At 41.6% G+C, this 115,343-nt stretch carries 94 protein-coding genes, 5 tRNA genes and 4 pseudogenes (2 of these 103 running past the window's edge); 59 read left to right on the plus strand and 44 right to left on the minus strand.

What is annotated here, in order from left to right; all coding sequences use genetic code 11:
- On the minus strand, positions 1 to 462 hold the 5' portion of the coding sequence (locus C825_RS23340; protein WP_010800389.1) for a cytidine deaminase. It extends 21 nt beyond the left edge of the window; only the first 462 of its 483 coding nucleotides appear in the window; the start codon lies at positions 460 to 462; its stop codon lies off the left edge, out of view.
- A 78-nt stretch (positions 463 to 540) separates the two neighbouring features.
- Here C825_RS23340 and C825_RS23345 point away from each other — a divergent pair, with 78 nt between their 5' ends.
- From C825_RS23345 to miaA, 10 genes are all read left to right on the plus strand, one after another.
- Positions 541 to 1,272 carry a class I SAM-dependent methyltransferase gene (locus C825_RS23345; RefSeq protein WP_010800390.1) on the plus strand — a complete coding sequence of 244 codons (732 nt, stop codon included), beginning with the start codon at positions 541 to 543 and terminating at the stop codon, positions 1,270 to 1,272.
- An 84-nt stretch (positions 1,273 to 1,356) separates the two neighbouring features.
- Entirely contained in the window at positions 1,357 to 2,262 is a 906-nt protein-coding gene (locus C825_RS23350; RefSeq protein WP_010800391.1) for a glucosaminidase domain-containing protein, read from the plus strand.
- A 45-nt stretch (positions 2,263 to 2,307) separates the two neighbouring features.
- The gene (locus C825_RS23355; protein WP_010800392.1) at positions 2,308 to 3,474 is read left to right on the plus strand and encodes an AIR synthase related protein; all 1,167 of its coding nucleotides are present in this window, start codon (positions 2,308 to 2,310) and stop codon (positions 3,472 to 3,474) included.
- A gap of 8 nt (positions 3,475 to 3,482) precedes the next feature.
- On the plus strand, positions 3,483 to 4,592 hold the full coding sequence (prfA, locus tag C825_RS23360; RefSeq protein WP_010800393.1) for a peptide chain release factor 1: 1,110 nt from the start codon (positions 3,483 to 3,485) through the stop codon (positions 4,590 to 4,592).
- Between the two features lie 27 nt (positions 4,593 to 4,619).
- On the plus strand, positions 4,620 to 5,462 hold the full coding sequence (gene pyrF, locus C825_RS23365) for an orotidine-5'-phosphate decarboxylase (RefSeq protein ID WP_010800394.1): 843 nt from the start codon (positions 4,620 to 4,622) through the stop codon (positions 5,460 to 5,462).
- Positions 5,463 to 5,551: 89 nt separating this feature from the next.
- On the plus strand, positions 5,552 to 6,592 hold the full coding sequence (gene lpxD, locus C825_RS23370) for a UDP-3-O-(3-hydroxymyristoyl)glucosamine N-acyltransferase (RefSeq protein WP_007653898.1): 1,041 nt from the start codon (positions 5,552 to 5,554) through the stop codon (positions 6,590 to 6,592).
- Between the two features lie 11 nt (positions 6,593 to 6,603).
- Entirely contained in the window at positions 6,604 to 7,989 is a 1,386-nt protein-coding gene (locus tag C825_RS23375; protein WP_007653900.1) for a bifunctional UDP-3-O-[3-hydroxymyristoyl] N-acetylglucosamine deacetylase/3-hydroxyacyl-ACP dehydratase, read from the plus strand.
- 18 nt (positions 7,990 to 8,007) lie between these two features.
- Positions 8,008 to 8,793: an acyl-ACP--UDP-N-acetylglucosamine O-acyltransferase gene (gene lpxA, locus C825_RS23380; RefSeq protein WP_007653902.1), complete on the plus strand. Its 786-nt coding sequence runs from the start codon at positions 8,008 to 8,010 to the stop codon at positions 8,791 to 8,793.
- A gap of 141 nt (positions 8,794 to 8,934) precedes the next feature.
- Positions 8,935 to 9,495 (plus strand): IS1096 element passenger TnpR family protein, encoded by a 561-nt coding sequence (locus C825_RS23385; protein WP_007653904.1) that lies wholly within the window; start codon positions 8,935 to 8,937, stop codon positions 9,493 to 9,495.
- A gap of 3 nt (positions 9,496 to 9,498) precedes the next feature.
- Positions 9,499 to 10,404 carry a tRNA (adenosine(37)-N6)-dimethylallyltransferase MiaA gene (gene miaA, locus C825_RS23390; RefSeq protein ID WP_007653906.1) on the plus strand — a complete coding sequence of 302 codons (906 nt, stop codon included), beginning with the start codon at positions 9,499 to 9,501 and terminating at the stop codon, positions 10,402 to 10,404.
- Positions 10,405 to 11,043: 639 nt separating this feature from the next.
- Here miaA and C825_RS23395 read toward each other — a convergent pair.
- Entirely contained in the window at positions 11,044 to 11,415 is a 372-nt protein-coding gene (locus tag C825_RS23395; protein WP_007653908.1) for a DMT family protein, read from the minus strand.
- 3 nt (positions 11,416 to 11,418) lie between these two features.
- Entirely contained in the window at positions 11,419 to 12,165 is a 747-nt protein-coding gene (locus C825_RS23400; RefSeq protein WP_007653910.1) for a tRNA 2-thiocytidine biosynthesis TtcA family protein, read from the minus strand.
- Positions 12,166 to 12,273: 108 nt separating this feature from the next.
- Here C825_RS23400 and C825_RS23405 point away from each other — a divergent pair, with 108 nt between their 5' ends.
- The 5 genes and pseudogenes from C825_RS23405 to rpiA all read left to right on the plus strand — a co-directional run bounded on the left by C825_RS23405 (position 12,274) and on the right by rpiA (position 16,803).
- Entirely contained in the window at positions 12,274 to 13,713 is a 1,440-nt protein-coding gene (locus tag C825_RS23405; protein ID WP_010800395.1) for a tetratricopeptide repeat protein, read from the plus strand.
- A 16-nt stretch (positions 13,714 to 13,729) separates the two neighbouring features.
- Positions 13,730 to 14,217, plus strand: a pseudogene (locus C825_RS27795) (NfeD family protein).
- A 10-nt stretch (positions 14,218 to 14,227) separates the two neighbouring features.
- Positions 14,228 to 15,223: a flotillin-like protein FloA gene (gene floA, locus C825_RS23420; protein ID WP_010800398.1), complete on the plus strand. Its 996-nt coding sequence runs from the start codon at positions 14,228 to 14,230 to the stop codon at positions 15,221 to 15,223.
- 4 nt (positions 15,224 to 15,227) lie between these two features.
- The gene (locus C825_RS23425) at positions 15,228 to 16,097 is read left to right on the plus strand and encodes a nucleoside phosphorylase (RefSeq protein ID WP_010800399.1); all 870 of its coding nucleotides are present in this window, start codon (positions 15,228 to 15,230) and stop codon (positions 16,095 to 16,097) included.
- A 10-nt stretch (positions 16,098 to 16,107) separates the two neighbouring features.
- The gene (gene rpiA / locus C825_RS23430) at positions 16,108 to 16,803 is read left to right on the plus strand and encodes a ribose 5-phosphate isomerase A (protein WP_007653916.1); all 696 of its coding nucleotides are present in this window, start codon (positions 16,108 to 16,110) and stop codon (positions 16,801 to 16,803) included.
- Here rpiA and C825_RS23435 read toward each other — a convergent pair.
- Entirely contained in the window at positions 16,793 to 17,539 is a 747-nt protein-coding gene (locus C825_RS23435; RefSeq protein WP_010800400.1) for a nitroreductase family protein, read from the minus strand. The two genes, rpiA and C825_RS23435, sit on opposite strands and share 11 nt — an antisense overlap.
- A 27-nt stretch (positions 17,540 to 17,566) precedes the next feature.
- Positions 17,567 to 18,751 carry an AAA family ATPase gene (locus C825_RS23440; protein WP_007653918.1) on the minus strand — a complete coding sequence of 395 codons (1,185 nt, stop codon included), beginning with the start codon at positions 18,749 to 18,751 and terminating at the stop codon, positions 17,567 to 17,569.
- Positions 18,752 to 18,830: 79 nt separating this feature from the next.
- Between C825_RS23440 and C825_RS23445 the strand changes: the two genes are divergently transcribed.
- The 9 genes and pseudogenes from C825_RS23445 to C825_RS23485 all read left to right on the plus strand — a co-directional run bounded on the left by C825_RS23445 (position 18,831) and on the right by C825_RS23485 (position 27,842).
- Positions 18,831 to 19,952, plus strand: coding sequence for a DUF362 domain-containing protein (locus tag C825_RS23445; RefSeq protein ID WP_007654032.1), 1,122 nt, complete (start codon positions 18,831 to 18,833; stop codon positions 19,950 to 19,952).
- A 74-nt stretch (positions 19,953 to 20,026) separates the two neighbouring features.
- Positions 20,027 to 21,418, plus strand: coding sequence for a tRNA uridine-5-carboxymethylaminomethyl(34) synthesis GTPase MnmE (gene mnmE / locus C825_RS23450; RefSeq protein WP_173015300.1), 1,392 nt, complete (start codon positions 20,027 to 20,029; stop codon positions 21,416 to 21,418).
- A gap of 247 nt (positions 21,419 to 21,665) precedes the next feature.
- Positions 21,666 to 22,568 (plus strand): helix-turn-helix domain-containing protein, encoded by a 903-nt coding sequence (locus C825_RS23455; RefSeq protein WP_010800403.1) that lies wholly within the window; start codon positions 21,666 to 21,668, stop codon positions 22,566 to 22,568.
- Positions 22,569 to 22,652: 84 nt separating this feature from the next.
- Positions 22,653 to 23,033, plus strand: a pseudogene (locus C825_RS23460) (Arm DNA-binding domain-containing protein); the annotation flags it as partial.
- A gap of 138 nt (positions 23,034 to 23,171) precedes the next feature.
- Complete coding sequence (gene istA, locus C825_RS23465; protein ID WP_010800358.1) at positions 23,172 to 24,704, plus strand: IS21 family transposase; 1,533 nt, start codon at positions 23,172 to 23,174, stop codon at positions 24,702 to 24,704.
- Complete coding sequence (gene istB, locus C825_RS23470; protein ID WP_010800357.1) at positions 24,701 to 25,492, plus strand: IS21-like element helper ATPase IstB; 792 nt, start codon at positions 24,701 to 24,703, stop codon at positions 25,490 to 25,492. Before istA ends, istB begins: the two co-directional genes overlap by 4 nt.
- A 103-nt stretch (positions 25,493 to 25,595) precedes the next feature.
- Positions 25,596 to 26,324, plus strand: a pseudogene (locus tag C825_RS23475) (tyrosine-type recombinase/integrase); the annotation flags it as partial.
- A gap of 8 nt (positions 26,325 to 26,332) precedes the next feature.
- Positions 26,333 to 26,698: a virulence RhuM family protein gene (locus C825_RS23480; RefSeq protein WP_010800406.1), complete on the plus strand. Its 366-nt coding sequence runs from the start codon at positions 26,333 to 26,335 to the stop codon at positions 26,696 to 26,698.
- Positions 26,699 to 26,960: 262 nt separating this feature from the next.
- Positions 26,961 to 27,842: a hypothetical protein gene (locus C825_RS23485; RefSeq protein WP_010800407.1), complete on the plus strand. Its 882-nt coding sequence runs from the start codon at positions 26,961 to 26,963 to the stop codon at positions 27,840 to 27,842.
- Positions 27,843 to 27,874: 32 nt separating this feature from the next.
- On the opposite strand, the gene C825_RS23490 is transcribed toward C825_RS23485, so the two are convergent.
- Positions 27,875 to 29,860, minus strand: coding sequence for an ATP-dependent nuclease (locus C825_RS23490; RefSeq protein ID WP_135033559.1), 1,986 nt, complete (start codon positions 29,858 to 29,860; stop codon positions 27,875 to 27,877).
- 180 nt (positions 29,861 to 30,040) lie between these two features.
- Between C825_RS23490 and C825_RS23495 the strand changes: the two genes are divergently transcribed.
- The 6 genes from C825_RS23495 to C825_RS23520 all read left to right on the plus strand — a co-directional run bounded on the left by C825_RS23495 (position 30,041) and on the right by C825_RS23520 (position 34,769).
- Positions 30,041 to 30,406 (plus strand): helix-turn-helix domain-containing protein, encoded by a 366-nt coding sequence (locus C825_RS23495; protein ID WP_010800409.1) that lies wholly within the window; start codon positions 30,041 to 30,043, stop codon positions 30,404 to 30,406.
- 11 nt (positions 30,407 to 30,417) lie between these two features.
- Complete coding sequence (locus C825_RS23500) at positions 30,418 to 31,794, plus strand: DUF3987 domain-containing protein (protein WP_010800410.1); 1,377 nt, start codon at positions 30,418 to 30,420, stop codon at positions 31,792 to 31,794.
- A gap of 78 nt (positions 31,795 to 31,872) precedes the next feature.
- Positions 31,873 to 32,952, plus strand: a complete 1,080-nt coding sequence (locus tag C825_RS23505; RefSeq protein ID WP_010800411.1) for a DUF6371 domain-containing protein — start codon at positions 31,873 to 31,875, stop codon at positions 32,950 to 32,952.
- Between the two features lie 137 nt (positions 32,953 to 33,089).
- Positions 33,090 to 33,398 carry a MobC family plasmid mobilization relaxosome protein gene (locus tag C825_RS23510; protein WP_010800412.1) on the plus strand — a complete coding sequence of 103 codons (309 nt, stop codon included), beginning with the start codon at positions 33,090 to 33,092 and terminating at the stop codon, positions 33,396 to 33,398.
- Positions 33,388 to 34,329: a relaxase/mobilization nuclease domain-containing protein gene (locus C825_RS23515; protein WP_010800413.1), complete on the plus strand. Its 942-nt coding sequence runs from the start codon at positions 33,388 to 33,390 to the stop codon at positions 34,327 to 34,329. The genes C825_RS23510 and C825_RS23515 overlap by 11 nt, the downstream gene beginning before the upstream one ends.
- Before the next feature lie 35 nt (positions 34,330 to 34,364).
- Complete coding sequence (locus C825_RS23520; protein ID WP_010800414.1) at positions 34,365 to 34,769, plus strand: hypothetical protein; 405 nt, start codon at positions 34,365 to 34,367, stop codon at positions 34,767 to 34,769.
- Positions 34,770 to 34,807: 38 nt separating this feature from the next.
- Here C825_RS23520 and C825_RS23525 read toward each other — a convergent pair whose 3' ends face one another.
- The 9 genes from C825_RS23525 to C825_RS23565 all read right to left on the minus strand — a co-directional run bounded on the left by C825_RS23525 (position 34,808) and on the right by C825_RS23565 (position 43,933).
- Positions 34,808 to 35,794, minus strand: a complete 987-nt coding sequence (locus C825_RS23525; RefSeq protein WP_010800415.1) for a virulence RhuM family protein — start codon at positions 35,792 to 35,794, stop codon at positions 34,808 to 34,810.
- 35 nt (positions 35,795 to 35,829) lie between these two features.
- Positions 35,830 to 37,740, minus strand: coding sequence for a hypothetical protein (locus tag C825_RS23530; RefSeq protein WP_010800416.1), 1,911 nt, complete (start codon positions 37,738 to 37,740; stop codon positions 35,830 to 35,832).
- Positions 37,737 to 39,326, minus strand: coding sequence for an ATP-binding protein (locus C825_RS23535; RefSeq protein WP_010800417.1), 1,590 nt, complete (start codon positions 39,324 to 39,326; stop codon positions 37,737 to 37,739). The genes C825_RS23530 and C825_RS23535 overlap by 4 nt, the downstream gene beginning before the upstream one ends.
- Positions 39,319 to 40,986, minus strand: coding sequence for an ATP-binding protein (locus C825_RS23540; protein WP_010800418.1), 1,668 nt, complete (start codon positions 40,984 to 40,986; stop codon positions 39,319 to 39,321). The genes C825_RS23535 and C825_RS23540 overlap by 8 nt, the downstream gene beginning before the upstream one ends.
- A gap of 5 nt (positions 40,987 to 40,991) precedes the next feature.
- Positions 40,992 to 42,164: a hypothetical protein gene (locus C825_RS23545; protein WP_010800419.1), complete on the minus strand. Its 1,173-nt coding sequence runs from the start codon at positions 42,162 to 42,164 to the stop codon at positions 40,992 to 40,994.
- A gap of 5 nt (positions 42,165 to 42,169) precedes the next feature.
- Positions 42,170 to 42,385 (minus strand): helix-turn-helix domain-containing protein, encoded by a 216-nt coding sequence (locus C825_RS23550; protein WP_081615960.1) that lies wholly within the window; start codon positions 42,383 to 42,385, stop codon positions 42,170 to 42,172.
- 72 nt (positions 42,386 to 42,457) lie between these two features.
- Entirely contained in the window at positions 42,458 to 43,399 is a 942-nt protein-coding gene (locus tag C825_RS23555) for a HipA domain-containing protein (RefSeq protein ID WP_010800421.1), read from the minus strand.
- A complete protein-coding gene (locus C825_RS23560; protein WP_010800422.1) occupies positions 43,392 to 43,730 on the minus strand; it encodes a HipA N-terminal domain-containing protein in 339 nt (112 codons plus the stop codon). The genes C825_RS23555 and C825_RS23560 overlap by 8 nt, the downstream gene beginning before the upstream one ends.
- Positions 43,727 to 43,933 carry a helix-turn-helix transcriptional regulator gene (locus C825_RS23565; protein WP_010537094.1) on the minus strand — a complete coding sequence of 69 codons (207 nt, stop codon included), beginning with the start codon at positions 43,931 to 43,933 and terminating at the stop codon, positions 43,727 to 43,729. Before C825_RS23565 ends, C825_RS23560 begins: the two co-directional genes overlap by 4 nt.
- 735 nt (positions 43,934 to 44,668) lie before the next feature.
- On the opposite strand from C825_RS23565, the gene C825_RS23570 reads away from it, so the two are divergent.
- Both C825_RS23570 and C825_RS23575 read left to right on the plus strand, forming a co-directional pair.
- Positions 44,669 to 45,700, plus strand: a complete 1,032-nt coding sequence (locus C825_RS23570; RefSeq protein ID WP_010800423.1) for an alcohol dehydrogenase — start codon at positions 44,669 to 44,671, stop codon at positions 45,698 to 45,700.
- Between the two features lie 81 nt (positions 45,701 to 45,781).
- Complete coding sequence (locus tag C825_RS23575) at positions 45,782 to 46,591, plus strand: TrmH family RNA methyltransferase (protein ID WP_010800424.1); 810 nt, start codon at positions 45,782 to 45,784, stop codon at positions 46,589 to 46,591.
- Positions 46,592 to 46,627: 36 nt separating this feature from the next.
- On the opposite strand, the gene C825_RS23580 is transcribed toward C825_RS23575, so the two are convergent.
- A complete protein-coding gene (locus C825_RS23580) occupies positions 46,628 to 47,542 on the minus strand; it encodes a hypothetical protein (protein ID WP_010800425.1) in 915 nt (304 codons plus the stop codon).
- Positions 47,543 to 47,762: 220 nt separating this feature from the next.
- Here C825_RS23580 and C825_RS23585 point away from each other — a divergent pair, with 220 nt between their 5' ends.
- Positions 47,763 to 48,032: a hypothetical protein gene (locus tag C825_RS23585; RefSeq protein ID WP_007654037.1), complete on the plus strand. Its 270-nt coding sequence runs from the start codon at positions 47,763 to 47,765 to the stop codon at positions 48,030 to 48,032.
- A gap of 71 nt (positions 48,033 to 48,103) precedes the next feature.
- Here the strand turns inward: C825_RS23585 and C825_RS23590 are convergent, their stop codons facing one another.
- Together C825_RS23590 and C825_RS23595 are read right to left on the minus strand one after the other, a co-directional pair.
- Positions 48,104 to 50,005 (minus strand): DUF2075 domain-containing protein, encoded by a 1,902-nt coding sequence (locus C825_RS23590; RefSeq protein WP_010800426.1) that lies wholly within the window; start codon positions 50,003 to 50,005, stop codon positions 48,104 to 48,106.
- A 6-nt stretch (positions 50,006 to 50,011) separates the two neighbouring features.
- A complete protein-coding gene (locus C825_RS23595; RefSeq protein WP_010800427.1) occupies positions 50,012 to 52,165 on the minus strand; it encodes a DNA/RNA helicase domain-containing protein in 2,154 nt (717 codons plus the stop codon).
- Between the two features lie 121 nt (positions 52,166 to 52,286).
- On the opposite strand from C825_RS23595, the gene C825_RS23600 reads away from it, so the two are divergent.
- The 6 genes from C825_RS23600 to C825_RS23625 all read left to right on the plus strand — a co-directional run bounded on the left by C825_RS23600 (position 52,287) and on the right by C825_RS23625 (position 57,613).
- Positions 52,287 to 52,628 carry a nucleotide pyrophosphohydrolase gene (locus C825_RS23600; protein ID WP_010800428.1) on the plus strand — a complete coding sequence of 114 codons (342 nt, stop codon included), beginning with the start codon at positions 52,287 to 52,289 and terminating at the stop codon, positions 52,626 to 52,628.
- 103 nt (positions 52,629 to 52,731) lie between these two features.
- Positions 52,732 to 53,583, plus strand: a complete 852-nt coding sequence (locus C825_RS23605) for an SDR family NAD(P)-dependent oxidoreductase (RefSeq protein ID WP_010800429.1) — start codon at positions 52,732 to 52,734, stop codon at positions 53,581 to 53,583.
- Positions 53,584 to 53,637: 54 nt separating this feature from the next.
- The gene (locus C825_RS23610) at positions 53,638 to 54,279 is read left to right on the plus strand and encodes a nucleotidyltransferase domain-containing protein (protein WP_007654048.1); all 642 of its coding nucleotides are present in this window, start codon (positions 53,638 to 53,640) and stop codon (positions 54,277 to 54,279) included.
- A gap of 79 nt (positions 54,280 to 54,358) precedes the next feature.
- A complete protein-coding gene (locus C825_RS23615) occupies positions 54,359 to 55,039 on the plus strand; it encodes a DUF4476 domain-containing protein (RefSeq protein WP_010800430.1) in 681 nt (226 codons plus the stop codon).
- Positions 55,036 to 56,661, plus strand: a complete 1,626-nt coding sequence (locus C825_RS23620) for an RluA family pseudouridine synthase (protein WP_010800431.1) — start codon at positions 55,036 to 55,038, stop codon at positions 56,659 to 56,661. The genes C825_RS23615 and C825_RS23620 overlap by 4 nt, the downstream gene beginning before the upstream one ends.
- A gap of 19 nt (positions 56,662 to 56,680) precedes the next feature.
- Positions 56,681 to 57,613, plus strand: coding sequence for a GNAT family N-acetyltransferase (locus C825_RS23625; RefSeq protein WP_010800432.1), 933 nt, complete (start codon positions 56,681 to 56,683; stop codon positions 57,611 to 57,613).
- A gap of 61 nt (positions 57,614 to 57,674) precedes the next feature.
- Here the strand turns inward: C825_RS23625 and C825_RS23630 are convergent.
- A tRNA-Pro gene (locus C825_RS23630) sits at positions 57,675 to 57,748 on the minus strand.
- 188 nt (positions 57,749 to 57,936) lie between these two features.
- Here C825_RS23630 and C825_RS23635 point away from each other — a divergent pair.
- Positions 57,937 to 58,009: transfer RNA gene (locus C825_RS23635), tRNA-Phe, on the plus strand.
- A gap of 66 nt (positions 58,010 to 58,075) precedes the next feature.
- Here the strand turns inward: C825_RS23635 and C825_RS23640 are convergent.
- The 3 genes from C825_RS23640 to C825_RS23650 form a co-directional block, all read right to left on the minus strand.
- Positions 58,076 to 59,023 (minus strand): ketopantoate reductase family protein, encoded by a 948-nt coding sequence (locus tag C825_RS23640; protein WP_010800433.1) that lies wholly within the window; start codon positions 59,021 to 59,023, stop codon positions 58,076 to 58,078.
- The gene (locus C825_RS23645; RefSeq protein WP_010800434.1) at positions 59,020 to 59,868 is read right to left on the minus strand and encodes an AraC family transcriptional regulator; all 849 of its coding nucleotides are present in this window, start codon (positions 59,866 to 59,868) and stop codon (positions 59,020 to 59,022) included. The genes C825_RS23640 and C825_RS23645 overlap by 4 nt, the downstream gene beginning before the upstream one ends.
- An 86-nt stretch (positions 59,869 to 59,954) precedes the next feature.
- Positions 59,955 to 62,441: a TonB-dependent receptor gene (locus tag C825_RS23650; protein WP_010800435.1), complete on the minus strand. Its 2,487-nt coding sequence runs from the start codon at positions 62,439 to 62,441 to the stop codon at positions 59,955 to 59,957.
- A 295-nt stretch (positions 62,442 to 62,736) separates the two neighbouring features.
- Between C825_RS23650 and C825_RS23655 the strand changes: the two genes are divergently transcribed.
- Positions 62,737 to 64,089 (plus strand): MATE family efflux transporter, encoded by a 1,353-nt coding sequence (locus tag C825_RS23655; RefSeq protein WP_010800436.1) that lies wholly within the window; start codon positions 62,737 to 62,739, stop codon positions 64,087 to 64,089.
- The gene (locus C825_RS23660; RefSeq protein ID WP_010800437.1) at positions 64,082 to 64,657 is read left to right on the plus strand and encodes a Crp/Fnr family transcriptional regulator; all 576 of its coding nucleotides are present in this window, start codon (positions 64,082 to 64,084) and stop codon (positions 64,655 to 64,657) included. Before C825_RS23655 ends, C825_RS23660 begins: the two co-directional genes overlap by 8 nt.
- A 92-nt stretch (positions 64,658 to 64,749) precedes the next feature.
- Here the strand turns inward: C825_RS23660 and C825_RS23665 are convergent, their stop codons facing one another.
- From C825_RS23665 to panC, 16 genes are all read right to left on the minus strand, one after another.
- A complete protein-coding gene (locus tag C825_RS23665; protein WP_010800438.1) occupies positions 64,750 to 66,807 on the minus strand; it encodes a glycoside hydrolase family 71/99 protein in 2,058 nt (685 codons plus the stop codon).
- A gap of 64 nt (positions 66,808 to 66,871) precedes the next feature.
- Positions 66,872 to 69,670, minus strand: a complete 2,799-nt coding sequence (locus tag C825_RS23670) for an alpha-L-rhamnosidase (protein ID WP_010800439.1) — start codon at positions 69,668 to 69,670, stop codon at positions 66,872 to 66,874.
- Positions 69,671 to 69,809: 139 nt separating this feature from the next.
- Positions 69,810 to 70,175 carry a hypothetical protein gene (locus tag C825_RS23675; protein WP_010800440.1) on the minus strand — a complete coding sequence of 122 codons (366 nt, stop codon included), beginning with the start codon at positions 70,173 to 70,175 and terminating at the stop codon, positions 69,810 to 69,812.
- 15 nt (positions 70,176 to 70,190) lie between these two features.
- Entirely contained in the window at positions 70,191 to 70,889 is a 699-nt protein-coding gene (locus C825_RS23680; protein WP_010800441.1) for a DUF4959 domain-containing protein, read from the minus strand.
- 28 nt (positions 70,890 to 70,917) lie between these two features.
- Entirely contained in the window at positions 70,918 to 72,738 is a 1,821-nt protein-coding gene (locus C825_RS23685; RefSeq protein WP_010800442.1) for a RagB/SusD family nutrient uptake outer membrane protein, read from the minus strand.
- A gap of 11 nt (positions 72,739 to 72,749) precedes the next feature.
- Positions 72,750 to 75,836 (minus strand): SusC/RagA family TonB-linked outer membrane protein, encoded by a 3,087-nt coding sequence (locus C825_RS23690; protein WP_010800443.1) that lies wholly within the window; start codon positions 75,834 to 75,836, stop codon positions 72,750 to 72,752.
- A gap of 31 nt (positions 75,837 to 75,867) precedes the next feature.
- Positions 75,868 to 77,691 carry a RagB/SusD family nutrient uptake outer membrane protein gene (locus C825_RS23695; protein ID WP_007654073.1) on the minus strand — a complete coding sequence of 608 codons (1,824 nt, stop codon included), beginning with the start codon at positions 77,689 to 77,691 and terminating at the stop codon, positions 75,868 to 75,870.
- 19 nt (positions 77,692 to 77,710) lie between these two features.
- Complete coding sequence (locus C825_RS23700; protein ID WP_010800444.1) at positions 77,711 to 80,899, minus strand: SusC/RagA family TonB-linked outer membrane protein; 3,189 nt, start codon at positions 80,897 to 80,899, stop codon at positions 77,711 to 77,713.
- A 741-nt stretch (positions 80,900 to 81,640) separates the two neighbouring features.
- The gene (locus C825_RS23705) at positions 81,641 to 82,852 is read right to left on the minus strand and encodes a hypothetical protein (RefSeq protein ID WP_010800445.1); all 1,212 of its coding nucleotides are present in this window, start codon (positions 82,850 to 82,852) and stop codon (positions 81,641 to 81,643) included.
- Positions 82,853 to 82,878: 26 nt separating this feature from the next.
- Positions 82,879 to 85,710 (minus strand): hypothetical protein, encoded by a 2,832-nt coding sequence (locus tag C825_RS23710; protein ID WP_010800446.1) that lies wholly within the window; start codon positions 85,708 to 85,710, stop codon positions 82,879 to 82,881.
- A 240-nt stretch (positions 85,711 to 85,950) separates the two neighbouring features.
- Positions 85,951 to 86,027: transfer RNA gene (locus C825_RS23715), tRNA-His, on the minus strand.
- A gap of 97 nt (positions 86,028 to 86,124) precedes the next feature.
- The gene (gene folD, locus C825_RS23720; protein WP_010800447.1) at positions 86,125 to 87,021 is read right to left on the minus strand and encodes a bifunctional methylenetetrahydrofolate dehydrogenase/methenyltetrahydrofolate cyclohydrolase FolD; all 897 of its coding nucleotides are present in this window, start codon (positions 87,019 to 87,021) and stop codon (positions 86,125 to 86,127) included.
- Between the two features lie 18 nt (positions 87,022 to 87,039).
- Complete coding sequence (gene ffh / locus C825_RS23725; RefSeq protein ID WP_007654088.1) at positions 87,040 to 88,365, minus strand: signal recognition particle protein; 1,326 nt, start codon at positions 88,363 to 88,365, stop codon at positions 87,040 to 87,042.
- Positions 88,366 to 88,443: 78 nt separating this feature from the next.
- Positions 88,444 to 89,766 carry an MATE family efflux transporter gene (locus C825_RS23730; RefSeq protein ID WP_007654089.1) on the minus strand — a complete coding sequence of 441 codons (1,323 nt, stop codon included), beginning with the start codon at positions 89,764 to 89,766 and terminating at the stop codon, positions 88,444 to 88,446.
- A gap of 117 nt (positions 89,767 to 89,883) precedes the next feature.
- Positions 89,884 to 90,234, minus strand: a complete 351-nt coding sequence (panD, locus tag C825_RS23735) for an aspartate 1-decarboxylase (protein ID WP_007654090.1) — start codon at positions 90,232 to 90,234, stop codon at positions 89,884 to 89,886.
- A gap of 154 nt (positions 90,235 to 90,388) precedes the next feature.
- Positions 90,389 to 91,231, minus strand: coding sequence for a pantoate--beta-alanine ligase (gene panC, locus C825_RS23740; RefSeq protein ID WP_007654091.1), 843 nt, complete (start codon positions 91,229 to 91,231; stop codon positions 90,389 to 90,391).
- 100 nt (positions 91,232 to 91,331) lie between these two features.
- On the opposite strand from panC, the gene C825_RS23745 reads away from it, so the two are divergent.
- Together C825_RS23745 and C825_RS23750 are read left to right on the plus strand one after the other, a co-directional pair.
- Positions 91,332 to 92,150 (plus strand): glycogen/starch synthase, encoded by an 819-nt coding sequence (locus C825_RS23745; protein WP_044215231.1) that lies wholly within the window; start codon positions 91,332 to 91,334, stop codon positions 92,148 to 92,150.
- 13 nt (positions 92,151 to 92,163) lie between these two features.
- Positions 92,164 to 93,549: a DUF4270 domain-containing protein gene (locus tag C825_RS23750; RefSeq protein WP_044215230.1), complete on the plus strand. Its 1,386-nt coding sequence runs from the start codon at positions 92,164 to 92,166 to the stop codon at positions 93,547 to 93,549.
- Positions 93,550 to 93,611: 62 nt separating this feature from the next.
- Here C825_RS23750 and C825_RS23755 read toward each other — a convergent pair whose 3' ends face one another.
- The 3 genes from C825_RS23755 to C825_RS23765 are packed head-to-tail and all read right to left on the minus strand — an operon-like array spanning position 93,612 to position 98,154.
- A complete protein-coding gene (locus C825_RS23755) occupies positions 93,612 to 94,913 on the minus strand; it encodes a glycoside hydrolase family 57 protein (protein ID WP_007654094.1) in 1,302 nt (433 codons plus the stop codon).
- A gap of 17 nt (positions 94,914 to 94,930) precedes the next feature.
- Positions 94,931 to 96,199, minus strand: a complete 1,269-nt coding sequence (locus C825_RS23760; RefSeq protein WP_010800450.1) for a glycosyltransferase family 4 protein — start codon at positions 96,197 to 96,199, stop codon at positions 94,931 to 94,933.
- A gap of 14 nt (positions 96,200 to 96,213) precedes the next feature.
- On the minus strand, positions 96,214 to 98,154 hold the full coding sequence (locus C825_RS23765) for a glycogen debranching enzyme N-terminal domain-containing protein (RefSeq protein ID WP_044215229.1): 1,941 nt from the start codon (positions 98,152 to 98,154) through the stop codon (positions 96,214 to 96,216).
- Positions 98,155 to 98,814: 660 nt separating this feature from the next.
- Between C825_RS23765 and C825_RS23770 the strand changes: the two genes are divergently transcribed.
- The 4 genes from C825_RS23770 to C825_RS23785 all read left to right on the plus strand — a co-directional run bounded on the left by C825_RS23770 (position 98,815) and on the right by C825_RS23785 (position 103,622).
- Entirely contained in the window at positions 98,815 to 100,890 is a 2,076-nt protein-coding gene (locus tag C825_RS23770) for a M3 family metallopeptidase (protein WP_010800451.1), read from the plus strand.
- Positions 100,891 to 100,975: 85 nt separating this feature from the next.
- Entirely contained in the window at positions 100,976 to 101,410 is a 435-nt protein-coding gene (locus tag C825_RS23775) for a dCMP deaminase family protein (RefSeq protein WP_007654099.1), read from the plus strand.
- 12 nt (positions 101,411 to 101,422) lie between these two features.
- A complete protein-coding gene (locus C825_RS23780; protein ID WP_010800452.1) occupies positions 101,423 to 103,144 on the plus strand; it encodes a S41 family peptidase in 1,722 nt (573 codons plus the stop codon).
- Positions 103,053 to 103,622, plus strand: a complete 570-nt coding sequence (locus tag C825_RS23785) for a 5-formyltetrahydrofolate cyclo-ligase (RefSeq protein WP_081615919.1) — start codon at positions 103,053 to 103,055, stop codon at positions 103,620 to 103,622. The genes C825_RS23780 and C825_RS23785 overlap by 92 nt, the downstream gene beginning before the upstream one ends.
- Here the strand turns inward: C825_RS23785 and C825_RS23790 are convergent.
- Positions 103,612 to 103,905 (minus strand): DciA family protein, encoded by a 294-nt coding sequence (locus C825_RS23790; protein WP_007654102.1) that lies wholly within the window; start codon positions 103,903 to 103,905, stop codon positions 103,612 to 103,614. The two genes, C825_RS23785 and C825_RS23790, sit on opposite strands and share 11 nt — an antisense overlap.
- A pseudogene (gene recF / locus C825_RS23795) lies at positions 103,902 to 105,004 on the minus strand (DNA replication/repair protein RecF). Before recF ends, C825_RS23790 begins: the two are co-directional and overlap by 4 nt.
- 138 nt (positions 105,005 to 105,142) lie before the next feature.
- Here recF and C825_RS23800 point away from each other — a divergent pair.
- From C825_RS23800 to C825_RS23815, 4 genes are all read left to right on the plus strand, one after another.
- A complete protein-coding gene (locus tag C825_RS23800) occupies positions 105,143 to 105,826 on the plus strand; it encodes a tetratricopeptide repeat protein (protein ID WP_007654107.1) in 684 nt (227 codons plus the stop codon).
- Between the two features lie 75 nt (positions 105,827 to 105,901).
- Positions 105,902 to 106,384 (plus strand): 6,7-dimethyl-8-ribityllumazine synthase, encoded by a 483-nt coding sequence (ribH, locus tag C825_RS23805; protein ID WP_007654108.1) that lies wholly within the window; start codon positions 105,902 to 105,904, stop codon positions 106,382 to 106,384.
- A gap of 55 nt (positions 106,385 to 106,439) precedes the next feature.
- Positions 106,440 to 106,522: transfer RNA gene (locus C825_RS23810), tRNA-Tyr, on the plus strand.
- Between the two features lie 26 nt (positions 106,523 to 106,548).
- Positions 106,549 to 106,621 (plus strand) — tRNA-Gly (locus tag C825_RS23815).
- Between the two features lie 436 nt (positions 106,622 to 107,057).
- Here the strand turns inward: C825_RS23815 and C825_RS23820 are convergent.
- Positions 107,058 to 107,525: a helix-turn-helix domain-containing protein gene (locus C825_RS23820; RefSeq protein ID WP_010800455.1), complete on the minus strand. Its 468-nt coding sequence runs from the start codon at positions 107,523 to 107,525 to the stop codon at positions 107,058 to 107,060.
- Between the two features lie 247 nt (positions 107,526 to 107,772).
- On the opposite strand from C825_RS23820, the gene C825_RS23825 reads away from it, so the two are divergent.
- From C825_RS23825 to C825_RS23855, 7 genes are all read left to right on the plus strand, one after another.
- A complete protein-coding gene (locus C825_RS23825; RefSeq protein WP_010800456.1) occupies positions 107,773 to 108,327 on the plus strand; it encodes a helix-turn-helix domain-containing protein in 555 nt (184 codons plus the stop codon).
- 80 nt (positions 108,328 to 108,407) lie between these two features.
- The gene (locus C825_RS23830; protein ID WP_010800457.1) at positions 108,408 to 110,063 is read left to right on the plus strand and encodes an AMP-binding protein; all 1,656 of its coding nucleotides are present in this window, start codon (positions 108,408 to 108,410) and stop codon (positions 110,061 to 110,063) included.
- A gap of 14 nt (positions 110,064 to 110,077) precedes the next feature.
- On the plus strand, positions 110,078 to 111,163 hold the full coding sequence (gene proB / locus C825_RS23835) for a glutamate 5-kinase (protein ID WP_010800458.1): 1,086 nt from the start codon (positions 110,078 to 110,080) through the stop codon (positions 111,161 to 111,163).
- 134 nt (positions 111,164 to 111,297) lie between these two features.
- Entirely contained in the window at positions 111,298 to 112,545 is a 1,248-nt protein-coding gene (locus tag C825_RS23840; RefSeq protein WP_010800459.1) for a glutamate-5-semialdehyde dehydrogenase, read from the plus strand.
- 79 nt (positions 112,546 to 112,624) lie between these two features.
- Positions 112,625 to 113,578 carry an N-acetylornithine carbamoyltransferase gene (locus C825_RS23845; protein ID WP_007654116.1) on the plus strand — a complete coding sequence of 318 codons (954 nt, stop codon included), beginning with the start codon at positions 112,625 to 112,627 and terminating at the stop codon, positions 113,576 to 113,578.
- Between the two features lie 193 nt (positions 113,579 to 113,771).
- Complete coding sequence (locus C825_RS23850; RefSeq protein WP_010800460.1) at positions 113,772 to 114,770, plus strand: FAD:protein FMN transferase; 999 nt, start codon at positions 113,772 to 113,774, stop codon at positions 114,768 to 114,770.
- Positions 114,771 to 114,869: 99 nt separating this feature from the next.
- Positions 114,870 to 115,343, plus strand: partial view of an NAD(P)/FAD-dependent oxidoreductase gene (locus C825_RS23855; protein WP_010800461.1) — the 5' portion only. 816 nt of this gene lie beyond the right edge of the window; only the first 474 of its 1,290 coding nucleotides appear in the window; it begins with the start codon at positions 114,870 to 114,872; the stop codon falls past the right edge of the window.

Raw genomic sequence — 115,343 nt, forward strand, 5'->3', positions numbered from 1 at the left:
TTTCCCAAAACAAAGCGGTAAAAGCGATGCCGCACTCGGAGCAACCATCACATCCTTTATTCCGCAAAGCAACACTTTCACAGGCTTACCATATCGCTGTTCTGTCTCCAACAACACCTGCCGGCAAGCACCGCAAGGCGAAATACTTTCCACCTGCTTCCCTCCTGTTGCCGCCGCAATTGCCAGGGCAACTACCGGAATATCGGGATACTGATGTCCGGCATGGAACAAAGTAACCCGCTCCGCACATAAGCCGGATGGGTAAGCCGCATTCTCCTGGTTACTTCCCGTCACAATTGTCCCGTCAGCCAGTAACGCTGCCGCCCCGACATGAAATTTTGAATAAGGAGCATATGATTGTTCCGTTGCCTTCAAAGCCGCATGAACCAAAGGCAGTTCCTCATCCGGAACTTCGTTCAGCGAATAAACCGTTATTTTTGTTTCCAGTTTGATTTCTTTCATAAGACTGATGATTAGATAAACAAAGATAGTAAATTTGTATCTTTGTCCGATAAAATACGAATAATTCCAAATCAGGATATGCAAATACCCCTACTCACCCCTCAAAAAGACCCGATGGGCGCCGCTATCGCAGATTATTTCGCGAACGGTAAAGCTAGTAAACTCCGCGTTTTTTCTTCCATGTTCGATGAAGATGAAATCCCGGTGAAACAGTTATTCCGCAATTTTACGGAAATGCCGGCACTGGAACAAGAGGCACTCCGCATGAGTGAAGGCAGAATACTCGATGTCGGTGCCGGAAGCGGCTGCCATTCGCTGGCATTGCAAGAAATGGGAAAGACGGTAAAAGCCATCGACATCTCACCTTTGTCTGTAGAGGTCATGCAGAAAAGAGGCGTAAAGGATGCCTGCCTGGAAAATTTCTTCAACGAACAGTTCAGCGGCAGCTTCGATACGATCCTGATGCTGATGAACGGTTCGGGGATTGTCGGAAAGATAGCCAATCTCCCGATTTTCTTCCATACTTTAAAACGCCTGCTTGCCCCGGGAGGTTGTGTATGGATGGACTCTTCCGACCTCCGTTACCTGTTTGAAGATGAAGATGGCAATCTCGATATAGATATTGATGATGACTATTACGGAGAAGTGGATTTTCGCATGCAATATAAAAATATCAGGGGCGACCGATTCGACTGGTTATACCTCGATTTTCAAACGCTCAGCCTGCATGCAGCAAACAACGGGTTCAAAGCGGAGAAGATACGGGAAGGAGAACATTTTGATTATCTGGCTAAAATTAGCAGGATATAAACCAGTATTTTATAGATTATTTAGAAGAATAATATATCCAGCTTCATTATCTTTGCGAAAATAAATACTTTAGGAACTCGTTTTATGAAACTGACAATACGGATTTTTTGCCTCTTATTTTTTATAGCGACATTAGCGGAGGCAGCAACCCAGCGCAAAATACCTTCATACGAAAAGTATATAAAAACATACAGCGCTCTGGCTATAGAACAACAAAAGAAGTACAAAATTCCCGCCAGTATCACTCTGGCACAGGGACTACTGGAGTCGGGAGCCGGACAAAGCGACCTGGCACGCCGCTCAAACAACCACTTCGGCATCAAATGTCATTCCGACTGGCGCGGCGGACGTGTTTATCATGACGACGACCTGCGTGGAGAATGTTTCCGTAAATACAAACGGGTGGAAGATTCATATGAAGATCACTCCAAATTTTTGAAACGCTCGCGTTACGACCGGCTTTTCCAATTAAAAATAACTGATTACAAGGGTTGGGCCAGAGGTCTGCAAAAATGTGGTTACGCAACCGATCGCGCATATGCCAACAAACTGATTAAAGTAATTGAAGATTATGAACTTTACCGTTATGATACCGGAAAAGTACACAAATCAACACGCCAGGAAAAGAAAAAACTTAAATACCCGACCGTCAAATATACGATATACAGAACTTACGGTCTACTGTATGTTTATGCCAAAGAGAACGACAGCTTCGACCAAATCGCACAGAATCTGGACTTCCCTGTAAAAGATCTGAAAAAGTTCAACGAAGTACCGGAAGACTTCCCGTTGCAAAAAGGCGATATCGTCTATATTGAAAAGAAGAAGAAGAAAGCCGATAAGCCTAATTACGACCATGTTGTACAAGTCGGAGAATCCATGCACAGCATCGCACAGAAATACGGAATACAGATCAAGAGCCTGTATAAGATGAATAAAAAAGACAAAGATTACGTTCCTGAAGAAGGAGATGTGCTTAAACTTAGATAAGTAACATAAAAAAATAGTATCTTTGCAGCCAAATATGTAAAAACAATGAGTGACCAACGTTACAACCTGCGCGGTGTATCCGCTTCAAAAGAAGATGTTCACAATGCAATAAAGAACATCGACAAGGGAATATTCCCTAAAGCATTTTGTAAGATCATCCCTGATATATTAGGCGGTGATCCTGAATACTGTAACATTATGCACGCTGACGGAGCCGGAACAAAATCATCCCTGGCTTACATGTACTGGAAAGAAACCAGTGACTTGTCAGTGTGGAAAGGTATTGCCCAGGATGCACTGATCATGAACATCGACGACCTGCTGTGTGTGGGTGCGGTAGACAATATACTTGTTTCTTCCACTATCGGACGTAACAAACTGCTTATCCCCGGCGAAGTAATCTCCGCCATTATTAACGGAACGGACGAACTGCTGGCAGAACTGCGCGAAATGGGTGTAGGCTGCTATGCCACCGGAGGCGAAACGGCCGATGTGGGCGATCTGGTTCGCACGATCATCGTCGACAGCACCGTGACTTGCCGCATGAAACGTGCAGACGTGGTTGATAACAGTCATATACAAGGGGGCGACGTAATTGTCGGAATGGCATCTTACGGACAGGCTACCTACGAAAAAGAATATAACGGCGGAACAGGCAGCAATGGTCTGACCTCTGCCCGTCACGACGTATTTGCCAAATATCTGGCAACCCAATATCCCGAAAGCTACGATGCAGCAGTTCCCGATGAACTGGTTTATTCAGGCGGACTGAAACTGACCGACAAAATCGAAGAACTGGGTATCGACGCCGGCAAATTGGTGCTTTCCCCTACCCGTACCTATGCTCCGGTAATCAAAGTATTGTTGGATAAACTACGTTCGCAGATACACGGTATGGTACACTGTTCAGGCGGAGCACAAACAAAAGTAATGCACTTCGTCGAAAACAAGCGTGTGACAAAGAACAACCTGTTCCCTGTTCCTCCTCTTTTCCGTATTATTCAGGAACAGAGCGGAACCGACTGGAGCGAAATGTACAAAGTGTTCAACATGGGTCACCGCATGGAGATCTATCTGTCGCCCGAACATGCTGAAGAAGTGATCAGCATTGCCAAGAGCTTCAACATTGATGCACAAATCGTAGGCTTCGTGGAAGAGGCGGATAAGAATGAATTGATTATTGAAAGCGAAAAAGGTCGCTTCGTATATTAATCTGATAAATGGCTGATAATAATTTATTAGGAAGACTGGACGGATTAGTAAGCCGTTTTGAAGAAGTCGGAACACTGATTACCGACCCGGCAGTGATAGCCGATATGAAACGGTTTGTAAAACTCAATAAAGAGTATCGCGATCTGGAGAAGATCGTGACTACCCGAAACGAATATGTCAATACATTAAATGGTATAAATGAAGCACGGCAGATGCTCGATACCGAGCAGGATCCTGAAATGAGGGAGATTGCCCGCGAAGAGTTGGATGCCTGCAATGCCCGCATTCCGGAACTGGAAGAAGAGATCAAGCTGTTGCTTGTTCCGAGCGATCCGGAAGATGATAAGAATGCTATCGTTGAAATTCGTGGCGGAACGGGAGGCGACGAGGCCGCCCTTTTTGCCGGCGACCTCTATCGCATGTATATCAAATACTGCGAAGTCAAAGGCTGGAAAGTCGCCCTGTCAAGTTGCAGCGAAGGTTCGTCGGGCGGATATAAAGAAATTATTTTCACCGTTAGCGGTGAGAAAGCATATGGTACGCTCAAATATGAATCGGGCGTACATCGTGTTCAGCGTGTACCCAGTACTGAAACTCAGGGACGTGTACACACCTCAGCAGCTACCGTGGCTGTGCTCCCCGAAGCAGACGAGTTTGATGTTGAAATTAATGAAGGTGAAATTAAGTGGGATACTTTCCGTTCGGGAGGTGCCGGCGGCCAGAATGTGAACAAGGTCGAATCGGGCGTACGTTTGAGATACGTCTGGAAGAACCCGAACACCGGCGTGAGCGAAGAGATCCTGATCGAATGTACGGAGACGCGCGACCAGCCGAAAAACAAGGAACGCGCACTTACCCGCCTGCGTTCTTTCATTTATGACAAAGAACATCAGAAATACCTGGACGACATTGCCAACAAACGCAAGACAATGGTATCGTCGGGCGACCGATCCGCGAAGATCCGGACATACAACTATCCGCAAGGACGTATCACCGATCATCGTATCAACTACACGATCTATAATTTATCTGCTTTCATGGACGGCGATATACAAGCCTGCATCGACCAACTGACCGTTGCCGAAAATGCAGAACGCCTGAAAGAAGCCGAACTATAACAATTTCACTATTTGACACAAGACAAGATGAACAAGCAACAATTATTCGAAAACATTAAAAAGAAACAATCTTTCCTTTGCGTAGGATTGGATACAGATATAAAAAAAATCCCGCAGCATTTACTTTCTGAAGAAGATCCTGTCTTCGCTTTCAACAAGGCAATCATCGATGCTACAGCCGATTACTGTGTAGCTTACAAACCGAACCTGGCTTTCTACGAAAGTCTGGGTGTGAAAGGTATGCTTGCCTTTGAAAAGACTGTTACTTACCTGCGCGAAAACTATCCGGACCAGTTCATTATCGCCGATGCGAAACGTGGCGATATCGGTAACACCTCCGAAATGTATGCCCGCTCTTTCTTCGACCATATCAAAGTGGATGCCGTTACAGTGGCTCCTTACATGGGCGAAGACAGCGTAAAACCGTTCCTGATCTATCCCGAAGCATGGGTAATCCTGCTGGCATTGACTTCAAACAAAGGCTCACAGGATTTCCAGATGACGGAAGATGCCAACGGCGAACGTCTGTTTGAAAAAGTATTGAAGAAATCGCAGGACTGGGCTACCGACGAACAGATGATGTATGTTGTCGGTGCAACTCAGGGAAAAATGTTCCTGGACATCCGTAAACATGCTCCCAACCACTTCCTGTTGGTTCCGGGTGTCGGAGCACAGGGTGGCAGCTTGCAGGAAGTGGCTCAATACGGAATGAACGATCAGTGCGGTTTGCTTGTTAACTCTTCACGTGCGATCATTTACGTAGATAAATCGGAGAATTTTGCCTCATTTGCCCGCGAAGCAGCACAAGCTGTACAACGTGAAATGGCAGGATATCTGCATGATAAGGGAATTATTCCCTGCAAAGCATAGGCTATCCCAATATTTTTCACCATTTTTGCAAACTGCTTTGTTCTTAGTGGAGCAGTCTCAATTCAAAATACAATATAACAAAATAAGTAATGGAGTTATCAGCCCAACAAATAGCGGACTTTCTTGGTGGAACCGTTGATGGCAACCCGGAAGTGAAAGTTAGCAACTTCTCAAAAATAGAGGAAGGACAACCCGGAACACTGACGTTTCTGGCTAATCCCAAGTACGAACATTATATCTATAATACAGAAGCAAGCATTGTTCTGGTGAATAACGACTTTTCTCCGGCTGAACAGATCACCGCTACTTTAGTGAAAGTTGAAAATGCATATTCTGCTCTTGCCATGTTACTCAACCTGGTAGAACAGTCAAAACCTAAAAAAGCCGGTATTTCTTCGGCTGCTTTCATTGCAGCCTCTGCGACAATGGGAGAAGATTGCTTTGTCGGCAACTTTGCCTATATCGGAGAACAGGTAAAGCTGGGTAAGAACTGCCAGATATATCCCAACGCATACATCGGTGATGGCGTGACTATCGGAGATAACTGCATTCTTTATCCGCATACAACCATCTATAACGGATGTAAAATCGGAAATAATTGTATCCTCCATGCCGGTTCTGTGATCGGTTCGGACGGTTTCGGTTTTGCTCCCGAAGGAGAGAATTATAAAAAGATCCCGCAACTGGGGAATGTTGTATTGGAAGACAATGTCGAGATCGGGGCCAATACCACGATCGACCGTGCCGTGATGGGGTCAACCATCATCCGCCGCGGTGTGAAACTGGATAACCTGGTGCAGATCGCCCATAACGTAGAAGTCGGAGAAAATACTGTAATGGCAGCCCAGGTAGGTATCGCCGGTTCAGTCAAGATCGGCAGCCATTGTATGTTTGGCGGACAGGTAGGACTGGCCGGACATATCCATATTGCCGACGGCGTCGTATTCGGTGCACAATCCGGTGTGATCAGCGACATCAAGGAAGCTAAGACTGTATTGGGTGCTCCGGCTATCGACGCGAAGAACTTCATGCGTTCAAGCGCCGTATTCAACCGCCTGCCCGATATGTACCGTACACTAGGACAGTTGCAACGCGAGATCGAACAATTAAAAAAGGAAATCAATAAATAATTAATATACGTATGCAGAAACAAAAGACGCTAGCCAAGAGTTTCTCGATGCAAGGTAAAGGCTTGCATACCGGACTGGACATACAGATCACGTTCAATCCGGCACCGGAAAACCACGGATACAAAATTAAACGTGTTGACCTGGAAGGACAACCTGTTATTGATGCGTTGGCAGAAAACGTAGCCAGTACACAAAGAGGTACCGTTTTATCAAAGAACGGCATCCAGATCAGTACAGTTGAACACGCAATGGCAGCATTATATGCCTACGAAATCGACAACTGCCTGATTGAAGTGAACGCTCCCGAGTTTCCGATTCTGGACGGTAGCTCACGTTTCTTCTCTGAAGAGATCCGGAAAGCAGGAATCGTTGAACAGAACGCTCCGAAAGATTTTTACATCGTAAAACATAAGATCGAAGTAAAAGACGAAGAAACAGGTTCTTCACTGATCATCCTCCCTGACGAGAAGTTCAGTGTGAATGTGCTGATCTCCTTCGATTCGCCCGTTTTATCCAATCAGTTCGCCACCATGAACGATCTGAGCGAGTTTCCCGAAGAAATTGCTGCTTCCCGTACATTTGTTTTCGTTCGTGAAGTGGAAATGCTCCGCCAGAACAATCTGATCAAAGGCGGTGACCTGGACAATGCAATTGTTATCTACGACCAGAAAATGCCGCAGGAAACACTTGACAAACTGGCAGACGAAGTCGGCATACCCCACAAAGACGTATGCGACCTGGGTTATATCAACAACAAACCGCTGGTATTCGACAACGAACCGGCACGCCATAAACTGATTGACGTACTGGGCGACCTGGCACTGATCGGCAAGCCTATCCGCGGACGCATCATCGCAACCCGTCCCGGACATAAGATCAACAACCAGTTAGCCCGCATGATCCGCAAGGACATCAAATTAAACGAAGTACAAGCTCCGATTTACGATCCGAACGCAGCTCCGATCATGGACATCAACCGTATCCGCGAGTTGCTTCCCCACCGTTACCCCTTCCTGCTGGTCGACAAGATCATCGAAATAGGCGGTAACTATATCGTCGGAATAAAAAATATCACGACAAACGAACCGTTCTTTACCGGACACTTCCCGCAGGAACCTGTTACACCGGGTGTATTGCTGGTTGAAGCGATGGCACAGACCGGAGGTTTGCTCGTTCTGAATTCAGTAGACGAACCGGAACGCTATTCAACTTATTTCATGAAGATCGATGGCGTAAAATTCCGCCAGAAAGTAGTACCGGGAGATACACTGATCCTGCGTCTGGAACTGCTGGCTCCTATCCGCCGCGGTATTTCCACGATGAAAGGTTATATCTTCGTTGGCGACAAGCTGGTTTGCGAAGCTGAATTTATGGCTCAGATCATTAAAAACAAATAATAATAACAGAAGAAGGCAATGAATCAATCCCCTTTAGCAGTCGTTCATCCCGAAGCAAAGATCGGCCAGAATGTAACGATAGATCCTTTTGCAGTGATTGAAAAGGATGTAGTAATAGGCGACAATTGTCATATTTATTCACATGCAGTCATTCTCGACGGGGCAAGGATCGGAGACAACTGTTCCATCTTCCCGGGAGCTGTAATTGCCGGTATTCCACAAGATCTCAAGTTCAAAGGAGAGCAGACCACCGCTGAAATCGGAAAAAATACGACGATCCGCGAGTGTGTCACGATCAACCGGGGAACAGCATCAAAGGGAAAGACCATAGTCGGAAGCGATTGCCTGATTATGGCATATTCCCATATCGCACACGATTGCGTGCTGAAAGATCATATTATCCTCGGGAACGCATCCCAGATAGCCGGAGAAGTGGAGATTGACGATTTTGCTATTGTCAGCGGCGGCAGCCTGGTTCACCAGTTTACCCGCATATCGAAACATGTGATGGTACAGGGCGGCTCCCGTATCGGTAAAGATATTCCGCCTTATACGTTGATCGGCCGCGACCCGATTGTTTACTGTGGCATCAATATCGTAGGATTGCGCCGCCGTGGGTTCACCAACCAGCAGGTATTCCTGATACAGGATATCTACCGTACGTTATATACCCGTGGCCTGAATAATACGGAAGCCATCAAGGCTATTGAGACCGAATACGAAGCCAGCGAAGAAAGAGACCTGATACTCAACTTTATCAAGACTTCCGAACGCGGTATCGTAAGAGGTTCGATTGACGAATAATAATGTGCTAATCAGGCAATATGCCAATACGCCAATGAAAATATCAACAGATAGTATTTTTATTGGTATATTGGCATATTATTTTATTGGCACATTATTTTTATTTTACTACTTTTGAACCAACAAAAAACTAAAAAGACTATGGTATTTAGATTCCTCATTCTATCAGATGAAGTAGATGACTTCAAACGCGAAATCAAGATTGATGCGGAAGCAACTTTCCTTGATCTGCACGACGCCATCCTTGAGTCGGTTGGCTACACGAAAGATCAGATGTGCTCTTTCTTTATTTGTGACGACGATTGGAGCAAAAATACGGAAATTACATTAGTTGAAATGGACACCACTTCGGAAGTGGATAACTATATAATGGCTGAAACTCGTCTGGAAGAATTGCTTGAAGACGAACACCAGAAACTTATGTTCGTTTTCGACTATATGACCGAACGTGCTTTCTTCATGGAGCTCCGCGAAATAGAGCCGGGTAAAGATCTCGATAAAGCAATCGTCAGCAAATCAATAGGTGTCGCACCTGCCCAGACGATCGACTTCGATGAGTTCGAAACCAAAAACGGAAGCACAGAGATCGGCGAAGACTTTTATGGTGACTCAGAATATGACATCGACGAACTGGACAAAGGCGGTTTCGAAGGTTTAGGCGACGTACCGATGGAAAACCCGTACGACGACGAGCGTTTTTAATTGATGAACTCCCTTGTCATATTACTCGGGCCGACAGGAGTCGGAAAGACCGAACTGAGCCTGCGCGTAGCAGAACATTTCGGTTCGCCTATTATTTCCTCCGACTCCCGTCAGCTCTATAAAGATCTCCCTATCGGAACGGCGGCTCCCACCGCCGAACAAATGGCAAGAGTAAAACATTATATGGTCGGGACACTGGACCTGACCGATTATTACAGCGCCAGTAACTTTGAAGAAGACGTAATCTGCCTCCTGGAAACACTCCACCGTACCACTCCAACCGTTGTAATGACAGGCGGTTCCATGATGTACATCGACGCCGTATGTAAAGGCATTGACGATATTCCAACCGTCACCCCCGATATACGTGAGGCTATTTACGCCCAGTTCGAACGTGAAGGACTGGAAAATATCCTACAGGAGTTAAAAGAATCCGACCCTGTCCATTATGAAGAAGTAGACCGGATGAACTACAAACGGGTAATCCATGCCGTCGAGATATGCCGGATGACAGGAAAGCCTTATTCATCTTTCCGCACCAATATAAAGAAAGAACGCCCATTTAAAATCATTAAAGTGGGACTGACACGCGACCGCGAAGAATTATGCGACCGCATCAACCGCCGTGTCGATCAGATGATGGCTGACGGCCTGCTGGAAGAAGCGCGCAAAGTCTACCCTTTCCGCCACCTGAACTCACTCAATACGGTCGGCTATAAAGAACTGTTCAACTATTTCGACGGAGAATGGCCGCTCGACCTGGCCGTAGAGAAAATACGGCGCAACTCCCGTGTCTATGCCCGCAAACAAATGACCTGGTTTAAACGGGACGAAGAGATCAAATGGTTTCATCCGGACGAAGAAACAGAAATATTACGGTATCTGGATGGGATAATTAAAAACCAATAGCATGTTGAGGATGGAATGCCCTCTTCAAACGATTTATCAAACCAACTATCATACTATCATTTAAAATCATAAGAGATTAATTACAAGACTATTACCCTATGACAGTTGTTATTATTAACTATCATATAACTATCAGGCAACTATCATAGTCTTATCCAAAGGTCCAGTGTAAGCTTCTTTTTTTGCTGAAGTATATGACTTATTTTCAAGGAAGTAATTACTTATGTTGTTCGAGACCCGGGTCTCAAGGTTGCCAACACCCGGGTCTGAGCATCGTCAACATCCGGGTGTCAAACAGGATAAAACGGGCATCCTGACAACAATAAATAGTTGTTTCGATGAAATAAGTCTATATATTTCGGCAAAAAAGACTTGGGATAGAGGCTTTTTAATAGATACAGGAACGATAGTTTAGTTAAAACAATGTAAATATGATCGTTGCATGATAGATAAATGATAGTTAATAACAACAACCATCATAGGGTAACACACTCATTATACGCATATTACATCAAATTATGATAGTATGATAGTTGAATTCAAAATTAAACCCATAGCTGGTTCACTGATATTTGTTGCATTTAACGGAAATAGCAACTATAATCCCCGAGGTGGGTTCATTGTACGCCGATTACTTATTTACTTCTTGAATACCAGGTATACCGCCGCTACCAAAAGTAAGCAAGCCAATGCATGATTCCATTTAAACGATTCTCCTTTAAAGGCGATAGCACTGAAAGCCACGAATACGACAAGCGTAATAACCTCCTGTATTACTTTTAATTGTATCAGATTGAACGGTCCGCCATTCTCCCTGAATCCCATACGGTTTGCCGGTACCTGAAAACAATATTCGAAGAAAGCGAGAAACCAACTGAATAAGATCACACCGATCAACGGCAAATGTTCGAACCAACTGAACTGCTGTTTCATCTTCAGGTGGCCGTACCAGGCACATGTCATAAAAATATTTGATACGACCAATAACAGAATAGTATAAAAACCCTGCATAACTTATTTATTTTTTTGAGGAAGATAATCCTGTTGTACATTCGACATACTGTTCCAGATGCTGTAACGTGCTTCCGGATTTATAGCTTCGAGCCGGGCCAGGACCTCTTTCATATCCGAACGGCTGGAACCGGACTCATACGGACAGTTCTTTATTTGTTTACGATACCCTTTCCATTCGGCAATACGGACCAGTTCTTTTTCTTCAACCAGACACATCGGACGGATGATCTCCATATCAAACTTATCCATCTTCAACCGCGGAGGCATAGTCCCGAAAGCCCCCTGATGGGTTATATTCATCAGTAATGTTTCGATAATATCATCCTGATGATGCCCCAGGGCGATCTTATTGCAATTATGCTTCTTGGCTATATCAAACAAGGCCTTTCGCCGTGTCCAGGAACAAAGAAAACAAGGAGACTTACGTGTATCGGTAGAAGCGTCGAAACTCGTTTCGTGAATGATAAACGGTAATCCGTGTTCATCGGCACAGCTTTTCAGGTACTCCGCATCCGAGCAATAAGGAATATTCGTCATCACCACATGCGCCACGACCACTTCAAAGCGGGGATTGTAGATTTTTGAACGACGCCCCAGCAGGTCGACAAGGGCAAGCGAATCCTTTCCGCCCGACAATCCGATCAGGATGCGGTCACCATTGGCGATCAGGCTATATTCGAAAATTGCCCTCTTCACTTTCTCTTCTATTTTCCGGAACAGGAGTTCTTCTGCTGTCAACTTTGCCATATCTACTCTAAATCGGGCACAAAAATAGATATTTATCTAATGAATTGTACGCTTAACTAAAAATATTATTATCTTTGAATCAGTATAATTATATCATAACAAGAGACAATGAGCCGGTTATCTAAAAAACTGTTTTACACAATTGGAATTACATTTCTTTGCTGCAGCCTGCAGGCACAGAGCCTGGACCAGGCCAAAAAACTATACAACGAAGGACAATACGCTGAAGCTAAACCTGCTTTCGAAAAACTGGTGAAACAAGCTCCCAGTAACTCGTCCTATAATCATTGGTATGGTGTGTGTTGTTACGAGACCGGAGATCTGGCCGGTGCCGAAAAACATCTGAAAGTGGCAGTCAAGCGCAAAGTTCAGGAAGCTTATCGCTATCTGTCGGATGTTTATTATCAGACCTACCGTTTTGATGAAGCGGCGGAAATGATGGAAGAATACATCGACCTGCTAACTAAAAAGAAACAGGACACACAAGCATTCGAAGAAAAACTCAGTCTGGCTGAGAACGCCCACCGGATGATGGAAAAGACGGAAGATGTACAGATTATAGACAGTATAGTTGTCGACAAAGATGATTTTCTGGCAGCTTATACACTGAGCGAAGAAAGCGGCACATTGACTTCTTTCAAAGATTTCTTCCAGACAAATGAACCTGTATCCTCAACGGTTTATATGAACCAGAAGGGCGACAAGATTTATTATGCCCATGCAACAGACAACGACCGCTACTGCCTTTTCACCCAATCCAGATTAATGGACAAATGGGGGGATGAAAAACAGTTACCGATGAATATCAACAGCAACGATGACGACAATTATCCTTTTGTTCTGTCTGACGGAGTCACCATCTACTATGCCTCCAAAGGAAACGGTTCATTAGGCGGATACGACCTGTTCGTTACACGCTACAACATCAACTCCGATACTTATCTGGCACCGGAGCAGTTAAGCATGCCTTTCAACTCACCGTTCAATGATTATATGATGGTGTATGATGAAACCAAGGAGTTGGGATGGTTCGTATCAGACCGCTTCCAGCCCGAAGATAAAGTATGTGTTTACCTGTTCATCCCGAACAATGAACACAGCCGCGTGGAAAGTGAAGATATCGAAATGAAACGTGCCCGTGCCGCCATCACTTCCATTCAGGACTCATGGAAACCGGGAAGCGACTACAGCAATCTGATCGAACTGGCCCATAAAGAAATACCTTACGGGGAAGCGAAAATCGAAAAAGATTTCGAGTTCGTGATAAACAACAGCCTGGTTTACTATAAACTGGACGATATCAAAAGTCCGGAAGCAAAGAGTTACTATGGAAAAGTTGTCTCACTGAACAAACAGATAAAAGAACTGAATGATAAACTGGCCGACCTCAGAGCCTCCTATTCTTCCGGGAACAATGCAAAGAAGGAACAGTTGAAACCGGCAATTCTTGAAGCGGAAGAGCAATTAAACAGTCTGCTCGACCAGCCTGAAGAGTTGGAAAAGAAAGCTCGTAATACGGAGATAAACTATTTAAAAAGTAACAGATAATTCAACCGCGACTATTATGATTTGGGAAATAACCATTATTGTCTTTTTGATGCTGGTAGCCATCGTGCTTATCCTGCTGGAAATATTCCTTTTGCCGGGAATAACAATTGCCGGTGTCGGAGGATTTCTTTTCGCGGCATCAGGCGTTATTTATGCCTATACGGTAGGTGAAACGGTCGGACATATCACATTGTTCCTGTCGTTAACAGCCTTTGCCGCCTCATTTGTATGGTTATACGTGCCCGGTCATTCAACAAGGTCGCCCTGAAAACGGATGTCGACTCCAAACTGACTTCAAGCCGTGACCTGGGCATCGAACCGGGTGACGAAGGTATCACCCTTTCACGCCTTGCCCCCATCGGCAAAGCACGCATCAAGGGCATCACTGTCGAGGCGAAGTCGATGGATGAATTAATAGACGAAAACACGCCGGTCGAAGTACTGCGTGTCGACGGTTATAACGTATTGGTTAAGAGAAAAGAACAAACAGATATTCACGCTTAATTAAATTTATATGGAAGAATTGAACTATTTGCCTTTTATCCTACTGGGTGCAGCGGTATTGCTGCTGGCAATTTTCTTTTACTATGTGCCGTTCCTGCTATGGATCTCGGCCAAAGTATCGGGTGTAAACATCTCGCTGATACAGCTGTTTTTGATGCGTATCCGTAATGTACCTCCTTATGTTATCGCCCGTGCCATGATCGAAGCACACAAAGCCGGTCTGAAGTCGCTGACCCGTGATGAACTGGAAGCACACTATCTGGCAGGCGGACATGTTGAGAAAGTGGTTCATGCACTGGTATCTGCCTCCAAGGCAAATATAGACCTGCCTTTCCAGATGGCAACAGCTATCGACCTGGCAGGCCGTGACGTATTCGAAGCCGTTCAGATGTCGGTTAACCCGAAAGTGATCGATACTCCTCCTGTAACTGCCGTTGCAAAAGATGGTATCCAGCTGATTGCCAAAGCCCGTGTAACCGTTCGTGCCAACATCAAACAGTTGGTCGGTGGTGCCGGTGAAGAGACTATCCTTGCCCGTGTCGGTGAAGGTATCGTATCGTCCATCGGTTCGTCCGAAAGCCATAAAACGGTATTGGAAAACCCGGACTCAATCTCTAAGCTGGTACTCCGTAAGGGGCTTGATGCCGGTACGGCATTTGAAATCCTGTCCATCGATATCGCGGATATCGATATAGGTAAGAACATCGGTGCATTCCTTCAAATGGACCAGGCACAAGCTGATAAGAACATCGCCCAGGCTAAAGCCGAAGAACGCCGTGCAATGGCTGTTGCTTTAGAACAGGAAATGAAAGCAAAAGCTCAGGAAGCCCGCGCCAAAGTGATCGAAGCAGAGGCAGAAGTTCCGAAAGCAATGGCAGAAGCCTTCCGCTCCGGAAACCTGGGTATCATGGATTATTATAAGATGAAGAACATTGATGCCGATACATCTATGCGTGAAGCAATAGCCAAACCGACCTGTGCTCCTTCAAAACCGCTTAAAGACTAATCAGATGAGAGTCATTCCCGAATCCGAATTAATTATAAATGCAGATGGAAGCGCCTTCCATCTGCATCTTAAGCCGGAGCAGCTGGCAGACAGAGTAGTCCTGGTTGGCGACCCCGACCGAGTGTCAACCGTTGCCTCTTACTTCGACACACAAGAATGCGAAGTATCCAGCCGGGAGTTCCACACTATAACCGGTACCTATAAAGGAAAGCGTATCACAGTTGTATCCCACGGCATCGGAACGGACAATATAGATATTGTACTGAACGAACTGGATGCACTGGCCAATATCGACTTCTCTACCCGTACCGTAAAACCGACATTTAAACAATTGACTTTGGTTCGCGTCGGGACATCGGGAGGTCTGCAACCGTTTGTTCCTGTCGGCACGTACGTTGCCGCTGAAAAATCCATTGGTTTCGATGGTGTCATTTACTTCTATGCAAACACCGAACGTGCCAGGGATACAGCTTTTGAAGCAGCTTTGAAGGAACAATTGGACTGGAAACTTTCCGGCCTTTCTCCTTATGTCGTACCAGCCGATCATTCCCTGATCGAACAAATCACCGGAAACGATATTATCCGTGGCGTGACAATAGCTGCAAACGGATTTTATGGACCGCAGGGCCGTGAACTCCGCCTGCCTCTCGCCGACCCCAAATTGAATGAAAAGATTGAAGCATTCAATTATAATGGAAGGCAAATCACAAACTTCGAGATGGAAAGTTCTTCACTTGCCGGTCTTGCCGCCCTGATGGGACATCGCGCCATGACAGTCTGCTGCATCATTGCCGGCCGGGTAGACAAGAACATGAACACCAATTATAAAGGTTCATTAACCGGATTGATTGAAACAGTATTAGAACGCATCTGATCAACACATTATGGACTGGGAGAAAACAATCATCGATTCGTTGGAATGGGGTAAAGAGATTTCCAACCGGGAAGAAAAACAAAAAGTAGCCGACAAGATCGCCTCTATGGTAAAAGACGGCGACATTATCGGCGTAGGTTCAGGCTCAACGGCTTATCTGGCATTATTGAAAATAGCCGACCGTATCCGGACCGAACAGTTACATATCCATGCCATTCCTACTTCCCAGGAGATAAAGATGGCTTGTGCCAAACTCGGTATCCCCCTGACAAGCCTGCTTGAACACAAACCGAACTGGACTTTTGACGGAGCGGACGAAATCGATCCCAATCATAATATGATCAAAGGACGTGGCGGTGCCATGTTCAAAGAAAAACTATTGATTAGTTCCAGTCCGCAAACCTTCATTATTGCTGATCCTTCCAAAATGGTTTCGAAGCTGGGTTCCCGTTTCCCCGTTCCGGTAGAAATCTTTCCGGATGCATTGATACATGCGGACCAGGCTCTCCGGTCATTAAGTCCGGTTGACATAAAACTTCGGATGGCACAAGGCAAGGACGGTCCGATTATCACCGAAAACGGGAATCTGATACTCGATGTATGGTTCAACAATATACCCGACAATCTGGAGAATGCAATCAAGTCCATCACTGGTGTGATAGAAAGCGGACTTTTTATGCATTATGAGGTAAAGATCATTTCATAAATCCCTGATCTTTTAAAACCTTCAACAGCACTTCGGAGAAATACTCATTATTCTTTTTCGTATAACGAACATCAGTAAACACCTGTGCCAGTGTTTCCTTATTGTTTTCTTTCACAAACTGTTTATTGACTTCCAGTGCTTCCTTTTCACCATATAATTCGTCTATCATATCCGGAGTATAATCTACATAAGCCTCCTGATGAATCACGGCAGCCAAAGGGAGTCGTTCCACCTGCTCCGGCAACGGCATAGCCGGATAACCGACAGTTACAGTAACGATAGGCACAACGAGGCGGGGTAAAGACAACGCTTCGATAATTTTATCGGCATTATAGGCAGTCGTCCCCAAATAGCAGATACCCAAACCATTCTCTTCAGCCGCATCACAGAAAGCCTGTGCAAACAGCATCGCATCAATTGTAGAAGCAATGAAAGTCTGCAAATTATCAAACCCGGCTTCCGCTTTCCGCTGTTCCGCCCATTTCACAAAACGGTTGGCATCGGCACAGAAAGTCAACACTACCGGAGCCGTCGTAATCATTGGCTGATTAAAATGAGCCGGGGCCAGTTTCTCCTTATTGGACTGGTCACGGGTAACAACCACACTGTATAACTGCATATTACCGGTATTGGAAGCACGGACTGCCACTTCCAGCAATTCATTCAACAACTCTTCGGGAATATCCTGCTCTGTATATTTGCGGATAGTCCTACGATTTTTCATTATATCTATCATAATCTATACTTTATTATAAGAAGTCTATCAATAACAAAGTCCTAACAACCAGATCGGGAGTTTGTTGTTCTGACTTTTGGGTTGACCGTAGATAGCGGCAAACGCATTATCCAACTCTTTGATCCGATCATAATCCATCAACGGATCGCCAACCATAAAAATATATTTGTCGTTTATCAGAAAGTCATTATTCTCAAACAACTCAACCGTTGCAAAATTAGATAACTGATCGACAAAGAAAGTCTCTCCCAATATCACACGGTCATTCACATCCTCTTCAAAAGCCATCAATAAATTGGTATTACCTATATAAGTTTTCTGAAGACGATTCTGAGTCTGCTTTTTAGACTGATAATATCTTATGCAAACCGCATCCGTCAGATAATCAAAATACCGCTTGACATCCGTCCGCTCTAACTTCAACAGAGTAGCCAGGTCGGCTACGTCAGCCACATCGGGTATCTGACCGGAAATAGACATCATTAGCCTTTTAATATCCTTCAATTCCCGATATTCCAATGGATAAAGAGGAGGCAGATCAACATCGACCATCTCTCTCACCCGGTCCTGCAAACGAAATGGAAATGCATCCGGATCATCCCAATAAAACGGATAACAACCATGTTCCAGATAGTTACGGAAGATAGGGGCAACGACAATCTGGTCGTTCACATTCCTCGATATTTCCACATGGTTTTCCAGCAAATCATCCAGAGAAACCGGAGGCAAATCCAAGACACATTCATACGAAAGGTATTCCCTGAACGACATGGTAGCCAATGTATAACAAGACACTTGGTTCTTAAATCCTTTCTTCACTTTTGAAACCGGAAGTAACGAAGAAGAAGCAAAAACAATATTCAGATTCGGACAACGTTCCAGCAACTTCCTGGTCTCCGCCATCCAATCGGCATAACGGTGCACGCTGTCCAAAAACAGATGCGTACCTCCCTCCTTATAGAACTGCATAGCCACGTTGACCATTTTTTCCCGTTGAAAAAGAATGCTGTCCAGATTCAAATACAAAGCTTTATCCGAATCATCGAAAGCCTGTTTTATCCGTTGCAGCAACAAGGTTGTTTTCCCGACACCTTGCGAGCCAAAAATTCCAATCAGACGATCATCCCACTGTATCTGTTTATAAAGATATCGCTGAAAATTGCATCTTATCCCCTTCAGTAATTGCTGATGGTTTACTTGGTATATGTCCATAAACTAAACTATTTGATACAAATGTAATACATTATGATAAATAAACATGTAAATTTGCATGACAAAAACCAATAAGAGAATGGACAAATCAAAAGTTTACTTTACTAATCTTCGCACAACTCCATCCAGTAACTTGCTGGATAAAATGGAGCGCCTTGTTAAGCGCGCCGGCATTACAAACATTGATTTTAAGAATCAGTTTGTAGCAATTAAGATTCATTTCGGAGAACCGGGGAACCTGGCTTACATCCGTCCCAATTATGCCGCCCGCATGGCTACTTTGCTTCGTTCATTAGGGGCAAAACCCTTTCTTACAGATTGCAACACATTATATTCCGGCCGCCGCTCGAATGCCGTAGATCATCTGGAAAGCGCCATGGAAAATGGTTTCAACCCTATCTCAGCCAAATGCGAAGTGATTATCGCAGACGGACTAAAAGGGACGGATTACCGCGAAATAGAAATAAACGGTGAATATTGTAAAGCGCCAAAGATCGGAGCTGCCATCGTCGATGCAGATATTGTATTGACCATGAACCACTTCAAAGGACATGAACAGACAGGTTTCGGCGGTGCTTTGAAAAACCTGGGCATGGGTTGTGCCAGTGTCGGAGGTAAGCTGGAATTACATTCAGCCTCCCAACCGATCGTAGCCCGCGAAAACTGTAAAAGTTGTAATATCTGTGTAAAACACTGCGCTCATGACGCCATTCACCTGGATGGCAGCAAAATAGCAACAATCGACTATGAGAAATGTGTCGGTTGCGGCCAGTGTGTTGCCCTTTGCCAATATGACGCAGCGGTCATGGGTGATGGAGACACATCGGAACGGCTCAACTATAAAATTGCCGAATATTCAAAAGCGGTACTACTCGATAAACCGAATTTCCATATCAGTTTTATCATGAATGTCTCTCCCGAATGCGATTGCTGGAATCATAATGATGCCGCCATCGTTCCCGACTTGGGTATCGCCGCATCATTCGACCCGGTTGCTTTGGATAAAGCCTGTGCCGATATAGTCATCAACGCTCCGATTCTGGAGACCGGCAACCGCCTTTCGGATTCGCCTCATCACGACCATTTGGAAGGATGCGACAAATTCCACATCATGCATCCGGAAACCAACTGGCAGGCCGGACTGGAACATGCCGAAAAAATCGGACTGGGAACTCAGGAATATGAACTAATAACCGTATAACTTAGCTGACAGTTGACAGTTTTGTCACTGGTATCTCTGTCAACTGTCAACTGTCAACTGTCAACTAATATATGATTAATCAAGAAACAATCTGTGCCATATCGACAGCCCCCGGAGCCGGAGGCGTAGCTGTTATCCGTGTATCCGGCACTGAGGCTATAACAATTTGTGACACAATCTTCACGCCTAAGATCGAGGGAAAGAATCTTCAGAACCAAAAAGCCTATACCTTACGCTACGGTAGTATCCGCCGCGGGGAAGAGTTGATCGACGATGTACTTATCGCCCTCTTTCGCGCTCCTCATTCATTTACAGGAGAAGACACTGTCGAGATTACTTGTCATGGTTCGGTTTATATCCAGCAACAGATCCTTCAGTTACTGATTGAAAAGGGATGCCGTTCTGCACTCCCCGGAGAATATACACAACGTGCTTTCCTGAACGGAAAGATGGACCTGAGCCAGGCAGAAGCTGTAGCCGACCTGATCGCATCCACATCAGCCGGTATGCACAAACTGGCTATTAACCAGATGCGTGGCGGTTTCAGTAATGAATTGACCAAACTGCGCAGTCAACTACTCGATTTCACTTCATTGATCGAGCTGGAGCTTGATTTCAGTGAAGAAGACGTCGAGTTCGCCGACCGCACCAATCTGAAGCAACTAGCAACTGGCATCGAACAACTGATCCGCAAACTGGCTGATTCATTCAGTGTCGGAAACGCCATCAAAAACGGTATTCCGGTTGCCATTATCGGAGAGACAAATGCCGGTAAATCAACCTTGCTCAATTTACTCGTCGGTGAGGAACGTGCCATCGTTTCCGACATCCACGGAACAACCCGCGATGTGATAGAAGATACGATCAATCTCTCAGGAGTGACTTTCCGCTTTATCGACACGGCCGGAATCCGCGAAACCAACGATACCATTGAAAGCCTTGGTATCGAACGCACTTTTCAAAAGCTCCGCCAGGCATCCATCGTCCTTTGGGTAATCGACCTGAACACTCCGGCGGAACAGATTGAAGAACTGGCTAAAGTGATTATCCCGAAAGCAGAAGACAAAAAGGTAATCCTTGTTTTCAACAAATCCGACTTGCTTTCGTCCGATGAACTGGAGCTCAAGCAACAATTGCTTAACAATATTCCAGCTGACCGCATATACATTTCCGCCAAACAACAGGAAAATACCGAAGTACTCAAGCAGCATCTGATCCAGGCCGCCGCTTTACCCGAAGTATCTCAAAACGACGTCATCGTCACAAACATCCGCCACTACGAAGCCCTAACAAAAGCCCACGAAGCCATCCTCCGTGTAATCAACGGCCTGGAAATGAATATCTCCGGGGATTTTCTGAGCCAAGATATCAGGGAATGTATGCATTATCTTGGAGAAATTACGGGACAGATTAGTAATGATGAAATATTGGGGAATATTTTCGGGAAGTTTTGCATCGGCAAATAAGTGGTGATTACCAACGATTAGCATATATCATCAACGATTATTAAGGCGTTCATTTTGAGCGCCTTTCTTTTTAGCCTTATAAGCGATAGTTATCGTTTATAAGGCTTTTTCAGCTCATTTTTGTACCGCATTTGTTGCTCGCTTATTACTCTCCGATTTTAGGTCGGAAAGGTCGTGGACACACTGGTACGTCATGGTACGTGGTGGCACGCGATGAAACAAATTTGGCGAAATAAACGGATAAATAATGAGTAGTAAAATCGACATTAAGAAAAGATGTAAGTGGTGCAATGCTGTTTTCACAGCCCATAAGATCACCACAGAGTATTGTTCACACCGATGTGCCAACCTTGCCTACAAAGACAGGGTCAGGAAACAGCGCATTGAAAGTCTTCAACACGAATTAGGGAAAAGCATAAAGACACCTCCTAATTTGAATAAGGAGTATCTTACTCCGTCAGAAGTAGCAGAGTTATTAAACATTGGGCGTACTTCTATATATCGCTATATCCGCAATGGAACAATCAAAGTAATCCGATTTGAAAGGAAAACGCTTGTTCGCAGAGCTGATATAGAAGATATGATAGACTATCTTTCGCAAGAAAACGAGAAGACACCAACAAAAGAGAAAGCTCCTATCACCGACTTCTACACCACCACAGAAGTCAAAGAGAAATACCATGTAAACGAGTCATGGATATTTGCGGTAGCCAAGAAGAACAACATTCCCCGGACTTTCAATCGTGGCAAAACCTACTGGAGTAAGAAGCATATAGACGCTTACTTTGCCAAGAAAGCTCCGAATCCTGACATTACCGAATGGTATAGCTCCCAAGAAATGCAGGAGAAATTCGGCATGACCTTATCCGCCATCTACTGTTTCGTTTCCAAGAATGCTATTCCCAAGAAGAAAGAGGGCATCATGGTGTACTATTCCAAGAAGCATGTGGATATAGCAAAGGGCATTGCAGCACCCGAAGAACCGCAATATTATACGGTAGCAGAAGCAATGGAGAAGTTCAACCTTACCCGTGACCAGCTCTATCACTATGCGAAGTACCATAACATCCCAAAGGTCAAGAAAGGCAAATACACGCTTATCTCCAAACCTGAATTGGATAAACTACTTGCCGCCCCAAAGATTGAATAAGTTATTTATCGGTGAATGTACCCACCATTGAATCACCGTATTCCTTTGCACCAAACAAATGTAAAACTCTAAATATTAAACAGTATGTCACACACATGTACAAAAGTAACAGTTCGTCAGAGAGCGATTCGGAATAATCGTATCTCCCTGTATCTGGATTATTATCCGGCAGTCCGCAACCCCGAAACGATGCAGATGAGCCGCAGGGAATACCTCGGTATCTACATTTACGCCCATCCCAAAAACGAGATGGAGCGGGAGTTCAACAACGATATGTTGAACAAGGCAGAGGCTATCCGTTGCATCAGAGTGCAATCGCTCATCAACGAAGAGTTTGGTTTCTTGGATAAGACCAAACAAAAAGCCGACTTCCTCGCTTACTTCAAAAAGATGTGTCACAACAAAGACCAGAAATGGCAATTCGTCTACCAGCATTTCTACAACTTCGTCAAGGGACAATGCACCTGTAATCGGTAACTTTGTCTCGTCAAAAATCGGAAAAGTAAAATCGACATGATTAGAAAAAAATAGCATTGTAATTTTGTAGTGCCAACTATTAATTACAATGCTATGACCGAGACTTCCAAATTAAAGAAGTATCTAATGTGGAACAAAGTTAAAGAATTATTTTCATCCGGCCTAAACAAAAGCCAGATAGGTTTGTCTTTAGGCCTTCACCGTCAGACGGTGTCCAAGTATCTGTCTATGACAGAAGATGAGTTCATATCTAGCCAGAGCTATGACCGGCATTACGGGCATAAGCTTGACGCTTACGAGACTTATGTAGTGGAGGAGCTTGTTAAATGGCCTTTTCTGTCCGCCCCTCAGATCCATGACAGGTTAAAGGAGAATTTTGTGGATCTTCCGGCAGTTACTCCCAAAACGGTTTTCAACTTCATCAACCGAATTCGTTTGACACATAATCTGCCCAAAGAGGTGGAAAAGAGTTACCGTCCCTATGAGAAGCAGCCTGAGACTCCTTATGGAGAATACGCCCAATGTGATTTCGGCGAGCGCTGGATGCGAACCTCTCAGGGGCAGTCTCTAAAAGTCTATTTCTTTGCGGTGTCCCTGAGCCGGAGCAGGTACAAGTTCGTGTATTTTAGCCGGACACCGTTTACCACCGCACTTGCTGTCTATGCCCATGAACTGGCCTTTGAGCACTTCGGAGGTATACCCCGGAAAATCATTTATGATCAGGACAAGGTATTGCTAGTTAAGGAAAACCTTGGCGATCTGGTGCTTACCAGCAGCTTCCGTGCCCTGGTTCGGGAACATGGCTTCGAGCCCGTATTCTGCCATAAGTCCGATCCCCAAAGTAAGGGTAAGATAGAGAACGTGGTCAAATATGTGAAGTACAACTTCCTTCGCGGTCGTGAGTTTATCGACATCGACCTGCTGAACAAGGATGTCCTGAGCTGGCTGGAACGTACAGCCAACGGTACGGAACACCACGGCATACGTCGTGTCCCTTCCGATGAGTTCGAGAGGGAAAAAACATATCTCATGCCTTATAAAGGAGTCCCTACAGTACCTTGTGAAAAGCTCGTGCCACATCATGTGCGCAAGGACAACGTGATAAATTACAGGGGCAACTATTACACCGTTCCTACGGGAACTTACCGCGGCTATCAGACGCTTGTCTATCTGGAAGAAAAAGAAGGCAAACTGCACATCTATAGCCATGATACGGGCAAACCCCTTGCCAGTCACAAGATAAGCGGTGACAAGGGACGCCTGATCAGCAACACCTCGCACCGGCGTGACCGAGAAGCCTCACTGAACGACTATGAGGCTTCTGTGCGCAAGGAGCTTCCCCAGAGCGCAGTGGTTGACGAATACCTCTCACAACTGCGCGTACATAAGGCTCGCAACTATCGCGACAACCTCCAGTTCATAGCCCGCCGGCATGGGGCATACTCCAATGCCACACTTACCCGGTCTTTCACTCAATGCCTTGAGGCAGGCGTCTTTAACGGATGCCGCCTGATGGAGGTAGCCGAGTACCTTAGAGTCCATAATGGGGAGGCTCTTATCGAGGTGCGGACGGAAACGGAACCTTTACCCCAGGCAGACACCTCCGGCATGACCCCTGAGAAAACAGATATATCAATCTTTAATACACTCTTCGTATGACAATCAACGAACAAATCAGAAGCTTGTGCTCACGCCTGCGGCTATACGCCCTTCCACGTCTGTTGGAATCCGAGGCTCATCTGGCACAGGAACAAGGAAAGACCCATGTAGAGTTCCTTCATGACCTGCTGGCCCGTGAGGTGCAAGAGAGGGACAGCAAAGACTTCCAACGACGTCTGAAAGCGGCGGCTCTGCCGGCAAGGCATGATCTCGACCTTTTTGACCACAACTACTCGCAAGGTATAACCGCCCCCAGACTACGCGATCTGCGCCGACTTGGATGGCTCGAGCAGAATTACAACCTGATACTTATGGGACCATCGGGTACAGGCAAGACCTTTATCGCCGCAGGCCTCGTATATGAGGCCGTAGGACAAGGATACAAAGCATATATGGTTACGATGGAGGATGTCATAAACACCATTAAGATGAAAAGCCTGATGCCTTCAGCCATGAGTGCCTATAACCGTCTGCTCAAAGCCGATCTGGTAGCCATCGACGACATCATGCTCTTCCCGGTGAAGAAAGAAGATGCTGCAGGATTTTTCAACCTAATCAACACGCTTCACGAGAAAGCATCGCTGATAATCACTACCAACAAGGCACCAACAGAGTGGGCAAAAACACTGGATGATGAAGTACTCGCTTCCGCTATACTTGACCGATTATTATATCACTGCGAGGTAATAAAACTCTCGGGACAAAGCTATCGGATGGGAAATCGAAAATCTATTTTTGAAACCGGAAAAGACTCATCTTTGGCTGGGGGTACCCCCAGCCAAAGATGACCAGTATCCTAAGACAATCAATATTATAAACGGAGGGTCTCGAATATCATATGTCGATTTAACTTTACCGAAAAATGTCGATTTAAAATTTGCTTATTACAGCACCTTTGGTGATGTGAATGTGGATTTGTGTAAGAAGTTCCGTGAGTACCTGTTGAACGCCAAGCAACTCAAGCACAGCAACCGCCCTATATCCCTCAATTCAGCATCCGGCTACTACTCTACTTTTAGAGGATTGTTGAAGATTGCCTATCGGGACAAATGGTTTCGGGAGAACATCAATGATTACCTTGACAAGATAGAGCCGCAAGATGTAAAGAAGGAGTATCTGACATTAGAAGAAGTGAAGCAACTCGCTTCCACTCCTTGCGACATCCCCGTATTAAAAGCCGCTTCTCTATTCGCTTGTCTGACAGGCTTACGCATCAGTGATATTCTCAATTTACAATGGGAGGACTTTACTATCGCTCCCGACCAAGGCTATTGTCTGCGTATCAGAACACAGAAAACCCAAACGGAAGCGACACTCCCCATCAGTTACGAAGCCTACGAACTATGCGGTACGCCCGGAACAGGCAAAGTATTCAAGGACTTGAAACGGAGTATGATTAACTATCCACTGAAAAGCTGGCTCAAAAAAGCAGGAATAACGAAACCGATAACCTTCCACGGGTTTCGTCACTCGTATGCGGTCATCCAAATTTCCTTGGGTACAGATATTTACACAGTATCAAAGATGCTAACGCACAAGAACGTGTCCACAACTCAAATATATGCAGATTTAGTCAATTTCAAGAAGCGAGAAACCGCAAATAAAATATCACTCAAATAGATATAACTATGAAACGAGGAATCATAATAAACGACAGACAAGGCATCCATATTTCCGATGGCGAAGTATGGATGACCATTTGGGAACTTGCAGACTTGTTTTATACAACAGCCGGAACTATTCATGCAGCTATCAAGAGAATCCTGAAAGCTAATGTTTTGAAAAGCCACGAAGTTTACAAGTACATCAAATTGGAGAATGGGAACAATGCTGATGTATATAACCTCGATATGGTTATAGCCCTATCTTACCAGATAGCCACCGGACATTCTGCTGCATTCAGGAAATGGGCAACAAACAAAGTCGCTCGTAAACAAGAGTGTAACATCTTGTTATATCTCAACAATGTGACAAACCATACATTGTATTGCTAATAAGCTATTTCTATACCTTATTGATTATCTGCATTATTTACCCAAAATGATGCAGATAATTTCTGTTTTTAAGATACACAAGTCTGTTTCTCCAACTATTTTCATCCAAAAACAAGAAATTTGCAATGCGCTTATTATTAAAAGTGTAACGTGGTGAAAAGTGATGAAATATATCGTCAAAAGCCCATCGACAGGCAAAACTATGGATTTTCTCAAAAATAAATCCTATATATTTGCATACAAACGATTAATATATACCACTATGGAGCAGAAAAAGATAGAACATATTACATTGCATCTGATTGTTTTCAGTACAATCGCAATCATTGGCGTTTTAGCACGCCAGACCGTACTACACTATGGTTGGGACGAGTTCAGCAGCTACCTCATTTTGGTGGTATGCTCAATTATCATGGGAGCTATCTATCTCAATCTGCAAATGGTGTTCAGACAACTTCTTTCACCTACAATAGAAAAGTGCTTTATGAGATTTGAAGGCTATCGCAATAAGATTGTGGTAATTAATGCTCCAATAGAGCATCAGGAATTTATTGAAAGCACCATAGATACAGAACCTATCGTTTCCGAATCTGAACCAGAAATCGAAACTACATCTGACACCACAGAAGAAGTTTTTCTTCCCCCAATTCCTGAATCCAATGAAGAAGTAGTAGAACTTCCAAAGGAAGAAGTTCCTCCAGCCTCTATTAGCAACATCCCTATTGAGGTGCTTAATCAACCATCAGAATATGAGATTTCCCGTGCAAACGCTATGGCTGAGAAAGAACGAGCATCACAAGAGAAACTTGAAAAGGTCATTGCTTACACGAAACAAACCTTAGTTCTCTATCTTGATGAAGCTGCACTTAATCGCTTATGTGGATATGTGACAGAATATTACTTGTCAGATACTCTGCCTAAAGTTGAACCAATAAAGGTCGATTCTCAGTTAAAGACCATTGACATCATGCACTTTGGATGGAATATCGGCAAGGCTTTCGGTAAGCCACGTTTACAGACTGCTACATTTATCAAAAAGGTGTTTGCCCATACTCTTCGTGACTCGGAAATATCTACCATTGAACGCAAAATGTCACACACGGAATCAGGGTGCAAGATAAAATTGAACAAACAGATACAATAACAATATACCACACTTGAGTTATTTTGTTTCGTCTATATTTCAAAATTTCTTGGTATCGTCTGGTCAGAGAAATTAATTTGTTTTTCTTCACCAACGACAGACGCCTTTAAATATATCGTACAATTAAATTTGCCATCGGGCTGTAAGGTGAAATCTCCATCTCTACACTCTAATATTTGATTAAATGTAGAGTATTCCACTCGTGCATTACTTTTCAAGGTCTGCAAGTCTTTAATTTCGCTACGCGCAATTGCATTTTGAACTTTCTGAATCCAATCAATGATTGTGTACTTAACATGCTTTAATATATTAACTTTTACATGAGGTACAGATGCCTTCAACAATGGCAAAATATCGGAATACATCTCTTCGAGTTTCTCTTTCGTATCTATATCTAAAATGCAATCTCTTTCAGAATTAAACAACTTATCTTTCTGCGTAATATTCAAATAATCAATAGGTATCGCCTTAAAAAAATGCTCTAACTCGCCATTCGGAATTATAAAAATATTAGCACTCTTTATACATTCAAGATATCTATTATGTTTTGCTAATACTGTTTCCACATCATTTTTTATATCGGGCTGAACTTCTTCTATTAAATCCTTAAAACGATATAAAGATAAAAGGATAACATCTTTTATCGCCTCAATATTATTTCTTTTATCAGCATACAAGGTATGCAATCTATCAACAATCTTTTTAACAGATTCGTTTTCAGAGGTATTATTATTAAGTGCTTCTCCAATTTTAATAAGCAAGCGTTCCATCTCACCTATACAATTAGAAATGTTAGAACCAAATCCATTCTCAATAAATCGTTGTTGAACAATATCTGAGTTACAAAAATATTCTCTTAATTTACCTCTGAATAAGGCATCATAATCGGATATTACACGACAATTTATATGTAACAGGTTACACAATTTATAGAATACCGCTAATTCATCTTTACCCCCAACATCTATTACAGAGGAACCCGATGCAGCTATGTTTAATCCTGTTTTCTCAAATAACAACGATATTATCTGTTGATCTGTATATCCTTCTACAAAAACGGGATTTGGAGAAAAAAAGAACTGCTTATGATGTGTGTTAAAACGTGGCAGAAATTTTTTAAGTACATACCTATCCTGCTCATCTAAATCATCTTTCTTAATATAGGTAGGCTTTTGATGATTATGGCAAACAAGAATGTGCTGCAAATCTTTAATAGAGCGAATATCTAAGAAATATGGAGAATGTGTAATTATAAAAAACAATTTCTTATCTGCTTCTATCTTAGGGTCTCCGGCAATCTTTCTTATCTCGTTTAAAAAAAATGATTGAAATTGTGGATGCAAATGCAATTCAGGCTCGTCAAATATAATGCAATTATTACTATCATCATATAAAAATGTCAATAGAGATATTATTTCTTTCATTCCATGACATTCTTGCTCTTTTATGCCATATTCTTCTCCTCCATCAATATTTTGCATCTTTGGTTTCAGATATCCACCTTCCTCAACTAAACGAATTGTTTTTTTAAATAAATCCGATAGTAATGCTTCTATTTTAATACGTATATCTAGTCGTTCTTTTAAAATAATGAATGCAGATGTTGACAAGCCATATTGTTGGCCATAATCTTTATAGGTATTAAACTTCGATATATCCAATCCTCCACTCAATTGACTGGATGTAAAATACGAATATGATGTTTTTTCAAACCCCGACAATCGTTCTGCAGATAACAATCGAACTTTATAGTTATTATGCGAGAGCTGTGTCTTTAATTCATTTGAAAACAATGATTTACCAGTACCATTTGCACCAACAATGAAATTAATAGAATTCCATTCATTTTTAGTAAATGTTCCCGACCAAATTTTGGGAAGTTCTATATTAATTGGAATATTCATATCTACATATATTTTGGGATACAAAAATACAAAAAACTTATCACACAGTTGTTTATCCTCTGCTATTTTATAATCGCGCATCCAAAATTTTACAAAATCTTCTCTTTTTCTCACTAATAGTTCCCAATAACTGCTATAAACGACATTACTAATCACTTAATACCAACTAAATATCAGACATTTACCATACTCTACCACCATCAAAAAGTTATTCATCAGTTATATCTTGGTGAATGATTCCACCATTGAAACACCTGTTTCCTTTGCCGTCGAACAATTAAAAACGATTGGCGTATGCAAAAAGAAACAGTAACATTTGATAAGCTGCCCGAAGCGGTAGGTTATCTGACCGAACAGGTCATCGAGTTGAAAAAGATGGTAGCTGAACTACAGCCACAGCCATCAGACAAACATGTGTTGGTTGAGATTGAGGATGCTTGCCGCATCATCCGAAAAGCCAAGCCTACCATATATACATTGGTACGCAAAGGGCTACTCCCGGCTTACAAGAAAGGTAAGAAACTCTATTTCTATGAGGACGAGCTTCTTGCTTGGATTGAGAACGGACGGAGAAAGACTTCCGAGCAGACATACGAGGAGATGCTTGCCAATATGCAGAGTTGTGTCCACCATAAGCCCAAATCATCAATACAATTTTAACGGATTGGGCTATGGATACATATTCTATTAATCCGGCATCCATCATTGATGAAGCGATTGATTTAAGTACAAGATTGTCCGGTACGGCATTCCCCGTCAGCATATTCCCTGCAAAAATCCAACGCATCATCCGTGAGGTACACGAATGCCATAACTACCCCACCGACTACATTGCCGCTGCCATCCTCACGGCAATAGCAGTCGGCATAGGTAATACGCACCTTGCCCAAATCAAGCAAGGCTGGATGGAAAGCCCCATCCTGTATATGGCATTGATTGGAAGACCGGGGGCAAACAAAAGCCATCCGCTCAGCTTTGCGATGAAGCCGTTTCTTGATTATGACTACCGACAGAATCAGGAATTTGAAAAGGCACTTGCCAAGTACAATGAGCTGATGAGCATGAGCCGCAAGGAACGTGCGGAAAGCGGTGGTGATCAATTTCCGCAAGAGCCTATCCGCAAACGCTTCTTGGTTTCGGATGTAACACCTGAAGGATTGAGCCTCATTCATGCGCAAAACAAACGTGGGCTATGCTTGTGGGCTGATGAATTGTCCGCTTGGTTCAAGAACTTCAACCGCTACAACAACGGTTCGGAAGAACAGTTCTGGCTCTCGGTATTCAGTACCAAGACCACTATATCCGACCGCAAGAACGCCAAGAGTTCCATCTTTATCAAGCGTCCGTATATATCGGTCATTGGTACTATCCAAAAGAAAATCTTGAACGAGTTGGCTAAAGGTGAACGCTCCAGCAACGGATTTATCGACCGCATCCTGTTTGTGATGCCTAATCTGCAACAAAAAGCACGGTGGAATGACAAGGAACTGCCGGAAGATATAGAGCAAGAATGGAATGCTGTCATTGACAAGCTGATACAATCGGAGTGCAGTCTCAACGAGCATGGAGAGATTGAACCGCAAATTCTTTTCTTCTCAGAGGATGCCAAGAAACGGCTTTACGAATGGCAGCACCATTTCTCAGAGTTGTGCGACCGGGAAACAAACGACACCATTGTGAGTATCTATTGCAAGTTGGAGATATACATCATTCGCTTCTGCCTGATTATCCAACTGGCACGATGGACTTGCGGAGAGTGCGACAAGACGTGTATCGACCTGCTGACGGTGGAGAGAGCCATAAAACTGACGGAGTATTTTAAGGAGTCCGCATTGAGCGTACAAAATATTCTGAATGAGAATGCCCTCAACAGTCAGCAACAGGCGATAGTCAATCTGCTGCCTCCTTCCTTTACAACTGCCCAAGCGATACCGGTAGCCGAGCAAAACGGAATGAAGGAACGGACATTTCAACGCTTTCTCAATGACAATATCGGAACACTGTTCCGCAAAGAGAAGCATGGAGAATATTCAAAAATTAACCCGTGACATTTTTGTCGGTTTTGACACTTTCCAAGTGAAAACGACAATAACGACAGAAGTGACACTTATAAAAAGAAACATACAATGAGTACACATAGATTCATATTAGAACCCTACAAGGGTGTCAGCACCCGGCATACTTACCTGAACTGCCACCGTAAAAGATGTTTTTCCAAGTACATTGATACTGAGAAACAAATCCAGTTCCCTGATTACGTTGGGCGTTGCGACCACGAGCAGAAATGTGGGTATCACTTCACACCCCGTGATTACTTTGAACGGAATCCTTCTGAAAAGGAAAAGTTGTCCGAGGATAACTTTCGGAGCTATACGCCCATTAAAGAAACCGAGTCGAAATCCACTTCCTACATTGATTTGGATATAGTCAGCCAGTCGTTGCAACGCTATCCCGACAACAAACTGTTTCAATTCTTATCGGCTCAATTCGGAGAGACGGAAACATTGAAACTGATGAAGAAATACAAAGTAGGTACTTCCAAGCATTGGGACGGTGCAACCGTATTTTGGCAAATGGATTATCAGAACAGAATCCGCACTGGTAAGATAATGCTTTACAATCCTGAAACTGGCAAGAGGATAAAAGAACCGTACAATCATGTCACGTGGGTACACTCCGTACTTCACAAAGACGGCTATAATTTGAAGCAATGTTTCTTCGGTGAGCATCTGCTCTCAGAAGATAAAAGCCGTCCTGTTGCATTGGTCGAGAGCGAGAAAACCGCTCTCATTGCATCCTACCACCTACCCCAATTCCTATGGATTGCATCAGGAGGAAAGAACGGTTGTTTCAATGCCAACAGCCTGTCCGTTCTTGCAGGAAGAAGCGTTGTGTTATTCCCCGATTTAGGAGCTACCGCCTATTGGCAGAGCAAAATCGGGTTGATGAAAAGCTATGGAATTAAAGTACAACTGTTCGATTATCTGGAAGCCAAAGCGACCGAAAACGAACGGAAAGAGGGGTACGACATAGCCGATTATCTGTTGAAGGTACACCCCGATGAAGCCATACTTCAGCAGATGATTAAGAGGAATCCGAACTTGAAAACACTGATAGAAACACTCGATTTGAAGCTCATCAGCGTACAACGAGGCATCCCTCAGCCGAAGGTTTCACCACCTAAGAAACGGGGATTCAGACTTTGAACAAGGGAAAGGAATCGAGACTTTTTTACTGTAGCAAGTTAATGTCGGTGTATTACATTTCCCGACCACTTGCTCCTCAAAAAGTCTGAGGAGGCGGCTCCCGATGGTCACAAATTATTCACTAAAAGCTATTCAAAATGGAAAAGAAACATACGATAACACTCCGTCTGTCTTACGACCAATTCGCATGGCTCGGTGCGCTTTGCAGACGGAGCAAACAGACCCAAAGCGCAGTCATCCGTTCGCTCATTGAGAGCGGAACGGTACGTGAGCGAATCACGAAAGAGCATATCCACATCATCCGTCAGTTGATAGGTGAAAGTACCAATCTCAACCAGTTGGCGAAGCAGGCAAATACCTACGGATTCTTTGCCGTTGCCAAAAGATGCGAGGAGATGTCGCAGCGTATTAACCAACTTATAAAACAACTGAAAGATGATAGGTAAACAAACCAAAGGGACATCGTTCGGCGGCTGTGTTCGCTATGTCCTCAAAGAGGAGAAATCCAAATTGCTGGAAGCTGCCGGAGTGGATGGTACGCCCGAACAGATGGCAGAGCAATTTGAATTACAAGCGTTGCTCAATGACAAGGTAAAGAATATTGTCGGACACACCTCGCTCAATTTCTCTCCTGAAGACAGCGAACACTTGAAGTCTGACGATGCGTTGATGTTGCAAATCGCCCACGACTACATGAAACTGATGGGCATCGAAAACACGCAGTACATCATCGCCCGGCATATCGACCGTGAGCATCCACATTGTCACATCGTTTTCAATCGGGTGGATAATGACGGTAAGACGATTAGCGACAAGAACGACTTCCGCAGAAATGAAAAGGCGTGTAAGATGCTGACGACAAAATACCGCTTGCACTTTGCCAATGGCAAGGACCATATCAAGGAGGAACGCTTGCACCCATACGACCGGGCAAAGCATGAGATATACAAAGCGTTGAAAGAGGAACTGCCCAAAGCTCAAAGTTGGGATGAACTGAAAGAAGCCCTTGCCGACCGTGACATTGATATGAAATTCAAGGTCAGCCGGACTACAAGAGAAATACAGGGTGTCAAGTTTGAGTACAACGGCTTTTCTTTCTCCGGCTCAAAAGTCTGCCGGGAGTTCAGCTATTTGAATATCGACAACCGACTGGAGCAAAATGCTTGTGCATCTTCATGTGAATACCATAAACAAGGATTCACGCATAAAGATGAAGAGGTACAGCAAAACGTATCCCATTCCGACAATGGTTCAAGCATCGGTCTTGGTTTGTTGAATGGCAGTTCCTCCTATGATGCCACTGCCGCAGAGGAAGCCGAGTTCAATCGCCTGATGAAAAAGAAAAAGGCTAAGCGCAAGCGAGGCTTTCATTTATAATTCACTATTTATTAACTTTTTAAACTCAATCAATTATGTTACAAAACGATTTAATTCTTGATTTCAATCTCTACTTGTGTGAAAAATTCGGCTACAGAAACAGTTGTAGCGTGATGCAAAATGCCAATGGCTTTTGCGTGGACATCCGTGAGCGTGATTTAGACTGCTACATCCGCTTTTGGGAGTACAGCAACAGAAGAGGCAACTTCCCAGACTGGTCTATCATCATCGTGCGCAGTAACTTCAAGAAGAACCAAGCCGAAAACCTGAAAGACTTGGCTCGTTTCTTCAAGGAGTATATGCCACGCTACGGTTACAAATACCTCTGTACAGAAGGTGATGACTACAAGTATTATCAGACACTTGGTTTAAAGCTTATCTATCGAGGAATCTTTGACCAAAACAATTACGGATTGCCGATGAAAAACTTGAATGTCTGATACATCGTTTAGAATTAAGGAGGGGATTTTTCCTCTCCTTATTCTAACATCTTTCTTATTTGCTTATCAAAATCAGAATCAATCCGTTGGGTTTTATTGAAAATATCGTATTCGCTTTCAGCCTTTGCCTTGGCTTGTGCTGCAGAAATGCGCCCTTTGTCTGGCAATATCTGATATTTGCGGAAAGTCAGGAACTCATTGACACTGGCTGCAAACTGATTCATGTTGAACGTATTTTCACGTTCTATGAGATCTTCAATATAGTCGAAATATCCCGTTACTGCTCGTTCCAACCGTCGGATTTCATTCTCCTGCAAATAGTTTTTGGCTATTGATACATCCGATTTCAAGATACGCCCATCAGGTGCATTCTTCCATGTGGTCAGTCCCATGTGTTCTTGGGTATGGTCTGCCTTTGTATAGATGATTTCAGCAGCCGTTTGCCCGGTAATAGCATAGTGAAAACGGTTCTGTATCATGGCATAAAAATCGTGTGTTGTAGGCGAGTTCTTGTCATAGTCGATACTACACTCTGCATATATATCGGTGATCTGTTGCCAGATACGTCGTTCACTGGTACGGATAGAACGTACCCTTTCAAGCAATTCACGGAAATAGTCTTTTCCGAATACTGCCGTTCCCTGCTTTAATCGGTCATCATCAAGTGCAAATCCTTTTTTGATATACTCATTGAGAATCTTGGTAGCCCATTGACGAAAGCGAGTGGCTTGAAGCGAATTTACACGATAACCAACTGAGATAACAGCATCAAGATTGTAAAATTGCGTATTATATATTTTGCCATCTTCGGCAGTATGTGCAAATTTTGCACATACTGAATCCTGCTGTAACTCTGATGACTCGAATATATTTTTGAGATGCTTGGAAACGACAGTTCTATCCACGCCAAAAAGTTGAGCCATCGCCTTTTGTGTACACCAAAGGGTTTCATCTCTGATGATTACCTGCACCTTGCCATTCTCTTCTGGAAGATTGTATAATATAAATTGTATCTCTTGCGACATAATAATATATTGTTGTTACGATCTATAGCAAACAATCAACTTTTACGTAATTCGTCATATTCCTTTTTCAATTTATATAACTCTGAATTTTCGTCTGCTATTTCACTTCTATAGTTTTTATAATATTGAAGAATCTGCAATAATTTAGGATTATTCGTTAAATCTTCAATATGATTAAAATCGTTTTTGAATATAATTGGATACAATATATCACGTTCTTCATTAGTCAATGTAGACATTTCGTTTCTCCATTTTTGAGTATAACCCAAGTGTTCAAAGAAAAAACGGAATAGTAAAAATGTTTCAGGCATTATTAATAACTCCATAAATTCATCTTCGTTTTTACCAAACGCTTTCTCAAAGAATGATACACCTCGTCCAATTTTCCCCTTTGTTGCATTTAAAATAGCTTGTACTGCACGTATGTATTTACGATTCCAATGTTTGCCAATATAATCTCGATCATGGCTATGTTCATCTCTGATTGGATGATATTTCATCGGAAATGAATAAATACTAACATTTAATTCTTCGCATAAGTCAACATTTATTCGCATTCTATGGTAAAGATCTATTGGCTTCTCTTTGAAGTTGTAAAGAAGATAATTAGAGAAATCTTTAATACCATATTTTACGCTCATTTTTAATGCACTTGTATATGCTCTTTCCGTTTTGATATCATCAAATGCAATACGTAATGGACGAACAGGAATTTGCGCCAACAAAGAGACAATTTCATCCGTAAACAACCTTGCATCTACGCCTTGGTTGAAATCAATATAACGATTGCGCCCTTTCTGATTTGCATATTTCTTTTCAAAATATGGTGCAAAATTTTTGTAAGTCCGAATTAGCGCATCTTTAGTACAGGTTATAGGATGCAACAAACCATTTTCTTCTCTCAATCGATAGATGTGCGTTCTGATCTCCTCATTAAGACGTTTCATCTCATTAATATCTTTAAGGAGCTTCCAGCATTTTCGAATATATCCACGGTCATTCATTCCTAAACGAAGATTACGAATTGCTATCTCATATTGGTTAGGCTCAATATATTTTGCACCTGGAATAAATCCACATGAACGAATATCCGCAATAATTGTAGACAAATCTTTTGATGCAAGCACATTATTATCCATCAACAAAAGATTTTGTTGATCACCGTACAATCTTCTTGTTCGTTCTATTCTATCTTTCAGAGGGAGGTATGGCTGAAACTGTGGTTCCAAAATCGGTACTGCGCAAAATGGACACTTACGAATACAGCCACGTGTTGCGTAGCTAAAAAATGCCCTACCATCTACATATTCATAATCTATTTCTTCTAGTATAGAGTAATCCAAAGGTAATTCGTCGATTACATATGGATTGTCATCATCAATATCCTTATAAGGAGTATGAAGTGTTCCACAATGGGGTTTTATACCTGTTGCATTTTCTATTTCCTTGGGTTGAATAGATGCCAATACCCCACCTACCATGATATTTTTCACATCCTTAACCAATCCCTTCGCAAAAAGAATAGTCTCAATAGTTATATCCCAGTAGAATGTAAATAATGTGGTAACACCTATCCAATCCCACTTAGGATTTTTAAGATATTCCTTCTTGTGATAATAATCTTTGTAATAGTCAACCCATGGAGCTAATAAGATATCATAAGCAGAGTCTTCAAGTCCTATTTTATCTATATCTGTTTTTCTACGATACTTAATATAGGTAGCAATCTTATCTGAACGTAACTTCCAGTTAATAGTATTATCCATTTGATTGAGTTTTTCAACACAATCATTTGTTATATCATTAATTAAAAATTCTGTCAAGTCCCCCTTATAAAAAACAACATTATCACCTCTTAAACGGAAATATGTAGCTAGCTTCATTAAACCAATGGGCGGAAACTTGTTTTTATAATTAGGCTCTAATAAGAGTATATTCCTATTCATTTCGTTATTTGGTCTTCTATATTGCTAATGAGCGCTTCACGTAAGCGTTCATCAGCAATTGCATTACCGATAGCAGTGTAAATTTTGCCAATCAACTTCTTCTCGTTTTTTGAGTATCTAGAGTAGATGGGCTTATCTGTCCTATATCGGGTTTTACTTTCTTTATTTGTCTCTATAGTATTTTTTTTAGAATACTTTACTTCTTTCTTTGGAGATGCTGGTGTCTCAAAATGCTCAAGAACAGACTTTAATGGCGAATCCTTTGAGGAAATCTTTGCCTTTACATTATCCAATTGCTTTTGAGCCTGTTCTTCTTTTTTCTCTTGCTCCTCTAAACGACGGTGCAAATCATCTCGTTCTTTTTGACTAGTATAACCATTTTTTTCCTTTTCTTGAATAGTTGCCCTTAATTCTTCTCCTTTGGCGATTGTCGATGTACTTGAACGTAATTTTTGAGCATCATAACAGAGCTCTTTGAGCTTAAGAAAATCTTGCCGAATTTTTTGTTCAAACTCAATACATTCTTTGCTCTCACCAAAGTAATCTCGTCTTGAGTTCGGTATTAACCCTTTACTAAGCGCATGAATTTCGCCGAAGTAGTAAAACGAGAATCGTTGATCTTCGGTTTTAACAAAGAATTTCTTACAAATTTCTTCATCTCCAATTTGAATGTTCTCTTTACGTAAACGTATACCTCGAGCTAAATTCTTTGGCTTCATTTGCCCTTTCAAGGTAGAAATAGAATACCATCCCCAATAAATGATTGAACCATTATCATCTTTCGCCATCAAGAATTTCACATCTATGATGTCATCAACTTTTTTCTTCCCTCCATTATTGTCTTCGTAAATAGCACCAGTATATGGTTTATAAATTTGGTCATCATTGACAAAAATGTTATAAGTGTCAACCGTCAAACCATTTTCTTTTTTGAAGTCATTTATTTTTTGGCGAAAGATAAAAGATGATGAAATATCAACAGGAGCAACCATAGACAGATAATCATAGACGCTTTCTATGTCAAGCAATTCGTCAGATGATACATCTTCCATAATTACATTAAAATAGTGTGCATCATCGCTTTCTTTTTCAGTTTCTACTTTAGTTACTTTAGAAAGAACCTCTGTTGCTTCTTCACTATTTTCACGATCATTAATAATATTCTTCAAGAGGTTTGCATCCCAAGTCATGATGGATTTAATTGGCTCTCCATAATATGAAGTCTCAAAAATTAGTTTTGAGCAATAGCCAAGCCCTCCTAAACGACCAATACCACGAAATCCCTTATCTTCACCTCGCTTTTTAGTTGAATGTGCAATATTTCGTAATATAGCCATTACCTTATCCTTGGGTATACCAGTAGCATTATCTTGAACAGATATACTTCTTTTGTCCTTATCAATTCTCACATGAATTGCCTCTTCTCCTTTTTTGAGAAGAGCGCAATCAATGGCTTTATCTATCGCATCTGCTGCATTTTGAATGTATTCTCTGTAGATAAATCTACAATCTTCATACATGCCAAGAGTCAAAGATTCTATGACATCCTTACCTATTTGAGGGGCTGTATTCACCTTATCATTCATAGTATTTGTAGATTGGTAATGGAAAGTTTACGTTTAGCATAGAACGGAATACTGGATTTTGAATAATATATTCGCCTTGCTTCTGTCGAGTCAACATAGTTTTATAAACTTGTGGGACAAAACGAAAATCTTCTTTTGTTATCTCAATGGCATTTGTACGACCAAACGCTTGTGTAGCACAATTACCTTTTACTCGTTTGTGAATGTCGCTTACGAACTGTTCTGCACCAAACAAAACAATCCCCAAAGAACGACCTCGTTCAGTTATATCAAGTAGTTGACGCAAAATCGGAGATGATTTTGGCACATCATTGGAGGCATATTTATTCAACTCATCAATAAAAATCACAATTCTATCAGGTATGTCTTCGTCAGAACGCTTAGATGAGCCTAACTTGAGATTATATACGGCACGCATAACATCTCCAAAAACAAACCCTTGAGATTCTTCATCCAATTTCGCCACATCAATTACCATTATATCATTTTTCTTGATTTGGGCTATTTTATCTCTTAGACGAACACTTCTACCATCATTCCCCAATTTTTCTGTAAACATCTGGCGACATTTCTGAAAGCTTTTATTGAAAAGTCGATAGAATTTCCGCCAACTTAGAACAGAAATTTCTTTCCCTGCTCCAGCATTCTTTCCTTGACTTTGTGTCTGTTCCAAAAGAGCTTGTCTGAAATCTTCCCAACATTCAACCCCATTAAATTTTCCTCCATTGGAGATTATGAAGTTTATGATTGACTCTATTGTATCATTAGGGTCATCTACATTGGCAAACAAGAGATCTAAACATTCTTTATCTTCATCCGTTTCAAATAGATACTTATATTGAAATGCCTTTTGAGTTTGCAAACGATCTTGAATTGTTGCTTGCTTTTCGTAGGTGTAAGACGTAAAATCCTTCGAGTATGGATAATAATAACTTACTTGTTTGAAAGCAGACATTTCTAAACCCAATATATCATAGACTTTTCGAATCTTTTCCAACTCATTTTCACGCTCATTCATTTCGTCTATTTTCAATAAATCTGTTCCCTTGACATTCATCATAACAAAAGCAACAGATTCCTTATTTCCTTTCATTGCGGTATCTTGGATTGCCTTCATTAAGAACATCGCATATGAAGTTTTTGATGCTAATCCTGAGATACCGGAAATATTCAAATGCGCACCTTCCGGACCAATTAAAAAGTGAGAATTAAAGTTGACAGGCAAAATCTGTTCGTTTGCACCTTCATACATTTTAATGTAACCTGCCGGAATAGGATTTTTTACTTGGTCTAAACCAAGTGCCATCTTGATTTCCGCTGCTGTTGCCAAATATACTTTCTTTCCCTCTTGTACAGGAATATATACATCCTTATCATTACCAACAACCTTACACATCACATAGTTCATGCCTATGCGATCGGTGTATGATTTGGATTCAACATCTCCAAAATCACTTGAGATAAAACCAGCCAATGCACTTGGTGAATCTGTCATATGAGAAATTTCCTCAATGACTCCAAATGTTTTTGAGTTATTAATGTGCTCAACAACTACCACATCAAAAGGCTTCAATTTTAGATCTTTTTTAGTCCAAAATGTAAAGGTCTCTATTGTTGAAGGTTGCTTTTCGGTAGCAATAACCTTTCCGATTGTATCCATACTTATTAGAATAAATTCAAAAAATAATAATCACTTTTAAAGCAGCTTTTACAGTAGCATTCGGTCATATATACTGGATAAAGATGATTTGCCCATCTTGCGTCTGTACCATAACATACAGGGTTACGCTCATTAATAAGATTGGCTGTAATAGAATCTATTTCATCCGTAGATAAACCATACTCAGCCTCTTTACCGGTCATAAGCATTTTCTCCACTTTAAGAATACCTGCATATGGAGATTCAGTTTTGCTAATATCTCTGACACGAACATACCAAATTGCAAAATTTACATTGCCCCACTGTTCTCCTGGCTGCCAAAGGAACGCTGGAGTGCGATGATAAAGCGGTAATCGGGCTATTTGTCCTGCACTACTTTGGTCTTTATTGTCTTTCATCAAGTTCGGATTAAACTTTTTTGAAACCCCAATAACATGGCGATAGTTATTACGAATATGAGCTAGCTCTTTGAAATCCCCTGTTTTCATAGGTTTGTATTGGATTGAGCCATCTTTAATCAAATAGCAGTCTTGATTCAAAAGGTTTTTACTCACAAGATGTGAAACAATACGCTTTTCGCATTCTATCATCTCGTCTTGTATTTTTGCTATCCCTTTATTTTCAAAAGTTTCATGGCCTTCAAGTTTGGTCGGGTAATATAAAATTTTATCTAGTTGTACCCCTGCATTTATCATTTGTGGAAGACCATTTAGTTTATTACAAAGGTTACGGAAAAACACATAATTGTCTATTCCTTCCCCATTAGCAGTTACTGGCAAACAAAGCACCGGATATGATTCTTCATAAACATGATGAAAACTCTTAAATGTATTATCCTCATTCATATCTCTGCTACAACATGCCACAGATATTTGTCCGCTTACAATCGGGAACACTTTCTTGTCATACTGAATATCATCAACTTTATACACCCGACGAGACCCATCCAAGAAATATTTAAACAATGGCGCACCATTCATGAGAATTGCGGCTCTTTGTTGCATATCTCTTGGTTTAGGATCATGAACATCCTCAGCATACTCTTTTAAGTTAATATATTCCTTTTCCGCTTCACCATACTCAATAGCAGGCGCAATTATTGTGTCATAACAGTATTTGAATGAGGTAAAACAAGCCCCTTGTGTTTCTTCTGCAATATATTTCAACAATTTGCCCATATTACTTACTTTGTGGGAGTTATTAGTGTTCTCACATCAATATCCAACAAGTTTGCGATTTCCTGTAATTGGGCAATAGATGGTTGCGACTTATTTGAACACCATCTTGAAATTGTATTCTCTGACTTACCCATTTGCTCTGCCAACCATCTATTAGTTCTTTGCTTTTCTGCAAGCACGACTTTAATCCTATTCATCACTATTTGTTGATTATTCGACACTAACATTCGATTTATACTCATTAAATTGCAAACAAAAATACATCAAATTTTCCATATAGCCAAGAAGCCAACTTACAATCCCTGTGAAAGCCTCGTAAATCGTTCATTCAACAATTCGCAATACTTTTCTTTTAGCTCAGTACTTAGGAAAGAGTTTTGAATGACAGTCTCAAACTTAGGCAATAGCTTGACATACTTATTTATCAGTCGTTCTACAATTACATTCTCTATACCCAAAGTAGCTGCCGATTTGAAAAAATCCTCCCTTTGAAGCTTTTTCTTCCGACCGTTCAAGGTTAATGCCAACTCTTCATCATCCATGGGATTAACGATAACCGCATTTAGCAAATCGTAAGCAGGAGTCAAACGTATTTTATCCGCTGCCTCATACAAAGAGAAGTTTTTCAAGTGCATATCGTTGTTACCTGTCAGCCAAGAGAAAAGTACTAACTCGAAGAAATTGGTAACATCCATTTTGGGCAAAGACGAGTATTTCAAAACAGCCTTACCGATACGTTCATAACTGCTCTTGTATTTATGCTCCGTTTGCCTTTCCGTCAATTGGCACATATCCTCCATTGCTGTCTTCTCTCCGGCAGAAGTTCTGTCAATCCGGCGGGTAAGATAGCACAGCGAATCATCCGCCATTCGCATCAGCGTGTGAGGAACCACCTCAATACGTGCTACCTCTGCAAGGTGCATGGTTAAATCCTCGACCTCCGGCATCATTTCATATTGTGATGTCTGAGGTTTACAGATATAACCGCCCCATAGCCCGACAATAGTCAATCGCTTGCTACCATCATGCTCATTCAGATGCAAGGATAATTTCGGCTGGACACCTGTCAAAGAGGTTTGGTCTTGAATGATTTGCAGAGCAAGCTGGTCTAATTGCTCCGTCGTATAATCAAGAACAGGCAATGTTGTTGTACCGAAGAATTTCTTTATACAAGCCTGATGCATATCCTTTTCCCCCTTCAGGAGCGGACGATAACAATACAGACAATTACACATGGTTCACCTCCTTTTCTTCCATAGGAACAACGCTTACCGCTCCGATACAATCTTTACAACAGGTCAACAACAATGACATTCGGTCAAGAATACTGATGTCTGTATTCCGCAATGCAACATCCAGCAGCCATCCTTCAGGTATCAAACCATCGAAGAACGGAAACAGCACAGAACTTGTGTATGCATCTGCTTGTAAAGGCAATGTAAGGCTAACAGCCTTTGCCGTTTCCGAAGAGAGATATTCCGGCAAATAACGGAACTCATATCCTGCATCGTTTTCTGTCAAAATCCCAGCCAACTGGGCTTTATAAAATATATGGGCTTGTCTCATTGATTATTATTTTTCTGAATAGCAACCATTTCATAATTGAAGAAATCAAGAAGCTGATTTACCTTATCAAGGCGCAGCGTTTCCTTTCCCTGTTCAAGGTCTCGCACAAAACGCAATCCTACCCCCGACTTCAAGGAAAGTTCTTCTTGCGTCAGGTTATATTGCTTTCGCAGCATCTTGACCGTAGTAGAGAGATTATTCATAAGCATCAAACGTTTAAAATCCAAGATTTCACAATAAAGGCTGTACCTCGGAATAAATCAAATAATTTGATTCTTCACTCGGTTTGCACTTCGTTTATACCTTTTCGGGTGCAAAGTTAATACAAATATCTCACATTATACCATAAGGGGTATAATTAATTTTTCCACCAACATTATTATATCAGATAAGGTATAATACAGTAAGATTCAAAACCACAAATTAAAGTACATAGGCACCATTCCACACTTTTCCAAGCGAATAATTTAGTTTTGTTACACTTTTCCAAACGAATCAACATTCCCAATACTCGGAGCGAAAAATTCAACCGCAAATCGCAGAAATTCCAAGAAAAACACTACCTTTGTATTCAACAAGCGTTCTGTAACATCCATGCGGAAATGACCTATCATTCAACACGTTGAATCTGACAGCGGACAATTCTCAAAATGGCTGAAAAGAGGCGGTACAACACGTATATGCAAAACAATGAAATACAACGGTTTGCATTTGTCCCTACATTCTGTGTATTTGTAAAAACGGAGGTTGTACCGATTAAAATGAAGAGTCACTGATAATCAGTGATGTAAATATGCTGCATCGGGAAATAGGTAATAATTTCCAACGATTTCCATATATCATCAATAATTATTAAGGCATTCGAAACACATGATTGCAGTTGATGAAATAACTATCTTTGCGGTAGATAGAATCGATTAATTAACAAAGAGATTATTATGCTTGCATACACATATATTGAACAAGGTAAATTTGAATTACGAGACAAACCGGAACCAAAAATTACGGATACACGGGATGCAATCGTACGTGTGACTCTTGGCAGCATCTGCACCAGCGACCTGCATATCAAGCACGGTAGTGTACCGCGTGCAGTACCCGGAACAACAATCGGACATGAGATGGTAGGTGTCGTGGAGGAAGTGGGAACTGATGTCACATCAGTCAGACCCGGCGACAGAGTGACTGTGAATGTCGAGACTTTCTGCGGGGAGTGTTTCTTTTGTCACCACGGATATGTCAATAACTGTACCGATCCCAACGGTGGTTGGGCCTTAGGTTGCCGTATCGACGGCGGACAGGCGAAATATGTCAGAGTACCCTATGCCGATCAAGGGCTGAATCGTATCCCCGATACGGTCAGTGATGAACAGGCTCTGTTTGTCGGTGATGTACTTGCCACTGGTTTCTGGGCAACTCGTATCTCAGAGATTACAGAGAAAGACACTGTCCTCATCATTGGTGCCGGTCCTACCGGTATTTGCACTTTGCTCTGCTCGATGCTGAAGAATCCGAAGCGTATCATTGTCTGTGAAAAGTCTCCCGAGAGGATTCAGTTTATCCGTGAACATTATCCCGAGGTACGGATAACGACACCTGATAACTGCAAAGAGTTTGTACTCAAAAACAGTGATCACGGCGGAGCTGATGTTGTTCTGGAAGTGGCGGGAACTGAAGATAGCTTCCGGATGGCGTGGGAGTGCGCTCGTCCCAATGCGATAGTCACTATTGTGGCTCTTTACGACAAACCTCTGCTTTTCCCTTTACCTGATATGTATGGTAAGAATTTGATTTTCAAAACAGGTGGAGTAGACGGCTGTGACTGTGCAGAGATTCTCAGACTGATTGAGGAAGGTAAGATAGATACCACTCCTCTTATCACCCACCACTTTCCGTTGAACGAGATAGAGGAGGCATATCGTGTTTTCGAAAACAAACTGGACGGTGTCATCAAAGTCGCTATTTATTAAAGACTTGTTTAATGCCTGTTAAAACGACCTGTTATATGAATAAAACGATTGTATGTCTAACCGAAAGTTATAAATAAGAATATGCCTGTTATCGAAATATCCTCTTTATCTCATCCCGGTGTTGAAATGTTCTGTACCCTCACCGAAGCTCAGTTGCGCAACCGTATCGAGCCTGATAAGGGTATTTTTATCGTAGAAAGTCCAAAGGTTATCACAAGAGCTTTGGACGCAGGCTTTGAACCTTTAGCTATTTTGTGTGAGCATAAACATATCACAGGAGATGCTTCCGACATCATTGAACGTTGTGGTAATCTGCCTGTTTATACGGGTAGCAGAGAACTACTAGCGACATTGACCGGCTATGTTCTGACACGAGGTGTTCTTTGTGCCATGCGTCGCCCTGCGGTACGCAGTATGGAAGAGGTATGCCGGGAAGCCCGACGCATCGTCGTTATCGACGGAGTTGTTGATACAACCAATATCGGTGCCATTTTCCGTTCGGCAGCTGCCTTTGGAATCGATGCCGTATTACTGACGCGTAACTCTTGTGACCCGTTGAACCGCCGTGCGGTCAGAGTATCGATGGGAACAGTCTTTCTTGTGCCATGGACTTGGATGGATGGTTCTCTCAGTGACTTGGGCAAATTGGGATTTCGTACTGTAGCCATGGCGCTCACGGACAACTCTATTTCCATTGATGATCCGGTCCTGGTAACCGAACCCCAGCTGGCTATCGTGATGGGTACCGAGGGAGACGGACTTCCACCGGAAACAATTGCTGAAGCCGACTACGTAGTCCGTATCCCTATGTCGCCCGGTGTCGATTCACTCAACGTAGCCGCTGCGGCTGCCGTAGCTTTCTGGCAGCTTCGTGCTCCACAATCCCCCTAAGATTACTGTCCTAAACCTTTGTCTGCTTTTAATTCCTCAATCGCATCCACCCAATAATCCCTCTCTCAATAAAATATCTTCTAACTTTCTCCTTGCAACGATAGTCCGGCTATGAACTGTACTAATTTTCATGTTTTTCAGAAATCCTTCACGATATTGAATATCCATAATCTCCTTCATAAAAAAACCGGCACACTGTAATAAAAAAGCATCCCGACAAGCAGGCGCTAAATAACCAATATAATGCAACAAGTCTTTATATGGTAGTTTATCATCATTGAACAGATGCGGATATTTTTTTACAAAAGATAAATCCCGATAATCAACACCTTCTCCTTTAAAATCCATTTTCTCCTTTGAATCAGACAAGCGAAAACGATAAGTTACTTCCGGAATACGTTTTAGTTGCAAACATTCATTAATAGCTTCGCATGTATTGCTACACGGTACCCGTTCTACAGTACCATCAATCTTAAATTTAGAACGACTATAAATTTTAAACCTGATATCCTTAGCCGTATACCGCTCATAAGTATCAATTATATCCAATTGAAGATTAGGTTCCAATTGTAATAGGACATATGTAAAAAGAGGTTCCTGGGTAAAAGATATCTTTTCAATCATAAAAAGAATAGATCCATCATTTTCATCTCTTTTGCCCGCACGTGTTCCCGGCAAAAGATTCAGATGAAAAAAAGTCTCATTCCACCAAAATATAATATCCCTGCTATCCTGAACTTTCTCTTTAAAAAATATTTCTAAGGCTTTTGAATATGAATGTTCTATTCCAAGAAATTGTCCCCTGTAAAGATTTTCATTAACTTCTTCAATTATTTCCGACATGTCTTTTCCTAGATATTGTTCTTTAGAAATATATTTTTCCATTGAAAGAATATGTTGTCTTTCAAACCAGGAGCGACTGCTTTCACTTTTCATTTTCACTGTTTTCATTTTGCTTTTACATTAATTATTTCACTTCAAAGGTAAAAGTTTTTTATGCCTGTCTTATAATATTTCGAAATCTCATTTTCCGAAAAACAGCATCTTCATGGTTACCGTTTACAGCCATAACAAGCTATAAACAAACAGGTTACAAATCAAATACTATATATATAATTTATTTTATTAACTTAGTACCGGCAATTTATATTAATCACTAAAAAAACATAGCATGAGTCAACCGGATAATAAATCAAAAAGGGCAGTAATTGTATTCAATAAAAAAGGTGAATACGTGGCTGTTATAGCGTCTATCACTCAAGCAGCATTAATACAGGGAGTGAATAAAAAACTCATTTATTACAATTGTATAGGAAAATCTATTATGGTTGGCAACTTTTATTTTCGCTTTTATCTTTCTGAGCTTGGACTGACTCTCAGTGATTTGGATAATCTCACTGTACAGAAATACGATGAATTATATCGGGAAGCAACCGAATAAAAACAAAGTAAACCGTTTTTTAATGAAAACGGATAGCAGCCAAAGTTCGTTTTCTACTTCTACTCACAGTATCAATCCTTCAACATTAATCGTCTCCTAAAATAATCAGCTACTTCCTTATCCACACAATAAATATAACACCCTTTCATCCCTCTTGACATTAATACCCGGTAAATATTACGAACATATGTATCGAAATTCTTCCTGTCTTTTTTCAATACAGGATCATAGGTGGCGGTTATTTCTGTATCCAAAGAATCCGCAGAGGCATTATATTTCAGATCATTACCAACAATAACACCTATATAATCAAAATCAAAACCCTGGGCCGTATAAATACATCCCACCTGCTTAATGCCATAAGGAGAATAAGCCCATTCATACCAAAAGCAATAACCTTCGGGAAGATGTCTTCGATCCGTTACAGACATATGGGTTTCCCATGGCATGTGAAATGTACCTATTTTAATATCATTATTAATGACCAAACCTGTCTTTTTCAGATCAGACCACTCCCAACAAAACCCAGCCGTCAAACGAGCCTTCATACCCGGTTCACTATTCTTCTCCCTAATAGCCCGATATAATTCAGCTGGATCATCAAATATCCTAAAATCATACTCTTCTGCGGAAAATGAACAGGAAGCCGTCCGGGGATATAACACATCCTCCAACCAATTCAAATAATTATCCGAACCGTTACAACGGAACTGGGATTCCAAAACTATATTTTCAATTTTACAGTGATTGGTTTGTGCACAAGACGTTATCAAACCCGTTTTCCCTATCTCTGAATGACGAATAGCCTGACGATCATCAATGAAAAACACACAGGAGCGAGCTGCACGAATAAGAGTCTCAATCTGAGACAACTCAGTCCAATGATCCTTTTTCGTATACTTATTGTTCGGGCTCAACTCTATCCGGTGGGCCTCATCCACCAGCAACACATCGACTCCATTTTCCATACAGCGAGCCGGTATAAAGTCATTCAAATTATGAAACAATAAATTGGCCTCCTGCCTCCCGACCATACACTTTATAGCTTCCAGCAAAGGTTTCGACTTTGTAGCAAACATTACACGATATCTACCTTTCGCCGACAGTTCTGCCAATACTTTCAAAGCAATGACCGTTTTCCCTGTTCCTGGTCCTCCGTTGACTATCACAACATTCTTCCCGTACCTGTCACTATTACGCAAATATGCTAATATATCATTACGAGCTTCGATCTGCTTCCCTACTAATGACAATTTATCATTTAAAGTCAATATATCACTTATGTTTTCCAATAAATTGACCGAAGGGTACAGCGGACTGAAACAAAACTCATTAAACACGGCTTCTCCGCTTCCATGCGAAAAAAGAGTATGCAATAAACCTGCCAGTTCATCCTTTTCGTTGGCAGCATAAGTCCTGAACTCTTCCTGCAATACATCAAACTTCGGATTAAACAAAACTCCGTCATCGTCTTTCCTTATATAATTAAAGCAATAAGCACACCCCTGTAAATTCAAACTATCCGTACTTACCGCCTCCACAAACGCCTTCAGATATCCATGATAACCTTTCACCTGTTGCGAAGGATGCGCAGCTGTTTGTATTTTTCCTCCGGTATACGCCTCCACAAAATTTCCGGCACTGGATGCAGGAAATATACCATCTTCGCTCCATTGCTTTAATTCAATGTGCATGACATTTTTACCATCCTCCGAATCACACCCGAATATCATACAATCTATCCGACACCCGGAATAAGGGACCATCAATTCAAAGACGAGATATACGTCTTTTATCCTGCCGGCCTTCAACAATTCCTTTATTTTTTGACCACTTGCTTTATAGGAACGTTGCTCTGCCTCACCTACATTTATATTTTGACGGGATGCATTTTCAATCATCAATTGCTGAAAGCGACCCTGCTTTACATCCTGAAAAAAATTCTCAGAAGAAGCGGCATAAAAACTATTCATGGTGGTTTATTTTTGTCCGATCAGTTGTTTGATATGTTCACGTGTCTCTTTATCTTTGATATAAAGAAAATTTCCTTTAGTTGCCCGGGTCAATAAAATTCGGTATGTCCCTGTTACCCTTCTAAACAACGCCTCCGAATCCGGAGTCAGCGCAATTAAAGAACGCTTTTTGCCTATTTTGGATTTCACTGATTTTTTAGTAGAGGCAATGGCTGTTTCTTCTATATAGTTCAGGTCCAACATCCACTTCCCGTTTCTCCACACCAAATCTTCCAACCAGAGAACACCGATATATTCATAATCGAAACCACGAACCACATAAGGACACCCGACTTCCGATAACGGATCATCCTGCATCGCATCTCCCCTTCCCAAAATATAATTAGTATAAGATGTGTGATCATTCCAATACTTATAAAAAGTTCTGTTCTCTCGGTCCGGAAGAACAAAATCGCACGATTCAGGAAATACAGCATGCATATCCGGTATATTCTTACTTATCCATTTACGTGAATAGGAAGAGACAATACGAGCATCCATCGTTGTCTGACTAATTTTGTTACGCAACGCATGCTCCATATCACTGGGATAATCAAAAACAGTCATCGGTATTTCCTCTATCCATTGAGACACATTATCAATCTCTTTCCCTTGTAAAACGCTTTCTACCCAATCCACATATTCTTTGGAACCTCCGCAACGGAATTGTATCCCTTCCAAGCTGATAAAATGAACCGTAGCATTAACCATCTTTGCGATGTTCACCAGATCTTCCAACGATGTAGATTCATTATCACGAAACGATTGATCGCCGTCAATAAAAAATACAGAAATACAGCTTGCCTTCATTATATGATAAGCCTGAGGTCCCATTTGGTAACACCATCCGGCAATTTTGTTACCTTGAAATCTTGGAGAAGAAGGGTCTATCAAGGCATGAGCCTCATCGACAATACTCAGAAAATGTTGATCAGGTTTATATGTAATACCAACCGTTTTTTCCAAATAGTCCGTATAGTCTTTCCAGTACATTCTGTTGAGTTCCTTACTGTTATCGGATCTGTGAACAATATATCTGGAATCCAGACGTTCGAATTCATTCTGATATCGCTCTTTCACCTTAGCCCCGTTAAGTCCGGGATTAAAGGCATTTGCCTTTATTATCAGCTTGTCTGCATTATATCTTTTTCCGTGCTCCTTAAAAATATGTGCCCAATTATCGTTTTGTGATGAAGATGTTGTGACATATAGGACGTTATTTTCTGAATCCGGTTTGTTACAAGCATGATATTGCCGGACCGCATCAAACCATAAATTCACAGCCATTGCCGATTTTCCGGAACCTGGAAGACCTTGTACTATAATGACTTGTTTACTCCTGGAAGTGACCGTCTCCGATAATTTATGTTGTACTTCGGCATATCCTTCCCGCTGTTTTCCTAACAAAACAAAAGGCTTCGCTGTACTTTCCGCAAAATTACGGGCAACCTGCAAAAGAATCTTTTTATCTTGCTTATAATACCCCTTTACAAAGGTTTTAGCAAATTCTTCATCCCCAACAGACAAGCGATCACAAATAAAATGACAAAGATCACCTTTCAACATTGTATCAAATAACAGATATTCTCCTGTCAATTTATCGTTCGGAGCAGATTTATAAGGTTCAAGATTGATTCTCTGGGTGAAAAATACGCAACCGTCCACATTCACATTTTGTTCCAACACTACAGAGTGAAAATGTCTGCAAAATTCAATGTAACCTTTCACCTGGTCCGCAGGATGCTGCTGGCTGGCGCCATGACGGATCATCAACCCTTCAAAACATCCGGGAGTATCCTTGCTGTTTTCCTGCCAGTTCTTCAGTTCTAAAATAATTGCCTGCTTTTCATTCTCCTTATTTCTTCCTATCAGCACCAGATCACACCAGAAAGAAACAGACGGTAGTTTGTATTCCAATGCAACATGAGCATCCGCCAGCCCTTTATTTTGCGCCATTGCCATTGACAAAACAGAAGCCACCTCAGGGAAAGACTGCTTCCAAGCTATTTTTTCTTCCTGACTCACATGCCTGGATATCTGAGATAAATCGTCAATCAACGCATGAATGTTATTAGTCACCCTGTCGCAAAAGTCAGAAACCTTGTATACTCTCGTTGTCATATTTTCTATTTCTTATTACCTACAAATGTAAAAACATATTTAATAAAATAATCACAATCTTTCTATTTACATTACCAGCAATTTCATATCTTCGTTATTCGTAATTTAGAACAGACAGCATATGACTACAAACAATTCTGATATAGAGCTAATAATGAAAGAAATAGTCCGTTTCACCGAGGATAGGGATTGGGATCAGTTCCATAACGGAAAAGACCTGGCTTTGGCATTATCGATAGAGGCATCCGAACTGAACGAAGCATTCCTTTGGAAAAATCCGGAAGAAGTAAACATTGAAAAGGTAAAAGAAGAATTAGCTGATATCATGAACTACGCATTCCTGATCGCCCATAAATACGACATGGACATCAAAGAAATCATACTGAACAAACTGAAAAGAAATGGTGAAAAGTATCCGGTAAACAAAGCCAAAGGGAGTGCCAAAAAATATAACGAATTATAAAGGAATTGGTTAATAGCCTGACAATATAGAGTTCTTAAAAATACCAATCTGGAATTGCAACTAAACAAGTATTATAAAGACAGATCATAAAAAACTAAACATCATGGCAGATAACTATCTGGAAAGAAAATATCAGGAATATCAGTCTCAAAAATCTTCCGCTACAAAGAGCGGCTACGGCAAGAAAAAAACAACTCCAATCCACAAAATGCGCAGAGTTTTCGTGACAGGAGGCGCTGACGGTATCGGAAAAACAATTGTCAAGGCGTTCCGTATGGCCGGGCACCGTGTAGCTTTTTGTGACTGGAATGAAGAATCAGGAAAAGAAACAGCCGAAAAAACCGGTACCACTTTTTATCACGTAGATATCAACAATAAAGAAGCTCTTGAAAACTGTATGCACCATATCCTGGAAGATTGGGGCGACCTGGATATCATCATCAACAATGCCGGCATCAGTAAATTCGCCTCTCTCACAGAAACCAGCGTGGAAGATTTCGACCAGACTTTATCCGCAAACCTGAGACCGGCATTTATTACCTCCCGTCTGCTCGCTATTCACCGTCAATCACAAACGACACCCAACTCGTACGGCCGGATTATCAACATATCGTCCACTCATTACCCAACAAACAGACTTAGCTGCGAAGCATACGCCGCATCTAGAAGTGGCATATGCTCATTAACACAGACACTTGCCATGTCTTTATCACCTTGTCATACAACGGTTAACTCCATTATTCCGGGTTGGATACAAGCAGACGATTACGACCAGATCGACCCGGAAGCCCATCCCATACCCTTTTCCGGACGAATGGGAAAACCGGAAGATATAACCCGTATCTGTCTGTTCCTTTGTCAGGAAGAAAATGATTTCATTAACGGTGAAAACATAACAATTGATGGCGGAACCACCAGGACACCCATGACCATCATTGAAAAACAACAACTTTAAACGATTATTCTTTTAAAAGATTGTACCTTTGCCCCAACATAAAATTATATCATTATGAGACTGACACGCAAACAGACAATCTGCGATATTCCTATCCTGAAAATCAGGGATTATTTTGACCACATCAGACCCGCTCTGATATCCCCGGAGATGATAAGCGAGCAATTCGACCTCAACAAAGAGAAAACGAAAGAGCTTATCGATGCCTTATTATCCGAAGGATATATCGAAGCTGCCAAGAAGAAAGGGAAGTATCAACTGACCATTAAAGGTCAAGCCCTTTGTGTAGCCCGGTATACAAATCCACTCAACAAGGAAAAGGCCGATAAACTGTTTAAGGAATTCATGGAACGGGTCGAAGAGATCAACAGTAATGAGTTTTACCTGTATAGAGTCTCCAAAATCGTTTTATTCGGCAGTTATATTGATCCTGAAAAAACAGATTATTCAGACATCGACATTGCGTTTGAACTCTCCCGCAAGGCCAAAAGCCATGAGGAATTTATGGAAATGGACGAGCAAAGAATTAAGGAAGCAGAACTCGCCGGAAAATCTTTCCCTTCCTTCTTCGATCAAATCGGATACACGGAACGTGTCGTACTGCTCAAGATGAAGAATAAATGCCGGTATATCAGCCTCCATCGTATGTATGACGGAATATTGAATATTACGAAAACCAAACAAGTTTATCCCTAAAGAGTAGTCATAATCTGATATTCCTTTATATATTTGTTTTCTACAAACAAACAATATACATATATAAAGTTCGAAGATCATGAAAACAAAAACATTCATAGCACTTGCACTGATCATCAGTTCCATATCCTTTTGTAGTTGCGGAAGTTACATGACCGGCAAAAGTGCTATCATGAAGGTTGAAAAAGGGATGGCTAAAAAAGAAGTCGTCAGTCTGCTCGGTGAACCCGACTTTCGCCGGTTCGATGAACAAGTTGAAGAATGGGAATACAAGAAAACAAATCCGCTGACAGCGGAAACAACCATCATTATAGTCAACTTCATCAACGAAAGGGTGAGCAATATGAACTCATTCGACGGTGATAATTATCCAGCAAACCCTCCAGTTGCCATTTATCCTCCCGGTGATATCGATTACGGAAAACATCCCCATCCATCCCGCCCGGATGACCACAGAAGACCATCCAGGGTTATAAACGAAAAAGACTTTCAGCAATTATACAACAAGGTCAAACAGAAACCGTTTAAAGACGACCAGCTGGAACTTCTTGAAATGGGGGTTACCAATAAAAATTTCACCTGTAAACAGTGCATACGCCTCATGTCCATCTACACTTTCGATGATGATAAACTGGAAGTATTGGAAATAGTGGCCCCGCATATCGTCGATTCCGAGAATTACGAAGACATTATCAAGTCGCTGAGCTTTCTTTCCAGTGAAGAAAAAGCGAATAAAATATTGCGCCGATCCCAGAAATGAACAAGTTCCATCAGTTACCTTTTCCGGTTACGCATTTTCATTTGCCGGAAAAGTTTACTTATCCATTCCATTACACACCTCATCCTTTATGCGTAGCGGTAGCAGCCGAGGTACAAAAATATCTGCAAAACAAGGATGAATGGAAAAGTGATCTGGAGCAGGGGAAGATGTTCGGTGTCCTGATCGTACAAACCCAGACAGGAGAGACCGGCTATCTGGCCGCTTTTTCCGGTATTCTGGCAGGGAAAAATTTGCATGATTATTTCGTCCCTCCCATTTACGATCTCCAACAACCGAACGGTTTCTTCCGGATCGAAGAAGATCAGATTTCTGCTATCAACGCCCGCATCAAAAAGGCTCAGACGGATAAACACTATCAGGCTACCAAGACACTACTGGCAGAAACAATCGACCAGGCAGAAAAAGCAATCTGTACAGCCAAAGAAGAGCTGAAAGAGGCCCAACAAAAACGAGAAGAAAGGCGCAAGCATACCTCCGACGAAAACGAACTGGCAAACATGATACGTGAAAGCCAGTTTCAAAAGGCTGAATTAAAACGGCTAAAAAAACAATGGGATGAACGTATTTCCGCCATACGATCAGAAGCAGAGACATTAGACCAGGCGATAGAGCAGCTGAAAACAGAACGCAAAACCCGCTCAGCCGCTCTCCAGCAACAACTTTTCGAGCAGTTTCGGATACTAAACGGGAAGGGGGAGACGAAAAACTTATGTGAAATTTTCAAAGAGACTACACAACAAGTTCCTCCTGCCGGGGCCGGAGAATGTGCAGCACCCAAATTATTACAATATGCCTACCTCCATTGCCTGAAACCTGTTGCTATGGCAGAGTTCTGGTGGGGTAATTCGCCTAAAAGAGAAATACGCCATCATGGATATTTCTATCCGGCTTGCAAAGGGAAATGCGAACCGATTTTAAAGCACATGCTGCAAGGATTGAATGTAGAAGAAAATCCGCTATTAAACGACTTGCATCGTGACACGGAACTTGAAATCCTGTTCGAAGATAACTGGCTGGTAGCAATTAACAAACCTGCCGGAATGTTATCTGTTCCAGGCAAAGCGGATATAGACTCTGTCTACCATCGACTAAAAACACGTTATCCCGAAGCAACAGGACCTATGATAGTACACCGCCTGGATATGGCAACCTCCGGCATATTACTGGTTGCCAAGACAAAAGAAGTACATCAGAACTTACAGGCACAGTTCAAGAGCCGAATGGTAAAAAAGCGTTATGCCGCGTTGCTTGACGGAACAGTCATACCCCAAGAAGGCATTATCGACCTTCCCCTCTGCCTCGACCCTATGGATCGTCCCCGGCAGATTGTGAGTACGGAACATGGCAAACCAGCCATCACCCAATATAAGGTTCTTGCCCACAACGGGAATCGGACACGCATTGCTTTCTATCCGCTTACAGGACGGACGCACCAGTTGCGTGTACATGCTTCCCACCCACTAGGCCTCAATGCTCCTATTATCGGTGACGAATTATATGGCAAAGGAGCCGACCGCCTTTACCTGCATGCGGAGTTCCTTGAATTCCGGCATCCGGTATCAGGCCAAATCATCCAGATAGAGAAAAAGGCTGGATTTTAAATTCTAAAACAGGACAATCATGAAAGAAAAGCAACAACAAACAATGTATGAAGCTGCTTCCATAAGAGATTACGACGAACTAATCCAGCTATGGGAAGCATCTGTACGCAGCACTCATCATTTCCTGACGGAAGATGATATCCAATATTACAAACCTCTGATAAGAAACGAGTATTTCCGTGCAGTAGAACTCTACATTATAAGAGACAGAAAAACAGAGCAAATCACCGCCTTTATGGGATTAAGCGACGAACTGATCGAAATGCTTTTTGTTCATCCTGCACAGCAAGGAAAAGGCTTGGGAAAAACATTGCTTGAATATGCCATACGGGAAAAGAAGATGCAGAAGGTAGATGTAAACGAGCAAAATACCCAAGCCCTGCATTTTTACCAGAACAGAGGATTCGAGGTCATAGCGCGGGATGCTATTGACGGACAGGGAAAAGCTTATCCAATCCTGCATATGCAGTTAAAACCAGTCCGCCTGAGAAAAGCTGAAGCAGGCGATCTTCCGGAACTTCACTCCGTCTTCGAGCAGAGTGTAAGAAATAGTTGTAAAAAAGATTATACGCCCGAACAAATCGAAGCCTGGGTACAACGTGCCTCTCCTGAACGTTGGCAGGAATTATTCACAAGCGGCCTGCAATTTATCGTTGCAGAAGAAACAAAATATTTCCGGATAACAGGATTCACTTCTTTTAATAGCCAAGGATATTTACACAGTATGTTTATACTACCCCAGTTCTGTGGTAGAGGTATTGCCACCCTGTTATTGGATTTTGCAGAAGAATTTGCACGCAACAATCATATACCCTACCTCTTTTCAGAAGTGAGTATTACCGCCCGTCCTTTTTTCGAAAAACGGGGGTTCATCGTAGAACAGGAACAGCTTGTCAAAGTAAATAATGTTGAAATGGATAATTTCCGGATGCGGAAGTCCTTATATATATAATGTACGTATAAAGGATATCAAAAAAAGAGGTAAATCATTTCTGATTTACCTCTTTTTGTAGTCGGGATGAGAAGACTCGAACTTCCGACCTCCACGTCCCGAACGTGGCGCGCTAGCCAACTGTGCTACATCCCGTTTTTGATTACGGCTGCAAAGGTACAACTATTTTTGAATCCGCAAACACTTTCGATGTTTTTTTTCAAAAAAAATATTGCATTCACCCCTTCAATTTCTTCAAATGCATTTTTTTCGACATTTTTTTCATGAAACATTTGGAATGTATCATATTTTCCCTACCTTTGCACCCGTTAAACAAAACAAACGGTACCATAGCTCAGTTGGTAGAGCAAAGGACTGAAAATCCTTGTGTCCCCGGTTCGATTCCTGGTGGTACCACTGAAAATCAAGCAGTTACTTTTAAAGTAGCTGCTTTTTTGTTTTCTGAGACAAAATACTTATTACCTATATTATCTCTTTTAATTTGACTAAATGAGGAGTGGCAATATCGTATTTTATCCCGTAGGCTATTATATCTTCAATCATTTGCCGTACCTCTTCAGGAGAATGACTCACATGACCGTCAAACATAAGTTGTAAAGCCTCGTTGCCATATATCTTCCTGGCAATCGGAACACTTAGAAACAAAGGCAATTGATACAATTTATTTGCTTTCTCTTCCTTGGCATCATATCCACGCTTCAAGCAAATAGAAAAACCCTCACGAATGGCGCAGATAGTAGTTCGAATAGTAGCGGAGTCATTCACAAACCTGGCTGCACCGCCTGCACTCAATATTCCGGCAGTCAATCCGGCAGCAGTAGCGTAATGAGTAATTATCCAAAGTAATATCTGTCGGGACAAGACAGGTTTCAGATGTGCTTCGTCTAGCGCCTGAACCATTTTCCGCACACGGGGAGTCATCTCTCCATCCACCTCCCCGATGGGAGTATGGGAATATTTCATTCCCGAAATAACACAATGTATTTCGTTCGCCTCTCTTCCACCTCCTACCATGAATGGAAAGCCGAAGAAATACTGTTCAGGTTTCAGAAAGCGGGCAATCTCATCAAAGCAATCCCAATTATTCTGAAAGAACATCACATGTGCTTTGCCAGCGGACACACCTAAAACCGGCAACACATCCGGTAGTTGTATCTTATTCGTTGCCACAATTATGTATTCAAAATCATTCCGTGCATCCAGTCCGTCAACCACATGAGGACGAAAGACTGTATCAACCGTATTCTTTATACCGTTCCTAAAATCCTGACAAATAATATGAATGCCTTGTTCATCTATCAATTGTTTCTGTTCCTTCCGGACAAGTAACGTAACATCGTGTCCGGCCTCTGCCAATTGCCAGCCATACGTACAACCTATTACTCCGGCACCATAAATCAATATCTTCATAATCTATTACTTTTTGTTTCCCGTTCTCCATTGATAAAAACAGAATTGAATAAAGAAAGATATTCCGAATAAGAATCACAAATAGAAAGATATTCCTTTGGAGTATACCCCATAAAGGTTTTGAAATCTTTTATCAGATGCGATTTATCACAATATCCCCAATCATAAGCCAACTGGTTCAAACGAATTTGCGAACCAGCATGTAAACAATGTAAAGCATTCCGGAAACGTGCTATTTGCAAAAACTCTTTCGGATTTAAACCTGTATATTCAGCAAATACCCGTTTGAATTGCTTATATCCGAGACAAGCAGACTGAGAAAGCTCCGTAATGTCCTGCTGTCCGTTATTAATAGACTGAACAACCGCATTCATTCTGGCAAACCGCTCGGAAGTAAGACCGTATAACTTTTTTAACAGATATTGTTCTATCAGATATACACATTGGTTATTATCCTCCGTTTCCATTATCCATTTCTCCAATTCAATCAAAGAAGCATCTCCCAATAACTCTACATCTACATTCTTATCCCGCAAATTATTCATAGGAATCCCTAATACACCCCGTGCTGCGACCGGCTGGAATACAACCATAACCAGATTGAGATTACCGGAATAAACAACATCAGTGTACGAAACAGATTGTCCGCACAAACTGGAACGAGGCTGCATCTCCTGATGCAAAGTTGAATAGATTTTGTCACCCCGGTGGAACGCAAGCACAGCACAACCAGATGGCACATAACGCTGCGAACTTCGTTCCGCGTTATCAATCGCCAAAAACCAATACTGTTTCACGTATGGCCTTAACAGCTTGGACGGTTGTACTAGCTGAAATTTTTCCATTTTGCTTTATTCTGCCAGCAAAAATAATCCATCTTTACTGGAAAGCGGTGTAAAAAAAGGACTTTGTTATTGATTCAGACACACTTTCATTCCATATCAAACATATCCGGCTCTTCGCTTCTGCTCTTGCTTTTATCTTTTTTCTTGTTCATGTTGCCGAAGTTGTAAGTCAGCGTGAAACCTACACGTCTTCCGCCACGCCAGTTCTCAGAGTCCTGCCAGAAACCGTCGCCGGCTGTAACGGTACGGAATTTACGAGAATCCAACAAGTCACGGGCATTAATGCTCAAGGTCAGTTTATCGCTCAGGAAAGATTTACGCAAGCCCAGGTCGACCGAGTAATTCGGTTCGCGATGTCCCTGTGCCATCAACTGTTTGGAATTATAATTACCGGTCCCCTGCAAAGAGACACCCCAGGGAAGGCTTAAGTTGGCAATCATACGGACGTTCCAGGCAAAACTCTCATCCGTATCTCCGATAACCGGTGTTTCCGCACCTTGCGGCAGATAACTGAAACCATCCAATTTAGAATAATAGAGGTTGACTGTCGTTGTCAAGTCGAGTATCTTGAATAATTTATCCTTCCCTACGATTTCCAAACCGCTGGCCTGAGATTTTGCCACATTCTCACTGGTGGTATACATTACGTTGTCTTCCGTATTCAGAAAACGGATACGCTGGATTACATCATCTGTCGAACGATAGTAACCGGATAAAGACAAAGTATGTCCCGATTCCCAACTTTTGATATAATTCAATTCAAATGAATGAGAATACTCCGGTGTCAACTCCGGATTACCGAAAGAGATATTGGAAGCATCGGATATATTACGGAAAGAGTTCAATTGTCCTCCCCACGGACGACGCAGACGGCGTGTATAATTCACCTGCAACTCATTGTTTTTCGGTAAAGCATAAGAAATAAACGCACTCGGAAAAAGTTTAAAATAGTCTTTCTCAAACGTCTCGGAAGCTTTACCGTTAAACTCCTGGTCGAAATCAAGCGAACGGGTATCCACCCGCCAGTACTCACCGCGCAGACCGGCCTGGTAACTTAATTTATCCCATTTTCCGCCGTATGTCATGTAAAGAGCATGTACATCCTGATTATAAAGGAAGCGGTTATAGAGCGACTCGTCCTGTCGGATATCTTCGGCTGTCGTTCCGGTATAGGTATCAACCGGACTGGCATTCCGCTGAAAAGTACCCTTATAGCCGGCTTCGATGCGGGCCATATCGGATATTTTATTGGTGTAGTCGGCCTGGACTTCCCAGGTCTTATCCTTTATATCATTCTCCTGAGTCTGATAAAGAGGATTAGCGATTTGAGAAGGGTCTGTATAGACAGTCGATTGCCGGAAAATATTCATTCCGTCCCGTCTCCACTGGTTATTGCTGACCATCAGGTCGATGTTACTGTTTTCCGAGAACTTATGAACATAATTCAGTTCCAGATTATACATTTTCATATCCGAATCACCATTGGTTATACGATCGCTGGTGTAGATTGTATTCTTCTGACTGTCGATAGAGTTATAATGGATATTCTCACTATTGTCTCCACCGCCGGTCATACCGGTTACATTGAATGCCAGGTCATCGCTTTTAGTGATATGCCAGGTGGCGCCAAAACGTCCGAACCAGTTATTATGCTGTCGTTTGGAGTCGTTGGTCTGGTCGAGAAAACTGTTGTCCGTCGTATTCAGACGACTTGTGATGCCTCCTCCTTTAAACTCACGGTTACGGTAATTCAGATTAGCATAAGCATCCACTTTACTACTGCTGTAATTAATGTTGCCACTCGCCTGATACCCACCATCCGTATCGGCTCCGACTTTCACGCTTCCGTAATAACCGGGTTTCCGGTCATCCTTCAATATAATATTGATAATACCGGCTGTACCCTCAGGGCTATATCTGGCAGAAGGGTTGGTAATAACTTCTACCTGCTTGATATCTCCGGCCGGCATCATATCCAGAATATCCGCCTGGTTATCAGCCGTTAGACCCGATGCTTTACCATTAATCCAAATCGTTACACTGGAGTTTCCTCGCAACGATACTGAGCCTTCATTATCAACCTCCACGGAAGGAATGTTGGATAACAAGTCGCTTGCCGAACCACCTTCGGCCGCAATATCCTGCGTCGCATCAAAGACTTTCCTGTCAATCTCGAACCGCATCTGAGGCCGTTTCGCCACCACTTCCACTTCTCCCAATTGATTGGCATCTTCTGCCAGTGTCAACTCTCCCAGACTCAAAATCTGGTTATCGCTGCTGATAGAAATATTTTTAGATACTTCTTCATAGCCGATATAAGAAAAAGTAACTACATATTCCCCTTTCTTCAATCCGCCGATCGTGTAATTTCCGTCACTCCCGGTAACGGAACCCTGCACTATCTTATCCGAACCTTTTGCCTTAACCTGCACTGTAACAAACTCCAACGGTCCACCCAGTTCGCCGTCCATTACAATACCTTTAATCTTTCCGTCCGTTTCATTTGCAAACATGTCCGGAGCAAAACACAAAAGCATTCCGGCCAACACAATACTCATCTTCTTCTTCATCATAGTCCAAATATCTATCTATTCCAATTTTTTGTCGCTTTGTTTGACTGGTTACTAACGGAATAGTTTATTCAGAACAATAAAAAAATAAGCAAATATACCTTAATAAAAAACACTTTCACTGGTTTGAAATTGATTATCATTACCAGTAGATATTCAGAAGCAAACACATTTAAAAACGAATATTTTTCAATCTACAATATAATATTTTATCTATTTTCATTTATTACCAATTGGTAAGTTCATCCGGAGGTTAAAGGCCTACCTTTGCGGGCGTTATTATTAAAAACCAATTGATATGCAGAGAGATAGCCTTGATTTCAAAAGCATGAGCGTAGAAAAACTATTTACCAAATTACTGGTTCCTACCATTATGGGGATGGCCGCATCGGCACTATTTACCGTTGTAGACGGTATTTTCGTCGGGAACGGGATTGGGAGTGATGCTATGGCAGCGGTCAATATATCCGCCCCTATTTTTATGATTATTACCGGAGTCGGATTGATGTTCGGCATGGGAGGCGGGATACTCACTTCCATCAACTTGTCGCAGGGTAAAAAGAAAGTTGCAAATATTAATTTTACCCAGTCGGTCATCGCATTGGTATTCATCAGCCTCGTTATGACGTTGTTGCTAACGATATTTCCGCATAAGATAGCCACCCTTTTCGGCTCCGATGAATACCTGATGGATATGGTGGTTGAATATTTATTCTGGTTTTCCATCAGCCTGCCATTTACGGTACTGGTGGTTGCCCTTCCGTTTTTTATCCGGCTGACGAATCCCAAGATATCCATGTGGGCAATGCTGGCTGCTACCGTTGTGAATATTATTCTCGACTATTTGTTTATTTTTGTTTTCAAATGGGGATTGTTCGGGGCAGCGATTGCAACAGATATAGGTGAGTTTGTTGGTGCCGCCATTATGATTATCTATCTGTTCCGGCATTCGATAGCCATACGGTTCGTGTGGTTGAAACTGAGTGTCAAGAGTTTGCTGTTGACGCTCCGGAATGTAGGTTATATGATTAAGCTCGGCTTTTCCGTATTCCTTAGTGAGATAACGATATCCGTTATGATTATTTCCGGCAACTATGTTTTTATGGATTATATGGGAGCCGACGGCGTAGCGGCTTACAGTGTCATTTGCTACCTGTTCCCAATCATATTCATGGTTTTCAACGCAACCGTACAGTCCGCACAGCCGATTATCAGTTATAACTACGGATGCGGACAGATGAAACGTTCGGATAACGCTTTACGTTTATCCATGCTTTTCACTTTGGCATTCGCATTCAGTATCATGCTCCTGTTTATATGTTTTACCCGGAGCATCGTTACTCTTTTCATTCCCGATACAGCCAGTGCGGCATGGGGATATGCAGTAGCCGGCTTACCGCTGTTTGCTACCGATTACCTGTTTTTCGGTATCAACATCATTATAATCGGTTATTATACCAGTATCGAACGGTTACGGCGTGCGATATCACTGACAGTTTTACGGGGAATATTGCCTGTCGTATTCTTTTTCACATTACCTTTACTACTGGATGTCAATGGTATATGGCTGGCAGTAGCAGCAGGGGATATTACCACGACAGTTGTTATCGTCATTTTATTAATTGTTGATAAAGTACGCAAGAATGGATAAATTAATTGAAGAAATAGACTACCGGTGTAACCTAAGCGATACGGAAATGACATTGCTCCGGCAGACACTCCGTATCCTGCATTTCCCTAAAGGCAGTATTGTCATTGGGGAAGGCAAGACGGACGATTCCATCTATTTTCTGGACAAAGGTGTATGGAGAGCCTACATCGAAGAAGAAGGCGAACAGCAAACCCTTTGGTTTGCTATCCCCGGGGAGACCATATTCTCTTCCTGGGGATATTTCCGCGGACATCCTTCACGTTACACAATCTGTTCGTCGAGTGACAGTATTGCCATCGAAATGAGAAACAGCACAATACAAAAACTGTCGGAGTCCTCGCCGGCTTTTCTGAAATGGATACAAGGTCTTCTGATGGATATACTCGTTAATGAAGATGATGTTCTGGTCGATATATCCAGTCCGAAAGCGGAAAAGCGTTACCTGGCTTTCATCAAAAAGATGCCGGAGTTGTTTAATAGCGTTCCTTTGAAAGAGATAGCCGGATACATCGGTGTAACTCCCCAGTCACTCAGCCGCATCCGGGCCGGGCTGAACAAAAACAAATAGAAAAGAAAGTAACCTTAACAGCCAACGTTTTAACAGACATTAGCTGTTAAGGTTATTTCATATTATAAACAGATGCTTTCTATAGCGCGATTTTATTTATTCCAGATATAGCGATAATTAAATCTTCGGTTAGGAGCCGCATCGCCATCTACACACAATGATATAGGATCTCTCAAATTAGCAGGATTATCAGTCCATTTAAAATCAAAGACAAATGAATCGTCAATTAATCCTAAATCTGCACGAGGTATTGATAATTCCAATTGATTTCCATTCACCCGATATGACAATGTATTTACTTTCTTCCACTCTCCGGCTTGTTCATCATACCTCATCAATTCTGTCGACTGCGCATCAACAACCTTTTTATTTACTATAAAATCATAACCGTACCAGCCGGTCGAAGCATTATTATCCGCATCGATAAGTAATAACATCCAGTTCGGATCAGAAAATGGGGACAATTTATCCATCGTTTCCGCATAAAAGAATATGTTATCCTTATCTACTGCTACTTTCGATAAAACAATATCATTTCTACCAGAATTATTTACATAATGATTTCCGCCATATCCTTTATGGTCACGATGAGTTACATCTCCTTTGGTATCCCGATATTCAACCTTGACTTTATCCCATTCCTTAAATGTCCCGTCTATTCGGATTTTCTGGTATCCACTACTCTGCGGTATGGGACGAACTCCTTTATAACGACGAATATTCTGTGCCATCTGCATATAATAGTTATCCGTATAGCCACCTTTCATAGGTTGAATTGTACGATTAAATTCTGCATTATACTGATCTACAAAATAAAACGGATTTTTACGTCCCAAAAATTCTGTCGGGCCGGGTAATTCAGACCCGGGAGCTTTCCCTGAGTTATATTTTCCAGCAGTCCATTCATTCCAGTCATTCAAATACAGAAACTGAGGATCGTTTTTCAATGCTTCATCCCAGCGATCCTGAAAATAGATACCGTATGCTGTAGGATCATTTACAGTCTTCCCTAGCCAGGAGACATAAGTCGGTTCAGGCATATCATGGTCATTCAACTTCGGTTCCTTTTTATCACGAGTCCAGGATTTTCCAATTATGGAAATAGGATGTTGAGCCGGAGTAACTGCAGCTTGTTCATTTTCTCCTCGATAAGTTGCAACCAAATCCGACGGTGACATTTTACAGACTCGTTCGTCACCCAAATCGTAGCCAAAACTCCAGTTTCCTTCTGTTCCGACAAAACGTTCACCAGCCCACTCATAGTATCCCCACCACATGGTTCTGAGCGTGAAAAAATCTTTCACATCCTGGGTATAATCCGTATAAAACTCATTTATGTAATCCGGATCATTATAGTGAGAATGTGAAGGGTCAGTCAATGCTTTGGGATCATAATGAGGATTCGGGTTCTTCACACCTCCGCCATTAGCATCCATTGTCGGTTTTCCATTATACAACAGTAAAGGTTTATCTCCCCAGTAGAACCATAAATCCTTATATTTATTTTCTTTATATACTTTATCATATAAATCTTGTACAACAGAAATAACAGGTCCGTTGAAAGCCCAAAAACAAAATTGAGGGACTTTGTTACCTTCCGCTTTCATTTTTTGCATCGTTGTAAACAGAGTTTCCCACTCATCCCAATAACGGACTGCATTTGTTACATCCATAACTAATACATCCACACCGGCATCGGCCAGCATCGACATATCTTTACGAATCACATATTCATCACGACTAAGGAAATATCCCAATTCAGGTTCCCCCCAATGGTAAGAACCTTCTGTCCATGCCGGATGATTAGCATCCAGACGAGCTTCGGGAGCTTCTTCCAACACCTTACTTACATCAGCACGATAAGGAGCCTTCAAATTAGCCAAATTATCCGAATGCCACGTGATATAAAAAATACCAACCACACGACGCTTATCATTCTTGACATTTCCGACCTCTTCTTGTGTCGGCATAGTCCGTCCCAAAGCATCTGTTGCCACCCAGGTATCAGAATAAGTATCCCAACAAGAATCAGGCATATTCACATTCGAATGAACGGTATCCTTTTGATTTCCACATCCCGACAGGGCCATTATCCCTATCAGTCCAAAAGTCCATAATTGATTTATACAAAGACCTTTAACATGTTTCATAATCTATAAATTCAAAGTTTATAAAAATAAGACAAAACTGATTCAAAACGAATTATAAATTTCTTTATTCTTTATAAATTTCTATTTGGTATACTCCCGATGGAAATTTATAAAGAGACACTTCCTCCTCGCTTCCAATAAGTGGATAATCAGCCTTATTAAAAGAACGTTTGTTTACATGTATCTTTTTACTATCAGGTAATGCTACAATGCCTGATGTATTAGGAGGTAATGTTATTATCCATACCAGACTATTTTCTTCTTGGGACCATTCGCTTGCCGTTCTCCCATAAGGTGTTTCTATCGAAGCTTTTGCCCAGGAAAGATAAGATGTCATTGTTGGTTCAAAGTGTATAACTTTAAAACCCGGGCCTGACACATCCGGTCGTATGCCTGCTATATCTTCATAAAACCAAGTGTCATAACCACCCTGCATGGGATGATTAAGTGAAGATCCTGCCAAACACATTTCCTTACTCTTCCCATTTACCGGAAGAATCTCCCAAAGAGATGTAGCATCAGCATCCGTCCACATATAAGCAAAACTATTCTCACCTGTTTTAGTAAACATATCCCATGCCATTTTACTATTGCCAAAACGTGATAATGCTTGCCCAATACGTCCTAGACCAAATATCCCCGTATGCATAAAACCATCATATTTTTCTTTCATATTCCTGACAATCGCATCAGAAACAGCTTTTTCATCTCCGGCAGGAACCAGTCCAAAATCAAGAGCCATTGCATCAGCAGTCTGACTCCCGAATGTTTTACTTTCTTTATCATAAAATTCGGCTACAAAAGCTGCTGCAATCTTATCCTTCAAACCACTGTAATATCCGGCATCATCACTCTTTCCTAACATAGCGGCCGTTTTAGCCAAAATTGAAGCATCAAGATAATGGAAAGCAGTAGAACTCAAAGCAACAGGACAATCAATCGCATTGTTCCCTTCCGGCGGACACCAGTCACCCAATCCGTAAGGTACAATATGTTTGGTTGAAAGCGTATCATTAAGCGTTAGACTCTCCACGTGATCCACCCATTGTTTCATTTCCTGATAATATTTATGTAAAGGCTCTTCATTGCCGAAATATAAATAAATGTACCAGGGTAATTGAACTACGGCCGTCCCCCAATCTGGAGAAGCAACCCCACAAAGACGTTTTCCCGGAGAAATCATATACGGGATTCCCGGCGCTTTATCTGCAAAATAAAATATTGTATTAAAAAGTTTTTGATGAAGTGTATTTTTCTCAAATGCGGAAGAAGTCGAACTGATATCTTCCATATATTTCATCCAAAAATTATTCAGGTCAAAATTATAATTCTCAAAAGGAGCTACGGTATGTGCATCTCCCAACCAACCACATCGTTCTCTGTGAGGACAATCCGTCGGCAAACCATGCGTATTATTGAGCATTGTCCTGACCGCTAACTCATGCAATTTATTAATTTGTTCATCAGAACATTCAAATTCACCTCTCTTATTGACATCCGTATGTACAACAATTGTCTTTATCCAATCCAATTCAGGCTCCACTGCCATACCGGAAAGTTCTAAATAGCGATAGCCATGGTAGGTAAAACGAGGGTTCCAGACTTCCCGACCGTTTCCGGCACAAATATATTCATCTGTTTGTACAACACCTGTAGCAAAGACTCCGGTTGTATTATATTCGATTGAACCATCCTCACGAAGAAGTTCTCCCATCCGCATTTTCAAATGTGTTCCTTTTGGCTGATCTACCGTTATTTGTGGTACACCGGCAATATTACCCCCAAAGTCAAATATCCAATTTCCGGAAGAATCCTTCCATTTCTTTATCGCTCTGATTTCATTCTTCAAACGAATAGGTTCCATAACCTGAGGAAACAAATTCACCGGAATAACACCTTCTGCAACTACAGCATTTTTCCATCCATTCAGTTGAGTTCCAACTTCTGACCAACCTTTAATTTCCTTTGTAGCATCATACACCTCACCAGCATATATATTACCCTTTAACACAGGTCCGGAAGTCCACAGCCAGGATTCATCTGAAACAATCATTTCCTTAGAACCATCCTCATAAGTTATTTCCATTTGTAATCTAAAAAGAGGATCGCCATATTTAGCCCAAGGTCCCCAGACACTGTTTTGCCCGTACCAACCTTCACCAAGTATCACACCTAAACAATTTTCACCTTTCACTAACCCGGATGTGATATCAAATGTAGAATACAGGGCATACTGCTCATAATTCGTTTGTGCAGGGTCAAGGATTCGTTTTTTATCGACAAGTTCACCATTCAAATAAAGATCACCGCATCCTAAACCACAAAAATAGACAACAGCTCTTTGTAGTTTCGATTCTGCCTTCCCTGTATCAAATACTTTACGAAAATAAGGCATCGGACTATCTTTTTTCCAAACAGAAGTTATCCACTTAGCTTTCCAATCAGACGTATTTAACCCCAAAGAGAAAAAAGAAGGTTCACTCCAGGCCGTTACTTGTCCTTTCCCATCCCAAATGCGCAAACGCCACCAATAGAGTGGCCCTCTTTCTAGTATTGCGATATCCGGACGTACATTCACTTGCTGTTCTGAAACAGTCTTTCCTGAATTCCAAATATAATTACCATCCTCCAAATCCTCTCGGGAAGAAGCAATCTCTATTTCCCAAGCAGACTGAATAAAGCCATTCTCCTCTGACTCGATTTTCCAACTAAAAACGGCTTCATCTATTCCTTCCGGGGTTACCAGACCACGACACTTCAAATCCACCACCTTCGCTTTACTCCCGACACAGTTATCAGTACATCTCGTAAACCCTAAAAGAAAAATGAAAAGCAATAATAAACAAAGACTCTTTGACTTCATACATTTCCTATTTAATCGTATCAGACGCAAATATCATATAATGATATATTTTAAAGACTTCTCCATATCTCATAGAAGAGGGTGATACTATAAATTTTTGAAACTCCTGTATACACCCTCTCTATCATTTATCGAAAAATCATTTAAATCGTATATTTCTGATATTTATTGTAACATCAGCATTTGTACCGAAATCACAACGCATATAATCACCTGAATTACCCCAGCCGACAGTAGCCATTCCGGCTGTATAGTCCTGTTCAAATGTTGTCCATTCTTCTGCTGCCGGAAACTCTATCGTTGTCGAATTAGCTTCAGATGGTCCGGAAGACGAAGTACACCAGAATATTTGTAACTTAACACTTTTAGTAGACTTATATCGGAATACCATGGTAGAACCTTTTTTTGCGGCAGCTAAGCCATTTGAATAAATATAAGGGTCCCCTCCTGTTGTTACAATCGTATATTCATTTGAATTCTCCGGATTAGAAGCAACCAATGTCATATCATTAATTGTAGCCTAGAAAGTTACATATTCCACATCGGGATAAACAACATCATCCGGATCAATAACCGGAGTAATCACATACTCTTTTTCTACAGACTTTCCACCATCCGCTTGATTCACTGCATAAACCGTCAATTTTGTTTCAGCGATAAAACCGGTAACAACATATACCCCTGTTTGAGTTGCATCAATAGTAACTTCCTGTTTCACATTATTTTTATCCAGATATGAAGCTATCAGGTCAACTCCCACAAATGTCTCATTTGTCCAGAAAATCTTTGCACCACCACTTGCCGGTTCCATTTCAACGGTTTCGATTACATAATCTTTTGCCTCCTCTATACCCTGAGGAACACCTTTCACCGTTACAGAAGATGAGGATTCTCCACCATATCCATAAGATGTCAAAACAAACTCATGTTCTTCCGTATCTGTAAATCCTCCAACAACAACCGATACGTTGTTATTAGCATCAGCACTATATTTACTAACCTTTTTATTCACATTTTCTCCTTGGGAATTTCTATAGGAAATCAATGTATAATAATAATTGGCATCTGTTGGATTCATCCAATTCAATGTGACGGAACCAATAAAAGGTATACACTCCACATTGCTGACAGGATCTATATGGCCCTTATTATTGTCATCATTGTCGCATGCATAAATAAAAAGCGAGATGAACATTACTAATAGAATATATTTCTTCATTGTATACTTTTTTTAATTATATCTTCAATTACCATCCCGGATTCTGCCAGTTAGCACCCGTATGTTTCAACATCTTGGCTACTTCTGTCTGTTTAATCGGGTAGAGCAAATATTTATCTGCATTTGTCCCACGCGATGCAAGTTTGATTCGATTGTATGTGAAAGTACCATCCTCCTCTTTTACAATTTTCATACCTGTCACAAAATCATCTGTTTCATTTAAAATTTTCCAACGACGAACATCAAAGAAACGATGTTCTTCGAAAGCTAATTCTACACGACGTTCATTTCTATAACGTTTTTCAAAAGAATCTTTCGACATGCCTGACGATAATGCCGGTATACCGGCACGAACCCTGATTTTATTAACAGCATCTCTGGCTGATAACGCCTCTGCCCCTACTTTGGATACCACTTGTCCATCCGGACCTACAGCCTGATAAGCAGCCTCTGCAAAATTCAAATATAATTCAGCCAAACGAAAAATACGCATAAGCCCATCTGCATCCTGCCCGATTCCGGATTTGAAATTATTGAATTTACGCATATAATATCCCGTACGAGTATAACGGATATCCGTCACCTTATCAGAGATACCACAATTTCCACCCACATATGTTTCTACAACATCTCCATTAGGTTGATCTAAATATCGAATAGCCCCATTATAATAAACCGACGCATAGAAACGAGGATCACGATTCGCATACGGATTTTTCGGATCATAAGAAGATGCCGTATTTAATATCGGCCGCAAATGCTCTGCATCCGAATAACCTAAAATGGGTTGAGTACCATCAATCATTTCATAACTATCTACCAACTCCTGCGAAGGTCCAGCTCCAGCTTTTTCCATACCATTTGTAATAGGAGTCCCGGCAAACTTCCAGACATTTGAACGCCAGGAGGTCGTTTCATAGATAGTTTCCCTATCCCATGAACGGCTTGGATCTGAACGAGTAATGAAATAATAGGCATATGCATTCTGAGCAATTGCAAGATCCGGAGCCTGACTATACAACTCAAAACCATGTTGCAAACAAAGATCTAAAGCCTCTTTGGTAATTTCTGTTGTTTTCTCCCATGTGTATTTACTGCTTCCGTTCTCATTCCATAAAGGACTTGCTGCATATAAAGCCGTCTGAGATTTCACAGCACAAGCAAAAGCACGTGTCAATTTTCCTCTTTCGTTATCATTTATTTGCCAACGAAAACCAATTGATTGTCCTTCGGACTCTACCGTAGCCAAAGCCTTATCACATTCTGAAATAATAAAATCTGCACATTCCTCAAAAGAGGCACGTTTATCTATCGAGAAATCATGATTCGTCTCGTAAGGAGTTTCTATTAGAGGAACTCCCCCATAACGTTTTATCAATTGTAAATAATAAAACGCACGTGCAACACGAACCTCGGCAATCCAACCATTTTTTTCTACTTCATTAAAAGTATAAGTGGCCATTTCCGGATCATTTATACAAAGCAAAAAAGTATTACAACGACGAATACCTTCAAAATAATGCGACCAAGGATCCATATAACTGGCTGTTAAAGGATTATATTCAGGAGTCGTATATCCTTTATACCACTTGGATACCGGTCCGTCCTGATTGTCATTTGCATCATGGGCTTCATCACAAAAAGAAGCCAAAGGAGTATTCGTATTTTCATACGTAAATCCAACCTGAGGCATATATCCCAAGCAATTGGAGTAATAAGCAGATGTACGTTCATATCGATTAAAAATATCATTCAACGACACACGCCCATCGGAAGCTATATCCAAATCTGCACAGGAAGAACAACACAATGTAAAAGTAACAACTAATATATTTATCAGATTCTTCATAATATCTATATTTAAAATGTTAAGCTCACTCCAATATTATACACTCTATATGGTTGGAAAGTACCCATGTTAGCTATTTCCGGATCTATATGTTTTGAACGCATATTATCGATTGTAAACAAATTCTGTCCACTTAAAGAAAAACGGATTTTTTCTGCAAAAACCTTCTTTGAAGTATTCAATGGTAATGTATAAGCAACCTCCGCGTTCTTTAAGCGCAAATAAGATGCATCCATAATAAAGAAACTGTTTGGCTGATGGTTGGTAGATGCTTTCAACGATAAAGCCGGATAAGTTATTTCTTCTCCATTATTCCAACGTTCAGGAGTCCATGCTTTTAAATGAAGGTCTGTAAATACACCCTGATATTCCGATTCATATGCACCTACACCACTTATTGTTTTTGAATATTTACCAACGCCTTGAAATAAAAGATTAACTTCAAAACCCTTATATTTAAAACCTCCGGAGAAACTATAGTACTGCTGCGGTATAGAAGTGTTTAAAATCGGAGCTTTATCTTTTTCATCTATTATTTTATCACCGTTTAAATCCTGATAGATAAAATCACCGACACGAGGAGTTCCGAAAGCATAACTCAAACCGCTCTTTTCAAGTTCTTCCTGAAAATTAAACATGCCATTGCCATTGCTGTAATCAATCAAATATCCCCACTGTTGCCCATAACTAAATCCCTCTGTACGGTACGGATAAGCATACTCATTTGAATAAGGAGATTCATTAATATTAATAACCTTGTTTTTATTATAACTGAAAGCGCCGCCTACATAAAAAGACCAATCTTCATTAATCTTTTTGTCATACATTGCTTCAATTTCAAAACCATGATTTTCCATTTTACCCGTATTCGTTTTTGGATAGTTGGAAAGTACAGTTCCTTGATATTCCGGAACTAAACCGGCACTACTTACCAGCATATTATCGCACAAAGATTTATACCAGTCAAAAGAGATGGTCAATTCATTGAACAGCCCCAGATCAAAACCATAATTTTGCTTTTTCATCTTCTCCGCCATCAAATCCGGATTACCTTTTAATCCTTCATTACCACTTACATCAATATAATCCAGATATAAAAATCGTTCCCCACCCAGCTGATCATTTGCTGTAATACCATACGAGGCTCTTAATTTCAAATTACTTAACCAAGTCCAATTCTCCAAAAAAGCTTCATCCGAAACAACCCAGGCACCGGAAATAGCCGGAGTAGCAATATAACGGTTATCTGGGTGGAACTGTTCAGAACCGGAATATCCCAAATCCGCTTTTACAAAATAACGGTCTTTATAACCATACGTTGCTGTAAATCCTAAACTTTCACGTTTATATGGCAACATACCGGAACCAGAAGAGACCTCTTTCTCTTGTTGCAAATAAAAAATATACCCCATGGCGCTAATACTATGATCATCAAACCTACGTTTATAATCCACATTTGCATAAAGATTCAAATTGTAATAAAATGTAGAGCTTTTTCCGTAAGAAAGAGGAGTATTGTTGTCTGAACCTAATAATGAAAAATCCAACTTTGACAAGTCTTTTGAACGGACATAACGTTCAAAATTCTGAGTTGTAGTTGTTTTATTCACAGAATTAGTTTGATAAGCCATTGTCCCACTTACAGAAAGACCTTTAGTAAGAAAACTCATATCCAAAGTCAAACCAGCTTGAGCGTTTATATTGGCAACAAGAGCCTGAATATAACCAGAACGGTTCAGCATCCCGTAGACAGGAGTTTTCTCATTATCATGTGTTACAACTTGATTACCGTTACTTAGACCGTCTCCTGACGGAGTTAATGGACCATACATCGTGGGTGGCAGATTAAATATATGGTTATAAATAGTCTCATTACCATAACCTGCAGTCTTTTCTGTTTTAATATTACCGGACAACCGCATGAAACCACTTAAATAATCATTTATTTTCACATCAATATTCGAACGGAAATTAAACCAGCTATTTTTAGGAGTCGGATCATACTTCGAACCACTTTCATTAGCTGTTTTAAACGGCAATTGCTGGTGCATATAATTCACATTAGAAAAATAACGAACTCTCTCAGTTCCACCTTTTACATTTACACCTACTCTGGACATTAAAGTCAAAGGACGTATAAACATTTTATACCAGTTATTATTCGGATATAATTCATTACCTCCAGCTTGGAACAACTCGGTATCCGTCTTAGAAAACTGGGAATACCCCCCCAGACCATCATTATAGCCTGCCTGATTTCTCATTGTAACATAATCGGATGAATTAACAAATAAAGGTTCTTTTGTCATTTGCTGGAATGACTGGTCAAAATTCACCTCTACTTTTGTTTTTCCAATGTGTCCCTGCTTAGTCTTAATCGAAATTACCCCATTGGCTCCCTGAATGCCATAAATAGCCGTTGTAGCAGCATCCTTCAATATAGTTACCGACTCTATTTCTTTAGGAGTAATATATGTATAATTCGTATTAGGACAAATAATTCCATCCACAATCACTAGCGGTTCCCGTCCATTAATGGTAGAAAGCCCTCTGACCAATTGTGTTACCCCTGTTGACGAAGAACTCAATGCTCCACGGGATAATTCAGCATTTGTTTCTATCGTCGTCAACCCCGTAAACCGACCTGCAAAAGTTTTTGTCAGATTTGATTCAGGAGACTTATCCAAATCTGAACCTAAAACTCTGGAAACAGCTCCGGTTACCGCCCTTTTAGGTAACGACATATATCCCAAATCTATGACCTCATCCATTTTTTCAGCATCATATGACAACTGAATAGATTCCAATCCTTCGTGATTTACGACAGATACTTTTTTATCATCATAACCGATATATGAAACTGTAATATATTGGCTTCCATCCTTTATATCAATTTCATACGCACCATCAACTTTTGTCAGATATTCGCATTTTCCGTTTTCCGACTTCAAAAGAGCCCCGGAAATCGGCTTTCCAAACTCATCAATGACAAACCCTTTTAATTGAATAGAAGGATCTTGTGCCCAACCTAATATTCCCGGAGAACTCAAGCAAGCACAAATAGCCAATATGGATATTTTATTTTTTATGTAGCTCATAATTTAGATTCTTTTCAAGTTATACAGAATATTACCATCCCTGATTTTGCCAAGAGACTCCCGTTGTTGACTCCAAACGGGACACTTCGTCCAATGGTAATGGCAATAATAAATCTCTATTCTGATATCCACCACGTGGATTTGTAGATATATTATATCGTTGATAATTGAACGAGCCATCATTATTTTTTGTAATTCTCATTCCTGTCAACCACTGGCATGTAGCATTCAAATTACCTTCAGGCTTCTGCCAACGACGTAAATCAAAATACCGAACCTCTTCCCAAGCTAATTCAACGCGTCGTTCATTATGAACACGTAAAATCATTTCATCTTTCGACAAACCGGCTGGCAACGCAGGCATATTTACACGAGCCCTTATCTCATCCACGGCAGCTTTGGCTTCTGCCAAATGCCCTGATTCTGCTGCAGCTTCCGCATAATTCAGAATAATTTCTCCTAACCGGAAAAATTTCCAGTTTGAATTATTTATTTGATTTGTATTTGAAGCCTGGGGAGTAACTAATTTCCTATGATAATAACCAGTACGACTATGAGCTCTGTCAGACGGATCCAAACTCATTCCATGTCGGCCATTCACATAAGTTTCAACAGTAAATACTTCTCCATTATTCCAGATTAAAGAATCACCATTACATAAAACTGTTGCTGTCAAACGCGGATCACGATTTTCATACGGATTTTTAGGATCATATATTTTATTATCTGGATTATAATTCGGTTGCATATGCTTTTCGTCCAAATAAGGTTTAGCCAAATCCAGTATAGGCTGCCCATCTATTGTTTCGAAAGCATCAACCAGCTCCTGAGTAGGACATGTTCCACATTTATAAGTACCATCCATAGAACTTCCTATATAACCGACATGCCATACGAAAACACCTCCGGCACGATGTTGCCAAATTGTTTCTTTATCACGTGGTTCTGCTGAATAGTCTGCATTTTGACAAACCAACTGATGAAAAGCAGCAGCGTCATATGTTCCAAATGTCGAAGGATTAGTACATGTGGTAAATAATGCATACCCATTCTTTTTCAATTCCTCTACAGCCTGTTTATTCATCTGATATGCTTCTTCCCAATGATCTTCTCCTGCATTAAACAAAGGGCTGGCTGCAAACAACATCATTTTAGATTTAACAGCCCAAGCTAATGCTTTAGTTGCCCGCATTGCTTCATCTTCCGTTGTAATACGCCAGGGTAGTTCCGCACAATTGAGACCGGCATCACAGTCTTCTGCTATAAATCGGGCAACATCATACACGGCTTCTCGTTTCAATGTAGAAAAATCAGCATCAAACGCTATGGTTTTATCCACAATAGGAACTTTGCCAAACCATTTAACCAACTCTGAATAGAAAAAAGCACGCATAACGTGTGCCTCTGCGGTAAAACGGGCACGTTCTGCTTCACTATTTACAGCCGCAGTCCCTATATTTTCCAAAAACTGGTTGCACAAACGTATTTGTTGCCAATATCTGGACCAATAAGCATTATTAGCTGCACCATGTCCATCGTGCATATCTCTTATCGGATGGGAAGACGCTGATTCATTCGCATTATACATTGATTGAATACTTGTTCCCTGTACTTCTTCCGAAGACCACCCTTCATCACTACAAGCTGTCACTAAAGGATCAAAAAACCAATAAGCATATCCCTTTTGAGGAATATTATTATAACAAGCATTCAACAAAGCACCTACTTTATCCGGGTCTGCATATATTTCCTCCATAGTGAGCGTTCCATCAGGAGCTACATCCAGGACATCAGAACAAGAATTCAATGTTCCCAACAGAACAATTGAAGATATTAAGAAATATGTTAGTTTCATATAACTCTCCTTTCAATGATTAAAATGTCACATTAATACCAAAATTCATCATCTTAGTAATCGGATAATTAAGCTCTGCACTTTGCTCCGGGTCAATTGCATCAGTTTTCATGGCCTTCCATGTCAATAGATTATTCCCGTTTACATAAACTCGTGTACTATTAATTCCGACTTTTTTCAAAAGTTTTTTAGGCAATGTATACCCCAGTTCTATATTCTTCAAACGCAGGAAAGAACGATCCAAAATAAAGAAATCATTTGCCTTCTGGCTAGTTCCGGGTGAGGATGCCAAGGCTGGATATTTAATTTCTTCACCATTAGCATAACGTTCAGCAGTCCAAGCCTGCAAATGATAATCACTGTAGAAACCAACCAAACCGAACTCTGTAGCTCCCCAACCAGTATATACACGGGATGCTTTAGCTATACCGGAAAACAAAAATGAAAAATCAAAATTCTTCCAGTTTACAGAACCAGAAAAGCCATAAGTAATACGAGGTATATCACTATACTTGATCGGAGCCTGGTCCTTCTCATCAATTACACCATCTTCATTTATATCCACATAAAGAAAATCACCCAAACGAGGAGTTCCTCCTACCTGATAAGTAGCCAAAGCGTTGTCCAGTTCTTCTTGTGTATTAATATATCCATTACCATTACTATAGTCTATTTTATATCCGAAACACTGTCCTATACTGTAACCTGTACTTCTGTAACGATATGCATAATCAGCCGTTTTTTGTGCTTCATCCATAAAACGTTGGGTATTCTTATTATACGCGAAATTTCCCTTTACAGTAAATGACCAATCATCGTTTAATCGCTTATTGTAAGTTGCCTCCAACTCATATCCATGATTATCAATACGTCCCATATTGACTTTTGGCAGATTACCAAGTGCTACTCCCTGAATTTCAGGTACTGTACCACGAGATATCAAAACTCCTTCACGTTTTTCCTTAAAATAATCAAAAGTTAAAGACAGTTCATTAAACAACTGTATGTCAACTCCATAATTCTGTTTATAAGCAATTTCCCAACTTAAATTGGTATTTCCTAATTTCCCTTGTGAAATGGCTTGCCCACGTCCTAAAGAAGGAATAACTCCACCACCACTCGTAATGTTACTTATATACAAGAAACGTGTACTACCTAATTTATCATTACCCACTTTACCATAAGAAGCACGTAACTTCAAATTAGAAATAGTCTTATTATCTTTCAGGAAACTTTCATTACTAGCCACCCAACCTGCGGAAAAAGCAGGAAAAAAACCAAAACGATGTCCTTTTGCAAATTGCTCGGAACCGTTATATCCAATATTTACTTCAGCCAGATAACGAGAATCATATCCATAAGTAGCACGCGCTGAAACACCTAACATATTATAAGGTAAATCTGCTGCATATTCCTGCCAATTATCACGTTGAACCAGAGCCATCCCTGTGACATCATGCACTCCAAATTTCCGGGCATAATTCAATGAATACTGCATATTCATATAATAGTTGGTCGACATAGACTTTGAGAGAGAAATAGCATTATTTTCATTCGTTCTCACTTTTGTATAATAAGATTGGTCTTCCGCCGTTCTGGCAACCGACACACCATAAGCATCATACGATCGGACTCCCTGTAAAGTAGTCACAGCTTTTGAGTCAAAAGAAATCATAAATTTATTACTAAGTCCTTTCGTTATGAAATCTAATCCCCAATCCACGATTAACGATGAATTCAAATTAGTATTCGTTTCCTGCTGATACCCTCTACGGTTTATTTCCCCATAAGTATTGCGGTCCTGACCAGACTGATTAACAACCTCACCAGCCGGAACAGATGTTCCATCTATCAACGTATAACCCTCTTGAGTCAGTGGTCCCGGATCTGTCGGAGGTGTTCCCCAAATATAAGCCCTCATATTTTCAATCATAGCAGCGACACTTCCTCCAAAAAGAGTTTTTGTTTGTGGAGTATTTACCTTTTCCAAGTAAGAAGCCAGATTCAAAGAAAGCTTTAAATTTGAAAGTACTTTATAATCCAGGTTTGCACGAAAATTATAACGATCCGATTTATAACTCGGATCATATCCCAGATCCTTCTCCGATTCCGTGCGGAATTGGCCTCCTTGCCCCAAATAAGCAACATTCATGAAATAGCTCAATTTTTCTGTTCCTCCACTCAAATTCACGTTAACACGAGTTTGAGGAGCCCATTTTTTAAAAAATTCACTATATACATCCCTATCCGGATAAAATACAGGATCTTTACCAGACCTATACATATCGATCATATAATCGGTGTAAGGTAAATCCGCTTCAGAATATCCATCATTGCGAAACGCCTGATTACGTAACTCAGCAAATTCCCAGGAGTGAATACGATCTGCCTGGGCAGTAAATTGCTGCAAACTATAATCCGCAGAAATACTTAATTCTGTTTTTCCTACCTCACCACGACGTGTGGTAATCATTATAACACCATTAGCACCACGAACGCCAAATACTGCAGTAGCAGATGCATCCTTTAATATAGATACGGAAGCAATTTCATTCGGGTCTAACGTAGAAATATTATCACGTGGCACACCATCTATTAAAATAAGAGGATTTGCTCCATTTGTCGTACTGGCCCCACGTAAATAAAATGTAACATCATCTCCACCCGGTTGTCCGGATGTCTGCAAAGCGGTTAATCCCGGTAGACGTCCAGCCAAAGCGGTTGACAAATTCGCAGCAGAACTTTGTTTCAGTTCTTTCGTCTGTATTGCAGCGACTGCTCCGGTTACAGACACTTTCTTTTGGGAACCGTATCCAACCACTACTACTTCTTCCAGTGTTTCTGTATCTTCAAGCAATGTAATAGATACAGATTTCTGGCTCCCTGCCTTTATTGTTTGTGTCACATATCCAATATAGGATACACGCAACACAGACTGTGGAGTGACTTTAATGGAAAATTTACCATCTGCATCGGTAACAGTTCCGTTTGTAACACTTTCCATAATATTTACACCAATCAACGGGAAACCGTCTTTATCCAAGACAATACCTGTTAATAGCGAAGTTTGTTGTTGAACTCCTGCCTTTTCGTTTTTTTCCGGTATAACATTAGATTTTTCCGAATACCCATAGAAAGGGGTTAACAACAATGAGGTGATCAGCAAAGCTGATTTGCCTCCTAATTTTGTTAATCTGACATTTTTCATAAAAGATTAGCTTATTGTACATTATAGTAAGCAAGCTTAATAACAAAGTATATACACAATTATTCACGTGCATTTGAGAGATTCACAAGTTCTCATTTTTGACAAAATCAAGAATACTCATTTCAGAAACAGTTCAACATCTTTACTTCAATTTTTACCCTAAAATTCTTATGAAAGGGTAAAAGATTCAACAATTTTCGTTTACATATCGCAATAAAAGTTTGTATTATTATCATAATTAACCGAATTCTAGCCAAAGAATACTTCGGCAAAGACATAAAGATTTCACTACGGAGCAAAAACCATGTTTTTACTCCGTTCAAATGACGATTTAACAAAAAACAAATAGGATTTTTCAGGATAAAGAAGCTTATTTTTATCCTGTTTCTTTATATATAGGGATGGATGATTTACAAAGGATAGTCAAAATAGCACTTTTCAAAAGCACTAACCAAATACAAGATTTTATTATAGAATAATATAATTGACAAAAAGATTTGTCAATTATACAGGTTATAACCTGTATAATTGACAAAAAGATTTGTCAATTATACAGGTTATAACCTGCGTTTTTTCGATTTCATTAATCTGTTTCATCTGTTCTACACGGTATATATTTTTACTAATATCAAAGGAACAAATTCTTTTTTTATTAAATATTAAAAAAATGATTTTTCAAGTTTCATTTTTGACAAATACATCTGATATAAATATTTCTTATTTCAAATGCATTCCCAATTTCTATTTTTCCAACAAATAAATCAATATATCTCCGGGAGAGATTAATAAAGTAGCTGTATACGATTCAGCAGAAACAAGACTTCCGTCTTTTAATACACGTTTCACGGAGGGATCTGCATAAAAGGTAAGCTCCATTGTATCCATCAGACTTCTGTTTACAATAGCAAGATATTTCTTACCTCCATTTTCCAGCAATGAAATAATGGTTCCATATCCATGTGTATCCAAAACCTTCACCTTTTCAGGAAGAGTGGTCAAACGTGTCGTACCTCTCGGTATAACACTTCCTGTATGTCTGACCGACAAAACTTTTGCCCCCAAAAAGATTCCGGCAATTGATCTGATCTCGGCATTCATATCTTTCACCAAATCATAAACTTCCGTTCGCTTACCATCCAAACCAATCGGTCCGTGTTGATAATCATAAAAAGAATCACCAGCCGGTGTCCAATAAGTAAAATACTGTAACCCTTGGGCTCCATAAACCAGATTACTATATAGTTGTAACCGTAAAGAAGCGCGTGTCGGAACAGGATATGGTCCATGTTTGGTAGCAAGAGCAAACGCCCAGAAATCCTTACCGATTTTCCTTGCTTCATCTGAGAAATCTTCCAGATTTTCATACCATTCAGCTTTCAAAACATTATCTCCAAGAACCGGATAATGGTCGAAAGAAAGAAATGGTAGAGGAACCTCTTTATTAAAACGGGTAATATATTCACGATAATTCTGAACGCCCAAAAACCTCAAATGCTCCTCACCTCCTGTCGGAAATAAGTTCAGATAGCAAAATTTGCGATTATCTACAGCTTGTATTCTTTTAGCCCAATCACCTAGCGCTGCAAAATCTGTAACAACAGGCTCATCCCGTAAAAAATAACCTGCGACCGCCGGATGTTCCATAAATTTCCGAACAGTTTTTTCTGGTTCTTTACGTAACTCAGGACAAGCTATTATTAGCTGCACACCTACTTTATGTGCGGCGTCAAGCGCTTTTTCCACTTCTTCCAAACTTGAATACTCACTAAAGTTTATAGTAAATCCTGCCTCTTTCAGTTCCTTGAAACGCTCAACGGTCGCTTCATTTGCCCTTATGCCATACCAGGCTACTATGGGTATCTGTGCCGATAAATCCAATCTTTCCTGTGCTTGTCCTATTCTTGTAAACAGTAACAATAAAAAGATCATTCCCAATACGAAATAATGTTTCATAAAATATTTTTTACTAATTATCCTTCTCATTTCAAACTAAGATCCAACCTTTTTCCTGCATAAACTGGTAAAATCATCAGGGTAAGACGATGGTCAGCCACCGAACAATTAATTTTTTTACCATTAAAACGGACTTCAGCTTTTTTCACATGTGCAGGAAGAGGTATGCTTATTTTACCCTCACCGGCAACATACATCTGATAGCGGGACATATCATTATCTACAGGCGAAAATGTTAAATCCACGGGGGTATCTGCAAATTTATAATGAGTTCCGTCAAGAGTAATTTCATTACACTGCTGTCCTGAAAATGCAATCAGCTGTTGACCGTCTAAACGAAAGCCTAAAGATAAACGTCCTACATATGATACCTCATGCCCGTTAATTTTTGCCTGTTTCAATTCTATCCGATCTGATGGAAGAGGATTTTCAAGCAATACTTTTTCATCATCTTCCTGATTTCTTGAGAAACCTCCAAACCAACTTTCAGCATGTGTACGATAATGTGCTACTACCATGGTTGTTGAATTCGGGAAAGAAGAAACAAAATATTCACCAGTCCTTGAAAGATACGACGGATTATCATTTACCACAAACTTTCCGGTAGAAGGATAAGCATTACAAGCATTTAGTATTTCAAACAAAGTACGGGTTTCATACCCCAGGCTTGCCGATTGGTCATCACGTGGACGGAAACCACAATAACAAGCAATTCCTCCATCAGGATATTTAAGCATTGTCCCAACCACTTTCTTGTCTGAATAAGCTATAATCTCCGCATTAGAAACGGGAGTTACCGGATAAATCCGGTCCACAATAAAATCTGTCAGGATTGACTGATCCGGAACATCAGACAAACTCCCGGAAAAATCAATCATTTTCCCGGATGCAATTTCCCCCATATAACAATCATGGTTATACTGAGCTCCAAACAGTTTCTGCCACTGCCTGGTACAATTTTCCCCACTTTTATCGATCAGAGGCGGAGTACTGAACCAAACAACCTTTCCACCAGCTTTAACAAAACGTTCCATCATATCCAGTAATCCTTTTTCCGGTAACGGCTCAAACATAACAACCAATGTTCCGTACTTTTTTTCTGCGACCTGGATATGTCCGTCCGATTGTACAGTTCCCATTTCAAGCAATTTATCAGTTGTCAGATAATTTGCATATCCATATTGCGTCATCCAACTTCCAAAACGCGGTTCCACAGCAACCAAATTCATCGGATAAAGAATCAACACTTCAGTATCGCGGTGCACATTTCCTGTCATTAAGCGGATTGGCTCACTCGGACTGGCACCATACGCATAATTTATAGCCATTTTACGTTCCAGAGCTTTATCCGGCATTCCCCAAGCTGCTGCATAGGCATTCGGATATTTATTGATAACACCTATGGATGCAGCCATTGCCGCCCCGTAATAATTACGGTCACTCCAACCACCTTCAGCAAAATCATTACCGGTCGGTTGCAGATATTCACTCCATTTAAAATAATCATAACAAGCAGCAGACGCCTGATGTACCGTATTACCCCAGATAAAATTGGATGTATATTCATATTTATAACGATTGCCATATAGTTTCTCACAATTCCAATAGTCTATCGTAGGACTCTGTGCCCATGATGCATGCGCCGACGTACTCAATTCATGCCCAAACAGCTTTTCACCATAATCTTTCGCATTTTTGAATAAGTTGACTACATCATCATTCAACATTCGATAATAACGGTCACGTAATAAAAATGTACGATGTATTGCATCCGGTGTTTCTCCCAAAACATATTGAATATTGACAACAGCATCAGTTGTAGGACGGAACATCGGAGCTCCGTACGCAAAATAGAGCATGTAGCGATCATCAAATTTCTGGTTATACTTCTCTTCATAGCGACATGCCATATTTTTAGTCAGATAACGTTCTGCAAACTGACCTTCTTCGTGATGTCCAAAATAAAACCAATCTTGTTGAATATGCATTTCATCAGAATACAAGGAAGTCAGATTTACTTTTTTATCATGGTACTTCTTTAACAAGTTACTCAAGAAAGCCGGAGCTTCCGGATCAAAGTAATCCATTTCCTGAGTTTCATATTCTAACATAACCATAACCCGATCAAAACCTGCACATTGGATTCCATCACCATAGATACGTAAGCGCTTCATCGGAATTGTTCCCTGATCAGATCCATTGATAGAATCAATCTCCTCATATTTCACATTTTCCAATAAAACAATATCATCCGGATTTACAGATCGCATAGATGTAGATACCACCTTTTCTTTAAAAGCATAAGCCTTTACACCTTTAAGTTTTACCGGAGTTTGTCCCTTATTATTCGTCCAAAACAACTGCTGCCACATCTGCAAGCTGAATTGTCCTGTACGGGGATTCCTCAATCCGACTTTATAAGCAAGCCAACGACCGCTGTTACCCGTTTGATTTTTATATGCCAAACCCAATTCAAGCGGACTAAGCAGGCTCAAACAAAGTCCCATATCCTGTTTAGAGACAAAATCGCTGACAACTTTTATTTTATCAACATATTCATCCATATCAGGAGTCAAATTTCGTTCCGTATTTTTATCTGTACGATATTGACGGAAAAATTCATCAAACGCAATAATCAGTTCTTTCGATCCATAACTCTTTCCTCGTTTACAAACATCACGAAGACTTTCCAAACGAGAATCATACCCCAACGAATTATCTATTTTTTTATCAGGATCTGTTAAATCGTTTAGTTGTTGATCACTTGTCAGAATAATTGTTTGTGCCTCAACAGAACTGGTTATCAAGGTAATTCCCACAAACAAATTTAAAATCCATTTTACAATTGTGCTTCTCATAATTTAAAAATTTAATTAATTTGAATATTACACAACAAAAATAGGACTCCTTTACTGCTAACAATTCACAAATCTGACATTTATGCCTACAATATTGACACATGAATATTACAACAAATGTTATTCATATTTTGGAAAAAGTTCGGTATGATCCGGAAATAATAGGATACTGGGTAAGTTTTTTACTAAATGGACATAAAAAAAGCCACCCTGTAACAGGATGGCTTATTTTTTCTATCTTGGGGTGAACGATGGGACTCGAACCCACGACCCTCGGAACCACAATCCGATGCTCTAACCAACTGAGCTACGCTCACCATTTCAGTCTCGTTGAGTATTTCTCTTTAAGACGGTGCAAAGATAGATGTTTTTTCTGATTCCGCAAGCGTTTTCAAAGAAAATTATACAAATATTTTACTTGTAAATCGCTTTCTTCCCGGCTAACAGCGTGTTACGCATCAAAGAAATGATTGTCATAGGACCAACACCTCCCGGAACCGGCGTAATATAAGAACATTTAGGAGCGACTTCGTCGAACTTTACATCACCGGTCAGCTTATAACCGCTCTTGGTTACACTACTCGGCATACGGGTAGTGCCAACGTCAACTATTACGGCACCTTCTTTCACCATATCGGCTTTCAGGAATTCAGGAACACCCAAAGCAACAATGATGATGTCAGCGTTCAGGCACATTTCTTTCAGATTCTTTGAACGGCTGTGACAAACAGTTACCGTGCAGTTTCCCGGATAATTTTTCTGCATCATCAGGGTTGCCATCGGTTTACCGACAATATTGCTGCGTCCCAGGACTACGCAATGTTTGCCGCTTGTTTCGATTTCATAACGTTTCAGCAATTCCAGAATACCGGCCGGAGTGGCAGAAACAAAACAAAGAAGACCGATCGACATACGTCCCACGTTGATCGGATGGAATCCGTCAACATCTTTACGGTAATCGATCGCCTCAATAATCTTTTGCTCTGAAATATGTTTCGGAAGCGGAAGCTGCACAATGAAACCGTCTACATCCGGATCGTTGTTCAGTTCGTCTACCCGGCGAAGCAACTCTTCTTCGGTCACATCGTCCTCATAGCGAATCAGCGTCGATTTGAAACCGATTTCTTCACAAGTTTTTACTTTACTGGCCACGTAGGTTTCACTTCCTCCATCATGACCTACCAGAATAGCTGCCAAGTGGGGAATCTTACCTCCTGCAGCTTTGATCTGGGCGACTTCTTCCGCCATCTCTTTCTTCATCTGAGCAGAGACGGCTTTTCCGTCCAGTAATTGATAATGATTGTCTTCCATAATATATCTCTTTAGTTTTTATCTTCTAAACGATGGGAATTTCTTACTTCCCGGTTTGGCAGCGGTAAGCATGCGCATCATCTTACGAGTTTCATCAAACTGCTTGATTAGCTTGTTTACCTCCTGGATAGTCGTTCCGCTACCTTTGGCGATACGCTGACGGCGTGAACCGTTCAGGATAGCCGGATTAACACGTTCGTCCGGCGTCATGGAATAGATAATCGCTTCGATGCTCTTAAAGGCATTATCGTCGATATCGATATCTTTCAAGGCTTTACCAACACCCGGAATCATAGAAGCTAGTTCTTTCAGGTTACCCATCTTCTTGATCTGCTGGATTTGGGAAATGAAGTCGTTGAAGTCGAACTGGTTCTTAGCAATCTTCTTCTGCAAACGTTTTGCTTCTTCTTCATCGTATTGTTCCTGGGCACGTTCTACCAAAGAAACGATATCACCCATACCGAGGATACGGTCAGCCATACGTTCCGGGTGGAAAGTATCCAGTGCATCCATCTTCTCACCGGTTCCGACAAACTTGATCGGTTTATCGACTACCGTACGGATAGAAAGGGCGGCACCACCACGGGTATCACCATCCAGCTTAGTCAGAACTACGCCGTCGAAGTCAAGACGTTCGTTAAATTCTTTGGCTGTGTTCACCGCATCCTGTCCGGTCATAGAGTCGACAACGAACAATGTTTCGTCCGGTTGGATAGCACTTTTGATAGCGGCAATCTCTTTCATCATCTGCTCGTCGATCGCCAGACGACCCGCCGTATCGACAATCACTACATCGTTACCCTTGGCACGGGCTTCGCGGATAGCGTTCATCGCAATCTCTACCGGATTCTTGTTTTCCAGCTCCATATAAACAGGAACACCTACCTGCTCGCCGACAACACGCAACTGTTCGATAGCCGCCGGACGGTAAACGTCGCAGGCAGCCAGCAACGGCTTCTTGTTTCTTTTGGTTTTCAACATATTGGCCAGCTTTCCGGAGAAAGTGGTCTTACCGGAACCCTGTAAACCCGACATCAGGATAATAGCCGGATTTCCACTCAGGTTAATATCAATAGCCGTTCCTCCCATCAGGCTGGCAAGTTCGTCGTGAACGATCTTAACCATCAACTGGCTGGGTTTAACGGAAGTAAGTACATTTTGTCCTAACGCTTTTTCTTTTACCGTATCGGTAAATGACTTGGCTACTTTATAGTTTACGTCGGCATCAAGAAGGGCTTTGCGCACATCTTTCAGTGTTTCAGCCACATTAATCTCGGTGATCTTGCCTTCACCTTTCAGCAGTTTAAACGATCTGTCTAACCTTTCGCTTAAATTTTCAAACATATTCGTATGTGTATTTATTTTTTTCTTTCTAATTTCTAACGTAATAGGGTGCAAAGGTAAGAAAAAGGATGTAAACCTCTAAATCTTTTTATTCTGCCAAGCTGCTTTTTTCAAATAAATTACACTTGCCAGCAGCAGTCCGGTGTAATAAACAACTTCGGTCAGAAAACAAATAGCAACCGGAAGATGTAAACGCATCCCTGCCACATAGATAAACAATGTATAAAAGACAAGTGTCACCAACTCCATCGCAAAGGCAGAACGGGTATTTCCCGTACCTGTCACACCATTAAATACGATATTAGCGACAGCCGCTATCAGCAAGGCTCCGGCAATCACATAAAGCGAAGGTATCGAAGCATGTATCAAAGAGGCGTCATTCGTATAAACCGACAAGATAGCCGATGGGAAAATACAAGTGATAAAAACACATACAGCCACAATACCCAATGAGATATAAGAAAGCCGCCGGATAATCGGGATAACCTGGTCGGTATGCCCGGCACCAATGCTATTACTGACAAAAGAGTTGGTTGCCGTGGATAAAGAATTAACCGGAATCAACAGAACGATATACACACTGCGCACAATATTGGCAATCGCTAACTCCCGTTGCCCCAGATGCTCCACGGCTACAAAAAGCATGAAATAAGTGCTCAACGATATAAAATACTGTAACATGGTAAATATAGAAATACTTAACACCCGTTTCAGCAACCTGATGTCGAACGACCGGAATTGATTCAATGCATATTTCTTTATATCCACCGTCAGACGGGTATAAACCAAAAAGAAAACAATCGACACCCCCTCTGCTATCACCGAGGCGATAGCCGCCCCTTTGATACCCATTTCAGGAAAACCACCTTTCCCGAATATCAACAGGTAGTCGAGCAGCACATTCGTCAATGCCATCACTACAGCATTCAAGGTCAATACCTTTGTCCGGGTTATACCGATAAACAGCGCCCGGAACATCACATTGACGAAAGAGAAAAAGAATCCGAACACACGCCAGTCGAGGAACTCTTCCGTTGCTCCCAAAATCGTATCGGAAGAAATCATGAACCGCATAATATCTTTAGCAAAGAGACGGGAGAAAGAAAACATCACAGCCGCCAGTGCCAACAGAAAAAATACCCCCTGTATCATGACCGGTCCTACATCACTGTACCGCCGTTCACCATTTCTGCGGGCCATCACAATCTGAGACCCCGTACTGAATCCGAAAGCAATCGTAAACACACAAATATAATAGAGCCCACCCATCGCGGAGGCTCCCAATTCAACTTCCCCTACCCTTCCCAGGAAAGCCGTGTCGGTCACATTAATAATGTTCTGCGCCAACAAACTCAGAAAAATAGGATAACTTACATTCCAGATTTGTTTGTTCGTATACATATTCTACTCTTATTATTTTCTAAATGGGGAAACACAAGACCATAAAAAAAGCCCGCCAGCAACCGGCGAGCTTCTTTATTGTTGTTTAAAAACATTCTAAATGCTGCTACCGATGCTCTATATCAGTCTATTTGTTGCTGTATCGGGAAACACAACAGCCGGTTTAAATGTTTTGGCTTCTTCAAAATCCATCATGGCATACGACATGATAATGATGATATCGCCAGGCTGTGCCTTGCGGGCTGCTGCACCGTTCAGACAAATCACGCCCGAACCGCGTTCGCCTTTAATGATATACGTTTCAAAACGTTCACCGTTATTGTTATTCACAATAGCCACCTTCTCATTGGCAATCAGGTTGGCGGCATCCAACAAATCTTCGTCGATAGTGATACTACCGATATAATTCAGATTAGCTTCCGTTACCGTCACCCGGTGAATCTTTGATTTAACTACCTCTATAAACATCGTTTTCTGTATAATTTGATTACCATTAAATGTCCCTCAAACGAAAGTAGGGTCTTTTGCATTTAAAATAAGGGACTTTTGTTTTCAAAATAAGGGACTTTTAAACTCAAAAGTCCTGACTTTTTTTCGAAAAGGTAATCACCTTATTTATCAGCTACTTATACTTTATATTATCAATCAGGCGAACTTCACCGCAATAGACCGTGATACAGCCGACTGCATAATCGGTATCCGACCAGTTTTTGATCGACTCCATGGTGTTTCCGTCTACGATTTCATAATATTCCACCCGCATAACAGGGTCGGCATTAATCGTATTCACAACATAATCAATAACCTCCTGTACGCTTTTTCCGGCTGCAAAGTTAGTACTTTCTTTTAACGTACGTGCTATTAACGGTGCTTTTTGACGTTGTTCCGGTGTTAAACGAACGTTACGACTGCTTAAAGCCAACCCGTCGTCCTCACGCAAAATCGGGCAGGCGTTAATCTTTACAGGGATATTCAACTGTTTTACCATGGCACGGATGACAGCGATCTGCTGGAAGTCTTTTTCTCCGAAGTAAGCATTATCCGGCTCTACGGCATAAAACAGCTTGCTGACAATCTGGGCCACCCCGTTAAAATGTCCCGGACGGCGCGCCCCTTCCATCACGGCCGAGACTGTTCCGAAATCAAATGTGCGGGTATCCGGTTCAGGATACATCTCCGCCTCTGTCGGAGCAAAAACATAATCACAACCGGCCGGTTCCAATAATGCACAGTCCTTATCCAACGTGCGAGGATAAGTCGCCAAATCATTTTTGTCGTTAAACTGGGTCGGATTTACGAAAACGCTGACAACGCACACATCGTTTTCTTCCACGCAACGCTTAACCAGGCTCAGGTGTCCGTTGTGTAATGCTCCCATGGTGGGAACAAAGCCTATTTGCTTGTTATGCTGCCTTTCTTCGGCAAGATAACGCTTCAATTCTTGAATGCTGTTTACTATTTTCATCTTTTTAGATGCTTATTGACGGTGCAAAGCAAATAAATAATTACGGTAAATGAAAGAAATTTATTATCTTTGTGCCGTCTTTATAAAACTAGTTTACAGAATGGATGCAAAAAAAATCTTGTTTATAGCTCAAGAAATAACACCCTACCTTCCCGAATCTGAGATTGCAACAATATGCAGGAATCTGCCGCAAGGCATTCAGGAGCGTGGTCGCGAAATCAGAACTTTCATGCCTAAATTCGGAAATATCAACGAGCGACGCAATCAGTTGCACGAAGTGATCCGCCTGTCAGGTATGAACCTTATCATTGATGATACGGATCATCCGCTAATCATTAAGGTAGCATCCATTCAGGCCGCACGCATGCAGGTGTACTTCATTGATAATGAAGACTTCTTCCAGCGTAAACATACTGTCAGCGATGAAGAGGGAAACGAATACGAAGATAACGACGACCGTTCTATCTTCTATGTACGTGGAGTACTGGAAACAGTGAAGAAACTTCGCTGGATACCAGATGTGATCCACTGCCACGGATGGATATCTGCACTGACTGCATTATACATAAAAAGAATGTATGCAGACGATCCATGTCTTAAAAATGCAAAAATAGTCTATTCTATTTATAATGATGATTTTAAAACACCGTTAAGAAAAGAACTGGCTCAGAAGCTGAAAACAGACGGAGCCAAAGACAGCGACCTGAAAGGTATTAAGGCTGATACCAGCTTTGTCGGCTTGACGAAACTGGCTATCGATATGGCTGACGGTGTGATACAAGGTAGTGAAACGATCAACCAGGATGTACTGGACTATATTGCAACCAAGAAAGATACTCCGTTCCTTCCTTATCAGTCGCCGGAAACTTATATGGATGCATTCAACGAATTTTACGATGTCGTATTAGATTCTAAATAAGTGAGAGAAAATGATGAAGATCAAGCCTTTATTAATTGGCCTGGGCTTAGGAGTAACAATCCTGAGTGGGTGTAGTGATGATTTGAATCTGGTTGGCTCGACAATTCAGCCTGACGGAGACAAAATGCCCGTATATGTAGATACTTTCCAGATGCAAGCGACAACTTTGCTGATGGATTCGGTATATGCAAGAACTACTAATGGACTTCTCGGGGAGTTCTATGATCCGTTATATGGTAACGTGAAATCTGATTACATCTGCCAGTTTTACTGTCCGGATGACTTCAAGTTTAAGCATGAACCTATTAATGGACAGATTGACTCTATCGATTTTAAAATCATGTATCAGAACGGTGCCTGGGTAGGTGATTCTTTAGCACCTATGCGTGCCCAGATATATTTGGTAGACAAAGAACTGGAAAGAGATTTTTATACGAACTTCGATCCGTTGGAGTATTGTGACATGCAGAATTCATTGGGCATGCAAACATATACTGCATATGATAATTCTGTGCCTGACAGCATTCGTAATGCCATTGATTCTAATGGTGATCGCACTTATATTCCGACCGTTACAATCCGGATGCCTAAGGAGTTCGGTCAGAAGTTCTACGATGAATCAATCAAAAATCCAAGTACTTTCAGCAGCCAGGAGAACTTTAATAAATTCTTCCCCGGATTGTATATAACAAATACATATGGTAGCGGTAATATTCTGCAAATTACCTATTCAACTTTCTCGATCTACTATAAGTACAATTTGAAAGGCAGCCAGGGTCAGGATTCCACCGCATATTCCAATGAAACGTTCAATGTAACCAAAGAAGTATTGCAATTGAACCGTTTCAAAAATGAAGATGCAACTATTGAACCGTTGTTAAAACCGAACGACTCAATTGCTTATCTGAAAACACCGGCAGGTGTATATACACAATTAACAATTCCTGCCCAGGATATAGTTGAAAGAATCGGAGACCGTGTTATCAACAATATACCTCTGATAATAAAAGCACTGCCGCAGGAAAACTGGCAATGGGCTCTTTCCGCTCCTTCAAATTTACTGTTGCTGCCTAAAGATTCTTTGGCTACTTTCTTTGTGAACAACAAGATAGAAGATAAAAAAACATCATTCCTTGCCAGTTACAGTACTAGTAGTCGATCTTATTCGTATGATAATATCTCCAACTTGATGCAGGAACATATAAAGAATAATCCTGACAAGGATATGGTATTGCTTTTGGTTCCGGTTGAACGTCTTACAGCTCAATCAAACAGCTATTACGGACAATCTCAACCATACACCACTGCTATAAACAACTATTTACTTCCTTCCGGAGTCAAGTTGCTCAAAACAAAAGAAGCGACAAAAATTGTCATAACGACAACGGAATATAAGTAATAATTTTAAATTCATAAAAAAAGCGGATAATCAAAAAAATTATCCGCTTTTTTTATGAAAGACTATTGTTTCTTTTTCGCTGCTTTCTTTTTCAACTTATCGACTTCTTTCTGAAGTGTCTCAATCTCAATACCCTGATTCTTAATTGTAGTCAATAATGAATTTAATTCTTCATTATCCACATCAATTGGGTACAAAGCATTCACACGACTAATAAAATCTCCCAGGATATTCATATAGTTTGTAAATGCATCATAAGGAGAATCATAGATACCACGATTCAACCAAATCCCCGTATTCTTTGTAGTCATGAAACGGAAATTATTACTTGCCTGCAAATAATCCCAGTCTTGCTTGATACGACGGTCATCACACAAATGAACACGTTCTGCCACACTATAAAGCTTATTGAATGCTTCACGCTGCATCACATTACCCAACCAACAACTGATATCTCTTTCTTCATCTATCCACGACATCGGATAAGGGACATCAACCTGATCCACTGATTTCAATTTAGTCACAATATCTGTCGGTGTAGAGAACGTAATACCTCTTTCTTTTGCACAAGCAGGCAATGCTTTGATAAAACTCAAGATATTAGAAGATAACGGTTGGGCAATTCCCAAAGCCCCAAGTTCCATAAATATATTGATAACCTGCTCTTCTTCAGGAAATGCAGCAATCCAATCCATATACTTATCTGCAAACAATGGATACTCACTCCAACTTGAATTAGAAAAACGCAAACTAATATCATCCGACAATTTGAAATCACGAAGCAACAACTTCAGATTCGGGTTATATGCACAATGATATAAATAATGAGCGCTTTTCCAACCTAAAACATGCTTAGCACCTTCCGTCAACATACCTTTAAATCCCATGCTGGCAACCAAAGCACCGATTTCATTCGAATAGATCAAGCTTGAATTACGGAACACTTTCGGAGTTTGTCCGAATACCTGTTTGATCTTTTTCTTCATACGGTCTACCTCTTCCCGGAAACACTCTTCATTAGCCAATGAAGACAAACCGTGCGAATAAGGTTCACACAAGAACTCACAGCAACCGGTATCATTCAACTGATGCAACAGTTCGATCACTCTGGGGGCATATACCTCCAATTGCTCCATGGCCACACCAGAGATTGAAAATGCAACTTTAAATGCCCCACCATTCTCTTTTGCCATTTCAAGCAATGTTGTCAGAGCAGGAATATACGAACGTGCTGCAATATCACTGATACTGCGTTCATTTTCATAATCATCATAGTAGTAATGATCGGTACCTATATCAAAGCAGCGATAACGTTTCAGATGAATGATTTGATGTATTTCAAAATAAAGACAGATTGTTTTCATATCTAGTTATTGTTTTATTATTTACCGTAATTCTTTAAAACTTCCTCATAAAGTGCTCGGATTCGCAAACCGACTTTTTCCCACGTAATGCCGTCAACCTCCTTCTTTCCTTCTTCCTGAAGGTATTTGAAAAGAGATTCATTCGTACAAAGAGAATAAATAGCGTCGGCCATTGCATTGATATCCCAATAATCTGTTTTAATCACTTTATCAAGAATTTCACCGCATCCGGACTGCTTTGAGATAATAGAAGGTGTTCCGCACTGCATCGCTTCCAACGGAGCAATACCGAATGGCTCGGAAACGGAAGGCATCACGAACACATCACTGTTTTTATATGCTTCATACACCTGGCGGCCACGTTGAAAACCCGGAAAATGGAAACGATCGGCAATACCGCGCTCAGCGGCCAAATTGATCATGGCATTCAACATATCACCCGAACCCGCCATTACGAAACGGATATTGCGTGAGCGTTTCAATACCAAAGCTGCCGCTTCTACAAAATATTCCGGTCCTTTCTGCATCGTGATACGTCCAAGGAACGTAACCACTTTTTCTTTCGGATGCTCCGGACGAGGTATATCCAGCAACTCCTGCGAAAGCGGATAAACGGCATTGTGCATAGCAAAACATTTACGGGGATCCTGATGATATTCGCGGATAACCGTCTGACGAGTCAGTTCCGATACACACATGATACAATCAGCATGATCCATACCGTTCTTCTCCATCGCATACACGGTTGGATTCACCTTTCCACGTGAACGGTCAAAATCAGTCGCATGAACATGGATACATAATGGTTTTCCACTTACCAGCTTCGCATGCACACCTGCCGGATAAGTCAGCCAGTCATGCGCATGAATTATATCGAACTGCTGTTGCCGAGCTATAACTCCGGCTATAATAGAAAAATTATTGATCTCATCATGAAGATTACCCGGATATCCCCCGGCAAATTCCATACATCCCAAATCATTGACATGCATATGAGAAAAGTCGGCATAAATATGATCGCGAAAAGCATAATACTGCTCCGGCGTCATATAATGAGGCAACCGCGACTTGACATAGTTATAATCGACATCACGCCACACAATCGGCACCTGGTTCATACCGATGATATTCAAAAAACCTTCTTCTTCCCCGGTCGGCTTCGGAAGACAGAAAGTCGTTTCTACATCTCCCTGCAAACTCAATCCTTTTGTAATCCCATAGGATGCTACAGCAAGACCACCATATATTTTGGGAGGAAATTCCCATCCAAACATTAATACTTTCATATTGGCTCCTCCTATTAATAATTGTATTTACTCAATAAATATAACACTCGCAATATTTCTGCCACATTCATAGCAAAAGAAACAGCACCGCGTCCTTTGAAAGGAGGATTTCCATCAAACAGTTCAGAAATAGATCCGATACAGTGAGAAGACATCTCATCTTCATAACCGATCAAATAGCGTTCAATAAAACCCAAGGCACTCATTTTATAAATACGAAGATAAGCTTCGAAATAAAAACCTGCCAACCATGGCCATGCAGTACCTTGATGATAGGCATAATCGCGCTGAATCTGAGGCCCTACATAATTCGGATTATAACCTCCGCTCTTCGGGCTCAACGAACGAAGACCTTTTGGCGTAAGTAATTCTTTCGTTACAATATCAAGTACTCCTTTTTTCTGGCTGGCATTCAAAGGAGAATAATCCAAAGCTACGGCAAATATCATATTAGGACGGACACTCCAGTCCATCATATTTCCATCTACATAATCTAACAAATAACCGTACTCGTTCAAAAATGTTTCGAGAAACGACTTACCGCTTCTTTCAGCCAAAACAGATAATTCAGTACTTAATTGTTCATTTCCTGCCTCACCCAGCAATTCGCCTACAAAACATAGGGCATTATACCACAAAGTATTAATTTCTACAACAAAACCAGTCCGAGGTATTACCGGTCGCCCATTAGCTGTAGAGTTCATCCATGTAACAGCCTTCTCTGTTCCGCGAGTATACAACAAACCGTTGTCAAGTAAAGACAGATTAGGATGTTTATTACTGCAAATAAATGCCATGATATCCTCCAACAATACACCATATTTCTCACGACATGCATCGCGTGACACCATCTTAGCATACTGCTGGATACACCACACAGCCCAAAGTAAAATATCGGGATGATCCATTTCATAAACCCGTAGGTGGCTCGGTTCATTATTCATGAAAGCATACAAAGCTTTACGGGCTGTTTCCATCACAAGCTCAAATTTGGACTTTTCGTTGATAGCCAGCGTCAGTCCCGGCAATGATATAAACATGTCGCGAGCACGACACTTAAACCAGGGATAACCGGCCAGAATATAAAACTCGTCGCCCTGCTTATTCAGAAATTGATGAGCAGCATTGATCAGACAATGTTTAAATGTATCACGCGGAGTACGCTCTTCCATTTCTTCTTCAAACGTCTTTTTCAACGCACGTGTACCCGTCTCGGAAACACCTCCGGAGAAAACAATGCTTTCACCTTTTTTGATATCTACTTCAAAATACCCGGGAACATAAAGGTCTTCATTGAAATCATACCCTCTCTCCTGTTCTTTCGGATATTCGATACCACGATACCAGTCCGGTTGAAAATGGAACTCATTCTTTTTATTTAACTGCATGTACAATTCGGGATATCCCGGATACATACATGTCTTAATACCGTTTGTGACAACCTGATACTCACGACTAGCCTGTGAATTCTCATGGGTATATTCACGTACACTACGAAAAGCTAAAAACGGACGCAAACGCAAGGTTGTAGCAGAATGCGCATCCAACAATGTATACCGAATCAAAATCCGGTTTTCATGATGAACAAAAAGCTTTTCTTTTTTCAAAACAACTCCACCTACTCTGTAGATTGTTGTCGGTACTTTCTCACATTCAAATTCACGGATGTATTTATGCCCGTTCGGACTATAGTTATCACCCTGATACTTATGGAGACCTAAATTAAATTCAGCCCCATGCTGTATAACCGTTTCATCCAACGATGATAGCAACACATGGTTTTCATCATCTAGTTCTGGCACCGGAATGACAAGTAATCCATGATACTTTCGCGTATTACAATCCGCGATAGTTGTACAGTGATAGGCTCCCGAACGATTCGTACGAAGAATCTCCCTTGGTAGAGACTCCTCCAGGTTTGTCATAAGAGTCTTGTCAAATTTAAGATAACTCATAATTTTATATTTGGTTTTAAGTTTATGCTTATATAATGAAAATGATATGATATACAGACCAAATGTATCACTTAAAAACAAAAAAAACAAATCAGCTTTCATATTTATTTAGAAACTAACTTTTTTTACAACGCCAAAACGTTTGATAAATAACTCCTTAGAAAATTAGAAGCTTCCGTTCATGTGTTGTCAAACACATGAACAGTTGTTAAAAACTCAAAACAAGCTACTTTATGAATATCTTAGACTAACCCCCAAAAACAGATCTGCATACTTTTTGAAAAAAATACACACAGTAAGAAGAAAACAAAAAACCTCTGCAGAAAGTTATAAAAACACAAGCGGGAAACAATAGTATACCAATTGCTGGCAAATACCGATACAGACAGACTTTATTGCCGATGCAATAAGGATTTGTTGCCTATCCAACTGTTTGTCGATAGCTATCGGTAAGCTTGCTTACATCTGTCGGTATAATTGTCGATAATTATCGGCTATTATGCTTATAACTATCGGCAAACAATTGGATCGGCAACACAATTAAGAAATATAGAGGGAATTTATTCTGTAGCACAGCTATTTTTTCCATCTTTGTGCCGGAAATAAACAGGTTGTTTCCGGCAATATATGGACTATAATAATATATAATGTATAAGAGATATGACACAAACAACTCATAATCCGTTTTTCTTTAGTTATAACACCCCTTTCGAAACCCCTCCTTTCAACGAGATAAAAAACGAACATTTCGAACCGGCTTTCGATGAGGGAATAAAGCGACTCGATAGTGAAGTGCAGGCCATTGCCAACGATACACAGCCGGCAACCTTCGAAAATACAATCATCGCTCTGGAACGTAGCGGTAAACTGCTGAACAAAGTCAGTTCAGCCTTCTTCAATATATTGAATGCGGAAGCCGACGACGAAATGATGGAGATCTCACAAAGAATCTCCCCCAAGTTGTCGGAAAGCTCTAATAATATCTTTCTGAATGAAAAGCTATTTGCACGTGTCAAGAACGTATATGAACAAAAAGACAGGCTCAACCTTTCTACAGAAGATACCAAGCTGCTGGAAGAAACATTTGAATCGTTCTCCGTTCGTGGTGCCAACCTGAATCCGGAAGACAAAGAGAAATACCGCAAATTAAGCACAGACCTGAGCGTACTATCTCTGAGATTCGACCAGAATGCATTGAAGGACAAAAACAGGTACGAACTGCTTCTTACCGATGAGAAAGATTTGTCGGGCCTTCCCGAAAGTATTTGTGAAGCCGCAGCTCTCCGTGCCAAAGAAAAAGGGAAAAAGGGTTGGTTATTTAACCTGACTGCACCGAGTTATATCCCATTCATGCGATATGCCGATTCACGCAAATTGCGTGAAACAATGTACCGGGAATACATGAGCGTAGGGAACAAGGGAGACGAATATGACAATAAAGAGATCATCCGCCAGATCATCAATATTCGCCTGGAGATAGCCAGATTGATGGGTTACAACACCTATGCAGAATATTCGCTTAAGCATACGATGGCTAAAAATCCGGCTACTGTTTATAACCTGCTGAATCAATTGCTCGATGCCTATAAACCTGTCGCCATCAACGAATATAATGCAGTACAAGGGTTTGCCATGGGTATGGAAAAAGAAAATATCACCGTCATGCCCTGGGACTGGAGTTATTATTCAGAAAAACTGAAAGACATCCGTTTCGATGTAAACGATGAAATGACACGTCCCTACTTTGAACTGAACAATGTCAAAAACGGTGTGTTCGGACTTGCCACACAGCTATACGGCATCACATTCAAAGAGAACAAGGAAATACCGGTTTATCATCCGGAAGTAGATGCTTATGAAGTATACGATGCAGACGGTAAATTCCTCTCCATCCTGTATACTGATTTTCATCCGCGCGACGGAAAACAATCGGGAGCCTGGATGAACAGTATCAAAGAGCAGTATCACGAAGCCGACGGAAGCGATAGTCGCCCACAGATTATCATCGTCATGAATTTCACACGTCCAACGGAGACTAAACCGTCTTTACTGACTTTCGACGAAGTAAATACGCTTCTACATGAATTCGGACATGCCCTGCACGGAATGTTTGCCGAAGGAAAGTACGCCAGCCTGTCCGGTACAAATGTATATCGCGACTTTGTCGAACTGCCTTCACAACTCATGGAAAACTGGCTGACGGAAAAGGAATTTCTCGACCAGATCGCCGTACATTATGAAACAGGCGAAAAAATCCCGCAGGAACTGATCCGGAAGCTAGTCGATGCATCCAACTTCAACACCGGCTATTTCTGCTGCCGCCAATTAAGTTTCGGCATGCTCGATATGGCATGGCATACACAGAACGAACCGTTTGAGGGAGATGTCATCGCCTTTGAAAAACAGGCTTGGGCACGGACCGTTATCGTACCGGAAGTTCCGGGCACATTCATGAGCAGTAGCTTCGGACATATCTTTTCCGGAGGCTATGCCGCCGGATATTACGGATATAAATGGGCGGAAGTATTGGATGCTGATGCATTTTCTGTATTCAAAGCCACAGGCATATTCAACAGGGAAACAGCTCGCTCGTTCCGTGAAAATGTCCTTTCAAAAGGAGGAACCGAAGACCCGGCAATCCTGTATAAACGCTTTCGCGGACAGGAGCCGACCATCGACGCCCTGCTCATAAGAAACGGCATCAAACAGACTGAACCGAAAGCTAATAGCAATTGATATAAAAATCGCTAAACATACAATAGTTAAATCAATTATATTTACCTTTGCCAGCTAAAGTAATAAGTACAAAATCAGGTAAACAATGTGCGAAAAAACAGAGAAACAATATGAATTAGATAAACGTTATCTGCGGATGGCTGCCGTTTGGGCTGAAAATTCATATTGCAAACGACGTCAGGTCGGTGCACTGATAGTTAAGGACCAAATGATCATTTCCGATGGATACAACGGGACACCTGCCGGTTTTGAGAATGTCTGTGAAGATGAAAATAATGTGACCAAGCCCTATGTGTTACATGCCGAAGCGAATGCAATAACAAAAGTGGCGGCATCTTCAAACAGCAGTAAAGGAGCGACGATCTATGTGACTTCGGCCCCTTGCATCGAATGCGCCAAGCTGATCATCCAATCGGGCATTAAGCGTGTTGTATATTCAGAAAAGTACCGGATGGAAGACGGATGCAATTTATTGCAACGCGCCGGTATTAGTATAGATTATATTGATATAAACGAATAAATATACGTTTTTATGGACAAAAACAGAAGGTTGACCATCTGGTTACCTGTTATCATTGCAGCAAGTATTGCTCTCGGAATTTTTATCGGGAACAATTATCTTTCTCTTACACAACATGGCAAGCGCCGTATGTTCTCCAGCGGGAATAAAATAAATGCCATACTCGATATTATCGACGAACAATATGTCGATACCGTTAATATGGCAAAGCTGGTGGAAGGCACCATACCTAAAATATTCAGTGAACTGGATCCGCACTCCGTTTACATTTCTGCCGAAGACGCGACAATAGTGAATGAAGACCTCGAAGGGTCGTTCAGCGGTATCGGTGTATCATTCAATATGCAGACAGACACGATCCTGGTAATCAGTGTTATCTCCGGAGGTCCGGCTGAAAAAGCTGGTTTATTGCCATTCGACCGTATCATTACAATCAACGACTCGATCTATTCGGGAAATAACACCAGCCAGGCAAAAATTATGCGTACGCTGCGCGGAGCCAAAAACAGCACCGTTAAACTGGGAGTAAAACGCGGAGGTGAACCGGAACTGCTTTATTTCGATGTTACACGCGGTGATGTTCCGGTCAACTCTGTGGATGTTTCCTACGAGGTTAGTAAAGGCATTGGTTATATCAAAGTCAGCAAGTTCGGCCGGACAACTTATAACGAGTTCATTACAGCTATCGCCAAACTGAAAGAAGCAGGATGCAGTTCTTTCGTTATCGACCTGCGTGGAAATACAGGAGGTTATATGGATGCCGCCATCAATATGGTCAACGAATTCATGCCGGAGGGACGACTGATCGTTTACACGGAAGGTAAGGCCTTCCCCCGTAACGATGTCTATACAAACGGAACCGGCACTTGCAAAGAGGCTCCGATCGTTGTCCTGACAGATGAGTTCTCGGCTTCTGCCAGCGAGATTTTCTCCGGAGCGATCCAGGATAACGACCGTGGATTGATCATCGGACGCCGTACGTATGGAAAAGGATTGGTTCAGTCACCGATCAAACTGAGCGACGGTTCTGAAATCCGCCTGACAATCGCCCGTTATTACACTCCTTCCGGAAGAAGTATCCAAAAAGATTATGAAATGGGTAATTCCACCGATTATGATCAGGATATATACAACCGATTCATCCATGGTGAATTCGATTCAGCCGACAGTATCAAGAATACGCATACGGAAAAATATAACACCATGATGGGACGTACGGTCTATGGTGGTGGCGGTATCATGCCGGATATATTTATTCCACGCGATACAAGCGGAATTACAACGTATTTCACAAGTATCGTCAACAGTGGCACACTTTATCTGTATGCACTTGAATATTCAGACCAGAATCGTGAAAAATTATCTTCGTTCACGACTTATCAGGATCTGTACAAGTATCTGCAATCGCAGCCATTGCTATATGACTTCACGAACTTTGCCGCAACCAAAGGGATCAAGAAACGCCCGAATCTGATCAATATATCAGGAAAGCTGATCGAAAGCCAGTTGCAGGCATATATCGTACGTAACTTTTTCGACGAAGCCGGATTCTATCCGATCTTCCTGAAAGACGATCCTACGTTATTACGTGCTATCCAGATCATAAACGAAGGTAAATCCGTTCCTACATTAGAGAAAAAAGATGCAGACAAAGGAATTGCAGGAATCCAAGCAACAACTCCGAAAATACATAGCCTCGCTAAAGAAATCGTACAAGAAGACTACATTGCTTGATCTTTCCGAAGAAATAATGAAGCGGCTGGAAGAGACTGAACTCTTCCGGCAGGCTTCCTGTATCGCTTTATACAACGCGATACCCGGCGAAGTCCAAACGGCCGGTTTCCTTGAAAAATGGTTTGAAAAAAAACAACTTCTCCTACCGTTGATTGTAGGAGATGATCTCCGCCTGTTACCCTATAACGGTACTGACAGCCTTAAACCGGGCATCTTCGGCATTATGGAACCTATCGAACAGAAAACAACTGTCGATGAATCGGAAATAGACCTGATCATTGTTCCGGGTGTAGCTTTCGACCGGCAACTGAACCGCATGGGACGCGGTAAAGGATATTACGACAGACTGTTATCCACATTGCAAGCACCCAAAATCGGTATATGTTTCGATTTTCAGCTACAAGACACAGTCCCTACCGAATCTTTCGATAAGAAAATGGATATGATCATTACGGAAAAAGAGATTGTCAACGGATAATAATATCGTGTATAACGGTTGCCCCGGCATATTCATTCAGACTCTTCACCAACCGTTCACGGCATAAAGTCAGCTCACTTCTCAAGACAGCAGAAGTCAACGATACATATAATATATGATCGCGTACATATATATTACGGGTATATTGCATAACCATCGGTCCGAGCACTTCTTTCCAGGCACGTTCCACACGAATTTCCAAAATCTTTTCATAAAGTTCCGTATTATCTTCAAAGAAATCTCTCAGGACTTCACCGATCGCTTGTGTATTCTTTCGCTTCATGGCTGATCCTCCATCGGTTGAACTTCACCCTGTTCTACTCTGAACAAAGCATAATCATGATTCATTGCCTGCAGGATTTCATCCAGGTATTTCCGGTTGGTATCGGTAATAAATATCTGCCCGAAACTATCTCCACTGACCAGCTTGATGATCTCAGCCACTCGTGCCGCATCCAGTTTATCAAATATATCATCCAAAAGCAAAATGGGAGTTGTCTGCCCTTTCCGGGTCAGAAAAGCAAACTGAGCCAACTTCAGTGCTATCAGATAAGTTTTATTTTGTCCTTGCGAACCGGCCCTGCGGATTAATTGTTCATTCAATGTCATTTCCAGTTCATCTTTATGAACACCGTTGGAAGTATATCCCAGAATACGGTCACGCTCCCTGTTGGCAGCCAGCGACTCAGCCAGATTCCGGTCTGCCAGTTGGGATATATACCCCAATCCGACCTGTTCGGTAGAACGGCAGATCGTTTGATAGTATTCGTTAAAAATAGGAATAAAACTTTCCACCAGCAGCTGGCGCTTCTCGAACACCATCCGCCCATACATATCCAATTGCATTTCCAGCACTTCATACAGAGATGTATCTGTATTTTGATTCTTCAAAAGAATATTCCGCTGGAGCAAAGCCTTGTTATATTGTATCAAGGCATGCAGATATTGTTTGTCCTGTTGCGAAATGATCAGATCCAGAAAGCGGCGGCGTTCGTCACTCCCCCCCGGATCAGATCTGAATCCGCCGGCGACACCATAACCAAAGGCAGGAGTCCGATGTGTTCGGACAACTTATCATATTCCTTTTTATTCCGTTTGAACTGTTTCCGCTGGCGACGGCGGATAGCACAGAATATATCCTCGTTTCTCCCCTCGTAATCATATTCACCCTGGATAACGCACATATCCTGATCATTATTTATAATCTGACTATCAGGAGTATTGATATGACTCTTGCAAAACGAAAGATAGTGGATCACATCCAGCAGGTTCGTCTTCCCCATCCCATTATTTCCAAAGAAACAATTCATTTTCGGAGAGAAAGCGACTTCCGCCTGAAGAATATTTTTATAATTGAGAATAGAAAGCTTTTTGAGTATCATCTGTACCTTATTAATCGTACAAAATTAAAAAATATACTTCTAAGTATAGATTATATCAGTAAAAAAAACTACTTTTGCGCTTTGAATTGCCATTGGCATAAATCAGTAGATAAAAATAATAAATAACTATAACACATTATGGCTACTAAGGAAAAAAACACCAACACGGAGTTAGAAGTAGAAGAAATTGTTTCAAGATCAGAGCAGTTCATTGAAAACAATTCAAAAAAGATCATTTACGGAATTATAGCTATCGCACTCGTTGTTGGAGCTGTTTTAGGAATTAAACACGGTTATTTGATTCCTCAGGAAAAGAAAGCAGCCGCTGCTATATTTAAAGGAGAACAGTATTTCGCTAAAGATTCTTTCAATCTGGCTTTAAACGGTAATGGCGCTGACTTTGACGGATTCGAAGGTATCATCGACCAATATGGAAGTACTGCTTCCGGCAACCTGGCAAAGGCTTATGCAGGTATCTGTTATTTCAAGATGGGAGAAACTGAAAAAGCTCTTGACAAACTGAAATCATTCAGTGGAGACGACAATATGATTTCTCCGGCTATCATCGGCCTGATCGGTGACTGCTATGTAAATATGGGTAATGTAAAAGAAGGTATCAGCTATTTCGAAAAAGCTGCTAAGAAAGCAGACAACGAAGTGATCAGCCCGGTTTATCTGAAAAAAGCAGGTATTGCCTACGAAAACCAGAAACAATATAGCGATGCAGTTAAAGCATACACTACGATCAAAGAAAAATATTTCAACTCAATGGAAGCTGCCGATATCGACAAATATATCGCTCGTGCTTCTGCTGCAAAATAATATTATCATTACGATATGAACTATATAAAAGGATGTCCATCAAAAAAGGCATCCTTTTATTTTAAATAGAAAGTTATGGCTACAGCTTATCAAAATTTATCAGACTACGACTTCAACAGTGTCCCTGACGGTTCAGAAATGACGTTCGGTATTGTAGTCGCAGAGTGGAATAAGCACATCACCGAGAAATTACTGGAAGGTGCCTGCAACACTCTGGAAAAACATGGTGTAAAACCGGAAAATATCTATGTGAAACGTGTACCGGGTAGTTTCGAACTGACTTTTGGTGCAAAACGCATGGCTGAAACAAAAGATGTAAACGCTGTGATCGTTCTTGGCTGTGTTGTCAGAGGCGATACTCCACATTTTGATTATGTTTGTTCAGGCGTTACACAAGGTGTTACCGAACTAAACCTGATGTATGATATCCCATTCATTTTCGGTCTGTTAACTACGGACAATATGCAGCAATCGGAAGATCGTGCAGGCGGTAAGTACGGAAACAAAGGGGATGAAGCAGCAGTGACCGCATTAAAAATGGTTCATTTTTCTGATTAAACGCTTGCAGGTTTCAAAAATAATCGTACCTTTGCACTGCAATTGAAAATAATAGGGGCAGTTACCAGAGTGGCCAAATGGGGCTGACTGTAACTCAGCTGTCTTTCGACTTCGGTGGTTCGAATCCATCACTGCCCACTACTATTTCAAAAGCAATAAAAATTGCGGAAGTAGCTCAGTTGATAGAGCATTAGCCTTCCAAGCTGAGGGTCGCGGGTTTGAGCCCCGTCTTCCGCTCTCTGAAAAAAGGATAATCGAAAGGTTATCCTTTTTTTGTATACCAAAAGTCCCGACTTTCACAAGCCGGGACCTTACCTGATTACTAAATCAAAAACTATGAAAAAATAAAGTTGATCAACCTCTCCAAATGAATAAAAAGAAAAAACATAAATTTAATCATAGGCTACGAGTATTCTAGAAAAAGTAGTCCGACAAACGTCTTCATCAGACTACTCAAAGAAGAATCACTTCTTCTTTCTCTTTTTCATAGATAAGGTATGCCTATGCATCTATATACTTTAATACCTTTTATTTTTATCATTTGTCTCTGATGCAAAGAAATAACAAAAAAACGGATCAAGCAAAGAAAAACAAAGCATGAAGAAGACAAAAACGATCCATGGATAGGACAAAATCGTTCTTATTTGTTTCTTTTGACTGCTCAGCTATAAAATCAGGAGTTTTTTGTCCTATGAGAACGACGATATTCACTGGGAGTCATATGGTATACTATTTTGAAATTACGCACAAATGTCCGGGAATTATTAAAGCATGATTCAGAAGCTACAACTTCAATCAGCTTATTAGAGGGTTCCAATAATAAAGCGGATGCATAAATAACACGCTGTTTATTTATATATGCATGAAAAGCAACGTCATCTTTCAACCTAAGAATCTTATTCAATGACTTTTTCTTAACGTTACATTGACGGACAATGATATCTACTGTTATATCTTTATCCAGGAAATGCTTTTCAGTCACTACATAGTGATGAATCTTATTATATATTTCTATATATTCCGTATTCTCTGAAAACTTTGATATTTTAGGAGGAGGTATAATTCTATCCAATATAAATATAAAAAGATAAAAGTCCGGACGTTCTATTTCGAAGAAATGCATTTTAATCTTTTGATTCATGAGTTTACTATATTAATTAAATATTTTAGGGCAGACCTGATATCGCTTATAGTAAAAACTTAATCAATATATTAGATCCAGAGTTAACAATAACAAATTCAAGCCCTACACATAAACAAATATAGGATTTAACATTTGCTTATCCAAAGAAAATATCTAAATAACATTCTATCCCCCATTTTTCTAGTCATTTTGCTTTTTATTTATAACTTTGGGGCAACATAAATCTATAAACGATCTACAGAAGATGAACGAACAGATAAAACAGATAGCGGAGCGCCTGGCCGGTCTTCGTGATGCATTGGAGATAGCTCCTGAAGAAATCGCCAAGGTCTGTAACCTGACCACAGAGCAATATCTGGAACTGGAAAGCGGCAATGTCGATATTTCAGTCAGTGTTTTACACCAGATATCACAGGCATACGGAGTGGAACTGACCACACTTATGTTCGGTGACGAGCCTAAAATGAGCACTTACTTTATTACCCGTAAAGGAAAAGGTATTACCGTTGAACGTACCAAGGCTTACAAGTATCAATCGTTGGCTGCCGGTTTTGCCGGACGCAAGGCAGATCCGTTCCTGGTTACCGTTCACCCGAAATCCGAAGAAGAGCCTATTTATCTGAATTCTCATCCGGGACAGGAATACAACCTCGTACTGAAAGGACGTATGCTTTTGCAGATCAACAATAAGGAATTGATCCTTGAAGAAGGAGACAGCATATATTTCAACTCCGAACTGCCACACGGCATGAAAGCATTGGATGGAGAAAAAGTCAGTTTCCTGGCAATCATTTTATAAATCAGTAGACAGTTGACAAGCGAGAGCTGACAATTAATTATAAAAGCAACAACGATCCTTGTCCGTTAAATAAATAAATTATGTTAGAAAGATTCTTAGATCAGACGTCTTTTACGTCTCAGGAAGATTTTATAAAGAATTTCAAGATAAAAGTACCCGAGAACTTTAATTTCGGATATGATGTAGTAGATGCATGGGCCGCTGAAGAACCCGACAAAAAAGCTTTGTGCTGGACAAACGACCGGGGCGAACATATTGATTTCACGTTTGCAGATCTGAAGAAATACACCGATCAAACGGCTGCCTATTTCCAGTCTTTGGGGATAGGACATGGCGATATGGTCATGTTGATCCTGAAACGCCGTTACGAATTCTGGTTCTCGATTATCGCATTGCATAAGTTAGGAGCGGTTGTCATTCCGGCAACTCACCTGCTGACTAAAAAAGATATTGTTTATCGCAATAACGCAGCCGATATAAAAATGATCGTTTGCGCCGGCGAAGAAATCATTACCAAACATATTATCGACGCCATGCCGGACTCTCCGACTATCGAGAAATTAGTCTCTGTCGGTCCTGAAATACCGGAAGGCTTCGAAGATTTCCATAAGGGGATCGAAGATGCGGCTCCATTCATCCGTCCGTCTCATCCGAACAGCAATGACGATATTTCACTGATGTATTTTACATCGGGCACGACAGGTAATCCGAAGATGGTGGCACACGATTTCACTTATCCTCTGGGACATATCGTGACCGGTAGTTTCTGGCATAACCTGCACCTCGACAGTCTTCACCTGACGATTGCCGATACAGGATGGGGAAAAGCCGTCTGGGGAAAACTGTACGGACAATGGATCGCCGGTGCGACTGTTTTCGTTTACGATCATGAGAAGTTCACACCAGCCGATATGTTGCAGATGATTCAGGACTACAAAATCACTTCTTTATGTGCACCTCCAACAATCTTCCGCTTCCTGATCCGTGAAGATATGACCAAATACGATCTGTCATCCCTACAATATTGTACGATTGCCGGTGAAGCACTGAACCCTGCCGTATTCGAAGCATTCTATAAGCTGACGGGAATCAAGCTGATGGAAGGATTCGGCCAGACAGAAACAACACTGACAGTTGCAACCTTCCCCTGGATGGAACCGAAACCCGGTTCTATGGGTGTTCCCAATCCTCAATATGATGTCGACCTGATCCGTCCGGACGGAACCCGTGCGGAAGATGGCGAACAGGGACAAATCGTGATCCACACGACCAGTGGCAAGCCTATCGGACTGTTCAAAGAATATTACCGGGATGCCGAACTGACTCACGAAGCCTGGCACGACGGCATGTATTATACCGGCGACGTTGCTTGGCGCGATGAAGACGGCTATCTGTGGTTTGTTGGCCGTGCTGACGATGTGATAAAAAGCTCCGGTTACCGTATCGGCCCGTTCGAAGTGGAAAGTGCCCTGATGACACACCCGGCAGTCGTAGAATGCGCCATCACCGGTGTGCCGGACGAAATACGCGGACAGGTGGTAAAAGCAACAATCGTACTGGCTAATGATTATAAAGAAAAGGCAGGCGAAACCCTGATTAAGGAATTGCAGGATCACGTGAAACGTGTGACGGCACCTTACAAATATCCGCGTGTAGTGGAATTTGTCGATGAGTTACCGAAAACCATCAGCGGTAAAATCCGTCGCGTGGAGATCAGGGATAAAGACAATAAATAACCGTGAACGCTAAGATGACATATCAGTTTAAGCGGATAGCTGTAAAGATAGGAAGTAATGTGCTGACAAGGAAGGATGGCTCACTCGATGTTACCCGTATGTCAGCACTGGTCGACCAGGTAGCCGAACTACACCGGAAGGGAGTTGAAGTTGTTTTAATCTCTTCGGGAGCGGTAGCTTCCGGGAGAAGCGAGGTGAAGCCCGGCAAGAAACTCGATGCCGTTTCAGCCCGCCAACTCTACTCCGCAGTAGGCCAGGCCAAACTGATCAACCGTTACTTTGAACTGTTCCGCGAACATAAGATCGCTTGTGGCCAGGTGCTCACTACGAAAGAGAATTTCGGTAGCCGCACGCATTATCTCAACCAGAAACATTGCATGGAAGTGATGCTCGACAATAACGTGATACCGATCGTAAACGAAAACGATACGATATCCGTTACAGAACTGATGTTTACGGACAACGACGAACTGTCGGGACTGATCGCCACCATGATGGGGATGGATGCACTTATCATCCTGAGTAATATCGACGGCATCTACAACGGAAATCCTGCCGATCCAGCCTCTACCGTTATCCGCGAAATAGACGGTGGAAAACAGGACCTTTCCGAATACGTACAAACCAGTAAGTCTTCGTTCGGACGGGGTGGTATGCTGACTAAATGCAGCATTGCACAGAAAGTTGCCGACGAAGGTATAACCGTCATTATTGCCAACGGGAAAAAGGAAAACATTCTGCCCCAATTGTTGGTTAAAGGAAGTACGGAAATATGTACCCGTTTCATTCCTGCGGCCAAGCCGGTCAGCAGCGTAAAGAAATGGATCGCCCACTCCGAAGGCTTTGCCAAAGGAGAGATACATATCAACAAAGGTACTGAAGAAGCATTGACCGGACCACGTGCGACAAGCCTTCTATTAGTCGGCGTCACAGCCATTAAAGGAGAGTTTGAAAAGAACGACATCGTCCGGATCATGAACGAGAATGGCGTTCAGCTGGGTGTAGGTTGTGCCGGATACGATAGCCATGAGGCTATTTCACTTATCGGACAGCGCGATATAAAACCGTTGGTACATTACGATTATCTGTATCTGGATTAGAGACTAAACATAGCGACCGGTAGTAATCACTCCCCTCTTGAGAGGGGGTAGGGGGTGTGTTATCTTCCGCCATTCACGCAAATTATTACATACCCTCTGCCCCCTCTCAAGAGGGGAAAAAGTTACTATCAAGAATGTCTATTAAGAACCTATTACAGCAGACCGTTGCCGCTTCACGCCAGCTGATCACGCTGAGTGACGAAGCCATAAACCGTATCCTCATCGATACAGCCGGCGAGTTGATGAACCGGCAAGCTGAAGTGCTCGCAGCAAACGAGAAAGACCTGTCCCGTATGGACCCGGCCAATCCCAAATACGACCGTCTGAAACTGACAACCGACCGTTTGGAAGGTATTGCCGGAGACATGCGAAATGTAGCAACACTCCCCTCACCGCTTGGAAAGGTATTAAGCGAAACAACCCGCCCGAACGGCATGGTTATCCGCAAGGTATCCGTCCCATTCGGAGTAATAGGTGTGATCTATGAAGCACGTCCCAACGTGACATTCGATGTATTCTCCCTCTGTTTCAAGAGTGGCAATGCCTGTGTATTGAAAGGAGGTTCAGATGCTGACGACTCTAACCGGGCACTGGTCGGTATCATCCATCAGGTGCTGGAACGTCATGGCGTAAACCCGGCTGTTTGTTGCCTGCTGCCACCTGACCGGGAAGCGACAACCGAACTGCTGAATGCTGTCGGACTGGTGGACCTGATCATACCCCGCGGCAGCAGTTCGCTGATTAACTTCGTTCGTGACAATGCCCGTGTCCCGGTAATCGAGACAGGAGCCGGTATCTGCCATACCTATTTCGACAAGGAGGGAGACAAAGAGAAAGGGCAAGCCATCGTAAACAACGCAAAGACGCGTCGTGTCAGTGTATGTAACGCTTTGGATTGCCTGATCATCCATGAAGACCGGCTCGGCGACCTGCCCTATATCTGCAATAAGTTAAAGGACAGCCATGTAATCATATACGCCGATCAACCGGCTTTCAACTCCCTAGCAGGTTCTTATCCATCGGAACTGCTTCAACCGGCTACGGAAGACAGTTTCGGTACCGAGTTCCTCGACTACAAGATGAGCATCCGTACGGTAGCCAGTCTCGACGCAGCCTTGGAGTACATCGCCCGATACAGTTCAAAACATAGTGAAAGTATCGTAAGCGAATCGGCAGAAGCTATCCGCATCTTCCAGCAACAGGTAGATGCCGCCTGCGTTTATGCAAACGTATCGACCGCCTTCACCGACGGCGCACAGTTCGGATTCGGAGCAGAGATCGGTATCAGTACGCAGAAGCTGCATGCCCGTGGGCCGATGGCATTGCCGGAGCTGACTACCTATAAGTATATTATCGAGGGGGAAGGCCAGATCAGACAGTAGTAAGAAACAGCCTTTGTAGCCTATGTTATCATTCAATTAAATTGACTACATTTGCTATTCATATAAACAGATAAATAACATGAGACATTTCACTTGTGTACAAGATGTAGGCGACCTGAAGCAGGCGCTTAACGAAGCATTCGAGATAAAGAAAGACCGCTTTCAATTCACAGAACTTGGCAAGAACAAGACGCTGCTAATGATATTCTTCAACTCCAGCCTGCGCACCCGCCTCTCCACCCAGAAGGCTGCGATGAACCTGGGGATGAACACGATGGTGCTCGACGTGAACCAGGGTGCCTGGAAACTGGAAACCGAACGTGGTGTCATCATGGATGGTGACAAACCTGAACATTTGCTGGAAGCTATTCCTGTCATGGGTTGCTACTGCGATATCATCGGTGTCCGTTCCTTTGCCCGTTTCGAAAACAAGGCGGACGATTACAATGAAAAGATTATCTCCGAATTCATCCAGTACTCCGGTCGTCCGGTATTCAGCATGGAAGCGGCTACCCGCCACCCGTTGCAGAGTTTTGCCGACCTGATTACGATTGAAGAATACAAGAAGACTGCCCGTCCGAAGGTGGTTATGACCTGGGCGCCTCATCCGAAAGCCTTACCGCAGGCCGTTCCCAACAGTTTCGCCGAATGGATGAATGCAACCGATTACGAATTTGTCATCACCCATCCCGAAGGGTATGAGCTCGACCCGAAGTTCGTCGGCAATGCCCGTGTAGAATATGATCAAAAGAAGGCCTTCGAAGGTGCCGACTTCATCTATGCCAAGAACTGGGCTGCCTATACCGACCCGAATTATGGCCAGGTATTAAGCAAAGACCGCGCCTGGACTGTCGATACGGAAAAGATGGCACTGACCAACAACGCTTATTTCATGCACTGCCTGCCGGTTCGTCGTAACATGATCGTCACCGACGACGTGATCGAAAGCCCGCAAAGCATCGTCATCCCCGAAGCAGCCAACCGGGAAATCTCAGCACAAACAGTATTGAAGAAGATATTGATGGGGTTATAACCTGAAAGAAAACCTGTCCCCGTGCCTGACACGGGAGCAGGTCGGTTATGTCACCTATGGGAAGTCACCACGTCTACCTACTAGGTAGGCAACGTCGACTTACCAGGTAGACAACATTCCCCTTTGAGGGTAGTTGTTTTCAACCCTCCCGAATACCTATTTAATGGTTCATTAGTATATTATTAACAAATATATGAAACATCTATACCTCCTCTCTTTATCCCTATTCTTTCTCCTGACCGGATGCAATCAGCCGAAACAGTATTACGAAGTAACCGGCATGCTTCATACTCCCTATCAAATCAAGTTCGAATATACCGAATCGCTGGAAAATGAAATCAGTGCTGAACTTCAACGCTACTACCATTGCCTTAATCCGTTCGATTCTACCTCCGTCATCTCCCAGGTAAACCAAAACAAAGATATAGAGGTCGATGATCTTTTCATCGAAGTCTTCAATAAAGCGATGGAAGTATCCGGACAGACTAATGGCATCTATGATATTACCTGTGCCCCGTTTATCAACCTTTGGGGATTCGGATTCAGCAAGAGTGATAGTGTTACGCCGGCTATGATAGACAGCATACGTCCATTTGTCGGTTATCAGAAAGTCCGTTTGGAGGGACGGAAGGTTATCAAAGACGATCCCCGCCTTCTGCTGAATTGTTCCTCTTTGGGAGACGGATGCTGTTGCGAAGTTATCGCCCGCCTCTTCGACAGTAAAGGCATCGAAAACTACCTGATCGATATAGGTGGTGAAACGACAGCCAAAGGTGTCAATCCCCGGGGAGAATGCTGGCGTGTCGGGATCACCAAGCCATCCGATGACCCGATGGGCACCAATCAGGAGGTACAGGAAATCGTCCGGTTATGCGGACGCCACGGCCTTGCCACTTCCGGCGACTACCGCAACTTTTACATCAAAGACGGAAAGAAATACGCCCATACCATCGACCCGAGAACAGGTTCTCCCGCCGGACAGTCCGTCCTCAGCGCAACCGTTATCGCCGCCGACTGTATGACCGCCGATGCTTATGCTACCGCCTTCATGGCTATGGGCCGCGAAGAAGCCCGCAAAATCCACCAACAACATCCGGAACTGGAATATATGTTTATCTATGCGGATGAGAATGGGGACTATCGCACGGATTATACGGAAGGATTTAAACAGTATTTGTTTCAGAGGCCATAATCCCTCATAACTCATCCTATAAATCAAGGCCTTCCCCCTATTCCATCCGAACATATTCCGTTTCCGATTGTTCTATTATAAAACATAACATAGAACATCATGGGCTTCAACATCGCAAAAACAAATAAGAAACGCGTAGTCATCATAGGGGGTGGCTTCGGCGGATTAAAGCTGGCCAATAAACTGAAGGGGAGTAATTTCCAGGTTGTCCTGATAGACAAAAACAATTTCCATCAGTTCCCGCCTTTGTTGTATCAGGTAGCATCGTCCGGGCTGGAACCGGGCTCAATCATATTTCCTCTCCGGAAGATATTCCAGAAGCAGAAAGACTTCTATTTCCGGATGGCGGAAGTGAAAGCCATCATTGCCGAACGCAATCTGATTGAAACATCCATCGGTGAATTAACCTACGATTATCTGGTGATTGCCTCGGGAACTATCACCAACTTCTTCGGCAACAAGACCATCGAAGAAAAGGCTTTGCCGATGAAGACAATCCAGGAAGCTCTCGAACTCAGGAATACCCTGCTCTCAAACTTCGAGAAGGCGACAATCTGTACCGACCCGGAGGAA

It is taken from the genome of Parabacteroides sp. ASF519, from assembly GCF_000364265.2.
Classification (GTDB): Bacteria; Bacteroidota; Bacteroidia; order Bacteroidales; family Tannerellaceae; genus Parabacteroides; species Parabacteroides goldsteinii.

Bases quoted from the DNA above. Each gene is read 5' to 3' on its own strand.
- C825_RS23530 (WP_010800416.1), bottom strand. From the start codon at position 37,740: ATGAATAGGAATATACTCTTATTAGAGCCTAATTATAAAAACAAGTTT.
- C825_RS23775 (WP_007654099.1), top strand. From the start codon at position 100,976: ATGTGCGAAAAAACAGAGAAACAATATGAATTAGATAAACGTTATCTG.
- C825_RS23680 (WP_010800441.1), bottom strand. From the start codon at position 70,889: ATGAAGAAATATATTCTATTAGTAATGTTCATCTCGCTTTTTATTTAT.
- C825_RS23525 (WP_010800415.1), bottom strand. From the start codon at position 35,794: ATGTCGCAAGAGATACAATTTATATTATACAATCTTCCAGAAGAGAAT.
- C825_RS23770 (WP_010800451.1), top strand. From the start codon at position 98,815: ATGACACAAACAACTCATAATCCGTTTTTCTTTAGTTATAACACCCCT.
- C825_RS23425 (WP_010800399.1), top strand. From the start codon at position 15,228: ATGAGAGTCATTCCCGAATCCGAATTAATTATAAATGCAGATGGAAGC.
- C825_RS23690 (WP_010800443.1), bottom strand. From the start codon at position 75,836: ATGAGCTACATAAAAAATAAAATATCCATATTGGCTATTTGTGCTTGC.
- C825_RS23570 (WP_010800423.1), top strand. From the start codon at position 44,669: ATGCTTGCATACACATATATTGAACAAGGTAAATTTGAATTACGAGAC.
- istB (WP_010800357.1), top strand. From the start codon at position 24,701: ATGACAATCAACGAACAAATCAGAAGCTTGTGCTCACGCCTGCGGCTA.
- C825_RS23540 (WP_010800418.1), bottom strand. From the start codon at position 40,986: ATGGATACAATCGGAAAGGTTATTGCTACCGAAAAGCAACCTTCAACA.
- C825_RS23555 (WP_010800421.1), bottom strand. From the start codon at position 43,399: ATGTGTAATTGTCTGTATTGTTATCGTCCGCTCCTGAAGGGGGAAAAG.
- C825_RS23590 (WP_010800426.1), bottom strand. From the start codon at position 50,005: ATGAATAGTTTTTATGCCGCTTCTTCTGAGAATTTTTTTCAGGATGTA.
- C825_RS23705 (WP_010800445.1), bottom strand. From the start codon at position 82,852: ATGAAACATTATTTCGTATTGGGAATGATCTTTTTATTGTTACTGTTT.
- C825_RS23780 (WP_010800452.1), top strand. From the start codon at position 101,423: ATGGACAAAAACAGAAGGTTGACCATCTGGTTACCTGTTATCATTGCA.
- C825_RS23455 (WP_010800403.1), top strand. From the start codon at position 21,666: ATGAGTAGTAAAATCGACATTAAGAAAAGATGTAAGTGGTGCAATGCT.
- C825_RS23485 (WP_010800407.1), top strand. From the start codon at position 26,961: ATGGAGCAGAAAAAGATAGAACATATTACATTGCATCTGATTGTTTTC.
- C825_RS23405 (WP_010800395.1), top strand. From the start codon at position 12,274: ATGAGCCGGTTATCTAAAAAACTGTTTTACACAATTGGAATTACATTT.
- C825_RS23625 (WP_010800432.1), top strand. From the start codon at position 56,681: ATGAAAGAAAAGCAACAACAAACAATGTATGAAGCTGCTTCCATAAGA.
- C825_RS23670 (WP_010800439.1), bottom strand. From the start codon at position 69,670: ATGAAGTCAAAGAGTCTTTGTTTATTATTGCTTTTCATTTTTCTTTTA.
- C825_RS23375 (WP_007653900.1), top strand. From the start codon at position 6,604: ATGCAGAAACAAAAGACGCTAGCCAAGAGTTTCTCGATGCAAGGTAAA.
- C825_RS23500 (WP_010800410.1), top strand. From the start codon at position 30,418: ATGGATACATATTCTATTAATCCGGCATCCATCATTGATGAAGCGATT.
- C825_RS23535 (WP_010800417.1), bottom strand. From the start codon at position 39,326: ATGAATGATAAGGTGAATACAGCCCCTCAAATAGGTAAGGATGTCATA.
- C825_RS23760 (WP_010800450.1), bottom strand. From the start codon at position 96,199: ATGAAAGTATTAATGTTTGGATGGGAATTTCCTCCCAAAATATATGGT.
- C825_RS23710 (WP_010800446.1), bottom strand. From the start codon at position 85,710: ATGAGAAGCACAATTGTAAAATGGATTTTAAATTTGTTTGTGGGAATT.
- C825_RS23650 (WP_010800435.1), bottom strand. From the start codon at position 62,441: ATGATGAAGAAGAAGATGAGTATTGTGTTGGCCGGAATGCTTTTGTGT.
- C825_RS23345 (WP_010800390.1), top strand. From the start codon at position 541: ATGCAAATACCCCTACTCACCCCTCAAAAAGACCCGATGGGCGCCGCT.
- miaA (WP_007653906.1), top strand. From the start codon at position 9,499: ATGAACTCCCTTGTCATATTACTCGGGCCGACAGGAGTCGGAAAGACC.
- C825_RS23695 (WP_007654073.1), bottom strand. From the start codon at position 77,691: ATGAAACTAACATATTTCTTAATATCTTCAATTGTTCTGTTGGGAACA.
- C825_RS23575 (WP_010800424.1), top strand. From the start codon at position 45,782: ATGCCTGTTATCGAAATATCCTCTTTATCTCATCCCGGTGTTGAAATG.
- C825_RS23620 (WP_010800431.1), top strand. From the start codon at position 55,036: ATGAACAAGTTCCATCAGTTACCTTTTCCGGTTACGCATTTTCATTTG.
- C825_RS23830 (WP_010800457.1), top strand. From the start codon at position 108,408: ATGTTAGAAAGATTCTTAGATCAGACGTCTTTTACGTCTCAGGAAGAT.
- C825_RS23785 (WP_081615919.1), top strand. From the start codon at position 103,053: ATGCAGACAAAGGAATTGCAGGAATCCAAGCAACAACTCCGAAAATAC.
- C825_RS23820 (WP_010800455.1), bottom strand. From the start codon at position 107,525: ATGAATCAAAAGATTAAAATGCATTTCTTCGAAATAGAACGTCCGGAC.
- C825_RS23505 (WP_010800411.1), top strand. From the start codon at position 31,873: ATGAGTACACATAGATTCATATTAGAACCCTACAAGGGTGTCAGCACC.
- C825_RS23595 (WP_010800427.1), bottom strand. From the start codon at position 52,165: ATGACAACGAGAGTATACAAGGTTTCTGACTTTTGCGACAGGGTGACT.
- C825_RS23515 (WP_010800413.1), top strand. From the start codon at position 33,388: ATGATAGGTAAACAAACCAAAGGGACATCGTTCGGCGGCTGTGTTCGC.
- C825_RS23395 (WP_007653908.1), bottom strand. From the start codon at position 11,415: ATGCAGGGTTTTTATACTATTCTGTTATTGGTCGTATCAAATATTTTT.
- ffh (WP_007654088.1), bottom strand. From the start codon at position 88,365: ATGTTTGAAAATTTAAGCGAAAGGTTAGACAGATCGTTTAAACTGCTG.
- istA (WP_010800358.1), top strand. From the start codon at position 23,172: ATGTGGAACAAAGTTAAAGAATTATTTTCATCCGGCCTAAACAAAAGC.
- C825_RS23565 (WP_010537094.1), bottom strand. From the start codon at position 43,933: ATGAATAATCTCTCTACTACGGTCAAGATGCTGCGAAAGCAATATAAC.
- C825_RS23755 (WP_007654094.1), bottom strand. From the start codon at position 94,913: ATGAAAACAATCTGTCTTTATTTTGAAATACATCAAATCATTCATCTG.
- C825_RS23800 (WP_007654107.1), top strand. From the start codon at position 105,143: ATGGCTACTAAGGAAAAAAACACCAACACGGAGTTAGAAGTAGAAGAA.
- C825_RS23750 (WP_044215230.1), top strand. From the start codon at position 92,164: ATGAAGATCAAGCCTTTATTAATTGGCCTGGGCTTAGGAGTAACAATC.
- C825_RS23730 (WP_007654089.1), bottom strand. From the start codon at position 89,766: ATGTATACGAACAAACAAATCTGGAATGTAAGTTATCCTATTTTTCTG.
- lpxD (WP_007653898.1), top strand. From the start codon at position 5,552: ATGGAGTTATCAGCCCAACAAATAGCGGACTTTCTTGGTGGAACCGTT.
- C825_RS23765 (WP_044215229.1), bottom strand. From the start codon at position 98,154: ATGAGTTATCTTAAATTTGACAAGACTCTTATGACAAACCTGGAGGAG.
- C825_RS23560 (WP_010800422.1), bottom strand. From the start codon at position 43,730: ATGAGACAAGCCCATATATTTTATAAAGCCCAGTTGGCTGGGATTTTG.
- C825_RS23840 (WP_010800459.1), top strand. From the start codon at position 111,298: ATGTCTATTAAGAACCTATTACAGCAGACCGTTGCCGCTTCACGCCAG.
- C825_RS23520 (WP_010800414.1), top strand. From the start codon at position 34,365: ATGTTACAAAACGATTTAATTCTTGATTTCAATCTCTACTTGTGTGAA.
- rpiA (WP_007653916.1), top strand. From the start codon at position 16,108: ATGGACTGGGAGAAAACAATCATCGATTCGTTGGAATGGGGTAAAGAG.
- ribH (WP_007654108.1), top strand. From the start codon at position 105,902: ATGGCTACAGCTTATCAAAATTTATCAGACTACGACTTCAACAGTGTC.
- floA (WP_010800398.1), top strand. From the start codon at position 14,228: ATGGAAGAATTGAACTATTTGCCTTTTATCCTACTGGGTGCAGCGGTA.
- lpxA (WP_007653902.1), top strand. From the start codon at position 8,008: ATGAATCAATCCCCTTTAGCAGTCGTTCATCCCGAAGCAAAGATCGGC.
- C825_RS23355 (WP_010800392.1), top strand. From the start codon at position 2,308: ATGAGTGACCAACGTTACAACCTGCGCGGTGTATCCGCTTCAAAAGAA.
- C825_RS23400 (WP_007653910.1), bottom strand. From the start codon at position 12,165: ATGGCAAAGTTGACAGCAGAAGAACTCCTGTTCCGGAAAATAGAAGAG.
- C825_RS23850 (WP_010800460.1), top strand. From the start codon at position 113,772: ATGAAACATCTATACCTCCTCTCTTTATCCCTATTCTTTCTCCTGACC.
- C825_RS23655 (WP_010800436.1), top strand. From the start codon at position 62,737: ATGCAGAGAGATAGCCTTGATTTCAAAAGCATGAGCGTAGAAAAACTA.
- C825_RS23605 (WP_010800429.1), top strand. From the start codon at position 52,732: ATGGCAGATAACTATCTGGAAAGAAAATATCAGGAATATCAGTCTCAA.
- C825_RS23645 (WP_010800434.1), bottom strand. From the start codon at position 59,868: ATGGAAAAATTTCAGCTAGTACAACCGTCCAAGCTGTTAAGGCCATAC.
- C825_RS23585 (WP_007654037.1), top strand. From the start codon at position 47,763: ATGAGTCAACCGGATAATAAATCAAAAAGGGCAGTAATTGTATTCAAT.
- panD (WP_007654090.1), bottom strand. From the start codon at position 90,234: ATGTTTATAGAGGTAGTTAAATCAAAGATTCACCGGGTGACGGTAACG.
- C825_RS23580 (WP_010800425.1), bottom strand. From the start codon at position 47,542: ATGAAAACAGTGAAAATGAAAAGTGAAAGCAGTCGCTCCTGGTTTGAA.
- C825_RS23385 (WP_007653904.1), top strand. From the start codon at position 8,935: ATGGTATTTAGATTCCTCATTCTATCAGATGAAGTAGATGACTTCAAA.
- proB (WP_010800458.1), top strand. From the start codon at position 110,078: ATGACATATCAGTTTAAGCGGATAGCTGTAAAGATAGGAAGTAATGTG.
- C825_RS23600 (WP_010800428.1), top strand. From the start codon at position 52,287: ATGACTACAAACAATTCTGATATAGAGCTAATAATGAAAGAAATAGTC.
- C825_RS23545 (WP_010800419.1), bottom strand. From the start codon at position 42,164: ATGGGCAAATTGTTGAAATATATTGCAGAAGAAACACAAGGGGCTTGT.
- C825_RS23615 (WP_010800430.1), top strand. From the start codon at position 54,359: ATGAAAACAAAAACATTCATAGCACTTGCACTGATCATCAGTTCCATA.
- C825_RS23675 (WP_010800440.1), bottom strand. From the start codon at position 70,175: ATGACATTGGTTGCTTCTAATCCGGAGAATTCAAATGAATATACGATT.
- pyrF (WP_010800394.1), top strand. From the start codon at position 4,620: ATGAACAAGCAACAATTATTCGAAAACATTAAAAAGAAACAATCTTTC.
- C825_RS23665 (WP_010800438.1), bottom strand. From the start codon at position 66,807: ATGAAACATGTTAAAGGTCTTTGTATAAATCAATTATGGACTTTTGGA.
- C825_RS23495 (WP_010800409.1), top strand. From the start codon at position 30,041: ATGCAAAAAGAAACAGTAACATTTGATAAGCTGCCCGAAGCGGTAGGT.
- C825_RS23790 (WP_007654102.1), bottom strand. From the start codon at position 103,905: ATGAAGCGAAAGAATACACAAGCGATCGGTGAAGTCCTGAGAGATTTC.
- C825_RS23480 (WP_010800406.1), top strand. From the start codon at position 26,333: ATGAAACGAGGAATCATAATAAACGACAGACAAGGCATCCATATTTCC.
- C825_RS23700 (WP_010800444.1), bottom strand. From the start codon at position 80,899: ATGAAAAATGTCAGATTAACAAAATTAGGAGGCAAATCAGCTTTGCTG.
- C825_RS23350 (WP_010800391.1), top strand. From the start codon at position 1,357: ATGAAACTGACAATACGGATTTTTTGCCTCTTATTTTTTATAGCGACA.
- C825_RS23610 (WP_007654048.1), top strand. From the start codon at position 53,638: ATGAGACTGACACGCAAACAGACAATCTGCGATATTCCTATCCTGAAA.
- C825_RS23435 (WP_010800400.1), bottom strand. From the start codon at position 17,539: ATGATAGATATAATGAAAAATCGTAGGACTATCCGCAAATATACAGAG.
- folD (WP_010800447.1), bottom strand. From the start codon at position 87,021: ATGGAAGACAATCATTATCAATTACTGGACGGAAAAGCCGTCTCTGCT.
- prfA (WP_010800393.1), top strand. From the start codon at position 3,483: ATGGCTGATAATAATTTATTAGGAAGACTGGACGGATTAGTAAGCCGT.
- C825_RS23745 (WP_044215231.1), top strand. From the start codon at position 91,332: ATGGATGCAAAAAAAATCTTGTTTATAGCTCAAGAAATAACACCCTAC.
- C825_RS23660 (WP_010800437.1), top strand. From the start codon at position 64,082: ATGGATAAATTAATTGAAGAAATAGACTACCGGTGTAACCTAAGCGAT.
- C825_RS23640 (WP_010800433.1), bottom strand. From the start codon at position 59,023: ATGAAGATATTGATTTATGGTGCCGGAGTAATAGGTTGTACGTATGGC.
- C825_RS23825 (WP_010800456.1), top strand. From the start codon at position 107,773: ATGAACGAACAGATAAAACAGATAGCGGAGCGCCTGGCCGGTCTTCGT.
- C825_RS23845 (WP_007654116.1), top strand. From the start codon at position 112,625: ATGAGACATTTCACTTGTGTACAAGATGTAGGCGACCTGAAGCAGGCG.
- C825_RS23685 (WP_010800442.1), bottom strand. From the start codon at position 72,738: ATGAAGAATCTGATAAATATATTAGTTGTTACTTTTACATTGTGTTGT.
- panC (WP_007654091.1), bottom strand. From the start codon at position 91,231: ATGAAAATAGTAAACAGCATTCAAGAATTGAAGCGTTATCTTGCCGAA.
- C825_RS23445 (WP_007654032.1), top strand. From the start codon at position 18,831: ATGGACAAATCAAAAGTTTACTTTACTAATCTTCGCACAACTCCATCC.
- C825_RS23440 (WP_007653918.1), bottom strand. From the start codon at position 18,751: ATGGACATATACCAAGTAAACCATCAGCAATTACTGAAGGGGATAAGA.
- C825_RS23510 (WP_010800412.1), top strand. From the start codon at position 33,090: ATGGAAAAGAAACATACGATAACACTCCGTCTGTCTTACGACCAATTC.